Consider the following 109,838-nt stretch of genomic DNA (forward strand, 5'->3'; position numbering starts at 1 on the left):
AGCCGTCGTCGATCGTGTGACCATCGCCGAACTCGACCGTATCCGTACGGATCTCACTGTCGGACAGATCTTTCGGGGAAAATGCGCTGTCGCCGGCCGGGACCGTGAAGTGCTTGCGATGCTTGATCGAACCGATACGCTTCTCGTTTTGACACCGCACCCCGTACCGGTGAAGACAGCATCCCTCGAATTGATCCAGGCACTGTTCGCAGTGACTGCAACCGGAATTCAGCTCCAGGTCCGGAACGCGAGCCCGGCATATCTCGCCGAGTCACGGGCAGCGTCGTCGGAGCGTGCACGCACCGTGGCGGAGATGACGGAGGTGCATGCGGCCACCCTCGAGACGATGCTGGCGACGCTGCGCTCGGCGGATCTCGACGACACACGTGCGCGAACCTCGGCCAGGGAGACTGCGGCCTCGGCTCTGATCGGCCTGCGTTCAGCCGTCGACGTGCACCGCGAGTTGGCCGAAGAGTCGACCACCACGGCTTTTGCACGGATGCGTGGGGAATTGCGTTCGCTGCTCAAGCATCGGGAAATCGCGTTGGAGTTGGTGGAGCCACCCGTCGACGGGCGTGGGTTACCAGGTGAAGTGGCGCACGGCGCCCGCGCGGTCGTCCGCGGCGCGGTCTTGGCCTTGTCGGATCAGCAGATGCTCTCGCGTATCCGGGTGGCCTGGACGCTCGACGCGGCTTCACTCTCGATCGACATTCGCGACGACGGCGGCGGCGAAGCCGACGTGGTTGACGTTGAACGCCAATTGCGTTCGAGGGTAGAGACTTTGGGTGGAACCGTCGAATCCGAGTCGACGCCCGGGTGGGGGAACCGGATCAGCGCAACCATCCCGCTCGACGCCCCCGTCGCCCTACCGAACCGCGACGTCCTCACCGAACTGGCTCCGCGGGAGTTCGAGGTACTCGAGCATCTGGTGGCCGGACGGCGCAACAAGGCGATCTCGGAGCGCCTCGGCGTCAGCGAGAGCACAGTCAAGTTTCATGTTGCCGGGGTCCTGCGGAAATTGGGCGTCGAGAGTCGGGGTGCGGCGGCCGCTGCGGGCGCGGAGGCCGGCGTGAAGCCTGCACCCTAGTCCTTTCGGCCAGGTCGGTCAGTCAGTTCGACCAGGGTTGCGGGCACCTGCTTCGGGCTAACCTTTCAACGAGTGCACATATCGCAATGTGAAAACACGGCGCCATGTGACGACACGTCCTCAATCGCACGAAGCCAGGAGCAAAGCCATGCCACAGCAGGTACGCGGCGTCATCGCCCGATCCAAGGGTGCCCCCGTCGAAATCGTCCCCATCACGATTCCCGATCCCGGTGCCAACGAGGTAGTGGTCGCCATTGCAGCGTGCGGTGTGTGCCACACCGACCTGACCTACCGCGACGGCGGAATCAACGACGAGTACCCGTTCCTGCTCGGACACGAGGCGTCGGGCATCGTCGAGAGCGTCGGCCCCGGTGTCACTCACGTCGAGGTGGGCGACTTCGTCGTCCTCAACTGGCGTGCCGTGTGCGGGCAGTGTCGTGCGTGTAAGCGTGGCCGCCCGCAGTACTGCTTCGACACGTTCAACGCCGAGCAGAAGATGACGCTCGAAGACGGCACCGAACTGACGCCGGCACTCGGCATCGGCGCATTCGCAGACAAGACGCTGGTTCACGAAGGCCAGTGCACCAAGGTCGACGCCTCGGCCGATCCGGCCGTGGTCGGACTGCTCGGTTGCGGTGTCATGGCCGGCATGGGTGCCGCGATGAACACCGGCAACGTCGGACGCGGTGATTCAGTGGCCGTGATCGGGTGTGGCGGCGTCGGCGACGCAGCGATCATGGGTTCACGCCTGGCCGGTGCCAATACCATCATCGCCATCGACCGGGATCCGCGAAAGCTGGAGTGGGCCACGGAACTTGGTGCCACGCACACGATCAATGCCACCGAGGTCGACGACGTCGTCGAGGCAGTCCAGGAGCTGACCGGAGGTTTCGGTGCCGACGTGGTTGTCGACGCAGTCGGTCGCCCGGAGACCTGGAAGCAGGCGTTCTACGCCCGCGACCTCGCGGGAACTGTAGTGCTGGTGGGTGTTCCGACGCCGGACATGCAGCTGGAAATGCCGCTGGTGGACTTCTTCTCGCGCGGCGGAGCCCTCAAGTCGTCGTGGTACGGCGACTGCCTGCCCGAGCGTGACTTCCCCGTTCTGGTCGACCTGTACCAGCAGGGGCGTCTGCCGCTCGAGAAGTTCGTCAGCGAGCGCATCAAGCTCGACGAGGTCGAGAAGGCATTCGAGACGATGCACCGCGGCGAGGTCCTCCGTTCGGTGGTGGTCCTGTGACATTGCGAGTCGATCGCGTCGTCACCTCGGGCACGTTCAGCCTCGACGGCGGAACCTGGGACGTCGACAACAATATCTGGCTGATCGGTGACGACAACGAAGTGGTAATCGTCGACGCAGCTCACACCGCGCAGCCGATCATCGACGCTGTCGGCGGACGCAAGGTGATCGGAATCGTCTGCACCCACGGTCACAACGATCACGTCACGGTTGCGCCGGAGCTGGCCGAGAAGCTCGACGCTCCGATCTACCTGAACCCGGCCGACGATGTCCTCTGGGAGATGACTCACCCCGGGGTGAAGCATCTGAGCTTGGAAGATGATCAGCGTATTGCTGTGGCGGGCACGGACATTCTGGCCATCCATACACCCGGCCATTCCCCGGGGTCGACCTGCCTCTACCTGCCCGAGGCGGGGGAACTGTTCAGCGGTGACACCTTGTTCTCCGGTGGTCCCGGTGCTACCGGGCGGTCGTACTCCGACTTCCCGACCATCATCGGGTCCATTCGCGACAAGCTGTTCGCGCTCCCCGCCGAGACCAAGGTTCACACCGGTCACGGCGACGGCACGACGATCGGTACCGAGGCGCCGCATCTCGAAGAATGGATCCGCGCCGGATCCTGATGTGATCAGAAGCGAAGTGGGGACGACGGTACCGGCGTCCCCACTTTGTCACAACGCTGATGCCCAACCGGCGGTGTCGTTCTCACCCGGGATTGCCATCAGGCCGTGCCACAGTTCGAGGATCTCGAACCATTCTGTCTCGGATCGGCTGAGGGGACGTACAGATTCGTAGCCGGCGCGCAGGCTCTGCCGTACCGCGATCGGTGTCGGTCGCCAATCGGTGAACAGGGTGCCCAGATAGACGCTTGCCTTGGCCAGGTCGCTCACCCGGTGGTCGATCACCACGTCGTCGAAGTCGAGTACTCCGGTGGTCTGAGAGTTTCGAGTCAAGATGTTGGCTGCACGGAAGTCGTTGTGTACCAGTTGTGTTTGGTCATCGAGCTCGGGCACCCGCGCAAGGAGGTCCACGAGCCTACGCGTTGCCTCAGGCGCGAACCCGCGGTCGAAATTCTCGAGCCAACCACCGATGCGCTCCTTCAATCCGGTGCTGCGCGACGAGAAAACCGATCCGTCGACATGGGTGGCGCCGAGCGTTCGGTGTATTTCTGCCAGACATGCTCCTGCCGAACGGACCGCCGCGTGGTCCTGTACGTTCAACCAATCTCCCGCCAACTCCGGCAGTACGGTGAACGACACTGCGCACGAAGGCCCTTCCAGTGTTTCCCGGTCCAATCCGTTCAGGGACGTGATTGGCGACGGAACGGGCGCACCCTGCCCGGCGAGTGCGCTCAGCAGGCGCGTCGACGCCTCCAGGTTCGTGAAGCGCTCTGTGGCGCGCGACCACTTCACCACCAGCCCACCTCGGTCGCTCGCAACCCACACAATCGCGTTCTGGTCACTGATCGCCATTCGCGAGCACTCGAGGGCCGTCAATCCCCAAGTCTGCTCGAGTACCGCCGAGACCCAATGGGTGGCTGCGCCAAAGCTGTTGAATCCGAATCGCTCCTCCAGAGCGGCTTCCGGCTCCACCGACTCCCAGAGCATGGACAACCCGAGTGGCAACATGCTGTTCGACTCTAGTGGGATGAACACAGTCATCTCATGCGTCAGGAGCAGGTTTGCCCGATTGTGTAGCTGCGTTTTCGAGCATCTCGATTCGGTTGTTGAGCCGCTCGATCGTCATACGCACACTCCAGATGAGTTCGACGAGGCTTTCCTGCATGACGGGGATGCCCATGATGTCCGACAACTGGCGCCACAGCGCCATAGTCGACTTTCGATGGGAATCGTATGTGACTTGTAGCGCCGCCAACTGCACCTCTGCGGGTACTTGATCCTTGACATGCGAACCGAAGGGTGGGGGTACCTGGTCAACCCACGGCGACCATCGCGATTGGACTTCTGCCTCCGTCATCTTGGACAGTCTTTCCAGTATCTCGCGGCATGCGGCGGGTGAGGAGAACACCGTTTCGAGGCATCGGTGGTAGTCCGGGGGTTGCATTTGCTTGTGTTCCGACATTGATCAGCGCTCCGCGTACTCCGTCCGGAGACGAAGGTTAAGAGAGTACACCGAATCGGCCTTGGCGACAGCTGCAGTTCAGCCGCCTTGACTCAGTTCGCTGAAGATCAAGTTGGTCTGGGTATTGGCGATGGCCGGATCGTTGAGGTGCGCGCTGACGAAATCGCGAAGCCGAGTGGGGGATTCACACGACACGTGCACCAGGAGATCACGGTCCCCACTCATCAGGAACACTCGCTGAACGGAATCCAGTCCGCTCAGGTGCTCGGCAATTTCCGTCATCCGGCTCCTGGCGTGGGAGTGAATCAGAATCGATACCATCGCCGAGATCTCGAGGCCGAGTAGCTCGAGGTCTATGTCTGCATGAAACCCCTTGATAACGCCCGATTCGCGTAGAGCGCGCATCCGCGCCAGAGCGGTCGACGGCGCTATCCCGACCTTCTCGGCGAGTGCATTGTTGGGGATGCGTGCATCCCGGACGAGTTCGCGGAGAATCGCCGTATCGACGTCGTCGAGCCGAACATGATTCGGCCGAGCTGCGGCAGCTGCCCGTTCGATCGCATTTATCATCCGATTTCTCCCTGCCGTCGCGAAAATATTCAGCATCTATTGACCGCGCCCGTCGATGATCCTAGCTTTTGCCAAACACATCGAATTATCAAACGGTCGAGATCGACACAGTCGACTGTTGCGACGAAGGGGTCCGGATGGTTCCGAGGATCGGCCGACACACGGGCGATTCGGGGGCGCGGTTGATCGACATCAGCCCGCCGATCTCCGAATCGACGCCCGTGTGGCCAGGTGATACCGCTTTCACCCGAGCTGTCACGTCAGACCTCGGCGGCAGTGACGCCGTCACCATCAACCGAATCACCACCACTCCTCATATCGGTGCTCACGCCGATGCGCCGGCGCACACCCGCATCGACGGTGCGCCCATCGGTTCTGTTCCCCTCGAGCCCTATCTCGGCGAAGCACTGGTGGTCGACATGACGGGGGTCGACGGTGCCGCATGCATCAGGCCCGTCGAAGAGACGGTGGAGCGACTCGGCGGCCATCTGCCGCAACGGCTGATTCTGAGGACCTACCCGAAGTACCCGAGCGAGTGGGACAACGACTTCGCCGGCGTTTCTCCGGACCTGACTCACTGGTTCGCCGACCGCGGGGGCGTTCTGATCGGAATCGACGGCGCCTCGTTCGATCCGATGGACAGCAAGACCATGGACGGGCACCACGCGGCAAGCGATCGTGGCGTCGCGATCCTCGAAGGACTGTGCCTCGACGAGGTCGACGAAGGCTACTACGAGTTGATCGCACTGCCGCTGAAGTTCCTCGACCTCGATGCCAGCCCGGTACGCGCCGTGCTCCGGACTCTGCCTTCATCACTTTCAACGCCGACACATGCAGGAGAAGAATCGTCATGACATCGACAACCACCCTTTCGTTGGAAGACTGCGTCAAGGCCGACGCAGTGGATCCCCTGAGGGAGTTCCGCCGCGAGTTCGCGATTCCGGAGGGCGTTCTCTACTTCGACGGAAACTCTCTCGGCGCGCGTCCCATTGCCGCACAGGAATGCGCCGCGAGAGTGATCGGCGACGAGTGGGGCAACGGCTTGGTTCGCAGTTGGAACGAGGCTGGATGGTTCGACCTCCCGGTCCGCCTCGGTGACAAACTTGCCCCGTTGCTGGGAGCAGGTGAAGGCGAAGTGGTAGTGACGGATTCGACGTCGATCAACCTGTTCAAGGCATTGGCCTCCGCACTGTCCATCGCGGCTGCTCAGGATCCCAGCCGGAAGGTGATCGTCTCCGAGCGCGACAATTTCCCCACTGACCTCTACATTGCGGAGGGCATCATCTCGCTGCTCGATCAGGGATACGAACTACGCCTGATCGACCAACCGGGCGACCTCACCGAAGCAGTAGGACCAGACACCGCCGTAGTGATGTTGTCGCACGTCAACTACCGCACCGGAAACCTGTATGCGATGACGGAAGTCACTGCAGCAGTGCAGGAACGTGGCGCCCTCATGATCTGGGATCTCGCACACTCGGCCGGCGCCGTCACTGTCGATCTGAGCGGCGCCGACGCCGACTTCGCGGTCGGGTGTACGTACAAGTACCTCAATGGTGGTCCGGGTTCACCTGCATTCATCTGGGTCAACCGTCGCCATCAGAACACCGGAATCCAGCCGCTGTCCGGGTGGTGGGGGCACGCGCGACCGTTCGCGATGGAGTCGGCCTACGAACCGGGCGCAGGAATACGACGGTTTCTGAGTGGTACTCAACCAATCACGTCGTTGTCACTCGTCGAGTGTGGTCTCGACGTCATGCTCAAAGCTGACATGGCCGACATCCGGAGCAAGTCGCTCGCACTGGCCGATCTCTTCATCAACCTCGTCGAGGAGCGTTGCGCTGCCTACGGTTTGGAGTTGATCACGCCGCGCGAGCACGAGCGTCGTGGCTCGCACGTGAGTTTTGTTCATCCCGAGGGCTATTCCATCATGAAGGCTCTCATCGCGCGGGGCGTCATCGGCGACTACCGCGAACCAGGAGTGCTGAGGTTCGGTATCACTCCGCTCTATCTCGGATACGCCGACGTGTGGAACGCCGTCGACGTGTTGCGAGACATCCTCGAGAACAAGTCCTGGGATCGCCCCGAATTTCGCGAGCGCGACGCAGTCACCTGATTCTTCCAAGTTTCCGCGGACCGGGAGGTACCGCCTTTCGCAAGGAGCTTTCATGAGTGATTTCAAAAACATTCAGCAGCGAGAATCAGGTCTCAAACGCGAACTCGGCCCCAAGCAGATGAGCATGATCGCGCTCGGCGGTGCAATCGGCACTGGACTCTTCCTCGGCAGTAAGTTCGCCATCGGATTTGCCGGCCCGAGCGTCATCATCAGTTACGCGATCGGCGGGTTGATCGCCCTGCTGCTGATGGGTGCCCTCGCCGAAATGACCGTCGCACATGCGACATCAGGTTCGTTCGGTGCGTACGCAGAGTTCTACGTCGGACCGTTGATCGGCTTCCTCGTTCGCTATCTCTACTGGTCATGCATCGTCCTCGCGGTCGGGACCGAGGTCACCGCGATCGGTGAATACATGCAGTTCTGGTTCGCCGACGTACCGTCGTGGCTGTGGATCGTGTTGTTCTCCGGAGTGCTGATCGGCGTGAACATGTTCAACGTCAAGGCCTTCGGAACGATGGAGTACTGGTTCTCGACGATCAAGGTCTTCGCGATCGTGGCGTTCATCGTGATGGCAGCGTACGTCGTGTTCGGTAGCGGGAACCCGGACTACGGATTTCACAATTACACGGCGGGTGGCGGATTCTTTCCGAATGGTTTGTCCGGCATGTGGTTTGCCGTGATCGTATCGATCTTCAGCTACTTGAGCATCGAGATGATCGCCATTGCGGCCGGTGAGGCGGAGAACCCGGCGGTAGCGGTGAAGAAGGCGTTCCGTGTGACGATCGTCCGGCTGTTCGTCTTCTACATCGCAACCCTTGCTTTGATTCTGGCAATTGCTCCGATGGACAAGATCTTGAGTGGCGGAAGCCCTTTCGTCACGGTGATGCAGGTTGTGAAGATTCCGGGCGCAGACAGTGTGCTGAACTTCGTGGTGATCATTGCCGCGCTGTCCGCGATGAACAGTCAGTTGTACGTGTCTTCGCGAATGATGTTCTCGCTCTCCCGTGCTGGTGACGCGCCGGCCATTCTCGGCAGGGTCAGGGCCAACGGCTCACCGGTCAACGCTCTGTTACTGTCGACGTCGGGTATCGCCGTCGCCACAATCGTCTACGTGCTTTTTCCCGAGCAGGCATTCACGTTGATGATCTCGTTGTCGATGTTCGGAGCGATGGCGACGTGGCTGCTGATCTTCGTGACGCACTGGTTCTTTCGCAAGCGGATGAAGGAGGACGGAACCAAACTTTCCTTTACGATTCCGTTCTTTCCGGTGGGAACAATCCTCGGCGGAGTCCTCATGGTCGCGATTCTGATCACCACGTGGTGGGTCGACGATTTCAAGATGACGCTGGTGTTCGGAGTTCCGTTTGTTCTTGCCGTGATCGGCATCTACTACTTCACCCGATCACGTCGGGCGCAGAGTCGAGCGGTAACGGCTGAACAGGTTCAGGACGAGATCACCGGCACGGTGGTCAAGCGGGTGCCCTGACTCGCATTGGGAATCACAGGGTTTCGGCGAAGAACTCCATAGTGCGGGTCCACGCGAGGGCAGCAGAATCCGGGGCGTAGTGGCTGGTCGAAGTGTCGTTGTTGAACGCGTGGCCGGCGTCGGCATAGCGGTACACCCGGGCGAGATCGGACGCGGTTGCGCGCAATTGCTCGACGCTCTCCGGCGGGATACTCGGATCGAGGTCGCCGTAGTGACCGAGCCACGGGACCTGCAGTTGCGCTGCAAGTTCGGTGCCTGCCGCGATTCCGTCCCATCGGGCCTCGGCGACACCGCCGCCGTAGTACGTGACAGCGGAATCGACGAGGGGTACCGCGGCACACCACAGTGACGCGGTGCCGCCCATGCAGAATCCGAGGGAGCCGACTCTGTCTGCTCCCTCGGATCGGCTGTAGTCGACGGCGGCACGTACGTCGTGGCCGATGCTTGTGCTGTCGAGTGCCATGAGCGCATCCTTCGCGGACGGGAAGTCGGTGAAGGAGGTCTGTGCGCCGCGGTGGTAGAGATGCGGGGCGACGGCAAGGTAGCCGGCGTCGGCGAGGCGTTCGAGGATGCTCTCGATGTGTTGGTTCACGCCCCACGCTTCTTGGAGAACTACTACCGCATGTCTCGGTTCACTCGGCGAATCCGGTCGGCTGACGGTCAGCGGTACGTCACGTGTGGTCGTCGTGAAAGTTCCCATGTCCCGACTGTATGCGAGTACGGACTGTATTCGAGTACGGACTGTGGGTGCCCGGTCGAACTAGACTCGTCGAATGTTCAGTTCCGACGTTCCGCCGATCAGCCTGGGCAGTTGGCCGACGCCCGTCGAACCTGTGGCGCGTTGCGCGCAGGCACTCGGATTGGGGCCGGAAGATCTGTGGATCAAACGTGACGACGTCACCGGCCTGGGCGGCGTCGGCAACAAGATCAGAAAGCTGCAGTACACCTGCGCTCAGGCTTTGGCCGTCGGCGCGACGACTTTGATCACTACCGGTGCACCGCAAAGCAATCACGCTCGGTTGACTGCATCCGCAGCAGCCCGTTTGGGATTGCGTTGTGTGCTGGTGCTCGGTGGTGCCGAGCCGGAATCCGCGCAGGGAAATCTCGTTCTGGATGCACTCGCGGGCGCTGAGATCGTCTGGGCCGGTGGGGACACGGCATCCGCGGTCGACGCCGCGGTGCAGGCCGTCGCTGACTCGGGCGGAGTTCCTTTTGTCATTCCCTTCGGTGGTTCCAGCGCGGTGGCCGCGCAGGGTTACGTCGACTGCGCACGCGAGATCGAGCAGCAACTCCCCGGAGTGGAACGCGTCGTGGTTGCACTCGGATCGGGCGGAACGATGGCTGGACTTGTCGCGCATCTGGGCGTCGACAGAGTTGTCGGCGTCGATGTCGGGGCTGTTGCCGATCCAGTGTCGACCCTCGCTGGGTTATTGGACGAGATGCCTGGTCCGACCGTGCGAGCCGCGGATCTTCAGATCCTGCGAAACCAAGTTGGACAAGGATATTCGACGCTCACGGAAGCATCAGCCGGCGCGATCCGATGTTTGGCTCGTACGGAGGGCATCTTCCTCGACCCGACGTACACCGGCCGAGCCTTTGCGGGATTGATCCAACTCGTGAAGGACAAAGCCATCACGGCGGGATCAAAAACGGTCTTCCTGCACACCGGTGGGTTACCTGGCCTGTTCGGACATCCCGAACTGTCGACGCTGCGGTGAGCGAGCAGATCGACTACCCGCTCAGCAGCCCGCTCGACGAGCTGTCCGAGTGGCAACGCGTCGTGCGACCGCTGCGCGTCAGTGCCGACGGGTATCTGCGTTTGGCGACCAATCGGCTGTCAGTCGACTCCGACTACACGTGGGAGATGCACCGCCACAGCGATCACGAATTGCTGTGGGCGATCGACGGTGTTCTCGAGGTCCGTACTCCGGAGACTGTGTACACGGTGCCGAGCGGGGTCAGTCTGTGGATCCCGTCCTATGTTCCCCACGAGGTGACGGCGCGCAGCGGCACAGAATTGTCGTGCACGTGGTTGGTGGCATCCGATGTGACCGGGTTGGATCGTGTGGTGGCCTTGTCCACCCCTCCGCTGCTCGAACAAGTACTCGATCACCTCACCCGAGACGACTTGACCGACGCGGCTCGTCGACGAGCCGAGGCGTTTGCCATCGACCTCGTCGAACCCGTTCCGCGACTGATTTTCGATGTGCCGCTGCCGACGACGCTGTGGCTTCGGCAGATCGCAGATCAGTTGGTTGCCAGCCCGGCCGACACCCGATCGGTCGAGGAGTGGGCCACCGACGCGAAGGTCAGTACGAGGACCCTCACACGAAGGTTTCCGGCCGAAACCGGATTGACCTTCTCGGAATGGCGTATGCGACTGCGGGCTCATCATGCGATGCAACTTCTGGCACTTGGTCGAAGCATCTCGTTTGTATCGAGGAAGACGGGTTTCCGTTCCGAAAGCGCGTTCGGTGCGGCTTTTCGTCGAACGATGGGTGTGACCCCGGGGGAGTTCGCAAGCCTGATCGATCATCCGCGCGCGCCAATGACCGATTTGCTACAGGACTAGTCCGAACAGCGACTCAAAGCGCCTCGATCGGACTTGTGTCGTGCCACAGAATGAACTTAGGGTTGGCTAAACAATCGCCTCTGTAGGAGTTCTGCGTGCGCGCAATTCGATCATTTTCTTTCGGTTCCAGAGTCATCGCAGTGGCGGCAGCTGCCGTTGTCGGTGCGATGGTGGTGACTGGCTGTTCCTCGTCATCGGCCGACTCCGAGCCGACGGACGTCCGGACCGTTGCCTCGGCATACGGGGACATCGAGGTTCCCGCCTCGCCGGAGCGCGTCGTCGCCGCGTCGTACGACACTCCCTGGCAGCTCATGTCCCTCGGAGTGAAACCGGCTGCTGTGCAGGACTACGGCAAGTGGATCAGTGAATTCACGCCCGAGCAGCAGGCCTTCGTCGACGGGCTCCCGACCATCGGGCCCTACGGGGAAATGAACTTCGAAGCGATCGCTGCGGCAGATCCCGACATCATCGTCGGCGACGCCGACGAGGTGGACCAAGCGGCGTTCGACCGTCTGTCTGGCATTGCGCCCACTGTCATCGTCAAGGGCGAGAGTCGAGGTGACTGGAAGACGATCACCACGGAGATCGCCGAGGCGATCGGCAAGACGGACGTGCTCGAGTCGACGCGCACTGCTTACGAAGAGAATCTCGAACGTGTTCGTGGCGAGTACGCGGACGTGATCGCGAACAACAAGTGGATTCACATTTCGCTCGGAGACGCACCCGGCGCTTTCTCGGTTCAGCAGCCCACTGGTGCGATCGGCAATTTGGTCGTCAACGAACTCGGATTGGCGTACGGGCCCGGTGTTCCGACCAATTACACCGCTGCCGGATACGAGTCCTACCCGATGGAGCAGTTGGCCGACATCATGAACGGTGTGACGGTCGTGCTGTATCCCCTGAATGCGGACGGATCGACCAATGCGGCGGTTCAAGCGGTCCTCGACGACAACCTCTTCACGAGGCTGCCGGCGGCGCAGGCTGGCCACGTCTTCGGATTGCAGTCGAGTGTCACAGACTTCGTGACCGCGAACGGTTGGCTGAACGAAGTGAAAACGAAGGTGTTTGCAACGCTCTGACGCTTGCTCACCTTTTCACTGCGTGCCCGCAACTGACCAGTTGAGGGCGCGCAGTCTTTTTGGTCGCCACTACGAGCGGAAATCCTGTCCTCTGCTTATGATTTCTGTCACTGCCGGTTACCGTTACTTCGACGAGGGCGACGCGGTTCGACCTTGCCTTGGCAGGGATCATCGATCCTCGGCGACGTGCGGAGGTGGTCGCCATCCCCGCAGATCCGTGGGGTATTTTGTCCGTATCTACTGTCGGGGTGAGCAGTGATGTGCGGGGGAGTTTTTGGTGAGTACAAGCGCTCGTGCCGTCTTTCGAGCAGGGCGCTCTGGATTTCGGGACCATACCCGTCCGGACATTAGTTCTGGTTTGCTGAGCGTGAACGGTGCGTGGGGCGAATCGTTCGAGGGGACGAAAGGCGAGATCGGCGAATGACAGCGACTTCCGACGCACGGCATACCGAATCCAAGGCTGTCCAGAACACCGACTCGCCGTCTGGCGAAAACCCGCGCTGGCGCGACCGCAAAAGGTACCTGTGGCCGCTCGGATTGCTGATTCCACTCAGCCCGTTCATCTCCTGGTTTCTCGTCGACAACCTTCGTCTCGGATTGTTCTGGGCGACCGGCGCGTGGCTCCTGGTCATCGTCATCCCGATCATCGACATGTTGGCTGGTGAAGACGGCGAAAGTCCGCCGGACGATGCGATCCCACGACTGCAGAAGGACCGCTACTACCGCTGGTGCACTTACGCGTTCCTCCCCTTGCAATACGCCGGTCTGGTCTTCGCCTGCTGGTGCTGGATCAACGCTCCGATGGGAATCGCGGAGAAGATCGCGATGTCGTTCACGGTGGGTGTCGTCGCCGGCGTCGGTATCAACGCGGCCCACGAGCTCGGCCACAAGAGCGAGAAGAGCGAACAGTGGCTCGCGAAAGTGGCGCTTGCGCAATCTCTCTACGGGCACTTCTACGTGGAGCACAATTTCGGCCACCATGTGCGTGTAGCTACTCCGCAGGACCCGGCCAGCTCACGGTTCGGTGAGAGCTTCTGGAGGTTCTTGCCACGAAGTGTGTTCGGCGGGCTGCGGTCGGCATGGCGCATCGAGAGCGCTCGACTCCAGAGGAAAGGCAAACGAACCTGGAGCTTCGAGAACAATATTCTCAACGCTTGGGCGATGAGTGTTGTCCTCTTCGCGACGCTGATCGGTATCTTCGGTTGGGAGGTCGCGCCCTGGCTCCTGCTGCAGGCAGTTGCCGGATTCACCTTCCTCGAAGCGGCGAACTACCTCGAGCATTACGGTCTGCTGCGTGGCAAGCGTGCTGACGGCTCGTACGTTCGCTGCAGCCCCGCTGACAGTTGGAACAGCGATCACGTCGTGAGCAATCTGTTTCTCTACCAACTGCAGCGGCACAGCGATCACCACGCCAACCCGAAGCTGCGGTACCAAAGTCTGCGTAGCGCGGCCGAAGCGCCGCAACTTCCGGCCGGCTACGCAGTGATGATCGTGATCGCGTGGATTCCACCACTGTGGCGCCGGGTGATGGATCAGAGATTGTTGGACTACTACGACGGCGACACAGAACGAATCAACGTCGGCTGATCACGTAGCCGTCCGCTGAACTGTTCGGAGTTGTCGTCTCAGCGACCGTCATCCCACACGGTGTTACCGCTTGCGGTCGTCGAAGGGTAGTCCTGGACCGCGTCCCAGTGTTCGACGATTTTGCCGTTCTCGTCGAATCGGAAGATGTCCATCGAGCCGCTGCCGGCCGTTCCCTCACCGGACGAAGCGAAGGTCTGAACAAAGACGAAGTCGCCCTCGGCTACCGTCCGTGGAAACTTGGTGGCCTTGTCTCCGGTAACGGGTTCGATCCCGGCCAGTGCGGTGACAAATGCGTCCTTGCCGTCAGCGAACGAGGGGTTGTGCTGGGTGTAGGTCGGACCGACCAGCTGGTCGGCAGCCTCGGCGGCTTTGCCTTCGTTGAAGGCGAGCTGCAGGAACGTCAACGCGTTGGCCGTGTTGCGCTCCAAGACTTCTGACGACTTGGACGGCGACGAGGTGGGTCCGTCGAACATCGTGTTCGGATTTGCGGACGTTTCCGGCACGTCTTGAATGGCATCCCAGTGTTCGACGATCTTGCCGTTGTCGACGCGGAAGATGTCGAACACGGCCTGGCCGCGGTCGCCGGGTGCAGACGTGGTGTGAGACTGGAGGGCAACCAGATCGCCCTCGGCGAAAACACGAGTGATCTCGGCGTGTAATCCGGGTGTGGCCTCGACGTAACCGCCTATGCCGCTGACAAATCCGGCTGCCCCGTCGGCGGCAGTGGGGTTGTGTTGGATGTAGACGTCGCCAAGGTACCGGTCGGCGGCTTGCTGTACCTGACGGCCGTTGAACGCCAGTTCGTAGAAGTCCGTGACGACGGTCTTGTTGGATTCGAGTTGATCGCCCTGTTCGGCAACAACGCTCGTGGACGTCGCAGAGCTGCTGGGCGTTGCGGATTCCGCGTCGTTGGAGCACGCGGTGAGCAGGAGAGCGGCGGCAGCGGGAACAGTGATCCAGGCTGCGCGCCTACGAAGGTTGCTCATGTTCAGTGTGCGACGGTGAAACGCTGGCGACGGTGGGCCGGAGTCTCGATCTCGTCGACAAAAGCGTGGGCGTAGTCTTCGCCCGCGATGGCGGAGTTACCCTCGGCGTCCGTCAGGAGAATGTCGCCACCCAACTGGAACGATCCCTTCGGGGCGACGCCGGCATGGGCACCGAATGCTGCGGCCGGGCTCACGTAGAACCAGTCGACATTGCTGTCAGTTGCGCGGAGCGCGTCGAGGACGTCGGCGTGAGCGAGCGCCTCACCCTTGTATGCGTCCGGGAAATCGGGGGTGTCGACGACGCGCGGCCCACCCTCGGCGACCAACAGGCTGCCGGCGCCACCGACTACGGCAATGCGAGCACCGTTGTGTGCGGCGGCATCGGCGAGGGGAGTGACGGCGTCGAGCAGGCGCTTGCCGTCGATCTCGCGAGCGGGGATGGCAACGACAACGACGTCGTTGTCTGCCGTGATCTGCTCCACGATCGTGTTGTCGTGAACCGAACCCTGCACGACATTCGTGTCGGTTCCGGACTGCGCGCTGCGAGCGACGACGGTTACCTCGTGGCCGCGTGAAGCGGCTTCCTTCGCGATTGCACTTCCTGCAAAACCGTTTCCACCGAATACTGCGATCTTCGACATGGCGTGTGCCTTTCCTTGCTGTCGTCGTTGTGCTTGTAGTAGTAAATTTATTCACCTGGAAGGTCGATGTCTCGGTCAGATGCGGGCAGTAATTGGTGAAAAACAGACATCTTGATGACGATGGGCCGACTGCTTCGGGTCGAAGTTGCGAACCGTAGGGTTGGTACATGACTCTCACCGCCGACAACAACGCAGGTCCGCTGACAATCGAGCGCTCGGATGTCGAAGCCGCACGGACTCGTATCGCAGGACTGGCGCGGCGTACTCCCATCTTTCGAACTGCGGTGCCGACACCACACGGTGAGGTGCCGGTTCTGTTCAAGCTCGAGTACCTCCAACACGGCGGCTCCTTCAAGGTGCGCGGCAGTCTCAATGCAGTGGAACGAGCGGTCGCCGACGGCACCATGCCTGACGCAGGCGTGGTGATCGCGTCCGGCGGCAACGCTGCGATCGGCGCTGCGTGGGCCGCGCGGCGCCGAGGACTCACCTGCACAGTGGTGGTGCCGGAGACAGCGCCCGAAGCAAAGGTGAAGGCACTTGGGGAGTTGGGTGCAACCGTTCACAAGGTCGGCGACCGGTATGCACTCGCCGCTGCCGCTGCGGCGGACATCGCACGCTCGAGCGGTGCGCTCGAACTGCACGCCTACGACCTGCCCGACATCGTCAGCGGAGCCGGGACCATTGCTCTCGAGATCGAGGACGACGCATCCGGACCGATCACGTATTGCGTTGCAGTCGGTGGCGGCGGCTTGGTCTCTGGAATCGTCGCGGCGGCTCGTCCCGAAGATCAAGTGGTAGCCGTCGAGCCGACCGGGGCTGCCACCTTGCGCACCTCGCTCGATGCGGGGCGTCCGGTCGATATCGAAGTGAACAGTATCGCCGGGGACTCATTGGGGGCCACACGGATTGGCGCCATCGCCTGGGAGACGCTGCATGAGAGTTCGGTTAACAGCGTTGTGGTCGACGATGATTCGATCCGGCAGGCGCGGGCGTTCCTGTGGCGGGAGTTCCGGATCCTGGTGGAGTTGGGAACCGCGGCAGCAATGGTTCCGGTTCTGAACGGAACGGTGACGCCGCCGTCCGACGGTGAATTGTGCGTCGTTTTGTGCGGTGCCAACACGCATCCGACCGACCTGTAATTTTTGCGTATTTCTTTGCCTGCGTGTGAGAAAGTCCCAGGTGGGTACCTCTCGCAGTATGAGTACCAGCAGCATTATCTGGATAATTGTTGCCGTGGTCGTGGTGATAGCGATCGTGGCCGCACTCCTGTGGGTGGCGCGAAACAGGCGCGACGAGCGTCGTCACATCGAGGCAGAACAGATCCGCGAAGACGTCGCAGACAAGTCGCTGCAAGTAGGCGAGCGCGAGGCGCGGGCAGAAGAGACAGCAGCCAAAGCGCGCATGGTGCAGGCAGAGGCCGACGCCAAAGCGGCGGAAGCGTCTGCGCTGCAACATCATGCAGCGCAACATCGGAAAGAGGCGACGAGCTCTCGCGAGGAACTGAACCAGCAACGAGATCATGCAGACACGATCGACCCCAAGGTTCCCAACCCCGAAGAACCGCGGTCGACGCTGGATCAGAACCCTCGAAACCCTTGATCTCGAAACACTTGATGCAGGCGTTCGAGGGAAGCGTCTGCCCGTATATGGTTCGACGATCATGATGAACAAAGAATCGTCACCGCAGGACCAGAAAAGTGTCACGTCCACGGCGGCTGACGTCGCACAGAACAATGTCTTCGAGCGCTTTGCCCGCGCAGGATTTGTCGTCAGCGGCGTGGTTCATCTGCTGATCGGATATATCGCGATCCGCCTTGCTCTCGGTGGATCCGGGTCTGCGGACCAATCGGGTGCGATGGCCGAGTTGGCAGGAAAACCAGGGGGTGTCTTCGCTCTGTGGGTCGGCGTCGTGGCCTTCCTTGCCATGGCGTTGTGGAGATTGGCCGAAGCTGCGTTGGGGAGCTCGTCGTCGCCGTCCTCGGACGACAAGAAGAAGGAGTTCTTCAACCGTGCAAAGGCTCTGGGCATTTCGCTCGTCTATTTCGGTTTTGCTTTCACTGCATTCGGATTCGCCCGCGGAAGCGGGAAGTCCAGCAGCGGTCAGAGTGCGGGAATCACGGCGCGTTTGATGGAGAACACGCTGGGGACTATCGCATTGGTGATCGGTGGGATCGCGATCATCGCTGTTGGTGTTTACCACGTGTATAAGGGCGCGAGCCAGAACTTCCTGGATGATTTGAAAGGCACACCCAGCAACTTCGTGCGCCGACTCGGAACCGTCGGGTACGTCGCCAAGGGCTTGGCCATCGCTGCTGTCGGCGTTCTGGTTCTTCTCGCGGTCAACAGTTCCGAACCCGGCAAGTCCTCCGGACTCGACGGAGCGTTCAAGACGCTGGGTGCGCAGCCGTACGGAGTGGCCCTGCTGATCCTTGCCGGATTGGGCATCATCACCTACGGGCTCTACTGCTTCGTGATGGCACGCTCGACGAAGATGTAGCGCCCCTGGGTAAGTGGGTCTATCCGAATGACCCGGTCTGGAAACCGGCGTCGCTGCCCGACGAACTTCCCGTCGAGCTACCGAATATCGGTCGTCTCGGAACCAGATCATGCATCAGGTTCACTGCTGCAGGGTCGATCATCGCCGCATTTCCACCGTTCGCCAGAATCGTGATCGACCAGCCGCTGTCGGGAACCAACAGGGTGATGCAGTTGGATCCCGAGCTGTCTCCGTTCTTCTTGGCGAACGATTGTGGGAAGTTCGGCGTCGGGGGTTGGAGCTGCCACGCCATTCCCATTCCGAATGCAGGATTCTCCGGAGCTTGCGTGTCGATCTGCTCGAGCATCGAGGTCAGGACCGGTTTGAGCGGGTTGTTGCCATAGCCGAGAGTTGTTGCGGCCCAGATCGACATGTCCTCGGCGGTGCTGACGAGGCCACCCCCGCCTGCGATCGCACCCGTGTTGTTCCACAGAGGAGCTCTTGTGCCGTCGAGGTAGTACGGAACGGCCAGGTCGGTTGCTTTGGTCTCGATCACGGTACCCATCATCCCGAGCGGGTCGGTGATTTCGCGGGCGACTGCTGCCGCGAAAGGCGGCTTCTCCTGTCCCGGAATGATCTTGTCTGCCATGAGTGTGCCGAGCAGTCCGAACCCGAAGTCCGAGTACAGCCAGTGGCTACCGGGGGCGAACTCCAAGGCCCCGGGAGCCCGGAGTCCTTCCCAGAGCATGTCTCTCGTGTACTTCGCTTTCTCGTCCACACACGATTGTGTGGGATCTGCGCACCCAGCCGAGAGATTGGGTGGGTCGTCGCTAAGACCGGAACGGTGGGTGACCAGTTGGCGAAGCGTGATCTCCTCGCCACCGCTGCCTTTTGGCAGCAGGTTGCCATCCGAGTACTTGCTCGCCAGGTCGTCCAATCCGACTTCTCCCCGAGCGATCAGTTTCGCCAGTAGTGCAGCCGTGAAGGTCTTGGTCTCCGAGGCGATCTCGAATTGCGTTCGTGGAGTGACTCTCACGCCGTTTTCGACGTCGGCCTGGCCGTAGTGGTACGTAGTGGTGACACTCGCTTTGCGGTTCTTCTCATCCGGTTTGACGATGGCGAAGGCAAGACCGGGGACTCCGCTGTTCAGCAGTGTCTCTGCGACGCGCTGTACCGCTTGGGCTTCTGCAGGATCGCCGACCCGCGAACCTGGATTGGGTGCCGTGGGGCCGGCGGCGCCGGCGGTCGAGGAGGTCGCGAGGGTTATGACGGCGGTTGCCGCCAGTCCTGCAACGCTGATGAACTGTCGTCGTGACGTCCGGGCGGACCCTCGATCCTGGTTTTCCATTGTTTGCACATTACAACCAAAGTCGACTGGTTTGACTGTTTTGTCGGAATTGCCAAGGTGTGGTCCTTAGACGATGGATTTGCTAAATCACGCCGCCGTTGACGTAGATGACCTGGCCGTTGACCCAACGAGCTGGGCCGGCGAGAAACGCGACAGCCTCCGCGATGTCCACCGGTGTGCCGAGGCGTTCCAGGGGAGCCAGCTTGGACAGGTTCTCCACTGTAGCTTCGTCTTTCCCGTCCAGGAACAGATCGGTGGCCGTGGGGCCTGGGGCTACGGCGTTGACCGTGATGTCGCGTCCCCGTAGCTCTTTCGCGAGAACCAGGGTGATCGCGTCGACAGCACCTTTGGTGGCGGCGTACGCGGCATAAGTCGGAAACGCCAGCTTCTTCACGGAGGTGGAGAAATTGATGATCGCACCACCGCGCCGGACACGTCTGGCTGCCTGCTGGTCGACCACGAAGGTCCCTCGGACGTTGGTCCGATGCATCCGATCGAAATCGTCGAAGTTCAGTTCTGCGACGGTGGAGAGAATCATGATTCCGGCTGCATGGACGACGACGTCGATGCCCCCGAACTCCTCCTCGACCGTACCGAACAGGGCCGCGACTTCACCTTCGTCGGCGACGTCGGCATGCACCGCGATGGCCCGACCGCCCGCTGCGACGATGGTGTCAACTGTTTCCTGGGCGCGTTGAAGGTTTCCTGAATAGTGCACGGCGACAGCCATTCCGTCGGCGGCGAGCTTCTCGGCAGTCGCTCGCCCGATGCCGCCGGAAGCTCCGGTGACGATGGCGACGCGGATGGTGGTGTCAGTCATGATGTAACTCCTGAACTGGTTTCGGGTGCATCGGACAGCTTGCGTAGCCACTCGCGCAGGAGGCCGACTTCGTTGGTGGAGAGGGAAGTTGAATCTACGGCGGCGAGTTGGGCGTCGAGAGTGGATGCAACTCTGTTGAGGGAGGCGTCCGGGTGGGCGTCGGATTCGTCGATGATGGACGCGAAGATTCCGTCGCGAACTCGCTGTGACAGCGTCGGATCGGGGTACTGTTCCGGCCTTACGACGAGCATCAGAGCGACGCCCGCATTGGCGGACATCACCATCTGCGTAGCCACGTCGACCGACACGGTCAGAACGCCTGCCGCAGCGCATCGTTCGAGAACGGATCGAAGTAGCGCCTGGGCTTGCAAGGCGGTGTCGGCACTCTGGGCGGAAGGTGAGTGCATCAGTCGGTAATGAGCGGGATGTGCGAGCGCGAAGGCGGTATGCGCATCCCAGCCGGCCCGTAGATCGGCAACTGGGTCATCGGAAGGTGTCGCAGCGCGTTTGCCTTCGAGGTATTCGAAGAAACCTGCCTCGACGACGGCTGCGAGCAGTCCGTCCTTGTCGCCGAACTGACGGTAGAGCGCGGGGGCGCCGACGCCGGCCATCTCGCACACGGCGCGGGTGGAGATGTCACCGTTGGGGGAGGTGTTGAGCAACTCGGTTGCTGCTGCCAGAATCTTTGCTCTCGAACTCATGAAAACAACGCTAACATAAATGTGTAATCGTTGCTATCGCCGGTTTGGTCGTGCGAACGAACTACAGACACAGGCACCAGAACTTGATCAGATGAGTGAGCCGGTCCGGCCACGGTTCTGTGTGGAGTGACGGCTAGAGCCGTTCTGTTGTCGCACTCTGAACGAAGGAATCCTGGTGATCGACTCGGAAACTACTGTTGCGCCGAATAATTCGCATTCTGGTTATCTGGGGTGGATTCTGCGGGTCGTCAGTGTCGTGGCGTGCGTTGCGGTTGCAACGGTCGTTGTCTCGCTGACGCTCGGGCCGCGATTCGCGCGGGCCTGGGCACAGTGGGTTGCTCGTCATCTAGGTGGGGACTTCGAGACGGGAGTCGTTGTCGGATTTGTGACTGGGCTTTTAGGCATTGCTGTGACTTTGTTTGCAGCGCTGATGAGTTCGTTGGCGTGGCGGCGCCGCGGTGGCCCGGCGTTGTCGCTTGGTATCGGTGCTATTGCCTTGCTTGCCGTTCTTCCTGGCGCAGTGAATTTGAGTATCGCGGTCGGTGCAGCAGGATCCGGGGTAAGGGCGGCGGGGAGGATCCTCGACGTCGACGGGCCGGCGTTTCGTGGAGCCTGGGTAGCGGGATCAGTGGCGGGACTGTCGCTGTATATGGTCGGGGCGCTGCTGTCAGGGAGGAGCCTTCGTTCGGCATTCGGGCCTGTCAGGCAGGTGGTGTCGCCGCCGCCAGGGGTGGTCGGCGGTACGAATGCCTTGGCCATCGTCGCACTGGTACTTGGAATCTTCGGTGGGGTTCTTGCTATTCCCGTGGGCCATGTGTCGCTGAACCAGATTCGCCGTTCCGGCGAAAGTGGGCGCGGATTGGCAGTGGCCGGCCTCGTTCTCGGCTATCTGTCGCTGGTCGTCATCGTAGGTGTCGTACTAGTGGCTGTGCCCGCGGCCTTTCGATAATTTGGGTCGCGCGTCAGAGTTGGGTGGGCTGGAGTGGCTCGATGTCGTAGGCGCGGGGTCCGAACAGGCTCGCCGTCCGGGTGCGAATGGACGGAAGTGCTTCGTAGAGGCTCCCGCCGAGGCGGTGGAGGGAGTTGAACGATCGCGATTCCCAAACCGGAAACTCTCCGTCGGTGTCGCGTGATGCTGTGTCCCACAGGAGGGCGTCACCGTTTTCGCTCCATCCGAAAACCTGCAGCGAGTCGGGGAGTGACCAATCGCCGTCGGGTTCGATCATCCAATCGAACTCGTCATCCTGTCCTTCTGTGTAGACCGAATGAAGATGAGCGGTGAGGTTGCGGGCGCGCCCTTGCCAGCCGTCGGCAAATCCGGGAAGGACGGGCGGATAGATGAGCCAGAGTCCGAAGGTCCGCGCCCACCCTGCGTGCCGGATGAATGCGCGATATGAATCGGGGAAGCCCTGCCGGTCGGGAAATCGAAAAGAATCCAAAAAGGTGAAATCTATGTGTTGAAGCGTCGGTTGGCCTTTTACCGTCAGCGCGTTGGGTCCCGTGGCAAACACGTCATCAACACTAGCAATGCGAGTCCGTGGGGGATCTCGGGCGGGAGGTCTTGGCTGGTTGTTCCCCGAGTTCGTCGGATCAAATACCTTCAATGACCCGCAAGATTCACCACCAATCGAATCACCAACTCGCCGTCCACCTCTCGGGTCCGTTTCTCGCAGATCACGTTCATCAATGCGGTGCCCTCATCGATGCCGAGTTGGTGTGTGAGTAGCGTGTCGATCGTGTCGTCGGCGCTCGTCAATGCAGCTGCAGCGGAGGCGAGTTGGTGGTTCGTGACTCCTCTGTTGCCCGTCAAGGCAACGCGCAGAGAGCCCCTGGTGAACGTCGTGATCGCGGGTGGTGTCGGTCCACCCGTGTTGGCTTGTCGCACCCCGGCGATGTCCACCCCGGGTAACAAATCGGACGTGGCCTTGGCCGGCACTCCACCAATCGGATGCACGGAGACAACTCGATCGCCGAGGCGTTCCAGAGCGGTGTCGATCGACGCTACTGTGCCGGCGCGGTGAGTCGCGACCAGCACGGCGACCGAGCCTGTGGTTTCGCGTACCCAGTTCTCGGTAGCGAGCGAGTTGACCACGGATGGAAAGTGATTTGTCGTCCACTCCATGCCGAGTTCGGTGCGGTGGACCATTACTACTCGGACGGTTGGGAAGAGAACGGAGGGTGCGAGGGCCGCAGCCAGATTTCCGATGAGACCGTCGCCGAAAATGAGCAGCGTCCCCGGTGACTCACGGGAGAGGCAGGAGAGCGCATACCTGACGACGGCGTACGGTTCGACGAGAGTAGCGCGTGCGCTGGAAAGTTCCAGTGGCAACGGCGTGACCAACCCTCCACTCACCGCGGGCACGCCGATGATGACGCGTTGTTGAAACAACCCCTCGACGTTGTGGCCGAGAAGAAACGATGAATCATGCGGATGCGTCGGGTTGACCACGACTCGATCACCTACCTCGAAGCCGGTGACGCCGTCGCCCACTTCGACGACGCGGGTAGCGCCTTCGTGGCCGACGATGGGCGAGGGGTCGTCCCTGTCTCCGCGCACAATCTGAATGTCAGTCCCGCACAGGCTGACTTTCTCGGGGGCGACGAGAAGTTCGCCGGGTCCGGGAGTTGGAGTCGGCCGCTTTTCGACGCTCGACCGACTGCCCCTTCTCACGATTGCGCGATGGGTGAGTTGCGTTGTCATGAATCCTCTTTCACAGCTTGCTTACGCGGAGGCGACCGGCGGCAATATCGTCGGCACCGGACAGGGTGTCGATGTCGTGAGGACGGCACAGGTATATCGTCTTACGGATTCTCTCGGGAGTCAGTGACGTGTCCGCGTACGATCGCACCGAGGCGAGTTGGGAACAAAGTTCCCTCTCGTACATCTCGGACAGACCTTCGGCGAGCCCGCCACCGATCCCGATGCGATCCAGTCGTGGATCGAGGGCGATCATCGTTCTGACCAGCTCGGCGATCGGCTCGACGACCACGCTCAACAGAAGTGATGCACCAGGGGCGCCTGACTCGAGTGCTGGACCGAACGAATCTCTGTCATAGGGCAATTCGAGAGCCGAGGCGACAGCAGCCAACGCCGAGCCGGACGAGATCGCCGCGACATGTCCGATGCCTCCACATGCGCAGGGCAACTGTCGCACTGTATCCGGCCCCGACGTCACTGCACGAAGGTGGCCGACCTCACCTTGCAACCCCAATGCGTCCACTGGAATCACTCCCTCTCTTGCATCAGCTATCCGCAGTGCGATCCCGCTGCTGATGGTGAGGTAGGCGATGCGCCGATCGGTGGGACGTGTAAACCCACGAGCGAATGACGCCAACCCTGCCGTCACGTCGTTCACGAGTGTCCATCGAACGTCCGGGCGGTGGGATTCGAGGAGGCGCAGCAACGGAATCTCACCGGCAGGAGTGCCGCCCCACAATGGGCCGGATCCATGGGCGACGCCCTTCTGTTCGTCGAGCGCGGCCCCGCACGCCATGTTCACTGCGGCACCCGGCGGTAGATATCGATCCAGTGTCTCGATCAGCTCGCGCAGGAGTTGATCGGGAGTGGCAGACGGTTGTCGGAGCACGCTGGGCGATGGCAGCCGTTCGGTTCGCTCACCGCTGCGGATGCGTAGCCACGTACCTCCCAGATCGACCGATACGGTATCCGTCATAGTTCCGGTACCACGTCGATTACGAGCTCCGATCTCTCTCGGGAGAGTCGTAGTGAAGTAAAATTATTCACTCTCAAAAGGTTTCGTCCGGGCTCGGCTCCGATTGCAACGCATGATGCGCCGGAATCGGCCGCAGCAGCCATGCCGGCCGAGGAGTCTTCGAATACGGTGCAGGAGTCGGCGGAAACCTTCAAGCGCGCCGCCGCTGCAAGAAAGCCCTCGGGATCTGGCTTGCCGGCGCGCACGTCCTCAGCGCATACCGACGCGTGTGGAAGCGGGAGGCCCGCTTCAGTGAGCCTTCGCACCATCATCGATCGAGGGGCCGACGTGACAATCGCCCATTGCTCCCGGGGCACAGACGCCAGAAAGTCCTTGGCGCCGGCGATGGCGCGAACTGGATGCGAGTTCTGCTCTTCGCTTTGCCTGATCCAGTTCAGTTCGGATTCGACGTTTGCTCGATTACCGAGAACCCGAACGATGATGTCGGAAGCGATGCGGCCTGGAAGTGCCTGCGCTACCACCGCCCGATCAACGCCGTGCCGGTCCGCGAATTCGAACCAGACAGCCTCGATCGACGCCTGCGAATCGACGAGGGTTCCGTCCATGTCGAACAGCAGTGCCGAGGTCGAAATGGATTGTCGAATCAAGCTGGGCCGCAGAGTCATAAGACGGCCACCCGACTCATTCCCAAACTTTCGCCGGCAATGCGAATCAGATCGAGATCGTGGTCGGTTGAGCGGCGCAGTCGCTGGTCGCCAGGATCGGTATCGAGCACAATCGTCTGTGCACCGATCTCAGACAGAAAATCGATGTCGGCACGTATCTGGTTGATGGTTCCGTACCCGAGTGGACGGTTTGGTGATTCGACAGATCTTTCGGTGGGGAGAAAGTAGATGCGGGGGACGAACTCACGCCCGGGGGCGAGTGAAGCGACTCCAGCGATGCATAGGCCCCGGGTAGGGTGCAATGGGTGCCATGCAGTGCCTAATCTGTTGGTTCGGTCGATCGCAGCGGGTCCGTTGCCGCCGATCCACAACGGAGGGTGTGGTTGCTGCAGCGGTAGAGGTCCGTTGTGCACGCGATGTGTTCCGGCCGAGCCCGGTGCGTCGTATGTCTCCGACGTCCACGCTGCGATCAGGGTTTCGAGAGTGGTATCCGTCAGTCGGCCTCGACGTGTGAACGGAACGCCGAGGACGTCGAAAGCCTGTGCAGTCCAGCCGACCCCGATGCCCACGATCAACCGTCCGCCGCTGAGTCGATCAATCGTCGCGGTCGCGTGGGCGAGGTGGGCCGGGTGTCGGTGACTGCCGATCAGCACGCCGCTGCCCAGGCGAATCGACTCGGTACCCGCTGCGAGCCAGGACAGCGTGGCCAGGCACTCGTAAAACGGAGCGGGAGAGCGGCGATTCGCGTCGTCGGTCAACACCACGTGATCCGAGAGTAGGACATTGTCGAATCCGGCAGCTTCCGCTGTCCGGGCCCACGCGAGAATCCCCTCGGGGTCGATCTGCGGCCCGAAGTTGGGGAGATTGATTCCGTACTTCACAGCGAACTCGGAATCAGTCGCGCGGCGCCCCCGTGGCGGAACGTCAGGAAGTTTCCCCCGTTGGCGGTCAAAGGGCGAGGGGCCTCCTGCCGGCCGATGTGGTGCTCGAACAACTCGATGTTCAAGTCGCCGACGGATACCATCGCCATCCGGGACGTTCCTTCGACGTCGAGATCGAACTGTGCCGTCATGAACCCGCGATCCGCTGCGATGTCGGTGCGGAGCACCTCGGTTCCCGAATGGGCGGTCACCAGACGCGCTATCGCGGCGTCGAGGTCCGGGACGCTGTAGCCCGTGTGATCCAAACCGCGGCAGGTCGGGAGAAGGGCTGACGCGATGTCCTCTCGTCTGTGGTGGAGTCGGGCCTGGGTCTCGTGGAAGTATCCCGGCTCCTCGGGCCACTGCTGAAGTTCGAAGAGATCGCCCCACGGCGACCGGAAGTACACCCACTTGTTGCCCGCAATCGGACCCTCGGGTACCTCGATCACGTCGCCGAGGACTGTCACGTCGCTTCGCGAATCAAGGTAGCTCACAGCGAGTTCGATATCGCCGACAGTGAAGCAGAGATGGTTGGTACCGATGTCGACCAACCGCGGTGGGGGTTGATGGGGCCAATCCGCTGATACGAAATCCACGACCCCCGACAATCCGATCGGTACGGAGACACGTCCGGGGTATCTTACGACGCGGTTCGCACCCAGGAGTGAAGCGAAGAAGTTGGCGGCGGCGTCCGCATCGGGAACGGTGACACCGACTGTGGACAAGGCATCTTCGACATTCGCGGTCACGGTCATGGGATCAGCAGTACCTTTCCTCGGGTTCCGCCCGCGGCCAGCAGAGCGTGGGCTTGGGGTGCTTCGTCGAACCGGAATGTTCGGGCGACAGGGACGGTGACCGAACCGGTCGATACCAGTTCGGCGAATGATTCGAGGCCCGAGCCGTCCTCGTCGACATAGCTTTTCGCCGGTGTGATTCCACGTTGCGGTGCGGGTTGCTCGTTGTCGTCGATGGAGATGAAGGCGCCGTCGTCTCGCACACTGTCGACGGATTCGGCAATACCCGCCGTGTCGACGATGGCGTCGTACTCCTTCTGCGGCAGGTCGACGGGACTCGCTATGACCCGGCTGAGGCTGAGGGCCAAGAGTTCGTCAGTGTCGCTCTCGCGAGCGAGGGCTTCGACGCGGTGTCCCCGCGAGATCAGCAGCGCCGACGCTATTCGGCCCACCGCGCCGGCAGCACCGGTCACCAACACCGTGGATTCTGGTGCAAGGTCGAGTTTCTCGAGGCATTGCACAGCGGTGAGCGCTGCGAGTGGGATCGCAGCAGCGTGCTCGAGGGTGACGTTCGACGGAGCGGGTGCGAACAAGGACTGGTCGGCGGTGACGCGTTCGGCATAGGTTCCGTAGCGGTGTGCCGGTTGCGCGATCATTCCGATGACGCGGTCTCCTGGCGTGAAGCGTGTTACCGCGGATCCGACTGCGATAACAGTTCCGGAGACGTCCCATCCCAATACGGCTGGGAAGTGCAACTCGATGGGCAAGAACCCCGAACGGGTCTTCAGATCGACAGGGTTGACGGCAGCGGCTGCAACGGAAACAGTGACGTCTCCGGGGCCGGATGTCGGCTCGTCAACCTCGGTGAGAGTGAGAACGCTTGGGTCGCCGATGGCTTCGATTGCGATGGCTTTCATGCGATTCCTTTCATGAGACCTTGCGTTGGAGAATGATCGACGGCGTAGCGGGCATTCGCTTCGGCTGCAGTCAGAACCAGTCCGCCGTCGACGGTAACGGTGGTCCCCGTGAGATAGCTCGAACCGGACCCGGCGAGGAACGCCGCGGCTGCTGCGACCTCGTGCACACCGGCCGGACGCCCCAACGGGATAGCGGGGCGATCGATGTCCGCATACGAGGATTCGTCATCGATGCCGTTCATCGCGGTGGCGGTTTCTCCCGGTGCGACGGAATTGACGCGCACTCCGTGGGGCGCGAATTCGAGGGCGAGGACACGACTCGACGCCGCCAATGCGGCCTTGCTGGCGCAGTAGATTGCACCGCCGGTGATGGGGACCGTGTCATGGATCGATGTGATGTTGACGATCGATCCTGCGATACCTCGCGCGATCATCCGGCGCCCCACCGACGAGGCCAACGCAAGTGGGGTGATCGAATTGACGGCCATGACCTCGCGCATTCGATCGATGGCGAGTGCATCTGCGGGTGATCGATCGTTGATTCCGGCATTGTTTACCAGGCAGTGGATCTCACCCAGTTCATCTGTGCATCTCAGAACGGCGTCGACTGTCGATTCGGCATTGCGCAGGTCCAGTTGCAGGGGAACGACGTCGATGCGGAACTGCGCATTTAGTTCGCTCACCAACCGTGCGATGCGATCGAGACCATTGCCGTATCCGAGGACGAGGTTGTGACCCTCTTTCGCAAGCGCGAGCGCGATTGCCCGGCCGATACCACTACTCGCTCCGGTTATCACTGTGTATTCGAGCTCACTCAACAGAGATCACCACCTTCGGCCGTGTCCTGTGGCCTTCGAGACGATCGAATGCGGACTGTGCGTCGGTCAGAGGAACCACACTGTCGATCAATGCGGTCAATGCCGGGCGAATCAGCGGGAACAGTTCCGCGGCTCGGCGGTAGTGATCTACCCCGTGACGTACTCCGATGATCGAAATGCCGGCCAGCGCAACCGCTCCGGGATCGATCGATTCCGTGTGCGCCGCGACGCCTACGAGGATGCACTTGCCTCCCGGACGGAGAACGCGTACGGCGGTACCCAGCGCACCGGCGCCGCCAGACGCCTCCACGACCACGTCGTACTGCCCGGTCAGGTGTGTGGCATCGGTGAAACTGTGTGTGACGGTGCCGGAGTCGAGGTGTTCGATCGACCGGGGTTCGAGAACGTCGACGGTGATCGGGTATCGACTCAGCATGGCGATGGACAAGCTGCCGATCGTGCCCGCGCCGACGACGAGAACCCGATCACCCGGCGACACCGAAGCAGCGTCGAGCGCCTCGAGCACCGTCACGAGCGGCTCGATGAGAACGTGCTCCGGTTCGACTGTGACGCGACCGAGTGAAACGACCGTGCGCCGCGGCATGCGGAGGAATTCGGCTGCGGCACCAGGATGTTCGTATAGCCCGACCTCACGCAGATCGGAGCATTGGTTGCGTCGTCCGGCCCCGCAGGCCGAACACGCCTGGCAGAAAATCATCGTGCTCCCGGTGACTACGTCACCCGCCGACAGATCGTGAATATTCGGGCCGGTCTGCTCTACGGTGCCCACCCATTCGTGCCCGAAGTGATGCGGAAACGACGTAAGGCCATCAGTGAGGTATGACGACGTGCCGTGCAACAACTCCAGATCCGTACCGCACAGACCGACATAGGCAACCTTGACGACGACATCGTCAGGCCCGCAGTTGGGACGGTCGATCGTCACGATCGACACGGAACGGGGAGCGTCGATCATCGCAGCTCTCATGGCTTTCACGTCACGCTCCGAGCAGTGCGCCGACTGACGAACAGCAGCAGTACTGCGCCCGCCGCGAGGACTGCCCCGATAGCAGGCAGGACTGCAACGCTGTTGCCGCCGGACAGAGCGATCGAGCCGATCCACGCGCCGGCAGCATTCGCAAGTTGGAATCCTGCAATGTTGACCGTGGCAGCAAGGTGCGGGGCTTCGCTTGCAGCACCGATGAGTTTCGAGGCGAGCGGCGGAATAATGGAAAAACCGGTAGCACCGAGTACGAACATCCAGGCGAAGGCAAACCAAGACGTTCCGCCGAAGACGAAGAGAGCGAGAAGTGCCAACGCGAGCGCGGTCAACGCGATGTACAGCGTTTTGTCCAGGTCCTTGTCTGCGTAGTAACCACCGAGTTGATTGCCGACAACAGACCCGACGCCGAATACGAACAACACCACCGTCACCGTCGACACCGAGATGCCGGCATGCTCGGTGAGATACGGCGAGATGTAGGTGAACACCACGAAAAGCGCTGCCTGACTGAGAGCGGTCAGCCCGATCGCCCACAGAACTGGGCCCCGGGTGAACACCCGTAGCTCTGAGCTGACGTTGCCGGTCTGGTGCGAGGGAGCGGCGTTGCGCGTCGAGGCGATCAGCGCAGCGGTGACCAGCAGTTGGAAAACGGCGATGATCGCAAAAGACCAGCGCCAACCCAGTTGTGTACCGATGAGAGTTCCCAAGGGGACGCCGAGGACCGTCGCCAGGTTCAGTCCGAGGGTGACGCGGGCGATCACACGCCCTTGGAATTCAGGCGCCACCAACGACGTCGCCAGCACCAGGCACAGAGCGAAGAACGTCGCGTGTGGCAGAGCAGTGATGATCCGAAATATCACCATGGTTGCGAAGTTCGGTGCCAGCGCAGTTCCGATGTTGCCGATGACGAAGAGAGCCATCAGAGCCGCGATGAGAGGTGTCCGCGGCACCCTGGTGGTAGCGATCGTCAGTAGAGGGCCACCGATGACCACTGTGACGGCATAGATGGTGACGAGCAGTCCGGCTGTGGAGGTGCTGACCCCGAGGTCGGTGGAGATGTCCGGAAGTACGCCGGCCACAAGGTATTCGACAGTGCCGACGCCGAACACTGCCAGGAGCATCCAGATTATTGCGGCATTCGCGTTGGTAGAGCGAGCCGTTGTCGTCAATTCGTGCGGAGTTTCGACCACCATGGCCTATCCCTTCTCGTATCCGGTGTATTCGACGACTGCGCATCCCCATGTGAACCCGACGCCGATGCCGGTGAGCATGATCCGGTCTCCGGGGTGCAGGGCCTTGCTGCGGCGGAGCAGGTCGAGGCCCAGTAGTGGGTCGGCAGCACCGGTGTGGCCGATGGTTCTGCCGAGTTCGACCAAGGTCTGCTCGGCGCGGATCTTCAGCGGCTCGAAACATTGTTTGCGGAGTAGGACGTTGCCGAAATTCGGTACGATCCAGGTGGCGATGTCACCGTGATGAGTGGCGGCATCACCCAAAGCTGTTTCAGCGCATCGAGACAGAGCGGCCGCGTTGCGTGACCAGAACTCGTCGATGGAGTGAGTCTCGGTGAAGCCCCCCACCCGTGCTCGGAGATCGATCGGGTCGGCGGTGCCGTAGACAGGCATGCTTGTGCGCTCGTGCCCGCGGTGCATCTGCTCGAGGTGTGCATCAGTGACTACGGAAGTCGAAAGAATACGAAAGGGACCCGGATCCGGGCCGATGACAGCAGCGGCCGCGCCGTCTCCGTAGGCGAGACCGCTGTCGGAATTCCACCGGTCGAACAGGGGGAGACGCCAAGCGTCGGATGCAGTTACCAGGCCTTTGCCGTGTCCGTCGAACCAGCGGCCGATCAGTTCGATTCCGACGATTGCTCCGGCGCAGGCTGTTCGGATCTCGATCGGCAGGCAGTCGTCGATGCCAAGTTCGTTCTGAATGTAGGCGCCGCAGTTCCACGCCTCCAGGCCGTTGTGCAGAACCACTGCATGCACGAGTAGGTCGATTTCGTTGCTGCTGATTCCGCTGTCGGCCAACGCAGCTCTGCCTGCGAAGACTGCCATCTCCGGCGCGGATTCGCCGATATCAGGGTCCGACACTGCAACCGAAGTCTGTCCGGTCTTCTGCTGTTCGACGGGATCGAACCGTCCTTCGGTCACCATGTCGGAGGCTTGTTCCCGCCTGTCCGGTAGGTATGAGCCGAAGCCTTCGATGTAGAGGCCGCCCCACCTCATGACGCGACCTTCGTCACCGACGTCTCACGGACGCGTAGCTCGTCGCTCTTCCTGTTCAAAAGGGCGGAGGCAGAGTTGATTCCGTCGATCGTGACATCATTGACGAAGTGGTGTCCACCGATCCCGACCGGCAAAGGCAGCCGTTGCCGCCCGTCCCGATGACGCACTGTGTCGGCCAATGCGGCGCCGAGGACGCCCGGTGTGGACAAGACGTCGTTCCAGGTGGGAAGGCCGAGGCGCCTCATTACAGTCAGGACGCGATCAAGTTCAGCTTCACTGATACTTCCCCGCAAATAACCCAGTGCAGACGTCAATGCCATGTCGACAGCTACGGCTTCACCGTGCAGAAGTTCCGGTAGTGCTTCCATCTCGAGCGTGGGCGAGAATGTGTGGCCGTAGTCGACGCAGCGTTCGAGGCAGGATTCCCACAGATTGGGCTGCAGTTCCTCGAGCATCAGGTGGATCGACTCGGCGATGACTTGTGTTGCTGCTGTGTCGAGTTCGTCGGAAGAGCCCTGAAACCTGTCATCGATCAATCGTTCCCCGAAGATTGCCAGCAGTTCGAAGAGGTCGAGGGATTTGATCAAGGCCATCTTGAGTATCTCGGCAAGGCCGTTGGACAAGTGTCGGTTGTCGAGGGTACGCAGGAATGCTCGGTCGACAAAAGTTGCCAGGGCCGGTGCATACGTCCCCAGTCGATTCTTGCCCATGCCGTAGTTGACTCCGGTCTTGACACCGACCCCGGCGTCGACGAGGCCGATCAGTGTGGTGGGGACCCGGATGTACGGCGTTCCGCGGCGGTAGACGCTCGCGGCGAAACCGACAATGTCGAGTAGAACACCCCCGCCGATCGCGATTACCGGCTCCCTGCGTCGGTCGATGCCGAATCCGTTCATCGCGTCGACCACCCGCACCGCAGAACCCCACTCTTTGACCGTCTCGTCGGCTCGCATCGGTACGAAGGATGCTCGTATTCCGTGGTGTTCGAAGTAGCCTCGAATTCTATCCCCGTGAATTCGGTCGACGTTCGCGTCGATGATGATCAAGCGTCGGTCTCCGCGGTGTAGCGACGCTGCGCTGCACCCGTCGAGTAGTCGAGTGCTGTCCTTGGCGAACAGATTTCGTGCGGCAATCACGTGATACTCGACCTGTTTGACCGCTTCGACCTTCCATGTCGAATCGGTGGCCGCGCTGTGGCTGAGACCCAGTTTGAATGAAGCGGCACTACGCATGTCGATCCCCCTAGACGGTGTGAAAGAGCGTTCGCGAGCTGTGTCAGCAGTACGGCGGTACTTCAGTGAACGAAATGAACTTTCGAGGAGAACAGTAGGACATTCGCATAGTGATCGCTACAAGAGTAGAATAGATCACATTTGGATCGGTAGATGCTGCGGAATTGGGAGGTTGCATGGCCGGGGTGCCGGGACAAGGGCGGAAGTTCGACGTAGACGCGGCCTTGGACAAGGCGATGTATGCCTTCTGGGAGCACGGCTACGAGGGGACATCCGTTGCCATGTTGACTGCTGCGATGCAGATAAATCCACCGAGTCTCTACAGTGCTTTCGGCGGCAAGGAAGGAGTGTTCTTTGCCGCCGTCGATCACTACAACGCGACTCGCGGCGACTTCATGGACCGGGCGTTCGCCGAAGAGCGCGAGGCATCCGAATTGATTCGCCGCCTCTTGAACGACGCGGCGTCCCATTACACCGACGAGTCTTGTCCGGGTGGTTGTCTGATCATCAGCGCGGCGGTGAGCGTGACCGACGCCAACAGTCACATAGCAAACCGATTGCGCGACATGCGAAATGCCAACGTGATGTTGCTGTCGCAGAGGATCGCAGCCGATATCGCCAACGGACTCATGCCCGCTGACTCCGATCCCGAGGACCTTGCCGAGTTCATCGGTGTAGTCATCCAAGGCATGTCTCAGCGCGCCCGAGACGGTGCAACACAGAGGCAATTGGAACTCGTAGCGAACAGGTCTTTCGACTCGCTGAACTTCTCGAAAGACCTCATCGGCTGAACAGATTTCAGTTGACGGTCGGGGGTCGAGCTGGATTGGGCGATGGAGAGCATCGAGGTCGGTCCTAGTGACCTTCTATCCCAATGTAATTCGTCACTGACCGTGATGGCTGTCGGTTCGTTGGAGGAAGGGGCGGGGCCAGGCGCCGAGTGCGAGAACGGCGAGGATCGTCTGGGCCAATCCAGTGGTGAAGAAGATGCCTTGCAGCGGCGACCAGACGAGGATCATGGCGATTTCGACGAAGATCCAGATCATCATCGTCAGGCCGGCGGCGGCGTGCAGGCCCCATGCCAGGCGGAACCTGTTGTGCTGAGCGAAGAGCGCGGCGGCTGGGATGCCTCCGACGACAACGCCGAGGAGGATTCCGGGCCAGAAATATGAAGGGAAGACGGTTCCCTCGATCCACTCAGGAGGCAGGCCCATCCCGCCGCCGATCGTCAGGCCCGCCATTCCTACGAGCGCAGAGAGCAGGTTTAGCCACGCGATGGCGGACAGACCGATCCGGAGACCCCGTGGAGGGAGCGATGTGGACGTCATGCCTGACAACGATAGAGAGGGTCAGTCGAGCCCGTCCATGTTCCTGCGCGTCGCCGCGCTGGCAGCGTCGGCATCACCCGCGACGATGGCTTCCACTAGATCTCGGTGGGCAGCGGCTTCGTCGTCGATCGATTCGGGGTCTCGCGCCGCGACGTCGGTGATCACGTCCAGGGCCGAGTTGCGGAGCGTTTCGATGAATGAATCGAATACCATCGACAACACGCTGTTGTGCGCAGCATTCACCACGGCGCGATGTAATTCCATGTCAGCGTCGACAAATTCTGTTGGTGTCGAGGCATTTTCACGGGCTTTGAGTGCTGCCCGTAACAGGTCGACGTCGGCAGAGGTCCGACGCATCGCAGCCAGGCGGCCAGCTTCCACTTCCAGAAGTCGGCGTACTTCGTAGACTTCGCGGCGGTCCGAGCGTTTGAGTTCTCGCTCGAGTTCTGTGACCGGAGTCGAGGACATGACGTAGGTGCCGGATCCTTGATGAGAGTAGAGCTGTCCTGACGCGATCAGTGCACGCACGGCTTCCCTGCCGGTCGAACGCCCGACTCCGAGAAGCGTGCTCAGATCCTGCTCGTTCGGGATTTTCGTCCCGACCGGCCATTCGCCGTCGCCGATGAGGCGCGCAAGTTCGTCTGCGGCTTTCTGTACCAGTGACTGCTGCTTGACCTGGCGCACTGCCATGTGTCTGCTCCTGACTGACTCGGTGAACCGCCGTGGAGCGGCCCACCGAGTGACACTTCATGTCCTCCGATGAATCTTCAGACTACGGTGCAGTCTGTCGGGTTATCGAAGGGCGATGACGTCCAGTTCGCGCTCCGTCTCGTCCTCCGGGTCGAGGCGTCGATCGCGCAAGGTGAATGCGATGACGGCTCCGACCAACAGCACTGCAGTTGTCGCCCCGATCGCCATGCGCGGTCCGAAGTGATCTGCCAGGTAACCGAACAGCGGAGAGGCGATGCCTCCCACTGACATTGCGAGTCCGAGGGTCACCCCACTTGCCGTGCCTGGGCGGTTCGGTAGGTAGTCCTGCGCCAGCGTCACCTGTGGCGCGAAGGGCAAGAACATCGCGAATCCGAGACACACGATTCCTAGTTCGGCAGTTGCCACGTTCGGAGCCGCGGCGAGCAATGCCAGTGAAGGTACCGCAAGCAGGTAACCGAGTCGGATGGATGCACGTCGACCACGACGGTCCGCGAGGGCTCCGCCCAGTAGCGTGCCGGCCGCTCCCGCCAAGGTGAAGGAGGACAACACGATTGCTGCACTCGAGGACGATCCGTTCAGTCCGTTGAGTACGTACGGTGAGACCAACGACAGCGTGGTCACATATGGAATTGACCAACACACCGTTACCAGCACGAGTCGGGTGAACGAGCGCCAATCATCTGGCACGGGACCGTTCGCGGCTAGCTGCGAACTCAACGACTGGGCTGATTCGGCGTCCGTGCCCGTGCCGGCCGATCGTGATTGGGCGACGATCCACCAAATAGCCGCTACCACTGCAGGAACTGCGAGCAGGTAGCCGCCGGACAATCCGAGCGAACCGACCACGAGCGTGACGAACGGTGGCGCCAGTGAGGCTCCCAACGTGCCGCCCACGGAGAACACGCTCATGGCCTTCTGCGAGTGACCTCCAGCTGCGCGTGCCAAATTTGTGGCGGGCGGATGGTATGCGGCAATGCCGATGCCGGCCAAAGCAATTGCCAGCCAAGTGACGATGTAGGTGGTGCTCATCGCGGCCACGACAATTCCCGTTGCGGCCGTCACAAAACCTGTGGGTACCAGCCAATTCCGGCTCTTTCGATCGACCAGCATGCCGAATGCGGGTTGCACGACACTGGATAGTCCGGTCGCGGCGAGCGTGATTCCGGCAACCGCGGAGTAGGAATATCCGCGTTCCAGCATCATGAACGGCAACAGTGCAGGTACAGCCCCCTGGTACAGATCGTTCACGACGTGTGTGCCGGTGAGAAACGCAACTTGCCCCTTCTTCATCTCCTTGGGCATCCCTTCGTTCAGGTCTTCAAGTCCTCAGGTCCTCTGAGGACTTGAAACCTACATGAACCCACGGACGCACGGTTGTGTTGGAGACCTGGATCTCATTCGCGACGACTGCCTAACTCGCAGCAGTCGCGGCATTGCGGGCGGCGAGTTGTGCGAAAGCGTGGGTCAGTTCTGCCGGGCCGACGACATCGATGTCGGTGTCGAATCGGTTGAAGGAGGCTGCCAGCGCCGTCCAGGACCATGATCCGGCTTCGAGGCTGCACTGGTCGGGGCCAAGATCTTCGACGGCGCCGTCCTCGACAAAGGGAAGAACATAACTGGCTGGTCGATGGAGAACGACCTTGCCGTGGCACGGCCATTTGACCTTGCCGTGGCACGGCCATTTGTTGATATGTTCCGATCCCTTGAAGCGCGCGGCCACGTATTCGCTCACGTCACCGCCGGGGATCTCCTTCGGTGTGAACCGCGGGCCGTTCGGGATGCGTGGGGTGATGCGATCGGCGCGGAAGATTCGCCAGTCGCCTCGCTCGAGATCCCACGCGACGAGGTACCAGCGATGCTTGGAGGTCACCAGATGATGTGGCTCCACGCGGCGTGGGGGTGTTATTTCGATGTTGTCAGTTGAGCGGCCGTTCGAGTAGTCGAAGCGGAGCACCTCGCGAGCGCGCACCGCTGCGGAAATCGCTACGAGCACCTCAGGGGACACCGAGTCTGCGTCGCTGGAATCGGTCGAAATCGTGGTGAACGTGAGTGCGTCGAGGCGATGGCGCAGACGCGACGGCATCACTTGCCGCAAGGTGGTCAGCGCACGCACTGCGTCCTCTTCGATGCCGACGCCGGTCAGCGTCGCCGCCTGCAGAGCGACTGCCAAGGCGATGACCTGATCGTCGTCGAACAGCAGGGGTGGTAGCTCGCTGCCGGCGTCGAGTCGGTATCCGCCGTCCGGGCCCATGGTCGCCGCAATGCTGTAACCCATCTCCCGGAGCCGGTCGATGTCGCGGCGGACCGTGCGGTGGCTGATGTCGAGCCGCTCGGCGAGTAGAGCGCCCGGCCAGTCGCGCCTCGTCTGCAAGAGGGACAGCAGATTCAAGAGCCGAGTGGTGGTCGCCATGTCGTGAGACTACGACGAGTCTAGGACGAAAACAGTCCTATACGGCTGTGAGAGTCGACGTTGTCAGGGAAAACCCGGGCGACGTTCGTACTAGGAGCAGACATGAGCATCAAGACAACGACCCACCTCAACTTCCGCGGAGACGCCCGCGCGGCTCTGGAGTTCTACCAGTCCGTCTTCGGTGGCCAGGTCACGATCGCAACCTACGGCGACTTCGGAATGCCCAAGGATGTGCCTGGCGCTGAGAACATTGTGTTCGGCCAAGTCGAAACCGCGGACGGCTTCAGCGTGATGGCGTACGACATCCCAGGACAGTCGGGCGGCTCGACCGCCAATGCCGGCACGACGCACCGCGAGAACGGCACCACGATCACCGACCAACCGTTCTTCGTCTCGGTTCGCGGTGAATCGCTCGAAGAGGTGCAGGGTTACTGGGCCAAACTCTCTGTCGGTGGATCCATCATCGAGGGTCTTGCCGCGGCGGCGTGGAGCCCCGGATTCGGCATGCTCACCGATGCGTTCGGGGTGACGTGGATCCTCGACGTCGCTGCCGGCGAAAACCCGGCCTGATCATTCAGACGACAAAGCCGCTGGCACCGAAAGGTGTCCAGCGGCTCCAGCGCGTCGGTGCCCGTCTTGCGCCTCTCGGCAAGTGGCCACTCGAAGTGGCAATTCTGGGGTGGTACCCGGGGCAAAGAACCGAACACCGACACCATCTCCAACGAACCTCCACACGGAGTTATTCCATGCTGACTTGTGCCGCGGTCAATCGTGGTCCTGCTCATCGCTCAGCTCCAGCAGAGCTGGCGACAACGGCTTCGATTCTCTGAGGTGCGCGTCGTAGCACCTCGAGGATTGCCTGGGTATCGAGATTCCCTGGTCAGTAGGCGAAGCACGAGAACGGCTCAGGCCCTCATCTCGGTGTGAGATGGGGGCCTGAGATGAGGATCTGAATCAGCCGGTGACACCGGTCAATTCGTTGGGGGCGTGATCGAGGGTGGTCTCGGTCAGGATGCTGCCGTCTTCGAGGTCGACGGCGATCAGCTTCTTCGACGTGGGATCGGTGACGTACGCGGTGTGGTCTTCCACGAAGAGTGCCGGCCTGGGCTCTTGCCACTTGGTGGGCTCGGTCCATGCGTCTATGACGGCGATCTTCTTGGTGACGACGCCGGTGTTCGGGTCGATGACGTGGATGGCGCCGTCGGTGCCGAGCACCAGTGCCTCTCCGTGCGGTCCGCGGCCGAGTGAGCGGAAGGTGTAGCTGGTGCCGAGGTCGACGAGCTTGAGTTCGGACGTCGTCGTGTTGGTCAGCGAGACCCGTTGCGGACGTTCGAGTTCGGCGTCCTTGTCAGTCTTGTAGTCACCCAGGACGATGTCCGACTCCTCCGAACCTGCTTGATTTCCGATGCGGCCGTATACATCCGGACTCTGGACCTTGGTGATCGCTCCGTTCTTGTACACGAGCAACCCGTCCTGGCAGCCCAGTACGATGGCTTCGCCGGCAGCGACTGCTTCGCCGTGGACACCGGGGCACTGTTCGTTGCGCAGGATTTCCTTGCGGTCGGCATCGAGGATTGCAATGCCGTTGCGGGACTCCGAATTTCCGATGGTCGTCAACAGGCTGCCGTCGGCAAGTGCGACCGCAACGCCGTGATGGGGTTCTGGCGTGGTGTACGTCTCGACGCGAGGTTGGCGCTTTGCCAGTTGCGCCGGATCGAAGATCTCGACGAGTCCCGAGCCGTCGTTGAAGAGGACAGTCTTTCCGGCATGGCGTACAACGTGTCCGGGTTCGTTGGCTGCGAACTCGACCTCGGACATCGCGGGATCGGCTGTGTAGTAGTGGGAATGGTCGCCGTGGGCCGAGGACCACGTGCCGGTATCGAGCACCTTGAATGCCTCACCCGACGAGATCATGACGTGGCGACCGTCGCCGGCCGGGTTGAGTCGCGTGAAGCCGTCGATCTTGGTCTCGCCGACCACGTCGAGCGACGTTGCATCCAGCACCAGGACGCCACCGTCGTAGGAGACTGCGAGACGTGGTGTTGCCGAAGCTTGTTCGGTGGGTGCGGACGCGGTTGTCGTGGTGGTCTCCGACGGGGCCGAGTCCTTGTTGTCGGACGAGCAGCCCGTAACGAGGGCGAGTGAGAGGCCAACTGATGTGGCAAGGGTGAGGCGCCGCGACATGCGGGTGTTGAGGTGCATGGGTATAGATCTACTGCTTAATGTAAATGATTGTCAAAGTCGAGTATGCGAATGTTCGCATGCCAGGGCAGTCGTCACGGGATCAGGAATGTACTGGAGATCGCCTGGCGTGCGCCGAATATCCGGTGCTGGTGCGTTCACTTTGGGTATAGCGCTAGTTCAACTAGGCATTAGTGCACCGATGTCGGCAGGAACATGCTGTAGATCACATCGGTCGATCGAAAGCTGGAGAGCAATGGCGCAGTTCATGTTGATTCATGGCGCAGGACACGGAGCCTGGTGCTGGGACTATGTGGTCGAGGCGCTGGAGAGACGTGGGCACACGGCTCTGGCTACCGATCAACCGGGCTTGGGTCGAGACACGACGAAAGCTGAAGAAATAACTTGGCAATCAACGCTTTCCAAGCTGTCGGCTGAGCTGGTTCAACTGCCTGGGGACGTGATACTTGTCGGCCACTCGATGGGCGGAACACTGACGGCACAACTGACAGAAATGCATCCGACGCGTGTTGCTGCTGCCGTCTACCTGGCCGCGACCCTGCCTGGGGACGGGGAATCCTGCCTGAGTAGTTCGCAAGAGGACAGTAGCGCTGCGCGGTTGTTCTTCGCCTGCGATGAACTCGGGATCGACCCTGAGGTTGCCTTGAATTTGTACCCGATGCTCTTGTTCGGGGACTGCGCCGACGAGGTGGCGCGAGAATCGATGTCAAACCTTCGCCCGCAACCGATGAGTGTTTTCAGTGGTTCGGTGTCGCTGACGCCGGAACGGGAAGGGTCTGTGCCTCGCTACTACATTGAAACCCTTCGCGATCTTGTCATCACTCCTGCACATCAACGTGAGATGGTCTCCCGGCGCTCCTGTGAGAGGGTATTTACTTTGACGACGGGGCATTCCCCCATGCTCGCGGCACCTGAGGACGTTGCCGATATCCTCGACCAAATCGCCCAAAGTCTGCCGAGTTCAACGCGTTCGTGAGATCGCGACCCGGTCGGGGTAGTCACCACGCTCGAGGATTCGCGAGGCGATGACCCCGAACACGAGTCCCCAGAAAGCGCCTCCGATATTGAGTAGTTCGACGTCGGAGATCGTCACGAGAAACGCGATCAAGGCCCCGAAGGCGAATTTCCCGCCGAATGCGGTCACGAAGGCTCCCTGTAAGGCCTTGAGCATGGCCAGGCCACCCAGAGTGACGATGAATGCCATCGGAGTTCCCAACATCATCGCGACGAAAGTCGGGGCGAACAGTCCGAAGACGACGGCGAGTAGGCCGCAGAAGATTCCGGCGGTGTATTGGCGTGCCCGCTCTCCCGACGCTGTGAGCAACGCGTTCGTCGGCCCGGTCAGGCACGTCGACACGCACCCCACCGCCGCGTTCACGAGAGAGAACACACCGCAGGCAACCGTTGCTGTCCCGATCGGCGGTTGATGACCGGCTGCTCGGAGGACTGCGATTCCTTGGCCGTTCTGCACGACGACGACTGTGATCGCCAGCGGTACAACCAGTTCGATCATCGCTTGCCAAGACCAGGTTGGCGTGGTCAGCATCGGATGCGCCAGCCACCCATGCGCGTCGCCGACGGAGTTGAATCTTCCGGTCGCGAGTATCACGACCACGCCGACGATCAAAGCGCCGAGAACGGGCGGAACGAATCTTCCCACCTTGGCGAACACGCTCAGAGCGACGAAGGCGGCGATCATCGGCAGGGCGATCACCGCGTCGTGAGCGGGCGCTTCGACCAAATCGGTTCCGAAATGAAGGAAAACACCCGCCACCATTGCCATTACGATGGGCATGGGTAATGCGGCCATGATTGGTGTGACCCACCCGGTCAATCCCAACAACAAGATCAAGGCGCCGGTCGCGAAGAACGCTCCGAGCACTTGCTCCCACGGCAGATGCTCCAACGACGCTCCGACGACAACGGTTCCAGGAATCGTCCAGAAGAAGGCCAGCGGCTGCCGGTACAACCAGGAAGCCGTGATGGTCAAAATGCCGTTGACGAAGAAGGCACCGAAAAGCCAAGACGCCAATTGAGCTTGGCTCAGTCCACCCGCCAACCCCGCGGCGAGAATGACTGCTACCGGCCCGGTCGCCGAGAAGACGATGCCGATGATTCCGTTGGCAATGGACGTTCCGCCGAAGTCGTGCAAGACCCGCTTCGGGCTGTAGAGCGGTTGGGGGAGTGGCTCGGTGACGACGCGAACGGGCGCGGTCGTCGAAGTGTCCGACATGTTCTCAGTTCTCCTGATGTGGATCCGAAAGCCCCCGGTCGCGGAACAAAGCTGCGAGTTCGCTCCGTGATCGCAGTCCGAGCTTCGCGTACGCGCGCGTGAGGTGATATTGAATGGTCTTGACGGAGAGAAACAATTCGCCGGCAGCTTCCTTGTTGGACTTGCCCGCCGCGACAAGGTCGGCGACGGCTCGCTCTTGCGGAGTCAGGTCGGTGATCCCCTTCTCCGTCCGCGAGAGGTTCAACCCGCCCGCGCGGAGTTCGCGCTCGCAGCGCTCGACGTAAGTAGCGGCGCCCAACGAGTGATATAGCTCGCGGGCGGCCCGGAGGACGACGTCTGCCTCTGCGCGTTTTCCCGCCCGGCGTAGAGTTTGGCCGTACGCAAAATTGATTCGGGCTCGGTCGTAGGGGAGTGGCAGCGTCTCGATGCCGAGTAGTGCAGCATCGAAACTTATTCTTGCCGAGTCGAGTTCGCCCCGTGCGCCGTGGATCCGGCCGCGAACGTAGCCGAGACGTGCCGCAGCTGAGCGGTGCTCACGACGTCGTGCCGTCTGCTCGTGTGGTTGCAGAAAGGCGTCGGCATCATCGGCTCTCCCGACCATGACCAGTGCATTGGCGTAGAGATCGACCCACGGCCAGAACCCTGGCTCGTCTAGCCATTGTTGCGCCTTGCTCGCGGTGAGCGGAGCCAGCGCCACCAGGACTTCGGCGTAGTCGGCGGCGGCCTCGGCAACCTGCGCTCTGGCGAGAAGTGCAGGAACGTACATGATTTCGTAGGCGTGGACGCCGGCGTACGCGCGTCGCACGTGGTCACGGGCCAGTTCCCAGTTGCCACGCAGAGCGTGGATCTGTGCTCCCGACCAGTGGACCAACGGCCGGATCATCTCGATCTCGAACCGATCCACCTCGGCCCCGGCGCCCTCGACGGTCGAGAGCGCTTCGTCCCAGGCGCCGAGCGCGAATTGAGTGCGGGCGAGCCAGGCCTGTGCCCACAGCGAGATTCTTGCCGAACCACTGGAAAACTCTGTGGACACCGCACTTTCGAGGTCACGTCTGGCAGACTCCGGGTGATCCAAAGCAAGCTCGAGCCATCCGCGTCCCATCTGGAAACGCTGTGCTTGTGCTCCGGGGCGGACGCGATCGGACAGTTCGTCGTATGCCGCGAGCGCATTCTCGGTTCTTCCGGTAGCGCCGAGCCCGAGACCCTTGATCGCTTCGGACTCCACTGCTGCGGGATCCGAAGGGCCGACCAATTCGACTGCGCGGTCAACCCACTCGACGAGGGCTGTGCCATCGAGCCGAGCCAGAGAATGAAGGACCATTCGTTGGGCGATCATCGCAGCGGTGCCTGGCTCACGGTCCACGCTGCAGCTGTCCCACGCTCTGGTCAGAAGATCGGCGGCCTCGGTCGGTCGCCCTCGGTGAATGGCGAGGTAGCCGAGGACGGCGTCGCGGAGAGGCCCGCGCGAAATACTCTCGATCTCCGGCACGAAGACCATGGCGCGGGGGATGTCACCCGATCCGGTCAGCGCGTCGACTCCGCGGAGCAGACGGTCCTCGTGTTCGGTTCGGGCAGTGGTGAGACGGCTTGCCGTGACCATGGCGTCGGCGACTTCCGACCACGCGCCGTCGGATGCTCGTAGTGATGCGTACGCAACGAGTTCGGCGGCGAGGTCCTCGTCGTGGGTGGTGCTGGCGGCGGCAAGGTGGAAAAGCCGCTCACCTTCTCCCCAAGCGATCTCGGCTGCGCGAGTGTGCAGCAGATGCAAGTGCGCGGGCCCCAACGCCCCGCGCACTGCGGCCGTGACCATCGTGCTGCTCAGTGACACTTCGGTGCTGCCGCGCTGCTCGTGGACGGAGAGGAGACCGCTGGCAAAGGCGCTGTCCAAGGCGCCGACCACGTCGTCGATTTCGGCTAGCTGAGCAAGATGCGACAACGTCGTGCTGCGCCCGAGAACTGTTGCGGCTTCGATCAACGTTCGTGCTCCCGCCGAACACGCAGCGAGGGCGGCGGCGATCGCCACCGCACGATGACGAGGGACGGGCAAGGTTCGGTGCCACTGGGTCCAATAGGCCGGTGGCAGCTCGTCGAGGAGCGAGACGATGTCGAGTGTGTTGCCCGCGGTGAAATCCTGAAGTTGAAGCGCGACGCCGGAACTGAGGTCGATTCCGCTTCGCATGCGCGCGATGTCGATGATGACGGCTGTGTCGAGGGGGCTGATGTGCAAACGCGTCGACCAGTGCAGGTCGAGAATCTTCCTGACATCCTCGCGCAGGAACGGCGTTTCCTCGGCGACGAGGACGAACAACAGTGGGGCCGTTCGGCCTCGATGAAGGGCGGAGGTGATTGCCTGAAGCGAGCTGACATCGCTGTGATGGGCATCATCGACGACGATCAGGGTCGGGTGCTCCGCTGCGTCGACGATCTCGTGTGCAACGGCTAACGGCTCCGAAATGGATACCGGACGTTCGAGTAGTTGTTCGATCACCCCGAAGGCATTGTTCGATTCCCACTCCAACCCACGAGCGCGGCGGAGCGTATGAGCGGAGGAGATTTCGGCGAACCGGTCGACGAGAGTGGACTTACCGCTACCGGCATCGCCCTCGACCAGCACGAGAGTCGGCACTCCTGTCTCTGCCGCGGCCAGGGCTCGGCCGAGAACGGCGAGCTCGCGTTCTCGGCCGAGCAACAGGTCACGAAGTGTCACCCGACTACCGTAACGCCGGGCTCACCGCGGGTTTCCTTTTCGGCACGGTCTTCATCGGGTCGAAGTGCAGTGGCGCCCAGGTCGGGTGCTTGCTTCGGCACGAAGAAGGTGACGATGGCGCCCAGCACCGCGATGCCTGCGAAGACATAGAATGCCGATTCGGAACTGATTCCGGCGCTGATCAAACTTCCTCCGATCAGTGGCCCGAATATCCCGCCCAGACGCCCGAATCCGGCGCACCACGCAACACCTGCGGCCCGAGCGGCCGTCGAATAGTAATTGGACACGAATCCGTAGATCAGAACCTGAGTACCGATGGTTCCGACACCCGCGATGGCAACGGAGGCGAGGAGTACGGGAAGCGGAAACCCGAATGTGAACAGGAGCAGGGCGAGTGCGGCCAGGCCGAAGGTGGTTGCGACAACCCGCTGCGGACCGGTGACGTCTGCGATCTTGGAGGCGAGAAGTCCACCGATGATGGCACCGCCGTTGAGTACCAACAGGAACGAGAGCGAACCCTTCGCGTTGTATCCCGCGTTTTCCATGATCTTGGGCAGCCAGGTGTTGAGTCCGTAGGTCAGGAGTAGGCCGGCGAAGCTCATGAGGCCGAGAAGCGCGGTGCCCCAGACATATTGTCTGCTCGCCAACGCTCGGAAGCCGACTTTCTCGGCTACGGCACCGTTGGGTCGATCTGTACCGACAGGCAATGGAATTCCAGTTTTCGAGGAAATGGCGCGAGCTTCCTCGACACGTCCGCGAGCAATCAGCCACGCGGGAGACTCGGGCAGTTTGAACCAGGCGAGTGGGAACAGGAACACCAATGGCAGCGCGCCGATGAGGAACAGTCCGCGCCATCCGATGGAATCGCGGAGAACGATTGCCAGGACGGAAGCCATGACGCCACCGGCCGGGACACCGCTGTAGACGATGGCGTTGAACAGATTGCGGCGTCCCGGCGGCGCGAACTCGGCAATCATGGCTCCGGCGGTGGCGACAAGCCCACCGACACCGATGCCGGTGAAGAACCGCAGCAGACCGAAGGTGGTGATGCTGGTGGCGAACGCTGCCAATGCCATTCCGACCGAGAACCAGATGATGTTGACCAGCATCATCTTTCGGCGACCGAAGTGATCGCCGATCGCTCCACACGTCAGTGCGCCGACCATCACTCCGACGAGTGCATACGAACCCAAAGCGCCGGCCTGAGATGCGGTCAAGGTGCCGATATGGCTGGGGTCGTCCATGAGTACCGGCAGGATCGTGCCGTACACGACCAGGTCGTATCCGTCGAACAGAATGGCAATGGCGGCGATGGTGACCACCCACAACACTGACGAGCGATGGCGGGCACTGGCCCAGGAACCACGTTCGATCGAGGACATGGCGAATCTCCGTTCGAGAGATCAGGAATCGGGGGAGGCTGGATTCAGCCGAGGTCGCCACCGGCAACGGGAAGGACCGTTCCGGTGACATACGAAGCCTCTTCGGAGGCAAGGAAAGTGATGGCGGCAGCCTGTTCGTCCAGGGTGCCGTAACGCTTGAGCAGCGACGAGTCGACGGTCTGGTCGACGATCTGCTGGTACCAGGCCTTCTCCTCGTCGGTCTCGGCGCCCGGTCCGCGTGGCACGACGCGTGGTGGCGCCTCGGTTCCGCCGGGAGCAGTTGCCACGACGCGTATTCCGTACTGCGCGACTTCCATCGCCAGTGCAGCGGTGATCGCGCTGACCCCGCCCTTGGCCGCCGCGTACGGAACACGGTTGACACCGCGGGTGGCGACCGAGGAGACGTTGACGATGGTGCCGCTCGCCTGCTCGATCAGATGGGGCAGTACGGCACGGCACGTCCAGAGTGTGGGGAACAGTGATCGTGTGACCTCGGCTTGTATCTGCTGCGGCGTGTAATGCTCGTAGGGTTTGGCCCAGATGGTCCCACCGACGTTGTTGACCAGGACGTCGATGCGTCCGAAGCGCTCCAATGCGGAATCTATTGCATTCTGGGCACCTTCGAACGTCTCGAGGTCCGCGGTCACCGAATGGGAACGTTCCAGCGGTGTCGCGATGTCGTGAACCAGTTCAGCTCGATCCACAAGCGCGACGGAACCGCCTTCTGCGGAAACTCTTTCGGCAACGCTGCGCCCGATCCCCTGAGCCGCTCCGGTGACGACCACGACCCGGTCGTCGAACCGGCCGGCGAAGAATCTCGTGCTCACGACGCCACACTTTCCCGAGCGTCAGTGATGGCGCGGTGCATCGTCGACTTGGCGTGTTCGCTGTGCCGGACGATCAGATCACGGGCCGTGGCGCGATCATTCTGCTCGAATGCACGCACGATTCGTGAGTGATCGTCCGCGACATGTTCGTCCACCCAATCGGCGGTGCGGAGCACTCGGTTCATCAGTTGTGTGACCTCGAGACGGTGGTATGCCTGCAGCAGCACTTCGTTTCCGGTGCAGCGGAAGAGGAAGTCGTGGAACAGGGCATTGGTTTCGGTGAATGCCGCTGCGTCCGTGAAATGATCGCGGTCGATGGAAGTGGCCGAGTTCTCCGCCAGAATGCGGTACTCCGTCAACTGCGCCGGAGTGAGGCGGCCGATGGTGAGTTCCATTGCTCCGAGTTCGAGCGCCATCCGAGCGTCGAACTGTGCGTCCGACTCCGTGACCGGCAGGTGTTCTTCACCGATCTCGTACGTGCCGGCTGTAGATTCTTCGGCCGAGGTGGCCGGTGAATCAGCCGGTGCTGCCGCGTTGTTGAACTTTTCGAAGTAGAAGTTAGTGGGTGTGATCGAGACGTCATTGAAGTGCAGACGTACGGCTTCGACCATCGGCGGCGGGCCGCACAGGTACACGTCTACGTTGCCGTCGTCGAGGTGATCGGGCTCGATCAAACCCGTGACATAGCCCTTGTTCGGTGCTGTGCTGTCGGGATCGGATACGCAGTAGTCGAAGGTGAACTGGGGTAAAGACTCCGCGTAGCCATGCAGTTTGTCGAGCTCGACGAGATCGGTGTCGGAGCTGACGCCGTAGACCAGATGAACTGGCCGAGTGGAGCGTTCGGCACGCATCTTCTCCAGTATGGAGAGCAGCGGGGCCAAGCCGGTTCCGCCGGCAAGCAGTAGGGCTCTCCGTTGACCTGACCGGAGGAAGAAGCTACCCATCGGTCCGGTCAATTCGAGAGTGTCGCCTACCTGCGCACGCTGACTGAGATACTCGGACATCAGACCACCCGGGGTGATCTTGACCAGGAACGACGCCGACTCGACCTCAGGGCCGGAGCTGAACGAGTACGACCGCGTCGCTTCGGTTCCGGGAACGAGGATGTTCACGTACTGACCGGGGAGGAAGACCAGATCTGCGCGGTTGTCGACTGCGACGGTGAAACCCACCGTGGAATCCGAATGGCGAATGATCTCGGTGATCGTGGACGTGTACGAACCGGCAGTGGTCTTGGCGACCGCCGACGTGGTGGGAATCTGCAGCACGAGATCTGATTCCGGCACCATCTGGCACGGAAGGCAGTATCCCCGCTCGGCTTCGTCATCCGTCAGGGCCTCCTCGATGTAGTCGCCGGCGTCGAAAGTGCCTGACTCACAGAGCGATTTGCAGGTGCCGCAAGCTCCGTCGCGGCAGTCGAGCGGAATGTTGATTCGTGCGCGGTACGACGCGTCCGCGACGGTCTCGTCGGTGTTGCATTCGACGAAGCGGGTGATGCCGTCTTCGAAACTCAGGGCTACCTGAAAGGTCGGCGCGGCTTGAATGCTCATGGGAAACAGCTCGATTCGAAGGGGAGTCGTGTCAGAAGTGGTAGATGTCGACCACGTGATGGATGTAGTCGTTCTTGAGGACTACCTTCTTCTTCATGATCAACGGCTGCTCGCCCGAGAAGTCGATCGTGTAGTGCGAGGTGCCGAAGTAGGTGTCGACCGTGTTGTAGCGGAAGTACAGCGTGAACCAATTGAAGCGGACGTCGACGACGAAGCCGCGTTCTTCGATCACTTCCACGTTGGTGATGTTGTGACCGGTGCGGGGCTCGGGAAGGCTTGTCGCGCTGGAACGGTCAGTCCTGATTCGGAACACGCGATCCTCGATACCGCCGCGATTCGGGTAGTAGATCAGGGAGATCTCTGCGGCCGGGTCCGTGGTCAGCTCGCCGTCGTCCGCCCATGCGGGCATCCAGTACTCGGAATCGGGGTGGTAGCACTCGATCCACTTCTCGAACTCGCGATCGTCCAGATAGCGAGCCTCACGGTAGAGAAACTGCTGCACTGTTTCGAGGGCGACGGCATTGGTGGTGGTGACAGTCATGGTGATCGTCCTCAGATGGTCCGGTTGGAAGCGGCTTGCTCGGCATCTACGGCCGCAAGCATGGCGTCGCGCCAGTACCCGTGCTGAATGGGATACAAGCCTTCGTCCTCGGTCTTGGCTCCGCTCGAGAGCACGCGATTCATGCCGAGATCCTTCGCGACGTCGTTCGGACCGGGAATCTGGTGTGTGACACCACGGCTGAGGTCGTTCCACGGGGCTCCGGCTGCCTGGTAGGTCTTCTGGCAGGAACGGAACTCTTCGAGATCGTCCGGGGTGGCCATACCGCTGGCATTGAAGAAGTCCTCGTACTGACGGATGCGGTTGCTGCGTGCTTCGGCGCTCTCTCCCTTGGGAGCGATGCAGTAGATGGTGACTTCGGTCTGGTCCACGGAGATCGGACGGAAGTGCCGGATCTGGCTGCTGAACTGATCCATGAGGTAGACGTTCGGGTACAGGCAGAGGTTCCTCGACGCACCGACCATGAATTCGGCCTTCTTGGAACCGAACTGAGCTTCCAGCTCCGCCTTGCGTTCGAACAGGGGACGGTCCTCGGGATTGCCCCACCACATCCAGAGCAGGAGGTGGCCGTAGTCGTAGGAGAAGTATCCACCGCCCTGCTTCCCCCAGGTACCGGCATCCATGGCTTTGGTCTCGTTCGACGATTCACCGGCGGTGCGGCGAGCGGTGGTAGCGGCGTAGTTCCAATGCGTCGAAGACACGTGGTAGCCGTCGGCACCGTTCTCGGTCTGCAGCTTCCAGTTGCCGTCGTAGGTGTAGGTGGAAGCACCGCGCAGAACTTCGAGTCCGTCAGGTGACTGATCGACGATCATGTCTATGACCTTCGTGGTGTCACCGAGGTGCTCTTCGAGCGGCAGCACGTCGGGGTTGAGGCTACCGAAGAGGAAGCCGCGATAGTTCTCGAACCGCGCAACCCTGGTCAGGTCGTGTGAGCCGTCCTTGTTGAACTGTTCCGGATAGCCGCCGGTGCGAGCGTCCTTGGCCTTGAGGAGTTTTCCGCTGTTGTTGAAGGTCCAGCCGTGGAACGGGCAGGTAAAGGTGGTTCGGTTGTCGGTCTTACGGCGACAGAGCATCGCACCGCGGTGGCTGCATGCGTTGATCAGCGCACCCAATTCGCCGTCCTTGTTGCGGGTGATCACGATGGGTTGACGGCCCATGTAGGTGGTGAAGTAGTCGCCGACGTTCGGGATCTGGCTCTCGTGCGCGAGGTAGATCCAATTGCCCTCGAAGATGTGCGTCATCTCGAGTTCGAACAGTTGCTCGTCCGTGAAGACGCTGCGCCGCACCTGGTAGCGGCCGGTCTCCGGGTCCTCGACGAGCGCGTCGTCGAGGGCAGCGCGGATGTTCGCGAACTGGTCGGTGCCGCGGGCAGCATCCAACATATCCGTCATGGGTGTCCTCCAGATAAGAGTGGGCGCCTACCGAGAAAGCCGAGGGCTGTCGGACCAAATCGGTGGGACCCGCTTTCCGGACGGGGCTGCGTCCGGTACTGAATTCACCTTGACACCGTGTGTCTCGGGTCACACTAGGCAATTGCCTAGTCCTGACCAAGGGTGCAGTGTTCGTCGAATTCTGCTGATGGGCCATGCCTGCTGAAGACGACGACAAGGGCGGACTCGACATCGCGAGTCCGCCCTACCTGCCGAGGGGGTTACCGGTTCTTGAAGAACGAGACGTCGTCGTTGCCGATGAGGTCAGGGACCGTCCAGCCGTCGAGGTCGTATTCACTCAGGCACTGCTCGGCCAGTCCCTTCATGGAACTTGCGTGTCCACGATTCTGGGCTGCGAACAGCAGTTCCGCTTTGACGTTCTCGTGATTGCCGGAGTAGTTGCGCTCGTAGAGCTCGTGGCGCCCGCCGAACTCGGTGCCGATCGAATCCCACAGAGCCTTCATGACTTTCACGCGGTCGACGGCGGTGATGCCGTCGGAACCGCGAACGTACTTGTCGAGGTACGGACGCACGTCCGGGCTCTTGAAGTCGAGTGAACTCGAAGGCAGGTAGATCAAGCCCGACGCGACGTCCTGTTCGATGATCTCCTTGATCCGCGGGTACCCCTGGATCATGAACATTCGATAGGTGAGGCCGTACTCGAGCTTCGGGATCACCGAATCGCCGACCCACTGTTCGGGATCGCGTGCCATCGATTCGGTCAACGACCAGAAGAGGTTTCGCCACCCGATCACCTCGCCGACACGGGTCTGAACTCCGCGGAAGCCGCCGGCGCCGGTGGCTTCGAGCGCCTTCATCAACAGGCCGGCGATGAAGTCGAGCTTTACCGCCAGGCGTGTACAGCCCTGAAAGGTGAAGCGCGGCAGGAATCCCGACTGAGGGAAGAATGCGTTGATCCGGTCGACGTCGCCGTACATGAAGACGTTCTCCCATGGAACCAACACCTTGTCGAAGACGAAGATGGTGTCGTTCTCGTCCATGCGGCTCGACAGCGGGTAATCGAACGGACTGCCCATCACCGCAGCATGTTCGGTGTACGAGGTGCGGCAGATCAGCTTCACACCCGGAGCGTCCATCGGTACCGTGCAGATCAAGGCGAACTGCTTCTTCTTGATCGGCAGACCGTAGTGAGCGATGAAGTTGTAGTTCGTGATCGCCGATCCGGTGGCGACCACCTTGGCGCCGCTGACGATCAAACCGGCGTCGGTTTCCTTCTCCACCTTCATGAAGACGTCGCCGACTTCGTCCGGTGGAAGTTGGCGATCCACCGGGGGATTGATGATCGCGTGGTTCCAGTACAGAACCTTCTCCTGCGATTCGCGGTACCAGCGCTCGGCGTTGTCCTGGAACGGTGCGTACAACTCCTTGTTGGCGTGGAGGGTTCCCAGGAAACTTGCCTTGTAGTCGGGGGAGCGGCCCATCCAGCCGTAGGTCATACGTGCCCACGTCGCGATGGCGTCGCGTTCCTTGAGCAGATCAGCCGAGGACGTCGGAGTGCGGAAGAACGGCATGGTGACACCGCCGTTGCCCGTGTCCGTCGGAACGGTCAAGGCGTCCACGTGCTCGCCCGTGTGCAGAGCGTCGTACAGCCTTGCGGTCATGCGGATCGGATTCCGGAACGCGGGGTGCGTCGTGACGTCCTTCACGCGATCACCGTGAAGCCAGATCTCGCGACCGTCCTGCAGGCTCGAGATGTACTCGTCGCCCGTCATCGGCCGGGTGGCGAAGTTCTTCGTGCGGTTGGCTTCGCTGTCGGCGGCCGGATTGACCTGTGGCGCTCCGGAATCTGCGGGGTCGACGCCGGTGGGAGGAATTTCGGTGGTCGTCATGGCAAAGCCTTTCAGATCGTTTGAGGTGCGGGCTGAAGATGAATCGGGGTGAACGAAGTGGTGGCGTCGAACCAGCCGCTGTGGGGGTCGTCCTGACTTCCGTTCCAGACTGTGGTCGACGAGGTAGCGCCTAGATCGTGAAAAGTGCTTCGGTAGAACAGAAGCGGATCCTTGCCACTCGACTGAGCGTCGACGATCTCGCCGATGAAGATGATGTGGTCACCGCCGTCGTACTCCCTCCACGGGACGCACGAGATGGTTGCTGCGGCGCCGTCGAGCAGGGGAGCGGTCGGTCCGTCGATCCACCTCGGCTCGGTGCGCTGCGGTCGGCCGGCAAAATGCATGGCCGTGTCCACTTGGTCGGAGGCAAGGATGTTGACCGCAAACGGCGCGTTGCCGAGGTAGCCGCACGCCTTGGACTTGCGAGTCATCGTGATCTGGCACAGCCGTGGTTCCAGGGAAATGGCCGTGAATGCGGTGACCGTGGCTCCGTGTGGTTGACCGTCGGCATTGGTACAGGTGATGACCGTGACGCCGCTCGCGAATTGACCGAAGATTCCTCGAAGCTGATTTTGTTCCATGACCGGACCTCCTTGTCGGATGGCGGTTGAGTGAGAGTGCCGCGAAGTGCGGGAGGGAAGTAGTGGGCGACTCGCGCCGGGAGTGAAGACGAACGTACGGCGAGCGCGGCGTTCGGTCGATCCGTACAGCGCGGTGTCTATCCGGATTGCGCACCCGATCGAAGCCTGTATCCGTTTCCTCTTGGAAGTGACCGGGGACACAGTGTTCAATGATGTTCAGCGCTCATGCTCGGCAATGTGGCTGGTCACGGGTTTGGAAGGTGAAGAAGGACGATGGTCGACTCCAAGATCGGTACAGCTCCCCGCGACTGGGACGAGGCGTGTGATGCGGTTTCGGACGCCTATTTTCCGCACACGCTCACGCCGTTGTCACGGCACGCGGCCAGCGGAGTCGGGGTGTGCACCGCCGAGTTGGGACCGCTGAGGATCGCTCATATTCGATGGGGAGCAGACGTCGCGGTCGAATCCGAGCATCCCGGTGCCTACGGGGTGAACATCCCGCTCTCGGGCGAGCTCGAGTCGGTGTTCGCGGGCTCGCACGTGCTCTCGACGGAGGGCGTTGCGACGGTGTGTCCGCCCGACATCACCACAAGAATCACGCGGTGGAGCGCGGACTGCGAAATTGTCGGAGTCCGGATGGACCGTCAGTACCTCGACCGCGAGATGGAGAAGGTACTTGGCCGGCCCGGAATGCACTTGCCTGATCAGGTGGATCTTCGGGGAGACGACGGAGCCAGATGGCTGAAATTTGTTCGCTCACTGTCGGATCAGATCCTCGGCCCGGTCGGCGTGCTGCACAACGAACTGGTGGCAGCTCAGCTCTCCGGTGCCGTGGTCACGGCATTCGTCCTCGCTGCAATGCCCGAAAGTGAGGACGCGGTGCGACACGCCAGGCCGCGCATCGTCAAGCGGGTGCTCGACGAGATGCACGACGACCCGGCCCGCGTGTGGACCGCAGCAGAGATGGCCGAGGTGGCGGGCGTCAGCGTACGGAGATTGCAGGAGGGATTTCGGCAGTACGTGGGCCGGAGTCCGTCGGAATGCCTGCTCGACATCCGCCTCGAGCGGGTCCACGCAGATCTGGTGGATGCCGACGACTCGACGACGGTCACCGATGTCGCTGTGAGATGGGGTTTTACGCACACCGGACGATTCGCGTCGTCTTTTCGGCGTAAGTACGGTGTGTTGCCTTCCGAAGTATTGAGAAGTTAGCTCCGGTATCCCATGTCTGCGCTGAGTTGATTCGCCTTCTCGACGAGGAACGGTGCGACGTCGGTGCGGAAAGCTTCCGGGGTCGTCCTGCCTGCCGAGGTCGAACACGCTGCCACGCCGACGACGCTTCCGCCGGCGTCGCGGACGGGGGCGGCGAGGGAAATCAGGCCGTCTTCCAGTTCCTCGGACGTGAGTGCGTAACCCTGCTCACGCACCACTCGAAGTGCGGTGTGGAATGCGCCTTCGTCGGTGATCGTGGTGGGTGTGAGGGCGTCGAACGTGGAGTTCGCGATGACTTTGTCGACGATTTCGGTTGGCGCCCAAGCTAGCAGGGCGCGGCCCATGGAGGTCGCATATGCAGGCACTCTGGTACCGACGCTGACGTTGATGCTCATGATCCGGCGTACGGGTACTCGCGCGGCGTAGACCACGTCGACGCCGTCGAGGACCCCGAGCGACGCCGACTCGTGGGTGTGTTCTGCGATCTCCAGCAGGCGGGGGAGCGCCGCCTCGGTCAGGGCATGTGATGCCGAGAAGTGCTGGCCGATGCTTAGAACGCGCGGGGTGAGCGACCACCGACTGTTGTTGCCGGTGACGTATCCGAGTTTCTGCAGGGTGAGGAGGATACGCCGGACCGCGGGGCGGGAGAGGCCCGTTTCGGCGGCAAGATCTGCGAGCGACGGGTTGGGGTTCTTCTCGTCGAAGGCCATCAGCACAGCGAATCCACGCTCGATGCTCTGGATGTAATCGCGATCGTTCTCGCTCACGGAATGACCTTTCATCTGCGGGTATGCCTGATCAGTGCCCTCGAAGGTTGACAAACCTTGTGACTGGGCGCACAGTACAAGCGTACGCACAGCGTAACAGATGTACGCACAGCGTACAACCAGACTTGGGAAGCCGACTCAGCCCAGCAGTACGGCACCCACCCGGTAACAGCCACATACGGCCCCGAGGAGGACCACATGACCACTTCCGAGAGCCCCACCGCAGTAGGTTCGGGCACGGCCGCCACCGACAAGTTCCTCCAGGAACGAGTCAGCGCGGACACCCCGCCCGAGCGCGTCTCGGCCATCGCCAAGGACGTGCTCGAGGCACTTGCCGGCGTCATCGACAAGCACGGCATCACCTACCCCGAGTACCGCGTACTCAAGCAGTGGCTCATCGACATCGGCCAGTTCGGCGAGTGGCCCCTGTGGCTGGACGTCTTCCTCGAGCACAACGTCGAGGAGGTTGCGTACCGCGGCCAGCACGGCACCAAGGGAAGCATCGAGGGCCCCTACTACGTCGCCGACGCCAAGACGTTGCCATCCAAGTGTGAACTTCCGATGCGTGACAACGAGGTTGGATCGAAGCTGGTCTTCGAGGGCCAGGTTCGCGATCTCGACGGCAACGGGTTGGATGGGGCCACCGTCGAGCTGTGGCATGCGGACGACGAGGGCTACTACTCCCATTTCGCGCCGCACATCCCCGACGGGAACCTCCGCGGAACGATCGTGACCGACGGAGCGGGACGGTTCGAGATCACCACGATTCAGCCTGCGCCGTACCAGATCCCGACCGACGGCCCCACCGGTTGGTTCATCGAGAAGGCCGGCTGGCACCCGTGGCGTCCGGCTCACCTGCACCTCATGGTGAAGGCACCCGGCAAGCGCACGATCACTACGCAGCTCTATTTCAAGGACGGTGAGTGGATCGAGAACGACGTGGCAACTGCCACGAAGCCCGAACTGATTCTCGATCCGAAGCCGGGTGCCGATGGAATCAACCGGGTCACGTACGACTTCGTGCTCGACCCGGCCTGATCCACAACTGTTCGAAAGAAAGTGATTTGATGACAGACCTGTCGATCGTCTCCATCGAGACGACCATCCTCGACGTTCCTTTGGTCCGCCCCCACAAGTTCGCCACCACGTCGATGACGGCGCAGCCGTTATTGCTGGTCGCGATTCGCACATCCGACGGTGTTATCGGATATGGCGAAGGTGTCGTTCCGGGCGGTCCGTGGTGGGGCGGCGAATCGGTGGAGACGATGCAGGTCATCATCGAGAAGTACGTCGCGCCGGTGGTGGTCGGCAGGCGTGTGGATCAGATCACCGCGATCATGGCCGACATCGAAAAAGTTGTTGCCAATGCACGATTCGCGAAGGCCGCCGTCGACGTGGCGTTGCACGACGCCTGGGCTCGTAGCCTGGGAGTCCCCGTGCACACGCTCCTCGGCGGGGCTTTCCGCGAGAGTGTCGACGTCACGTGGGCACTGGGTGCTGCGCCGGCGGACGAGATCATCGAAGAAGCTCACGAAAAGCTCGAATCACGGCTCAATTTCAGCTTCAAACTCAAAATGGGAGCACTCGATCCAGCGGTCGACGTCGCGCGCATCGTCAGCATCGCGCAGGCGCTCGACGGCCACGCCGGCGTCCGCGTCGACGTCAACGCGCGGTGGGATCGCTTCACGGCGCTGCGGTACCTGCCACAACTCGCAGACGGTGGAGTCGAACTGATCGAACAGCCCACTCCGGCAGACCAAATCGAGGTCCTCGCCGAACTCAGCAGGCTACTACCGATTCCGATCATGGCCGACGAGAGTGTGCAGACCCCACACGACGCTCTCGAAATCGCCCGCCGGAGCGCCGCCGATGTCATCGCCCTCAAGACCACCAAGTGTGGTGGCCTCCAGCGCAGCCGCGACATCGTCGCAATTGCCAAGGCCGCCGGTATCGCGTGCCACGGTGCGACGTCCATCGAAGGCCCGATCGGCACCGCCGCTTCGTTGCACTTCGCGTGCGCCGAGCCTGGAATCAACTTCGGAACAGAGCTTTTCGGCCCACTGCTCTTCAGCGAAGAGTTGCTTCAGGAACCCCTGAAGTATTCCGAGGGTCAGTTGCACCTCCCCGCCGGACCTGGACTGGGAGTCGAACTGAACATGGACGCCGTCAAGACCTGGACCAGGAACTAGAGGATAGAAGAACATGGCACTCTTTCACGTTCGAATGGACGTCGATATTCCGCGCGACCTGGATCCGGAAGTACGCGCCGATACCGTCGCAACGGAGAAGGCGTACTCGCAAGACCTTCAGCGACAGGGAAAGTGGGTGCATCTGTGGCGAATTGTGGGACAGTTCAGCAACATCAGCATCTTCGACGTCGAGTCGGCTGACGAACTCCATGAGATTCTCTGGAACCTCCCGCTGTTCCCGTACATGACCATCGAGGTCATGCCGTTGACGAAGCACGGATCTTCGATCAAGTAGAGCCTGCGCGGGCGGGCGGGTCAGCGTATTCCGTCGCGGCGCAATGCGACGGACACTGCGGCAGAGCGGGTTTCGACGCCGAGCTTGGCGTAGATGTGCCCAAGATGGGTTTTCACCGTCGCTTCGCTGATGAAGAGTGCCTTACCCAGCTCGCGGTTGGTCATCCCCTCGGCGAGCAGGCTGAGCAGTTCGGACTCACGGGCGGTGAGCGCTTCCTGCGGGCGCTGCATCTGCTGGACAAGACGAGAGGCCACAGTGGGAGAGAGAACGCTGCGCCCGGCTACCGCGCCGCGCACCGCGCCGAAGATCTCGTCGGGCGTTGAGTCCTTGAGTAGGTAACCGATGGCACCGGCGTCGACGGCCCGCACGAGGTCGGCGTCGGTGTCGTACGTCGTGAAAACCAGTACGGGAACATCGACACCGTCGCTTCGCAAGCGTTTGATCGCTTCTGCACCGTGCATGCCGGTGCCCATGTCCAGATCCATCATCACCAGATCCGGTGAGGCCGACGGTATCGCCGTGGCCGCCTCCTCGCCGGACGATGCTTCGCCGACTACTTCGACGTCCGGCTGAGTGTTCAGCAGCGCTCTCAGCCCGGCTCGCACGACCAGATGATCGTCGACGAGGAACACGCGAATGGTGGTGGTCACCGGATCTTCCGTTCGAGAGGGAACTGGGCCGCGACGACGGTGCCGTCTCCCGGTGCGCTTTCCACGGTGAACGATCCGCCGAGCTGCGCGACGCGACTTCGCATCGCACGTAGGCCGTATCCACCGTACCGAGAATGGTCGGCGAGTTTTCCCGGATCGAAGCCGACGCCGTCGTCGAAGATGTCCACGGAGACGGAGTCGTCGAGATACGTGATCGTCACGCCCGCCGTTTCGGCGCGAGCGTGGCGGGCGATGTTGGAGGACGCGCTCGAGACCACTCGCACGATGGCATGAGCTACGTCCGAGGGCAAGATGACGGCTTCACCGACGGTGCGGATCCGAACGGTCGGGACGAACTGGCGGGCGGCGGCCACGACCAAGGCGTCGAAGTCGCCCGTACCGCCCTTGGCCGGTGCCAGATCGTGGACGAGGTCGCGACTCTGCATCAGGCTCGTGCGGATATTCTCTGCCGCGGCATCGATATCGGCTCGAGACGGCGAACCCGTTGTATTCCAAATTTGTTCGGCTGCCTCGAGTCGTAGAAGAGCGCTCGCCAGTCCCTGAGTAACGGTGTCGTGGATTTCGCGCGCGAGGCGCTCTCGCTCAGCGGCAACGCCGGCAGCACGTTCGGTATCTGCCAATGCAGATTGCGCTTCTGCTACCTGACGTAGAAGCCGAAGGCGTTCTCGGGCATCTCGTTCCATCTGCCCGTACGCTGCCGCGACCAGTGCCGCGGTGCACAGAGGTCCGAGCAGTGTCACCAATTCGGCACGACCGGTGACTCGGTAGAACGCGATTCCGGCGAGGACGCCCAGGATCCCGACGAGGGGGTAGGCGATCTTGCTCGGGTACAGACGAATACAGAGGAAGAGAACGGGGAACGCACACCACGCGAAACTCGGCGCAAGCCAGACCAGCGCTGCCCAGGTGCTCAGTACCGGCCACATCCACAGTCGTTGGCGAACCACATCTCGCGAAGACACCGTAGCCATGACGGCGTAGAGCAAGGCGAGGACCACGGCCAGGACGAGTACCACCCCGAACCGACCGCTGGTCCCGTGGACTGTGACGTACCGGACTCCTGACGTGGACAGCAGTACGAAGAACGACGCGTGGATCGCATACGCCAACGGGCCGCGCAGGCCGAGTTCGGCGTCGGCGTTCATGGCTCCGTTACTCATCCCTCGAATATTACGGAGGGCGCCAGGCCGTCGTATCAACCATTCGGATGATATCTGCACAACCAGACGGGGCACGGTCCGTCACCCGAGCGCCCGATGTGCGCACCCGCGCCGGGACGCGACGCTGTAGTGGACGGTTTCGAACCATTCGACTGAAAGTGTGCCCGACATGAACCACCGCATTTACACACGACTTCCCCGTACGATCGCTGTCGCCATTCCGGTTGTCGCAATCCTTGCCAGCGCCGCGTGCTCGACCACCGACACACCGGTGGCGAACGCATCGAGCACGACGTCGATTTCTGCCACGCAGCAGCCTGCTGCGACCGGCGATTCGGCGATTGTCACTCAGAATCGACTCAGCGCCGACGCAGCAGTGAAGGCTGCTGGTGCGGCCCTGGCGAAATGCCGGGCGGACGGGCTCGGATTTGTCACCGTCTCCGTCGTCGACCGTGCCGGAAACGTCATCGCTATGGTGCGCGGCGACAACGCAGCCCAGCACACGGTGGAGGCCTCACGTGAGAAGGCTTACACCTCTGCAGCTTTCGGAGCCGACACCAGTGACCTCTCGCAGCGTACCAAAGGCGAGGGATCAACCATCGCCGACCTCCCCGGCACTCTCTTCCTTGCAGGTGGAGTCACTGTGAAGGCTGGATCCGCGTCGATCGCCGGCATCGGTGTCGGTGGTGCACCGGACGGAATGCAGGACCAAACGTGTGCTGCCGCAGGTCGTGATGCGATCGCTTCGTCACTCGGCTGAGTGAGCGCATTCAGCGTGCTTCGTGAATTGTGCTTTTCGCCACCTGGATTCGCTCGGCACGACAGTTGTCCGATTGTTGCGATGACCTCGACTTTGTAACACCGGAGCCCCCGGAAAGGGACAAACACGTCGACAGTGGAACCGACGATGCACTTACCGAAGCGAGTTTCTTGATGCGCAGTTTCGGGGAAAGACACAACCTTGCAGAGAATCAGATTCAGGTTGCCCGAACGCAATACACGGCGGGCGCGGGTGCTCGTAGCGGCGTTGCTGTCGATCTTCCTCCTCGGCGGCATGTTCGGTCCGACCGCCGCGAGCGCTACTCCGGCGCACACGGCGCCATGGGGTGGTTACGACGAGTTGTGGGTCCCGTCTTCGATGGGAAACATCAAGGTTCAGGTGCAGTGGGCCGCGCGGGGCGGCAACGCCGCGTTGTACCTACTTGACGGTCTTCGCGCGCAAAACGACAGGAATGCTTGGAGTTTCGAAACCAACGCACTCGATCAGTACCGCAACGACAACATCACGTTGGTGATGCCGGTCGGCGGTGAGTCGAGTTTCTACACGGACTGGTACGCTCCGTCCAATTTCAATGCTCAGCCCATAACGTACAGGTGGGAAACATTTCTCACACGCGAGCTTCCGGACTTCCTTGCAGGGTATGGTGTTTCACCAACCAACAATGCGATCATCGGGTTGTCGATGGGCGGCAGTGCCGCGTTGAACCTGGCGGGGCATCATCGGGATCAGTTCAAGTTCGCGGGCTCGCTGTCCGGCTACATCAATATCTCGGGCCCGGGTATGCGTGAGGCGATCCGCGTAGCCATGTTCGACGCCGGCCGGTACAACGTCGATTCGATGTGGGGCCCGCCGTGGTCATCCGGGTGGCTTCGCAACGACCCGTTCGTCAACGCGGAATCGCTTCGCGGACTGTCGATGTACATTTCGTCGTCCAACGGCATCCCGGGACCGTACGATCATCCGTCTGCGCCGATCGATTACTTCCACACGGCGACAGGTATGGGGCTGGAGGCGCTCTCGTGGGTGCACGCGCGTGCATTCGAAATTCGTCTGAAATCCATGGGAATCCCAGCGACGTACAGCTTTCCGCCCGCCGGGATTCACTCCTGGCCGTATTGGTCTGCTGAATTGTGGATGGCCAGAGGACAAATCCTCGACACCATGAACGCCTGGTGAAGCTGTAGTGAGGATCTCTCCGGACTCGCTCTCGATCGAAAGTCCGGAGAGAACTCGCTCAGAAGGTGATGATTCCACGGAGGTTGCGACCGGCATGCATGTCGGCGAAACCGTCGTTGATCTGGTCGAGGGTGTACCGGTTGGTGATCAGTCCGTCGAGTTCGAGCTTGCCGCTGGTGTAGAGATCAATCATCCAGGGAATGTCGGCGGTGGGATTGGATGCACCGAACAGGGATCCCTGAATTCTCTTCTGGTACAGCGTGAGTTCCATCAGGCTCACGGGAATTCCGACGTCCGTCATCTTCCCGAGGCCGGTGACGACGCAGGTTCCTGCCTTGCGGATCGACGAGAATGCCTGCGCGACATGTTCTCCGGTGGTGACACCGACGGTGACGATGGCCGAATCCGCGCCCTGGCCGTTGGTGAACGAGCGCGCTATGTCGGTGGCTTCCTCCATGGTTGCCACGGCATGGGTGGCGCCCAACTTCAATGCACTGTCGCGCTTGAACGCAACCGGGTCCACCGCGATCACGTGGGCGGCGCCGGCATGCGAAGCGCCCTGCACCGCGTTGATTCCGATTCCGCCGACGCCCATGACGATGACCGTCTGCCCGGGATACACCTGAGCGGAGTTGACCGCGGCACCCCAACCGGTTCCGACGCCGCAGCCGAGCAGACACAAAGCGTCGAGTGGCAGGTGCTTGTCGACTTTCACGGCCGAGAGAGTGCTGACCGTGGTGTATTCACTGAAGGTGGACAGGCCGCAGGTTTGTGCGACTGGCTGACCGTCGAGAGACATTCTGTAACTAGAGGTTTCGCCGGGCCTGCTGCCGGTCATGATGGCAGCACCGTTGTCGCAGAGGTTCTGGATTCCGCTTGCGCACCAACGGCAGCGGCCGCAGGCGGCGAGGAACGAGAACACGACATGATCGCCCTCGGACCATCCTTCGGTGTTCGGCCCGACCTCGACGACGATTCCGGCGCCTTCGTGTCCGCCGCAGATGGGATAGCGGCCGACTCCGTGGTCGCCGCTGGCGATGTGATCGTCCGAGTGGCACAGGCCGGAGGCGACCATCTTGACAGTGAGTTCGCCGCTGCGGGGTGAATCGAGTTCGAGGTCGACCACCTCGTATGTGCCTGGTGCTTGGCGAATGACGGCTCCACGAGTGCGCAAGTTGTCTCCTGAGGTGAGAGTTGTTCTTCGGCTACCTCAGTTGTCTACTCGAGAGTTCAGGACGGGCTCGAGGCCCATCTCACTGATCGGACGTTTCGTATTTTTCGGATTCGTCCGGGGTTCGTCCCAAGATGGCGAGTTGCAGTTCGGTGAGCAGTCGTGTGTCCGGCTCGTCCAACGAAATGCCCATGATCTGTTCAGCGCGCCGAATGCGGTAGCGCAGCGTGTTCGGATGTACTTTCAGAGACGAGGCGGCCTTCTTCACATCCCCGAAAGCTGTCAGGTAGGCCGTGAGCGTGAACTGCATGTCAGAGGTGTTCTTGTCGTCGTAGGAGACGAGTCTGTCGATACGAGGGTCTCGCAATCGCTCGTGATCGGCAACGAGGTCGAGTATCTCGCCCAGCAATACCGCGGTGCGTGACGCCGCGAGTGTGGTGACCTTCGAGGTTTCGTGATCATCGGTGGTATCGAGCACGCGGTCCACCTCTCGACGCGCCTCGGGTACGCCGTGCAACCGCGCGATCGGGACCGCGACTGCGGCGCGCACGCTGATGCCCGCACGGTCCTCGACTACTCGCACGGTGTCGTAAGCCCAGTCGCTGACAGCGACCTCGTGGTCGGCCTGAGGGAACAATACGTAGATCCGGTTGTCAATGATCGTCGTGACCGCGTCGCTGCGGAATGCGCTGGCGCGCAGGCGCAAGGCGTTGGTGATTCGATCGAGATTCGATCCGGGCGAGAGTGATGTCGCAAATCCGATGACCGCAGACGGTCCGTCGGTGTTGATGCCGAAAGAACCGGCCAGCGAGTGCATGTCGACCCCACCGGAGCGAACACCGAACAGCCTTTGCACTTGGGCATTCTCGCGGCTGGAGGCGTCCAAGGTACGCATGAGAATGCGTGCGGCGACCGCCGCTGCACCCCGCAATAGCGCTTGGGCGTCGTGGGAAAGAGGTTCAGAGGTGCGCTGCACCCAGATGCTGCCGAGATTGTGTTGGTGTGCAACAGAACCCGTCGGCGCTGACAGGTCCGGGCGGGTGATGCTCACAGCCAGCCTCTGCGCGGCGCCGATGCTCGGCTCGGAGGGCAGACTGATGACCTCGTCCGATCGCCTGAGATGCTCGAACACGCCTATGCTCTCTATCCATTCGGTGTATTCGATCGGCCACTCCCGGCCGAGTATGGAGAGCTGACGGAGTTCGTCTTCGCCTTCGTGAGCAGAGGAATATGCGATGACATGGAGTGCCGTGTCGTCGATCGTCACGAGTCCGCCAGTCAATTCGGCGATCGTTTCCGAGAGCGCGAACAGATCCGAATCACCACCGGCCACAGCTCCTGCGACGGCCCGCGAACGGTACATGCTCTGTGTCAGAAGCCGTAGTACGAGCGAATAGACGTGCCCGGAACTAGCCTGCGGATGTACCGCGGCCACTGCGATCCCGATGTTACGTGCGGCGGTGAGAACCGTCGTCGCCTCGCGCGCATTCTTGACGAGCAGAAGCTTCGGGCGACGCCTCGCCGGCCTGCCTTCGAACTTTCGCAGCCACTGCGTCAACGTCGATTCGGGAACCCCTACGGGGAGGTAGATGTCGGAGATCGCACCACGGCTGTCGGTGCCGTCGATATCGGAGGACTCGACGAGGGCGATCGAACGGATTTCGACATCGAGTCCATCCGGGCTTTCCAGAAGTTCGATCACGGACTTGTCCGTGGAATGCATGAGGGCGCCGAGGGTGGTGCCGACACTCGGCCCGTTATTCCTCGGACCTGTCGACGCTTGCGGGAGGGCTACAGAAAGTGGCTGCACATTTGCTCCTCGGCCGGTGGGTCATTACAGGCTAACCCCGACAGACGAAATGCAGAATAAGGAAATAGGGGACAAATTTATTCGTCAGGCATGGTGATGCCGAGTTCCTGCACCTTTTCGGCGACTGCCGCTGGAAAAACGTTCTTGAACAGATAAAGGTCTTGTCCGATCACCCAACCAGGTGCCAACGCCGTCGCATATCGCTCGAAGTATCCGAGTTGTTTACCGAAAAGAACCAATTCCTCGGGACTCGCAACACCCCACTGCTTGCCCAATTGAATCAGTGCCATGATCAATTCACTGAGCTTGAGTTCACCGAGGTCACGGCCGAGAATCGGGGCCAGGGCCGTTGCGACCTGCATACCGAGCTGATCGTCGTCGACTTCGTAGTCAGTTGCATATCCCAAGGATCGAATTCCGCGGGCGACACGGGCGAAATCACCGTCGATGAGGGTGGCTCGGAACATGTCGGAAAGGATGGATCTCCAGGTCTCGGGAAGGACGCCGACGATGCCGAAGTCGAGCATCGCTATCCGGCCGTCGTCGAGGACCCACAAATTTCCCGCGTGGACATCTCCGTGGAACGGACCGTGAACGATGACCGATTCGAGCCAGACCTTCACTCCGCGCCGGATCAGCATGCGGGCTTCGTCGATGCCGTCCGGACCGGCGACGAACCGATCCAGTGGAACGCCGCGCATGCGTTCCATACAGATGACGCGGGGACCACAGTAGTCCCAGTACACCTCCGGTGTCGTGACTCCTTTGTTGTCACCGAATGCGCTGATGTTGTTCCGGAATGTGGTCTGCCGGTCGGCCTCGACCGCGCTGTTCAACTCCGTCATCGTTGCATTGTGCAGATCGCGAATGATGGCGGTGGCATTGGCAATTCGAAGGAACTCGACAAACTTCTCGAGGATGTTCGCACCCCAGTACGCCGCCCGCAGGTCGATCAGCATCCGCGCATAGATGTCCGGACGCTGGATCTTGATGACGGCCTCGCGGCCATCGTGCAGAACGCACGCGTGTACCTGCGCTACCGACGCGGCCGCGAGAGGTACGTCGTCGAATTTCGCGAACAGGTCGTCTACGGAGTATCCGAGGTCCTCGTGCACGACGCTTCTGGCCTGCTCGGCAGGAAATGACGGAACGTCGTCGAGGCAACGTAGGCATGCATTGGCGACGGGGGCGGGGAACAGGCCGGACGACGACGCGACCAGTTGACCGAGCTTGACGAAGGTGGGACCCAGCGCGATGAAGCCGTCGACCATCCCGTCGGAGGCAGCGTCAGCCCACGTGCGTCCGCGCTTGCGGAAAGGCCACACGATCAGTGCCAGCATGATCGATGTCGACAACACGACGGCGATGATCGCGGAACGCCACAACTGGGCGAGGCCGAAGCGTTCGAGGTCCGGCATGTGGACTTCGAGGGCAGTGGCGGGCACTCCTGACGAGTACGGCCCGACAGGTCGCGTTGGATCCAGCACAGCTCTCCCTCGTTCTACGAGCGCATCCAGCATTTTGCCGTGAGATCACTTACGCGACCCCTTCCGTTAGTCAGTATGCCAAGTCACACATAACTGCCGGAACCGCCTACGCGTTCAGCCTACGATCGGTGAATGCGTGAGCACTTGATCCCGATCGGCGAGGTTGCAAAATCGTTCGGAATTGCGGCTTCGACCTTGCGCTATTACGAGGACGAAGGACTGCTGTCCGCGCGGTCGCGAACTGGCGGCAAACGCTGGTACGGGCAGCGTGAGCTGCGCCGGCTGGCATTGATCCGGATGTACACCGAGACGGGAATGTCCTTGGAACAGGTGCGGTCCTTCATCGAAACCGACACCACGTCCGACCAGTTCTCGACGGTTCTCGCAGATCAAGTGTCGACACTCGAGGCGCAGATCGCCGCTGCTACGCGAGCGAAACTGATCCTCGAGCATCACCTGACGTGTCGGCAAGAGCGTCCGATGCAGTGCCCGTGGTTGCTCGAGCAGCTCGACATACGCGTCGAAGCGGCGCTTGACTTCAAGTTGACTTGAACCTTCATAGTTAGGGCGCACTTACCGCCCTATCCGGAGGTTGACCATGTCGGCACGACGATGGCTGCCGCTCATCGCCGCATGCATCGGAACTTTCCTGTTACTGACGTACGCCACCATCACGACAATCGCAGTGCCGGCCATCGCAGTCGGTTTGGACGGCAGTACGGGCGCGATGTCCTGGGTCGTCGACGCCTACACGCTGGCTCTTGCCGCGCTTCTGGTGGGCATGGGCGCACTCGGCGATGCGTGGGGACGTAAACGCCTCTACATCTGCGGACTGGTCGTGTTCCTGGTTGCAACGGCCGTGTGCGCGATTGCCCCGGACGTCACGGTTCTGGTCGTTGCTCGCGGCGCGCAAGGAATTGCCGGTGCGGCGATGTTCGCGACGCTCCTGCCTCTGCTCGGCGACGCATATTCGGGCCGCGATCGTCACGTCGCCTTTGCCGCGTGGGGCGCCGTCGCTGGATTGGCGGCGGGAATCGGGAACGTTGCAGGAGGGCTGCTGACGCAGTTCTTCGACTGGCGTGCGGTCTTCTATTTCGGAATCCCCGTGGCCGCAGTAGCGCTCGCAATGGCTGTGTTCTGTTTCGCCGACAGTGAGCGCGGCGACGACAACATCGACTGGGCCGGAATCGTTTTGTTCACCCTCGCTGCCGTTGCCGCGGTTCTCGGCGTGACGTGGGGCGGCGACATCGGGTGGGCTTCGTCGTCGACAGTTCTTGCCTTCCTGATCGCAATCGGTGCGCTGACGGCGTTTGTGTCCTGGCAGCGTCGAGGCAGCAGTCCGATGCTCGATCCGGCATTGTTCCGATCCCTGAAATTCGACGGCGTCCTCGTCGCTGCGTTCGGGTACTACCTCGCGGCCTACGGCCCGCTCGTAGTCCTTTCATTGTGGCTGCAGAACGGGCTGGAACTGTCGGCATCGGCGGCCGCACTCGTGCTCTCGATTCAACCGCTCGCTTTTGTCTTCGTGTCGGCGCTGTGTGGATCACGGCTTCAGCGAGTCGACCTTCGACTGTCGCTCGGATTCGGGACGGTTCTCTGCGGAATCGGTTGCGTGGCCATGCTGTGCGTCCTCGCCGAGCCGGTCTGGCCCGCGCTGATCGCCGGGCTGATTCTGACCGGTGTCGGTTCCGCGATGGTGTCGCCGGTGCTGCCGGGTGCCGCGATGTCGGACGCCCCGGCAGAGCGCGCCGGGACGGCTTCGGCGACAGCCAACTCGTCGCGTCAATTCGGGCTTGCTGTCGGAATTGCGTTGTGCGGCTCTCTCTTCGCCGGTCCGGACGAGTTCGCCTTGCTGTGGCCGTTGGTCTTCTGCGCCGGCGTCGGAATGCTCACGGGTTTGGTATCGATCCTTCTCTTTTCTCGTTCGTCAACTCCTGCAACAGTTCAACCAATCGCCGAAAGGGCACACACATGACCACGCTGTTCACTCCACGACCGCACCGGCGTCTCGAGATGGACTGGAATCGCCGCAGGTTCCTCGGCGCTGCAGCAGGATTGGCTGCTGCGCTGGCAGCGGCCGGTTGCTCGCGTTCGGACGCAGACGGCGGGGGTGAAGGCGATGCAGGCTGGTCCTTCACCGATGATCGCGGCAACCTGATCGAATTGGATTCACCGCCAAGGACATTTGTCACCTACACCGGCATCGCGGGTGCTCTCTGGGATTACGGACTGGTGCCTGTCGGTGTTTTCGGGGCGCTGACACGATCACCGGGATCAACGGACACCAGCATCTCCGGCAACTTGGATTTCTCGAAGACCGACATGGTCGGGCAGCTCTGGGGACAAGTGGAACTCGAGAAGATCGCTGCGCTGGAGCCGGACGTCGTCATCGTCCCTCAGTTGCGTGGTTCGGCGCTACTAGACGAGGCGAACTTGGATGCGGTGAAAGGCTTGTCGACAGTACTGTTCGTGGAAACGGCAGCAGGAACCATCGACCGAACCGTGCAAGAGATCGTGGAACTGGCCGTGGAACTCGGAGCGGACCAGGATATGGAGGCTCAGCGAAAAGACTACGACGCTGCGCGTGCGCGGATCTCCGAAGTTGCTTCTTCGCTGAATAATTCACAGGTTTTGTTCGCGTCCGCAGATCCGGACACGATTCGTGTCAGTCTTTCGGGATTCCCGATCCTCGCAGACCTGGCGGGATTGGGACTTGCCGTCGTCGATCCGGCCGAGGGATCGTCGGTCTACGTCGAGAAACTGGCTTGGGAGATGGCGGACCACTATCCGGCCGACATGATCTTCCTCGACGATCGCCCGTCCAGTTTGCAACTGGATACGCTCGGAACCAATCCTGCGTGGTCCAACTTGCCCGCGGTGAAGGCGGGAAAGATCGGGACCTGGAATCCGGAACCCGTGCTCAGTTATGCCGGGATCGCCCGTACGTACAACGATCTGGCTGACCAGCTGCTGGCATTCTCACATTCCTGACCGCCGCGTCGTCTACGACGTATGGACCTCTTCACCGATCTGTCTGCTCGAGTTGATTCCCTCGATTGGCCTGCGCTGATCGAGGGAATCAACTCCAGTGGGTGTGCCCAGACGGCGCCGATACTCGACGAGTCGGAGTGCCGCGAAATTGCTTCCTGGTACTCGGACGTCGACCGGTTCCGGAGCACCATCGACATGGCTCGATACCGCTTCGGCCAGGGGGAGTACCGGTACTTCGGTGATCCCGTACCGGAGCCGATCACGGTTATGCGATCCGCCTTCTACCGACACCTCCTGCCCGTGGCGCGGGAGTGGGCGTTCAAGCTGGGCGAGGGTGCACCGTGGCCGGATTCATTCGAAGAATGGATCGATCAGTGTCACGACGCCGGTCAGAATCGCCCTACCCCGATCCTTCTGTCCTACGGACCTGGTGACTGGAATGCATTGCATCGGGACTTGTACGGAGAGTTGGTGTTTCCCTTGCAAGTCGTGATCGGGCTCGACAGACCTCGCATCGACCACGCCGGCGGCGAGTTCTTGCTCGTGGAACAGCGGCCGCGCGCCCAGTCGAAAGGGACGGTGACAGTTCTCGAGCAAGGTCACGCGTTGATCTTCACCACGCGGGATCGACCGGTGCAGAGTTCGCGGGGGTGGTCGAGAGCCCCTGTGCGACATGGTGTCAGTGTGGTGCACTCCGGCACGCGTCGAACATTGGGATTGGTGCTTCATGATGCCGAGTAAGACGTACATTCTCCGCGACGCTCGCAACAAACCCTACGAGAGTTCGACGCCCGGTGTGCTTGGTGGGCACCGGAAAACGAAGATCTACGGTCGACTCGACTGTCGAGGGGCTGCGCAGGCAATCGCGCGTGGTGGGTATGTCGCCAGTCGGGTGTTCTTCGCGGACGAGCCGACCGCGATTGCGGCCGGCTATCGCCCCTGTGCTGTCTGCATGCCCGAAGGTTACGCAGCCTGGAAGGCAGCTGCTACGCGCCGAAGCGGTCGCGGTACTCCTTCGGAATGAGCGGCTTGTCGCCGCGGACCTTCAGCTGCTGGACAGCCCAGGTATTGCCGTCCGGGTCGGCGAATCCGAAGAAGGTGCCCCCGTCGCGCTCGTCGAAGACGGTGACCTCACTGGCATCGACGCCGCGGTCGATGAGCTCTTGGCGAGCCGTTGCAGCGTCGGCCACGACCAACTGCAATCCCTTCAACGAACCAGGGGCCATCTCGGTTTGCGACGGCAGGTTGCCGATGACGATCGAGCAGCCCGAACCACGCGGAGTGAGCTGGGCGACCGTCATGTGTTCGTTGACGGTGTGGTGGTCGAGATCGAAACCGACCTTGTCACGGTAGAACTCGATGGAGCGGTCGAGGTCACTGACGGGAACGATGACTACTTCGAGGGTCCAGTCCATGAAACTGCCTTTCGCTGAAGAGGTTCGGGCAAACAGGTGGTCAGAGTTGCGCGACGATCTTGTCCAGGCGTTCGTAACCTTCGGTGACGCCGAGCTCCATATTGCTCTCGATCATTCCGTCTCGCGCTTCGAGGCTCGGATATACGGAATGGCCGGAGAGACGGGTGCGTCCGTTGCCCAGATCCTCGAACGTGATCGATTCGATGCTGACGACGTCGGGAAATCCCTCGTATTCGAAGGTTTGGATGGCAAAGTCGTTCTCGCGAACAACGTGAAATACACCGTTGAACCGGAACTCTTCGCCCTCGGGGTTGCGATGGACGTACTTGTATCGACCGCCGCTCACGAACTCGTATTCGTCGATCTCCATCTCGTAACCGTTGGGGCCGAGCCACTGCTTGACCAGTTCGGGATTCGAATGAGCTGCGAAGACGGCGCTGACGGGTGCGTCGAATTCGCGGGTGATGTCGATGTACGGCACGCCCTCAGGAGCCGTGATGGTGACGGGATTGGTGGTAGCCATGGCTAAGTCTCCTTCTGTGTGGTGCTGAGTAGGTGATCGAGCTTGCGGAACTGTTGTTCGTGGATCAGTCGATAGCGGTCGATCCAGGCGGTCAAAGCCTCGAGAGTTGCGGCGTTGAGATGTACCGGCCGCCTCTGGGCTTCGCGGCTGCGAGTGACCAAACCCGCGGCTTCGAGTACCTGAATATGTTTGGAGACGGCCTGTTTCGTGATCTCGAATGGCTCGGCCAACTCGTTGACCGTTTGGGGACCGGTGCTCAGGCGGGCGATGATCCGCCGTCGTACCGGGTCGGCAAGCGCCATGAACGCTTTGTCGAGGCGCTCGTCTGCCCCTGGATCCACGATCACTTGTCAACCATCTCCTTTATCAACCAATCTGTTGATTACGATACGAGCCTAGGCGGAGGGTGTCAATGCTTCGAAACCGATTAGCGTGGATTTCATGAACGCTCTGATTCCTCGGCCACGAATGGAAGTGGCGCCAGGGGCGATTCTCGTTCCGGATTGGCTCAGCATCGAACAACAGCGCACCTTGGTGGCCGAGTGCCGACGGTGGGCGACCGCGCCCGTGCCGATGCGCTCGGCCGTCGTCCCTGGTGGGCACAAGATGTCGGTGCAAACAGTCTGTCTCGGTTGGCACTGGCAGCCGTACAAATACACGCGCACCGCCGATGACGTGAACGGTGAACCGGTTGCCGCTGTGCCCGACTGGCTCGTTGGCCTCGGCCGTAGCGCAGTTGCCGCTGCCTATGATGATCCGACCGCGGGGGAGCGGTACACGCCGGACACCGCGCTGATCAATTTCTACGACGAGGGCGCTCGGATGGGCATGCACCAGGACAAGGACGAGCGCTGCGACGCTCCCGTCGTCTCACTGAGCGTCGGGCAGAGTTGTGTCTTTCGGTTCGGGAATTCCGAGAATCGGAACAAGCCGTACACCGACGTCGAACTCCATTCGGGTGATCTCTTCGTCTTCGGTGGGGAGTCTCGGTTCGCGTATCACGGAGTGCCGAAAGTTATTGCGGGAAGTGCAAGTCCCGACATTGGTCTGCCGTCCGGGCGGCTGAACATCACCCTGCGGGATACCGGAATGTCGTGACTGTCTCACCCCTGCTGTGCCATTGGTGCAGCAGGGTCGAAGTCTGCGCTCGAAGGTCCGTCCCCGACCATCTCGATCAACTCGTTCGACGGTGGAGTTGGCAGCGTGCGCCAGCGCTCTCGTTCGAGGTTGTGGGGTTGTGTCTCGTTCATGCCCTCATTATCGACTTCCGGCTCCGATCCACCAGTCGGGGATGGGCCGGGTGCAACTCGGTAGGCCGTTGAGGTTGACCCGACCCGGAGGGCAACTGCGATCGATTCCTCACGGAATCTCATGCCTAGCAGACCCTCACGTGTGGGTCATTGCTGCGATTCCAGCGTCCATGCGGGCTGGTCGGTCACTTCCGGGCCGTCGTGCAGCACCCAAACACACGGCTCGGAGATGTAGGTGGCAGCATCGGTGAACCAGTATGTTTCGTCGGGTGCCCAGCCCGCGATGACGCTCGCCGTGTCGGCATCGACCTCGATCGCGGTTCCTGCCGCCGCCAGGTATCCCGTCACGGTAAGGTGCACTCCCTCAAAACTTTCCGCGACCTGCACCCAGTCCGGGATGACCCACCTGCCTGATCGGCCGGTCGTCCGGTACCAATCGTGCCGCTTCTCCGCGGTGACCTCGAGTGGGAACCGTCTGCACAGATCCGACCAGGCTTGTGCGCTGTCGATCTCGTAGATGCGTGCGCCAGTCGGTGGCCGCAATGCTCGCACGACGACCCGTTCCCATCCCATGCTGTCTTCGACGAACCACAAGCCCGCCGGAGTCCCGTCGAACAGCGCCCTCGTCGAATCCTGAGTGGGTGGATTCGACCACTAATAACCTGACCAGTTCGCCGCGGGATCCACCGGGCGGTCACGTTCAGCTCTCTCTTCCGATTCCAGGGTGCTCGTGCGCCACTCGCTGAGGAGTTGTTGCGCAGCAGGCACTTCGTCTGTGTCCGGAGATTCCTCACCTCTGCTCATGATCGACCATTGGTCGGATGAGGCGAGCGAGGTTGACCACCACCGCGCGCATTCGGAGCCGGCAATGTGCTCCGCGACGCGTCGAAGCTCATCTTGCATAACCTCGGTGGCGACGAGGACGTCTTCTCCGTCGGGTTCCTGCCAGTAGCGTGCCGCATCGACGGCTTCTGCGAGGGCGGAGCGTAGATCGACGGCGGTGACGTCGGGGAGCGAGATTTCCGAGAGGCTACGCGCCACATCCTCGGCGGTGACTATTGTCCGCCGGGCCTCTTCGGCGCCCGGGCCGAACAACACTCGGGAGGTGCCTTGCCTGACGTCGAGGTGATAAGCCGCCCGGTGAGCGCTGATGCGGAACATACCGTCGCCTGGCTCGGGCCGCAGGGTGCGTTCGGCGTCGATCGCATACGCGAGCAGCATCCGGCGCCCGCGCGGTCCCGACAGCAAAATATCCGCAGTGAGCATCTGTTCTCCCGTTTTCTGGTTCAGATGACGGTAGCCGAGGTCGGCGAGATGGAGAGGTTTCTCCCGTGATGTCAGAGCTCCTGGCCGGTTCGTCGCGCACGACGTAGATCGTCACACGCTGCATTCGGCGGCGAAGGTGGACGGAAGGGAACCCCCGGCTGCTGCCAGTCGCGTGAACGCGGCCATTGTTGGTGGGCGCGACCACTGCCGTATTTGGGCAGCCATTGTTTCGTCCATCAGAGCTCGCACTGTTCGTCTGTAGTGACAGCGCAATAGGTCCTGTTCATTGCGCAGGATGATCCCGAATGAGAACTGAAAAGTTTGGGAGGCAGTTGTTTTGGCGAGAGCAACCTTTGTGTCATCAGTACAGTCTTGACCGAAACCAGTGATCGAGACTGATCATGTCTATCTTGTGCATGTCGAGACCCAGCTGGGCAGCAGCTTTCACTGCGTCGGCGCGGGGGATAGAGCCTTGGGGCAGAGTCCAATTGGTCTCCCGCGCATGATGCTCGAGAAGGTCGATGACTGTCCGCGGGACAGGTTCGTTGACGTGAAGTGTTGAGCCGTAGCGAAATTGCTGTTCTGTCGACAGTTTGTAGATAGATCGGGCGAGTAGGTTTACGTCGACTACTGACAGGATCGCGCTACCATTGTCGATGATCGAGTCGAGTCGAGAGACGATTCGCGTCAGTGTCGGCAGAAACCATCTGTCGCCGGGTCCGTACACGAGATGGGGCCGGACGACGAGGCCTCCGGCGTCGCGCACGAACTCCTCGGCGAGGGCGCGCGTGCGGCTGGCAGGTGAGAGGGGTTTGAGAGGTGCGCCGTTGACGGGCAGGTCTCGAAACGGGCCTGGCCCGTACACCGCGGCGGTGCTGACGTAGAGCAGCCGTTCGACGCCGACGGCGGCGGCGATCGACGCAACGTTTCGTATGCCGAGTTCGTTGACGTGAACACACTGTTGTTCGTCGTCGCCCACGTACGACACGCAGCAGATGACGGTCGACGCCTGGCTCATTGCAACTCGTAGAGAGGCGCTTTCGTTGATGTCGCCGATAGTTGCGGCAATTCCGTTGCGGCTGAGTTGTTTGGCTGCGCTGTCCGTGCGAACGAAACCGATTGCAGCGTTTCCGTCCCGGGAAACCAGCTGGTTCATCACTGCTGAGCCGATGAAACCAGTGGCTCCGAGTACCAGAGTCGTCATGGTGTGTCCGTGTCGAGGGCGTTGCTGCCGGGTCTTTCGACGTATCGTTGAGATTCATTCCGTCGGCAACGAGAGCTGGGTAGATCATGCAGGAGCGTGCTGTCCTGACGCGCCAGGCCGTCATTTTGGGTGCTGCGAAGAGCTTCGAGAAGTTCGGGTACTCCGCCAGTCTGGGCACGATCTTGCAACACGGGGGCGTGTCCAAGGGTGCGATGTATTTTCATTTCGCGTCGAAGGAGGAGCTTGCGCACGCGGTCATCGCAGCGCAGCACGGAATGGCGATGGAAGGTACCCGGAGGGTTGCTGCGCATTCCGACATCGCGGTAGAAACCCTGGTGCTCGTTTCGCAGGAGATGGCTCGGCAGCTTGTGACCGAGCCCATCGCGCGAGGTGGCATGCGGTTGACGATGGAGATCGGCAGTATTCAAGGTCCCATCGAACAGCCGTACCTCGATTGGATCGAGGCTATCAAGCAGGTGGCAACCCAAGCCGCCGAAGCCGGCGATATCGTCCCGGGCACCGATATCGACGCGTTGGCTCGATTTGTGGTGGGGTCGTTCACCGGAGTGCAGATTCTCTCGGAAATGCTTACGGGCAGAACCGATCTGTACGAGCGGTTGAGTCAGATGTGGAACTTGGTGCTGCCAACGATTGTCCGCGAGGGCAAGTTGGCGCACGTCATGCAACTGGCGGCGCTTGCACCGAGAGAGTGGGAACCACCGAGCGTTTGACGTGGATGATGCGACGAGAAGAACGTGTTCGTTCCCTTTCACAATTGGTCCGCAACTGTAAGTTCAAGTTCCGCGGTGGTTTCCAGATCTTGAGTGAACCGAACTCGGTGCACATGGCCTGACGCGTCAAGGAGGGTCGTTGACACCTCGCACGGCGTTTCCCATTCAGTGAACCTCGGAAAGACCGCCGAGAGTGAGGCGATCTTGGTTGCTGGGTTGCCGATGTGGAATCGGACCGCTTGTCGGGCGGCCTCGAAAAGAATCATTCCTGGGATGTGGTCGACGGGGTGGTCGAAAAGGGAGTGGTTGCGCGGATCGGGAGTGCAGAACATCGTGTGCCGAGCAGGATCAGTGCTGATGAGCACATCTCCATCGGTTAGGCGTCCGACTCGCTCCGATCCGACCACCGCGGTTCCGGAAGGAAGGATGCGCCGGCTCGGGCGGTGGTCTTCTCGTCCTTGCCGAATTCGACGGTATCCCTCGGGGCTGACTCCTCGCGCAACAGCTTTGCATCTGGCGACGTGCCGGTTGCCCTCTCTGAGGATCCCCGACACTTCGACCCCCGAGACCGCTCCGTCGCGATGAGTGAGGTTGTCCGCTGTCATCGAGAAACTCAACGGCTCCGCGACTGGCTGCACGTCGAGCGCATCCAACATCTCGAAGCTGAATGTTTCCATGAGGAACTTGTAGTGCAGTGGAATCTCGTATCGGGTGTGGCAGAGAAGCACCACTGCCTGTCGAAATGCTTCTGCCACCCCGAGTGGATCGTGTTGCTCGCTCGATACGTCGAATATCCGGTGCGAGACCGGGAGTTGCACAGCAACCTGGTACGCCGAGTCCGATTCGATCCGGTAGTCCGTCAAGAAAACCTCGGCAACAGCATGTCTGTGGACGAGATGCCGCGGCACTGTGCGTGTGTATTCCATTGATTGAATGCACCTTTCGATGTTCGCTCGTGTCTTCGGTGTCGTGTAGGAACCAATTTTCGACGTCCGGACACGTCGTCGAATCGTCAAAATTGACGATCTTTGCGAAGGTCGAGTTCGATCAGGGGTAGCACCCATCTCAACGAGTGTGTCTGGGGCACTTCCTGCTAGAAGCGTCCGATCCGAAGTTCCAGCGGGTGTCTGCGTGCGTCGTGACCAGAGCGGCGGAGCATCGCGCATGCCTCCAGTTGGGAGTGCACCCCCAGTTTCTGCAGGATGCTTCGGACGTGGGCGCGAACCGTGGTCGGTGCGATGTGGGCGGTTCGAGCAATCGAGTCGACATTCGAACCGCCGTAGAGAAGACCCACGATCTCGAATTCGCGATCGGTGAGACTGCCGATTCGTGCGGATTCTTCGGTGCGCAACCGGATGCGTTGTACGAGCGAGGACTTCTCGTGTGCAGGTTGAGTCGAATTGGGGTTGAGTGCGGCCTGCAGCTCATCGAGCAGCGATGCGAACGGGAGTTGAGAGTTGAGCGCGGAGTGGGCGCCCGCAGCAAGCCCCCGAATCATGGAGCGGCCGCTACTGAGATCGCCGACCAGGACCGATCCCTCGAGTGCGGAAAGCTCCTTCACGTGCCAATCGACGCCCCCGAGTGGTAGGAGAACAAGCGCTCTACCGTGATCGCTGGTGTGGTGCCTTAACAGGCTCATGTCTGCGGTTTGTGGCGCGGAATAGGCCCTGGTGCTGATTCCGGCAGCGATTGCATTGGCGAACCCTCGATCGCTATGAGTGGTGTACACCGTGACTGTGCTGGAGTGTGTCATAGCGACTACATCACCGGTGGAGGTCCAGTCCGCCCGTTTTCCTCGTTGCGAATCCAAAACCGTTGGTTTCAGCGTGGTTTCGTCAGCGGGCTCGTTATCGGAGTGACCTCTCCGCTGATGCGCACGAAGGGTGACAGCGATAGCGCAGTTGTCCGTCCGCCCATGGAGACTCGTGCGTTCGACGCGTGATCGTGGACCTTCGAATTATGCTAGGGCGCTGAATATTTGGGCGATGAGTATCCCGCGTAGACGAGCCATTGGACGTTCCGTCGACGACGTGAACGACTCTCCAGTGGCTGGCGGCATTCAGGCGTCTCGATCGAGTTTCCGCGAGGCCGGTGCGTCCCGCTCTCAATGTTCTGTGCCCAGTCGGGTCGAGACATTGACTGTTACCGCCAGTTGCACATACCCTGTACATTGGCGCTGACCTTAGGGAACCCGGCCTGAACCGGCCGATCGTTCTCGGCCACTGCCGACGCCAGATGTAGCTTCGCGACGACCTACGAAACGAGTTTCCTCCATGACACAGCATGTCGACGTACTGATCATCGGCGCTGGCTTGTCCGGAATCGGCGCGGCTTGCCACCTCATTCGTGAGCAGACCGGAAGCACTTACGCGATCCTCGAGCGCCGCGAGAACATCGGTGGCACCTGGGACCTGTTCAAGTACCCGGGCATCCGTTCGGACTCCGACATGCTCACCTTCGGATTCGGTTTCCGTCCTTGGATCGGCACCAAAGTGCTCGCAGACGGCGCCAGTATCCGTGACTACGTCGAGGAAACCGCCAAGGAATACGGCGTCACCGACCACATCAACTTCGGCCGCAAGGTCGTGTCTATGGACTTCGACCGTACCGCCGCGCAGTGGTCCGTGACCGTCCTGGTCGAGTCGACGGGGGAGACCGAGACGTGGACCGCGAACGTCCTCGTCGGCGCCTGTGGTTACTACAACTACGACAAGGGCTACCGCCCCGCCTTCCCCGGTGAGGACGACTTCCGCGGTCAGATCGTGCACCCGCAGCACTGGCCGGAGGATCTCGATTACACCGGAAAGAAGGTAGTGGTCATCGGTTCCGGCGCCACCGCGATCACGCTGATCCCGTCGATGGCCCCCACCGCCGGTCACGTCACCATGCTGCAGCGCTCGCCCACGTGGATCCAGGCGCTTCCGTCCGAGGACCCTGTTGCCAAGGGTCTCAAGCTCGCACGCGTTCCCGACCAGATTGCTTACAAGATTGGTCGAGCCCGCAATATCGCACTGCAACGCGCCAGCTTTCAGCTTTCTCGCACCAACCCGAAGCTGGCCAAGAAGCTGTTCCTCGCCCAGATCCGCCTGCAGCTCGGCAAGAACGTGGACCTGCGTCACTTCACTCCCAGCTACAACCCGTGGGATCAGCGCCTGTGCGTGGTTCCCAACGGGGACCTGTTCAAGGTGCTCAAGAGCGGCAAGGCCGACATCGTCACCGACCGTATCGCCACGTTCACCGAGAAGGGCATCGTGACCGAGTCGGGCCGCGAAATCGAGGCCGACGTCATCGTCACGGCGACCGGCTTGAACGTCCAGATTCTGGGCGGCGCGACCATGAGCATCGACGGCGAGCCGGTCAAGCTCAACGAGACTGTGGCCTACAAGAGCGTGCTCTACTCCGACATCCCGAACTTCCTGATGATCCTCGGCTACACCAACGCGTCGTGGACGCTCAAGGCTGACCTGGCCGCGTCCTATCTGTGTCGCGTGCTCAAGATCATGCGCGATCGCAGCTACACGACTTTCGAGGTTCACGCCGAACCCGAGGACTTCGCCGAAGAATCTCTCATGGGCGGAGCCCTGACCTCGGGCTACATCCAGCGCGGCGACGGAGAAATGCCGCGTCAGGGTGCCCGCGGCGCGTGGAAAGTGGTCAACAATTACTACCGCGACCGCAAGCTGATGCACGACGCCGAGATCGAAGACGGTGTGCTGCAGTTCAGCAAGGTCGATATTGCTGTCGTGCCTGATAGCAAGGTCGCCAGCGCATAGTCGACTCCACCGGGGGTGAACCGGTCGCACCACTAGGGACGTCGGTGAATGGGCTGGTGATGTTGCGTCGACGTCCCCGAGCGCGTCACGGGGTTTGTGATCGGTGAGTTCGCTTCCGCGTTCGTCGGTTGTGCACAACCACGGGAAGAACATAGACAGCAACCATGATCACGGCAAGCAGTCCGAGGTAGAGATAGGGCCAGGTCCAGCCCGCTGCTCGAATGGCCAGCAACGATCCGCCCATGATCAAGGGCATCCCGGCCGCGGCGAGCAGGTCGACGTCACGGGGCGAGACGGGTGGGGTTCCGAGCAGAGGTACGCGGCTGCCCGAGTTTTCTCTGATCGTGCGCATCACTGACATGCAGTAGAGGGCGGCGCCGGCGATCGCGATCACCGCACCAAGTGCAACTTCGACGACGCCGGTTCTCGTGGACATCAATGCGTAGGCAAACACGCCCACCGTTGCCAAGGTGACCGGCGCCGACTTCCAGATCGGCGTCGACGCATAAGTGTCGGCGGGAACGCTCACCGAGCGCATCGGTTCGAGAGGCTCCATGAGCTCAGCGTGCCATGCGCCACTCGGGAAACAAACTGCCTGTGCCGTTTCTGGCAGGCTGCGGCTGCCTGGATTGGATGTCGGGACCCCTCACTACGATTCTCGTCGTGACCGATTACGACGATCTCGACATGTTCGGTGGCCTCGACGCCTCCTCCCTGCCGCTCCGCCAGCAGCAGATTCTGATGACCATCCGGGATCTCGTGGCTGCCAACGGGTGCACACCGAGCACGCGGCAGATCGGAGACGCGGTTGGTCTGCGCTCGACGTCGACGGTATCCAAGCACCTCAAGAGCCTCGAAGAAAAGGGCTTCCTCCGCCGAGGAGCGGCCATGGCTCGGCAGTTGGACGTGCGGCCGTTCCTCGTGGGAGCGAAGGAGCAATCGTCGTCGAATACGGTGACGGTTCCGGTCGTCGGTGACATTGCGGCCGGCGCGCCGATCCTCGCGGAGGAGCACGCCGACGAGGTGCTGGCGCTTCCTCGCGAGCTCGTGGGCTCCGGCACGGTGTTCGGACTTCGGGTGCGCGGTGAGTCGATGGTCGACGCAGCAATCTGCGATGGCGACGTCGTCGTGGTGCGACGCCAGGACGAGGCCCATTCCGGCGAGATCGTCGCCGCGATGATCGACGGCGAGGCCACCGTGAAGGTGCTCCGACGTCGCGACGGTCACGTGTACCTCGAGCCTCGTAATCCCGCATACAGCGTCATCGACGGCGATCGCGCGGCCATCTTGGGCAAGGTTGTTTCGGTGATGCGACGTATCTGAGTGGTGTCCGGTCTCAGCGATGGTTGGCGCGGGGACCGTTGTATTCCTCATCGGTGACTTTGTCGCCCCATGTAGTTTCGGTGCTTCCGTCGCCGGGTCCTTCCCACAGCGCAAGGTGGGTCATGAAACGGTCGGGTGCCGCGCCGTGCCAGTGTTCCTCTCCTGCCGGGGTATAGATCGTCTCGCCTGGATTCACTTCGACGATCTCGCCGCCGCGAGCTTGAACCAGCGCGGTCCCGGAGACGATGTGGAGGGTCTGCCCGAGGACATGGGAATGCCAGTCGGTTCGCGCACAAGGTGCAAAGCGAACCATGTTGGCGCGCATCCTCGACGGCTCCTGGCCGGCGTAGATGACGTCCCACCAGACGTCGCCGGTGAACCAGTCGCTGGGTGCTTTGCTGGTGGGCTGGGGCTTCAAGATTTCCATGAGGTCTCCTCGGAATCGAAAGGGGCGGTTCAGTTCTGCGTCAGCGGAACAAGTCGAATGGTGTTGGGTGCGGCGGCGCGGCCGGTGACGGAGCCGACGATCTGCGGGCCGTAGCGGTCGTACTTGGTGTGGTAGGCGGAGTCGATCGCCGAGTGCGCATCCGGTGCGGCGGACTCGAACGCCACGTCCCGCTCAATTCCTCCTGCGCGGATTCGGCCCCTTCCACTTGCCGTTGCTCGGACGAACCACGGGTTGTCGGTTCCGTATGCCGAGCGCACGTACAGTTGGTTGTCGGCACGGACGACCCAAATCGTGACGTACGGCCTTGCGGTGCCGTCGCGGCGGTACGAGGAGATCTGCAATTCCTCGGCACCACCGATCTTGGTCAGTTCAGCCTCGGTCCACGAGTGCGACATCTCGGCTTCCTTTCTCCTGTTCGAATTGCTTTGTGGTACTTCGCGTTCTCGTAGCCGGGACGATCAGTGCGAGGACGATGACGAGACAAGCGGCCAGCAGGGCGGTGCCTGCGGTGAGAGCCGTTGATACGTGATCGGTGAGAGCCGTTGATACGTGATCGGTGAGTGCCGTTGTAGCGTCGTCGGCAGAGGCTCCGGCGCCCGCGGAAACTGCGACGAGGATGCCGAGTCCGAGAGCACTGCCCAGTTGGTGTGCAGTGTTGACCAATCCTGATGCGGCACCGGCATCCTCGGCCTCTACCCCGGAGATACCGGCAGAAGTCAGCGGAGCGAAAGCCAACCCCTGCCCGGCGCCGATCAATATCATCGGAAGTGCTATCGCAGTGAGATACGTGCTACCGGGATGGACCAGACTGAGCCACGCCATCCCGGCGAGGGTGACGGCAATGCCAACCGACAGAATTGCGGAATTTCCGAATCGTGGTGTCAGTCGCGGAATCAGCATCGCCACAGCAAAATTGACGATCGTCATCGGGAAGAAGGCGATGCCAGCTTGGAACGCGCTGAAGCCCATGACGCCTTGGAGTAGCTGAGTCGTGAAGTAGAAAAATCCGATCATGGCACCCAGATAGAGCATTCGGGCGGCGTACGCGCCGGATCGCTCCCGGCTGCGGAACAACCTCAGTGGCATGATCGGCTGCTCCGCTCTCGCTTCGTTGAGGAAGAGCAAGGTCAGTAGTATCGCCCCGGCCGCCAGTGTCGCAACAGTGATCGGTGAGGTCCACCCCGCTTCGGCCGAGTTGACGGTGCCGAAGACGAGTGCGGTCATGCCGAGTGTGGCGAGAACAGCGCCCGCCACATCGAAACGTCCGGAGTTGGGTTCGGTTTCCGGAATGAACCGGGGAGCGAGCGCGATCATCGCGATTCCGATCGGAACGTTGATGAAAAAGCCTGCGCGCCAAGACACCCAGTCGGCAAGGGCGCCGCCGATCACGAGGCCGAGGCTGGCGCCTATTCCCGCCGCAGCGCCGTACCAGGCAACAGCGCGCGTTCGCTCCGGGCCGGGCGGGAAACTGGCAGTCAGCAGTGACAGCGACGCCGGGGCCACCACTGCGGCTCCGACGCCTTGGAGAGCGCGCGCCGCGATGAGCCACCAACCGTTCGGCGCGACCCCGACGAGAAACGACGCAATCGCGAAAATTGCGAGACCGGAGACGAATACGCGACGACGGCCGAAGATATCCCCGAGACGAGCGCCCAGCAGGAGAAGGCCGCCGAACACCAGGGTGTAGGCGTCCTGGACCCAGGACAGTCCGGTTGCCGAGTAACCCATGCTGCTTTGGATGCTGGGTAGCCCGGTGAAGATGATCGAATTGTCTAGCAGGATCATGAAATAGCTGATCAGAATGATCGCCAGGATCGCGGTGGAATTGATGCGACCGGCAACGGGACGGTTGGCAGTGTGGGTCACGCGCTTCTTCTTCGCAAGTGGTGGACGTTCGCAAGTGGTGGATTACGGGCGGACGAGGACCTTCAACGATTCACGGGAGTCCATGGCTCGATAGCCTTCCGCTACGTCGTCGAGCCCGACGGTGTGGTCGAAGACCTTGCCCGGCTCGATCTTTCCGTCGAGCACATCCGGCATCAGCTCTTCGATGTACGCGCGCACCGGAGCCGGTCCACCGGTGAGCGTGATGTTGGGTCCGAAGAGCGTCCCGAATCCGATTGGAGCTTCTTCGTATTGGGGTACTCCGACTCGGCTGATGACGCCGCCCGGTCGGACAACTCCGAGTGACTGCTCGTAGGCAGGCATGTGACCTACCGCTTCGAGGACGACATGAGTGCCGTCGCCTCCGGTCAGTTCGCGGACTTTCTCGATGCCCTCGTCCCCACGTTCGGCAACTACATCGGTGGCTCCGAACTCGAGACCGAGATCCGTGCGGGTCTTGTGGCGCCCCATGAGGATGATGCGCTCGGCGCCGAGGCGTTTGGCGGAGAGCACTGCCATCAGCCCCACGGCTCCATCGCCGATGACCGTGACCGTCGTGCGTTGGTTGACGCCACCCTTGACCGCCGCGTGATAGCCGGTGCCGAAGACGTCGGAGAGCGTGAGCAGTGACGGCAGGAGTTCGGAGTCCTCACCGACCGGCGCCTTGACCAGGGTGCCGTCTGCCAACGGCACTCGGATGGCCTCCGCCTGCCCGCCTCCGATCCCGTTTCCGGCCCAGAATCCGCCGTGGCGGCAGGACGTCTGCAAGCCTTCGCGGCAGAAGTCGCACGTCCCGTCGGACCAGGCGAAGGGCGCGATGACGAAGTCGCCCTTCTTCAACGTGGACACCTCGCGACCGGTCTCTTCGACCACTCCGACAAATTCGTGGCCCATCGGGGAACCACCGGGTGTTGCCGGCATGTTGTGGTAAGGGTGCAGGTCAGAGCCGCAAACGCAGGCCCTGACGACCCGCACGATCGCGTCCGTCGGCTGCTGCAGTACCGGATCGGGCACGGTCTCGACCCGAACGTCTCCGGCGCCGTACATGATGGTTGCTCGCATGGTGTCCCCTCTTGCTTCTGGTGTCGCGTGCTTGGAAGTCGACGTTTCTGCGTGAACCGGTCGACTGCAATCAGTCAACGCGGCGCCTCGCGAGCGCGGGAGTGTCTGTTGTTCCAGGTAACGGCAGTACCTCCCTCGGTCTTCGCCGCTCGAGTAACGTGAACTGCATGGACAACCGAGCCGAGATCCGCGAATTCCTCAGCTCCCGTCGTGCTCGCATCACACCCGAGCAGGCAGGGCTCCCGGCTTACGGCGGAAACCGTCGCGTCAAGGGGTTGCGCCGTGAGGAAGTCGCTCTGCTCGCCGGTGTGAGCATCGACTACTACGTGCGCATGGAACGCGGAAATCTGGCGGGAGCGTCGGACTCGGTACTCGAAAGCCTTTCCCGGGCATTGCAACTCGACGAAGCCGAAACTGCCCATTTGTACGACCTCGCGAAGGCCGCCAGTGCAGGCGCACCGAGTAGAAAGCGCCCCGCCCCCAAGGGCGTGAGCCCGGCGATTCAGCAGATACTCGACGCCATCACCGACGCGCCGGCGTGGGTACGCAATGCCAGGCACGACATGCTGGCGGCCAATCGCATGGCGCGCGCGTTGTATTCGCCAGTCTTGGCTGATCCGCGTAGGCCGGCGAACAACGCCCGCTTCGTGTACCTGGACCCGGCGTCGCAGGACTTCTTCGTAGATTGGGAGCGCGCGGCTGACGACATCGCCGCGATGCTCCGCTCGGAAGCGGGACGCAATCCCCATGACAAGGCGCTGACCGAGCTCATCGGTGAACTTGCTACTCGCAGTGAGGTATTCCGCACCCGGTGGGCGAAGCACAATGTGCGCTTTCATCGGACGGGATTCAAGAAGGTTCGTCACCCCGTAGTCGGCGACCTGGAGCTGAACTTCGAGGCGATGGAACTGCCGTCCAATCCCGGGCTGACGCTGCTGGTCTACACCGCGGCGCCGGGGACGCCCACGGCTGACGCTCTCAAACTCTTGGCGAGTTGGGCGGCAACCCAGGATCAGTTGGATCCAGCGAACGACAGCGAAGCGGCGCTCTGAGTTCGGTCGGCAAGTAGACCTGTCGATCAGCTCAGATGCGTTACCGCCCAGGCCACCTGGTCTCCACCCCGTCGCTTGGCTCGATACATCGCGTTGTCGGCGTCGGCAAGTATCCGATCGATGGTTCCTGAAGCGTCCGGGATTGTCGAGGACAGCCACACGCTGGCTCCGACGCTCACGGAAATCGACTGCCGACCGGCGGGCCGCGATATCGAATTGTGAATGTCCACCACGGTTTGTTCGATGCGACGTGGCTCCACGGGCATGAGAATCACGAACTCGTCGCCGCCTGTCCGGGCAACCAACCCGACCTCTCCGACCGCTGAGTTCAGACGCCGACCGACTGTCACCAGCATCCGATCACCTTCTGCGTGACCCAGTTTGTCGTTGACGCTCTTGAACGAATCGACATCGATCACCACCGCGAGGACAACGTGTCCTTGGAGTTCGCCGACACCGAACAGTTGTTGCCAGACGTTGTGCAGCCCACGTCGGTTCAGAGCAGCGGTGAGTGGATCGCGCCAAGAGTGTCGTGCATCGTCGGTCAGGTACAAGACGAGGAAATGCACGGTCATCGCGGCGGACGCGATAACACACCCGATGACGAATCCAGTGGACACCGACAGCGAAGAATCGGTATCCGGATCGGTTACAGCGCGAATTGTCAGTAGGGCAACGACGAACAGCGCGCCGACGATCTGTGCCGTGACTATTCGAGGGCTGTGGAATACCGACGAATAGTTCGCGACGACCACGAACAGAACGGCGCCGGTCAACGCCAGGAAGCTCGAATGGATTCCGGCGAGAAGTATCAAGGACAAGCAGATATTGGTGAGCGAAATGAAACGAACGGATTGGTGGTGGCTCGGCCAGGACCGTCCGAGTGACCAGCGAATCATGCAGTAGAGCGCGATCATGCATGCTGCGCCCGCCGCGAGCCGTTCAGGGAGGTCGGTTGCGCCACCCTTCACGAATTGAGCCAGTACGGCGAGTGCCACGAACACGGCGCACCAAAAGGTGACGACCACTCTGGCTGTCCCCAACATCGATCGAGCAGCCAGAAACCGAGGGAACCATTCACCGTCGTACGCAAGAGACCACCAGCGACGCAACAGTCCAGTTGTTTGACGAATGTTCTGCCCCAACCCCGCAGCGCCACTGACTCCCATGAAACCCCCTCCGAGATCTTGCGAAAATTCCCGGAAGATTCTTCGTCAAGATTTGATCCCCGAACAAGGTACCCGATAGTTGAACGATGGATTGATGCCTCGTGAGGTGTGGGCCGCTCTAAGGTGCGATCGGTGTGGTCAGGATCTTTCTGAGTGCCGGAAGATCCAGGGTTGCAGCAAGATCTGCAATCGTGACTCCCGACAGCGATGCGCGCCAGGCTTTTTCGGCGTCGGCCATGACTTTGGCAATTCCGCAGGCGGAACGGCACTGCTCCGGTGGAGCGGCGAGGATTCCTTGCTGTCGAATCTCCGTGCACCGGAACGCAGGTTCGGTGCCGTCAACGGCCTGGACGACGTCGAGAACGGTGATTTTCTCGGGAGCCCGGGTGAGGACGTACCCACCGTCTCGGCCCTCGGTCGGATTGACCAGACCGGCGTGCGCGAGCGCTCGCAGATGCTTCGCCAGGTATGTCTTCGACACCCCGTGAAGTTCGGCGAGTCTGGCTGTGGGTACCGGCCCCTCGGCCTGGCTGAGAACCACACAGCAGTGGAGTGACCACTCCACGCCTCCGGAAAGCTTCATGGTTGAACTCTATCGACGCGGTGGAACGTGATGCGGGCCGGACGTCGCTCGAGTGGTCGACGTCAGGCCTTCTCGGCAAGCCACGCGTCGTACGTTGTCGGCGCAATCCATGCGTCGGCGCCGGGTGTCGGGGTGAGTGCCGAGTTGTCGAGTTTCGCGCCGAAGTACCCGGCCTCGGGATCGGAGATCACCGAACGCTTGTCGCCGGTGACGACGAACAGACGCCGGACCAGTTCGTCGATACCCAGCGGTTCGGGCCCGGCGATCTCGACCGTGCCGTTACGCGGCGCACCGGTCACTACCTCGGCGACGTGAGAAACGACTTCCCGTGATGCGATGGGCTGCAGATGTGCCTGTGTTGCATGGACCGTGCCGTCGGTGGTTCCGGCGTCGGCGATTCCGGCGACGAACTCGAAGAACTGGGTCGATCGCACGATCGTATATGGGGTCGGGCCGGCTTTGACCAGGTCTTCCTGGGCGACTTTGGCTCGCATGTACCCGGAATCGGGCAGTCGATCGGCGCCGACGATGGACAGGATGACGTGGTGACCGACGCCCGCCTTCTCTTCTGCGGCGAGGATATGGCTGGTTCCGTCACGGAAGAAGGCCAAGACGTCTTCGTCCGACCACGACGGAGAATTGGTCAGATCCACGACGACGTCGGCACCATCGACTGCTTCGGCGATTCCTGCGCCGGTGGTGATGTCGATCCCGTCTGCGCGGCCGAGTGCCTTCACCTCGTGCCCGGCGTGAGCGAGCTTGGCGGCGACCTGGCTTCCGATCAGTCCGCTTCCGAAAATGACGATCTTCATGATTTTCTCCTTTACTCGGATAAGCCGTGTCCAAGTATACTCGGACACAACTTATCCAAGTCAAGGGTTGTCTGATCAGCCGAAGAGTTCGGCTGCCAGTGCTTCGTAGGTCGCGAGCGGATCACCCTCGGCGGGAAGTGCTTGGATCGCAACGTGATCGGCACCTGCCGCGACATGCTCCCGAAGTCGATCCGCGATGGACTTCGCGGTACCGCGCGCAACCAGAGCGTCGATGACGCGATCGTTTCCTTCGTTCGCCAACTCTTCGGGCGCAAAACCGAGGCGCTCGAGATTGCTCGTGTAGTTGCGCAGATACAGATACGGGTTGGCGACGGCGGGGCGACCGATTGCTCTGGCCTTCTCCGGATCGGTTTCCAGAACAACCTTGTGCTCGGGGGCAAGAATCTTCGAAGGGCCGAGGATTTCACGAGCTTCGGCGGTGTGTTCGGGGATGGTCAGGTACGGATGCGCGCCGGCAGCGCGATCTGCGGACAGTTTCAACACCTTCGGTCCCAGTGCGGCGAGGACGCGCCGCGATTCCGGGACCTGGGCCTCGTCGAGTTCGTCGAGGTACGACACGAGCGAGGCGTACGGCTTGGTGTAGTCGCCGGTCGCCTCCGGATGTCCGACGCCTACGCCGAGCAGGAATCGTCCCGGATGCGCGGCTTCAAGTCGGTGATAGGACTCCGCCACCTCGGCCGCAGGTGAGGACCAGATGTTGACGATTCCGGTCGCCACAGTGATGTGCTCGGTCGCGTCGAGAAGTTTCTCGGCGATCCGTAGATCGGCGCGTGGTGAGCCGCCGATCCAGATGGTGCCGAAACCGAGTTTCTCGATCGCTGTTCCCAGTTCGGGCGGCAAACCAGCCGCTCCTCGCCAGATTCCGTAGGTGCCCAGGTCAGGTGTTTTCGTAGTCTCCGTCACAGCGGGTGCAACTCGGCTGCTGCCGGGATCTATTCCTTCCGTCGTCATTTGCCCGGCGCGCGGTAGTCGGTCGGTCGCTTGACTGCCTCGTCGATCTGCTCCGGCGTGAGCAGTGTGATCGACTCCGAGCGTGCTGCACCTGCCGCAGCCGTGCGAATGCTCAATGCGGCTGCCGCGACGTCGTCCGGTAGGTTGCCGATGACGAACATGTCGTGACCGCCCAGTGCGAAGTGGCAGGATTCGACTGTGCCGCCGATGCTTTCGACCATTCGGGTTATCGCGTCGCGCCGCGCAGTGCCTCCCTCCTGCTGTAGACCGGCGGCGCCGGAGGGTGAGTACGTCACTTGCCAGAGGTATTTCGGCATTTCCACTCCTTGCTCGGGATGGGTACTTCGATCGTGTACCCGTAGGGCGCTCGGTGGCAATGGGTAGGGGACAATCACGGCATGGTTGGAACTCCGGTGATCGTGACTATCGTGTCCGTGTGTGTGGGTTTTGTGATCTTCATGCTGGCTGCCAGTGGTGCACGCGGAAAGTGGGACCGTCGCCTCGTGATCGCGTTGTTCGTCGGCGCGGTGGTGTGCCTGACCGTCGTACCGGTATCCGTCGCGCTCAGTGCCGGAGTTTGAAACACCGAGTGTCAAAACGCTCGAGTGCCGCTTAGTCTGAAGCGATGGCAGATATTCGGGTAGGTATCTCCGGGTGGACGTATCCCGCGTGGCGCGGAGATTTCTATCCGAAAGGTCTTGCTCACCGCAAAGAATTATCTTATGCCGCAGAGAGATTGACGTCGATCGAGATCAACGGCTCGTTCTATGCCCTGCAGAAGCCGGAAAGCTACACCAAATGGCGCAGTGAAACTCCCGAAGATTTTGTGTTCGCGATCAAGGGCGGCCGGTACATCACGCACATGAAACGACTGCTCGACGCCCGTGACGGACTCGCCAACTTTTTCGCCGCCGGAACACTCGCCCTCGGTCCCAAGCTCGGACCGATCCTGTGGCAACTACCTCCGACGCTGCAGTTCGAACCGCAGCGGTTGACCGACTTCTTCGACGGTCTTCCCCGCACCACCCAGGCTGCAGCCGATCTGGCAGCACAGCACGACGACAAGCTCACCGAAGACCGAGTGTTCGCCCAGACCGAGAGGGATGTGCCGATTCGCTACGCGGTGGAAGCGCGGCACGCCAGCTTCGAGACCGACGAAGCCGTGGACCTGATGCGCGAGCACTCCATCGGTTTTGTCGTCGCAGACACCGCCGGCAGATATCCCCGCATCACCACTCCGACTACCGATTTTGTCTACGTGCGGATGCACGGGGACAAGGAACTGTATGCGAGTGGGTACACCGACGAAGCTCTGGACAAGTGGTCCAAGCGCTTTCGGGATTGGATGGACGAAGGCCTCGACGTGTACGTCTACTTCGACAACGACATGAAAGGCTTTGCGCCGCACAACGCAATGTCCTTGTTGGAGCGGCTGCGCTGACGGATCGCCTGGCCTGTCGGTGGGATGTGGAAGGCTTCCGCATGAACGCGAGGACCGAGGAGATACCACGATGACGCCAGAACAGCGGACGCCAGAACAGCGGACGCCGGAACAGCGGACGCCAGAACAGAGCTGGCCGACGCATTGGCCGAAGGTCGCCCGTGACATCGCCGATGCCACGGCCGACGCACTCGCCGCGGTGCGGGCGGCAAATCGTGACGGACTGCTCGTGGCTGTCGAGGAACTGCGCGGGCTCTCGTTCGAGCAGGTCAGCTCGGTTCACGCGGCGATCGTGCGCGAATTGCTCGAGGACACGCATCCGGACGGCTTGTCCAGCGAGGACGTGCAGGATGCGCTTACTGCCTGCGCCAAGTCCACAATCGTGTGGCTGCCGGATCTGGACGTGCAGGCGCTCGCTGCGGTCTACACCGGGGCGCTCGGGATTTCGGATTTGGAGGACGATTCGTTCCGCATCGGGCACGGCGCGTACCTGCGTTCGGCGGTTCTGGTCATCGGAAGTCTGTCGACCGGAGTGAAGAAAGCTCAGAGCGCGTACGTCATTCGTGCAATCGACGAAATCGCACGTGCTCAGACCATCGAGATGCCCTGAGCGTCAGCTCGTAAATCGAATTAGGCTGAGGTCATGTCCAAGATCGCCAGCGCAGATCGTGTTTCGTTTGCCGAACTCCTCGAGTTCATCAGGCCGCGTCATCGGGCCACGTTCGTCACGGTGAAGAAATCCGGCGAGTTGCAGATCTCTCCGGTGACGTGCGGGGTCGACGACGAGGGCCGGATCGTCATCTCCACGTACCCGGAACGGGCCAAGGCCGCGAATGTTCGCCGCACCCCGGCGGTGTCTCTGTGTATCCACTCCGACGAGTGGAACGGCCCGTACGTCCAGGTGAACGGAACCGCGGAGTTGATCGACCTCCCGGACTCGGTGGAACCGTTGGTCGACTACTACCGATCCATCGCCGGTGATCATCCCGACTGGGACGAGTACCGCGAAGCCATGCGCAAGCAGGGCAAGAGCCTGATCCGCGTCACCGTCGACTCCTGGGGTCCGATCGCAACAGGTGGGTTTCCGCCCGGACGCTGACGCTATCGAGCGGGTGGCGAGAGTTCGACTACGTGCGCATCTCTGGCGGCCAGCGGTTCTTTGCAGTGTGCGCAGACAACTTGGGCGTGCAGGATCTCACCGCAACGATGCTCGACGACGGTAGGCGGCGGACCCGTCGTCGCAAAGGTATCTCCCCATTCCATGAGTGCCATCAGGATCGGGTAGAGCGCCTTCCCTGATTCGGTGGCGACGTATTCGTAGCGCGGTGGATGGTCTTCGTAGCGACGCTTCGTGAGGACGTCGGCCTCGACGAGGGTGCGCAGACGCGCGGCGAGGATGTCGCGGCTCGCACCCGTGCCCGCGGCGATCTCGTCGAACCGTCGTTGCCCGAGGACGATTTCTCGGAGCACCAACAGTGACCACTTCTCGCCGACGACCTCCAAGGCGTTGGCGATGGAGCAGTTGCGTCCTTTTGTCGCCGTCATCTCTGGGGCCCCTGTTAGTTGGAAAAGTTAGTTGGGAATTCCAACTTAGCACTTGACGGTATGTATTCGAGGGCGGAAGGTAGGTCGAGAAATCCAACGGAGCAGATGAGGGGTCGTCATGACGGAATTGAATCTCGAGGCAGCAAGCGGATTTGTCAGCGCTGCCGGATTGCAACTGGACGAGGTGTCCGGCACGAAGGTCGTCGGGCACATCGATCTGTCCGAGGCGCATCACACTCCGTGGGGTGTAGTCCACGGCGGTGTCTACACGACCGCCGTCGAGTCGGCCGCGAGTATCGGAGCCAGCACTGCAGTGGCAGATCGCGGCGAATTCGCCGTCGGCGTCCACAACGGAACGGATTTCCTGCGGGCGCGTACGGGTGGGCGCGTGGACGTCGTGGCTCTCCCGATTCAGCAGGGACGCGTTCAGCAGTTGTGGTCGGTGGTCATCACCGATCCGGAATCGGGCAAAGAGGTGGCGCGCGGTCAGGTGCGATTGCAGAACGTACCGCTGCCGAAGTAGGTCAGTCCCAGATTCCAGAGTCGATGTTGCGTGAGATTCGTTTGAGCAGTGCCGTCAACTGGGCGCGTTCGTCCTCGTCGAGTCCGGTCAGTACTTGACGGTCTCGCTCGACGCGTCGGGGAAACTCTGCCTCGACCAATGCGCGACCGGCATCGGTGAGTTGAAGCAGAACCACTCGTCCGTCGTGTTCGAAGCGCTGACGCTCGACAAAGCCCAGCTTGGCCAGGCGGTCTGCGTGTTTTGTGGTGGCGGCGCCGCTGACCATCGTGACGGCGGTGACTTCGCTCGCCCGCAGGGGACGGTCACTGCGAGCGAGTGCACTCATCACGTCGAATTCGGCGCGAGAGACCCCGCTGGACGCCAGTGCGCGGTCGAGCTGGTGAAGAGACTGCGCGTTGATGCGGGCGATCCGGCCCATCACTTCGACGGGGGCGGTGTCGAACTCCGGGTAGGCGCGCTTCCATTCGCGACGGACTTTGTCGATGAAGTCGTCTTCGGATCTGTTCGCCGCGCCCATGGCCCCATCTTAGCGACAGATTTCACATTACTTCACAAGTAATTTACTAGTGAAATAAATGTATGCTGGGTGGGTGACCCGAACCGAAACCGCAGCCAGGACGCCCAGCCGTCTCACTCATTCGAGTGAGGCCATTGCACATACCGTCTCCGGGGCGACGTGGCGAGCGGCTTTTCGTATCGGATCCGCGGACGCGACCATCGCCCCGGCGATCAGAGTCGGACTCGCCACCGCCGTAGTCCTCGTGGTCGGCGGACTGCTCGGGCAGCGGGAATTGGCCGGCTTCGCGGCCTTGGGTGCGCTGTGTGCCGCGTTCGGCAGGTACGAGCCGTATCCACGGTTGGCCGGCAAGCTGGCAATGGTGGGTGCTGCACTGGTGGTTTCGATTGCCTTCGGCGGCGCCATGGGTGTCGCGGGCGTTCCGATGTGGTTGCAGATCGGCATCCTCTCTTTGCTTGCGGGTGCGTCGTACTGCTTCATGTCGGGCTTCCGGATCACCGGGCCAGGGCCCGTCATCCTCGTCTTCGCGGCGACCGGTGCAGCCGGATATGCCTCCAGCGTTGATGATTTGGCGCGGTTGGTCACTGCCGGTGCGCTCGGAGTTCTGGTCGGTTGGGCGGCCGCGATGCTCCCAGCGCTCGTACTGCCGATGGGACCTGCCCGCCTGGCAGTTGCCCGTGCAGTTTCTGCGGTGGGGCGTCTCGAACAGTCCGGCGCAGACGGAGTGGAACCGGCGCTCGGATCGATTGCCAACGCCCGCTTGGTTATTGCGTCGAGTGGCCGGATCAAGTCGACCGTCGATCACGGACGCGAACTGGTGGCGGTGCTCGACGAAGCAGAAGCGGCAGTTCAGGAGTGGCAGTTGCACGGCGACGCCACCCTGATTCGCAGCATTGCTCGGCACGAGAAGGAGCTTCGGAAGCTCAAGCGTTCCAGCATGATCGAACACGATCTCGCACCGGCAAAGAACCTGGCCGCGCCCGAAGGCTATTTTCTCGAAGGATTGAATCGGCTGTATTCGCGCCCGGTGCGGATGAATGCACTCCGCATCGTGGCAGCGTCGGCTCTGGCCGGTTGGCTCGCGGCGGGAGCCGGGTTGGAGCATCCGCTCTGGGCGTCGATGGGTGCCATCGCCGCGATGCAGGGGCTGAACTACAAGCAGACCGTCCAGCGTGGGATTCAGCGGTTGGTGGGAAATGTCGGTGGCGCCGTCGTCGCTGCTGCTCTCATCGCATTGACGCTCGGCTACTGGCAAGCGGTTGCCGTGGTCGTGATTCTGCAGACTGCTGCTGAGCTGCTCGTGATCAAGAACTATGCACTGACATCACTGGCCGTCACCCCGATGGCACTGCTCCTCATCGGTTTCAGTGCTCCGATCGGGACCGAAGCGGCAGTGGCTCGCGTCGCGGACACTCTCATCGGCGTGGTGATCGGTGTTGTCGTCGCCGCTGTGACGATCAGTCGATCGGATCGCCACCACGTCACCGTGTAACCGGTTCTGCCGTGTTTCCGGTACTGCCGTGTTTCCGGTACTGCTGTGTTTCCGGTACTGCGTAGGCTCCTGCAGGTGGAGGACAGCACGCCGGTCGACGGCCGGAAACTGCGTTACCAGCATCGCCGTGCCGAATTGCTCGAGCAGGTAACCGCGTACGTCACGGCGAACGGCGTCGGTGAACTGTCCATGCGGCCATTGGCCAAGGATCTGGGGATCAGTCATGCGACACTCATCCATCATTTCGGTTCGAAGGAACAACTGCTCACTGAAGTAGTTGCCACCCTGCGAGACAGTTCTTCTCTCGACATCTCTTCCGGGACCGACATCGTCGAGATGTTGACGAGTTACTGGAATGGGCGCACATCAGCGGAATCGTTGCCGAACTTTCGCTTGATGTTCGAGATCTACGGACAGGCGTTGTTGCATCCGGAGCGGTATCGCGAGTTTCTCGACCATGTGGTGGGGGACTGGTTGGGTGGTTTGGCGGAAGCTGCGCTCGCGCACGGATGTCCACCCGATCGCGCTGATCGCTACGCGACGATCGTGTTGGCGCAGATTCGCGGGTTGACGCTCGATCTGGTGACCACCGGTGACCGCGTCAGAATCGACGCGGCGTTCGCCGAATTCGCGGCCGCGATGGGCGCTCTGGCCAGCTCCTGGAAGGCGATCTGACGCTCCGAATGCCGTGACGCTTCAGGCGATCTGCTCGAACAGGGACACGATGATCCCTTCAGGCCCCCGGACGTAGGCCATGCGCACGCTGTTCTCGTACTCGCCGATCCCGCCGATGAGTCCGTAACCGTCCGCAGCCACCGCGTCGACCGCAACCTGGAGATCGCCCACCTCGAAAGACACGTTGCGTATCCCGATCTCGTTGGCCATCGGAGCAGGCGATCCGGGTACGTGCTCGGGCGTGACGAAGGACGAGAGCTCGAGCCGTGATCCTTCGCCCGGCGGGCGCAGCATGGCGATTTCGCACTTGGCTCCAGGGATACCGCAGACGGTTTCCACGAACTCACCCTCCACGGATCCGGTGCCCTCCACCTCGAGACCCAGACCGACGAAGAATGCCGTCGCTGATTCGAGGTCCGCGACGGTGATGCCGATGTGGTCGAAACGCTGTACGTGTGCCATGGACACATCCTCCTACTGTTTTTTCGTGCGGTTCGATGCTGGGTCGGAGTTGGGGCCGGAATCTCGACATATACGTTTCACGAAGCTGCAAGATTTTGCTTGACCGATCGGTTAAACAAAATCTACGATAACGTCCAACGAGGTCGCCCACCGCACGAACCGGAGTCGTCAGACGTGAAATTCCAGTCGAAGTCGTTTGCCCGCATATCCATCGCAGCCCTCTGTGCTGCAACGATCGGCTCCGCCGTTGCTGCGCCCATCGCGTCCGCACAGGCACCGAGCGCGTCGCAAGCCACCGGCACTGTGGTGTCGAGTGAGCCGCTACCGAAAGATCTGTGGATTCCGGGTACCGCCGACGCCAAGCGATTCACGTACTGGACCATCGGTTCCAACGGCGGGCCTGCGCTGAGCAGTGGCGCATACTACGTCCCGGCCGGTCCGGCACCGGAAGGTGGTTGGCCCGTCATTGCGTGGGCGCACGGCACCACGGGACTCGACGATTCCTGTGCCCCTTCGCTGGTCGGTCCTGGCCTGCCCGAGCGCGACTACCCCTACCTGGGGCGTTGGCTCTCCGAGGGCTACGCCGTAGTCGCCACCGACTACGTCGGTCTGGGAACACCGGGGCTGATGCCGTATCTCGACGGAAAGGTGGAGGCGCACAGCGTCGTCGACTCGGTCAAGGCTGCTCGGGTGATCGACCCCACCATCTCGAATCGGTGGGCAGTGGTCGGACAGTCGCAGGGCGGCGGAGCGGCCATCACGACGGCGCGCTACGCCACTGAATACGGTGGGGATTCTCTCGACTATCGCGGCGGGGTGGGTACCGGAGTGCCGGCCAACATCGAGTTGACCCTCCTGCCTGCCGGTCCGGGCTTCCCTCCCATCGCCCTCGGCGGCGGATTGACGTCGTACGCGCTCTACATCCTCGCGGGCTTGCGGGAAGCGCACCCCGAGATCGACTTGAATTCCTACCTGAACGACTTGGGAAGGGAAAAGGTCGACTCGGCCGAAAAGCTCTGCGCCGCAGACCTGGACGAGGCTTCCAAGGATCTGGTCCTCGGTGACATCTTTTCCCGCCCGCTCAGTCAGATCCCGAACTTCCAGGGTCTGCTGAACGATTACATGGGTGTACCGACCAGTGGATACGATCGCCCCATCTTCATCGGCCAGGGCCTGCTTGACGTGGATGTCCCTGCACCGTCTGCACTTTCGCTGGTTGCAGCGTTGGTCGCCAACGGTGAACCGGTCACGTTCAAGACCTACAACACCGATCACAGCGGCGCTTTGGTCGAATCACAGGCTGACACGATTCCGTTCGTCGCGAACCTGTTCCGCTAGGCATACCGAGAATCCAGATCATCCGCGGGGTCGCTGTCGCACAAGTGCGACAGCGACCCCGCGGTCATTTCTGTGACTCCTTGATTGCGTACAGCCGCGCCTCGAGGCCGTCGAGGACACGGTCGAGTGTGTAGCGATAGTGTTCTGCCCGTGTTGCTTCCGCAGCATCCGGTGGACCGGCGAACTTCCCGATCAGTGTCTCCATCGATGAACGAGGATCTGAGGGTCCGTCGTTACTCAGTCGTTCCAGCATCGCGCTGTGATCGGGTGAAGGCTGTCCGCTGGGAATGCGCCTGGCGTCGTTCATGGCGATCAGTGTGATTGTCGAGGTGAAGGCGACGGTGTAAGCCTGAGCGGCTTCTTCCCCGAACCCGGCGTCGATCAGCGATGCCAATCCTGCCTCCATGAGTTCCCGGCTGCGCTGGGTGGCAACTCCGTTCATCAGCAGCCACTGCGCCGCGCCTGGACACTCGATCAATGCCTCTCGCATCTGCAAGAGCAGATGTGTCAGCCATCGACGCCAATCTTCCTGTGCGGATGGCACGTTCACGGCCGACACCGCACTGTCGACCACCGCAGCCGAGAGTGCGTCCCGATCTCCGACGAGTCGATAGACGACGGAGAACGACGTATCGAGTTCGCCGAGCAGCTGCCGCAGCGACCAGCCCTCGACTCCGTGCTCGCGACTGAGCCCGAACGCCACGGTCACCACTGCGTCCGCAGTGATCCCGGTGTTGTAACTCCGGCGGCGCTCTGATGTCGCGGCGGACTTCTTGTCAGGTGATGGCGCAGTCATGGTCCGACCGAGCTTAGCGGCGTCGGATCGGTGTGCGTAGTCGACGCAAGCGATTGACGGATGAACTTAGGTGAGGTTTACTTGCCAAATCCGAGCAGTGCTCGGATTTATGCGAACCCCCCGATTTTTCGAAGCTGAAGGACACCATGAAGTTGAAAACGCGACCCGGTTACCTATCGAGGCTGGGTGCTTCGCTGCTGGTCAGTGTCGTTGCCCTGACTGCGGCCGCCTGTAGCTCAAGTGAGGCGGGACCGACGACGGAACCTGCCGAGGGAACGCGTGTTGTGTCCCATGAATTCGGTGAGACGTCGGTTCCAGGCGACCTCGGGCGAATTGTTTCCCTCGACGAATACGCCGCACTCGGTCTCCTTGCCGTCGGCATCACCCCTGATGTGGTCTTCACGTCGTGGGGATCGGAGATCGGCCAGGACATCTTGGCGTCAGCGGGTACCGAGGTGGTCACGGTGCCGCCGCTCGGTGCACCCCCGATCGAGCAGGTCCTCGCCCAGGATCCCGGACTGGTCATCTTCACGTCGATGGGCGATCGGAGCTACTACGACTCCCTCGCATCGACCGTCCCCACAGTGCCGGTCCCGGCCGTCACCACTCCGTGGCGCGAGAATCTTGCCTTCTTCGGACGCGCTTTTGATCGTCAGTCGGTTGCCGACAAGCTGACCGTCGCCTTGGAGGGCAAGATCGCTGACGTCTCTGCTCGGTCCGGTGGTGAAGCGAACACCGTGTCGGTGCTGATGAGCAGTTCTGGAATCCTTGCCACCACCACCGAGCAGGCGCCGCCGTCGTTGCTGTTGGCGGAGAGCGGCTTCGGGCGTCCGGAATCCCAGCGAGCGAATGCGGCTGGAGGACTGCCGTATGCGCCCCTGTCCGACGAGGCGATCCCGGCGCAGGATGCTCGGATCATAGCCGTGTTCGACGAGGGCGTGTACGAGTTCGGCAAGGTTGCCGGTGTTCCCGGATTCTCGAGTCTTTCAGCGGTGCAGGAGAACCGAGTGGCCAAGGTCAACGGAGACATGTGGCTTGCCACTCATCCCTTCGCCACCTTCTGGATGATCGAGGACATGGATGCCATGGCTGCCGGCAATCTGACCGGCAGCGGAACCGAAGCTGTTGCCGCGACGCGCTATCAGGAATTCACGGCGCTGACGGCATGAGTTCGAGTGCGTTGAGTCGGCGCCTGGCTCTGCGATGGGGAGCGGTGACGCTCGGCTCTGCGGCTGTGGGTTCTGCGGCTTTGGGTTCTGTGGCATTGAGTGCGTGCAGCCGTGGTTCGGCGAACGAATCCAGTTCTGAGATTTCACCGTTCGACGACGAAGTTCGTGCTGCCGAACAGGCGAGATTTCATAGCGGGCGCACAGTCGAACGGAATCTGACAGCTGCACCGGCTCGGGTGAGTCTGGGCGCCAGAGAGGTCGACACATGGTCGTACGGTGCGGAAGCAGTTGGCCCGGAGCTTCGAATCTCCAAGGGAGACCGGCTCAACGTTCTTTTGCAGAACGACCTTCCGACGGAGACCTCGGTGCACTGGCACGGCATTGCGATCCGCAACGACATGGACGGCGTCCCGCCGGTCACCCAGGAACGAATCCAACCAGGTGCCGAGTTCACCTACGACTTCGTGGCCCCGGATCACGGAACATATTGGTACCACTCCCATTCAGGCTTGCAGGCCGATCGAGGGCTATTCGGTGCACTCGTGGTCGAGGACCCGAACGACCGGACCGGAGCCGACGAGGACGTCGTCATCGTGATCGACGACTGGCTCGACGGGCTGGGAACAACCCCGGATGCAGTGCTTCGCGCATTGTCACCGGACGTGCAGGGAGGACACCACGGGCACGGCGGAGCTCCACCGGAAGTCGATGATGCAGAGATTGATTCTGCCGCAGAACTTCTCGCCAGCGGTCACGGTAATTCCGAGGCGCTCGGTGGAATGGCAACGCACATCACGTATCCACTGCACCTGATCAACGGACGGCCTGTGGAAGATCCCTTCGTCGTCAGCGCGACGGCCGGAACTCGGCTTCGATTGCGGGTGATCAATGCCGGGGCGGAGACTCCGTACCGTTTCTCGGTCGCCGGGCACGAGATGACCGTTGTCAGTGCTGACGGGCAGGACGTTGCCTACACAGCCGGAGACGAGATTCTGATCGCACCCGCGCAGCGATACGACGTATTGGTGACGGTGCAGTCCGGCTCGTGGCCCATCGCCGCGAAGGTGGAAGGGAAGTCAGGTGGCGTCGCGTGCCTGCTTCGGACGCCGGATTCGGTAGCGGTCGTCGACCTGACTTCGCCTGCAGTGCTGTCAGGTTCCGGCGGTCGGCTCGTTCTGGAATCGGAGCTTCGCCCGTCAGGAGCGCTGGAGCAGAGGGCACCGGATCGTGCGTATTCGGTGGATCTCATTCAGGCCGGCGATCGATACGTCTGGGGAATGGCGGGCGCCGATGCAGGTCGGTTGAGAATGAAGCAGGGCGAGCGAATACGAATCGTCATGAACAACGACACCGACATGTGGCACCCGATGCACACCCATGGGCACACCTTCTCGGTTCCCTCCTACGGCGGGCTTCGCCGAGACACTGTGATCGTACTTCCGCGTACACAAATGGCGATCGACTTCGACGCCGACAATCCAGGACGGTGGATGTTTCACTGTCACAACGCGTACCACTTCGAGGCCGGGATGACTGCCGACCTCCACTACGTTCGATGAGGAGAGCAGAATGTCAGTTCGCACCGGATTGACCACATTGATCGCTGTTGCAGCGGTGTTCACACTGACGTCGTGCGGCAACGATTCGACGGGATCTACCGAGCAAGCGCCGGTCGAGATCTCGGTGAAAAACCTTGCGTACACACCGAACTCCGTCACCGTGCACACAGGACAGACCGTCACGTGGATTTTCGAGGACCAGGGAATGCCGCACGATGTCGTGTTCGCCGAGTTGGGGATCAAGAGCGATCTCCAAGGAAGCGGAACCTACAGTCAGACCTTCGACAAAGCCGGAACGTTCACCTACACGTGCACACCACATCCGAACATGACCGGCACGATCATCGTCGAAGAGTGAGTGCGGCAATGAAAGTGAACGAGTCCGCAGCCCCGGAAGACTCGCCTGGACTCGTCGACCGAGACGCTTTGGGCAGGATGATCGCGCCGGTGAGAAATCAACTCCTCCTAGGGGCGGGTCTGTCGGCACTGTCGGTGCCACTGCGATTCCTGCCCTACGTTGCGGTGGTCGAGATCGCGCGGGTGCTCCTGACCGGCTCGTCGTTGAACCTGGTCTGGATGTGGGCAGCAATCGGTGCAGCGGGCACAATTCTCGGTTTTGTCGTCTACAACGCAGCACTGACCGTGTGTCACACCGCCGACGCGCATTTCAAATACTCGATCCGCTCGCGTATCGCTCGGCATCTGTCCCGAGTTCCTCTGGGGTGGTTTGCAAATAGTGGCACCGGTGAAGTGAAGCAGGCGATGACGGACGACGTGAAGCGGATGCATCTTCTCGTCGCTCACCTTCCCGCCGACGTGGTGCCCGCGATCCTGTCGCCGATAGTGGCCCTGATCTATCTGGTGGCGATGGACTGGAAGTTCAGCCTGGTCCTGGTCGGCTACATCGGAGTGTGTCTCGCTCTCGCCGCGCCGTCGATGCGCAGAGCCTATCGAACGAACGTCGACTCCTGGAATCTTGCAATGTCGACATTGACCTCTGCGACAGTAGAACTGGGCGACGGTATCGAGGTTGTCAAGACGTACGGGAGTGGGAGTCGCGCATTCGCGCGCTACTCGAGCGCTGTCGATTCGATGGTTGCGGTGTGCGTGCGATGGATGTCGGGGATGGGAAGGCCGGTGGTCGCGATGTCGATCCTCCTCTCACCGGCGGTACTCATCGTGGTCATCACGGCGACGGGAACTGCAATGTTGTCCGGGGGTTGGATTACCCCGGTAGCTCTTGTTGCCTTTCTGGTCGTCGGAATCGGTGTTCCGTCGTCGGTTCTGCACATGGGAACGATGGCCAACCTCTACCGCGAAGGCCAACTGGGAGCGACTCACGTCGAGAGCATCCTCGGCGAACCAGAGCTGGCCGAACCTCAGGATGCAGTGCCTGCTCGCAGCACTTTGGTCGAATTCGACAGCGTCGGCTTCGAATACACCACTGGGCAGCGCGTCCTCGAGAACATCTCCTTCGAGATGCAACCGGGCACCGTGACCGCGATCGTTGGCCCCTCCGGCTCCGGAAAGACCACTTTGGCGCGTCTACTTCCGCGGTTCTGGGACGTCACGGACGGGTCTATTCGACTGGGCGGAAGCGATTTACGAGATCAGTCCAGTCGCGAAGTCTTGAGATCAATGGCCATCGTCTTCCAAGATGTTGTGCTCCTGCGGGACAGCGTGCGCGAGAATATTCGGCTCGGTCGACCGGATGCAACGGATCTGGAAGTGGAGACAGCGGCGAGGCGGGCGCAGATTCACGACGTGATCATGCGACTGCCGGACGGGTACGACACCGAGATCGGTGGTGGTTCGGGCGGTGAGCTGTCGGGTGGGGAGAAGCAACGCCTGACGATCGCCCGCGCCATCCTTCAGAACCCGCCGATCGTCATCCTGGACGAGGCGACTTCGCAGGCCGATCCCCACAGTGAATCGGCCGTTCAACGCGCACTGGGCGAGATCAGTGCGGACGGCGGCACCCTGATGGTGATCGCTCATCGACTGCACACCGTCCGATACGCAGATCAGATACTCGTTCTCGACGCCGGACGGATCGTGGAAAAGGGTACGCACGAACAGTTGTCGGCGCTCGGCGGAACCTACGCGCGGATGTGGGCGCTCCAGAACCCCCTCGTCGAAGACATCTCTCCGCGAAAGGCGCCGCAATGATTCGAGACCTGGACGAAATCCTCGGGCGCGACAATGGGATGCGAGGTCAGATAGCAGGTTTCACGCTCGCCGGGATACTCGAGGGTGTCGTCTTTGCACTGATGATTCCGATCCTGAAAGCGGTGGTTCGCGGCGATTACGACGCCGCAGTGCCGTGGGTTGTCACGGCTGCTCTCGTGGCGGTGGCCTGTGGCGCCGTACGGTGGATCGCCGAGAATCGGGCATACCGCATCGGAATCGAGGGTTTTGCCGGTGGAATCATGCATCGCCTCGGTGATCACTTGGTGCAGGTTCCGCTCGGGTGGTTCAGCAAGGCAAACCGTGGAGCGTTCACTCGCCTGGTCACCGAGGGCACGGCAATCTTGATGAGCATCCCGGGAATGATCATCGCGCAACTCGTCACCGTCACGGTGACTCCAGCGACAGTGGCGATCGCTGTGTTGTTTGTGGACTGGCGACTGTCCCTCGCGATGGTCGTCTTCGTTCCACTGGGGATTCGGGCTTACCGCAACGTGCAGTGTGCGGTTGTTCCCGAATACGAGGCGATCGGCAAGAGCGAATCCGAGTTGGCATCGCGCGTCGTCGAATATGCACAGGCGCAGCAAGTTCTACGTTCGGCCGGTAAGAGTGGCGAAGGCTGGACTCGGTTGGACGAAGCTCTTGTGTCCAACCGGGACGCACACCTGCAGGAAATCGGATCGGTCGACAAGTATCTGCTGCGCTTCATGATCGTCGTTCAGGTTGCCTTTCTCACCGTCCTGGTTCTGGCGGCACTGCTGGTCACCACCGGGTCCATCGACACAGCAAGCGTGATCGTTGTTCTCGTGTTGGCCGTGAGGTTCGTGGAGCCGATGCAGATGCTCGCAGGATTCGGTGAAGGTATCTCACTGGCCCGGGTGTCGCTCAGATCTGTCCGAGAGATGATCGATGTACCGGTGCTGGCGGAACCTGAGGTGCCGAAAGAGCCTACGTCGTATGATATTCGGTTCGATTCGGTCTCCTTCGGCTACGGCCCGGATCGCGTGATTCGTAACGTGAGTCTCGAATTCCCGGACTGCTCGGTCACTGCTCTGGTCGGTCCTTCCGGTTCCGGAAAGACAACTCTGGTTCGGCTGATCTCCAGATTCTGGGACGTAGACGAAGGTGCGGTAACCATCGGGGGAGCCGATGTTCGCGAGATCGGAACGAGAGCATTGATGTCTCGGATATCGACTGTCTCACAGCAGGTTTACCTGTTCGACGGAACCATCCTGGAGAACGTTCGGTTGGCGCGTCCGGATGCCACCGAGTCGGAGGTCCGTCAAGCAGTGGTGGACTCCAGGCTAGGCGAAGTGATCGACCGTTTGCCGAGCGGTGAGGAGACCAGGGTAGGTGAAGGCGGATCACTGCTGTCCGGCGGTGAACGTCAGCGGGTCTCGATTGCGCGGGCATTCCTCAAGGACACTCCGATAGTTCTTCTCGACGAAGCGACTTCCGCCCTCGACGGAGAGAACGAAGTCGCCATCACCGAGGCAATTCACCGATTGGCCCGTGGTCGAACGGTGGTGATCATCGCTCATCGCCTGTCGACTATTGAGGGAGCAGATCGCATCGTCTACCTCGAAGCCGGAGGGGTGGAGGAGGTCGGTTCCCACGAAGACCTGATCGCGCGAGGTGGAAAGTACTCGGGTCTGTGGGCCGAGCGCAGTGGCGCGGAGGGATGGAGGATCGACCGAGCACTCGAGCCATGAGCAAACCGTGTGGTTTGATCGACGAATGGACGAAGCTGCTGCAGATCCAGTGAAACCGCCGCGCAAGCGCAGGTGGCCTCGTTGGGTCGCAGGCATTGCGGTGCTCGGAGCAGTTGTCTACGCGGGCTCGATCGTGTGGATCTCCGTGGCGTCGGCCGGACATACGTCAGACGCCGCCGATGCTCCCGACGCTCCGGTTGTGATCGTGCTGGGCGCGCAGATCAAGGACGGTAAGCCGATGGCTTTCCTGAAAGGGCGGCTGGACGCAGCAGTCGAACTGGTGGAAGCGGGAAAGGCTAAAGCGGTCCTGGTCTCCGGCGACGCGAACGGCGGCTCGGGTGACGAGATCGCGGCGATGACGAACTACCTGGTGGAGCAGGGAATAGATGAGCGTCGCATCGTGGGGGATCCGTACGGCCTCGACACCTATGACACCTGCTTTCGGGCCATACATACGTATGGGGTAACCAAGGCGTTGATCGTCACTCAGGGGTATCACGTGCCCCGCGCTGTTGCGTTGTGCCGAGACGTCGGCATCGACGCAGACGGTGTGAACAGCGATTGCGGGTGCGCAACTCCGACGCTGATCAAGAACGCCGCGCGGGAGTGGGTTCTTGCCAAGCCCAAGGCAGCGCTGGACATGCTGTGGAGTCGGGACGCAAAGGTGACGTCGCCGTCGGAGGACTCGGTCCAGGTGGCGCTGTCGATTCCCTGACGCGGGGTGAGTGCGCACGGTTTCTGTCGAGTGAACACACGCTCCGGAGAGTCGGAGCGTGTGTTCACTCGAGGTGAAGGGTGCTAGCTCGACAGTCAGATCAGTGCTGCGGCGGCGAATGCTCCCAGTGCGATCAATGCCGCGCCGGTGACGCTCTGCACGCGTCGGTCCACGACGCACATGATCGAGAGGAATCCCGGCATCGAGCCACCACGCTTGGTGTGCACGATTGCCGCGAGGCTGGGCATGCAGCGGCCAAGGGATACGACCGTGAACAGCGCCGCCCCGAGAGCCGGTGAACCCGAAGCCATGACGCCGAGTGCCAGGAGGTAGTACGCACTCGAGCGGATGAAGATCAGAAATCCCGGACCGATGATCGCGCCGAAGATCAGCGAGACCTTCCAGGGCGCCATTGTGCGGCGTAGATGGCGCGGAAGCTGTTGGCGCCGCATCGGAGTCGGCATCCTCACCGCACCCAACTCGTGCAGCCCGTACGCAACCGCGACGACGGCCCAGACGCCCAGCGCCCAGCCGATCGGGACGTACCCGGACATCGCCGCACCGAGAGCGCCGATCAATGCCCCGGTGACGGCTCCCGTCGTGACCGAACCCAGAGCGTGCCAGCCGAGTCGGCGGACGGGGGTCGAGGATCCCTTCCGATCTACCTGCTTCGGCGCGGCAACAACTCCGGCGACGGACATTCCGCAGGTCGACCAGTTCGCAGCCAGCGACGTAACCAGTCCGGCGCCGATAACAGCTGTGGTCAAAGCTGTTGTCGCAGATGGCGTGGCCACGAGTGCGAGGCCGGCACCCGCAGCAGCGCCCGCAGCGACGAGGCTGACACGGGTCGCGGTGCCGACCGAGCCTTGAAGGGTCGGCCGGATGTCAGGGACATCGGTCTGCAGTGGGCCGTGTGAGAGAACAGTAGTCATCAGATCCTCCGAAGTGTTTGTGGTTCAGGAAAAGTGTTGAGCCGAAGTCGCAGCGAAAAGTGATGAGCCAGAGTTCACAGCACTGTGATGACGCCGATCATGTACGGGTGGACGGAGCACGAATACTCGTAGACGCCGACGCTCTCGAACGTGTGCCGGAATGTTCCGTCTCCGGTGATACCACTGTCGAACAGGCCGGGTGATTCCACATGATGCAGGAGTCCACCGTCGTCGAAGCGCCACTCGACGGTGCCGCCGTGTTCCACGGTGACGTCCATCGGGCTGAACTGAACATTGCTGATCTCGACCACCACGTCGGGGACGGGATCTTCTGTGCCGCAAGCTGGGACACACGTCGCCGCGACAGCGAGGGCGAAGCCGGCGATCCACCTCCTCACTATTGAACGATCACGGTGCCCACCATCATCGGGTGGGGCGTGCAGTGGTAGGTGAAGGTGCCGGCGTCGTCGAACGTGTGCGAGAAGGTTCCCTCGGTGAGCAACTCGCTCTTCAGCTTCCCGTCGAGATCACCGTTGCCGACCACGTCGTGGGGGAGTCCGCTGTCGTCGAACTTCCATTCGACGGTCTGTCCCTTCTCGATGGTGACCGATGCCGGTGTGTACGCCATGTTCTTCACCTCGATCACGACTGCAGGTTCGTCCGACGACGCACCGGCATCACTACTGCAGGCGGTGAGGCTCAGGGCAGCGCACGCGGCCAGGAAAGCGGGAACGAGTTTCTTCATGAGGTGTTCTCTCCATTCTTCGACTTGTCAGCGGACGTAACGCAGATTTGCCGTCATGCCGGCCTCGAAGTGGTAGGCGTTGTGGCAGTGGAACATCCACTCGCCGGGATTGTCGGCGTCGAACTCGATGGCAAGCTCGGTGCCGGGTAGGACGTTGACGGTGTCGCGGCGAAGTCCGCCGTAATCCGGTACCGCAAACGTGTGGCCGTGGGTGTGCATGGGGTGCCACATCGTGGACGTGTTCTTCATCGTGATCCGGACCCGTTCGCCCTGTTTCATGACGAGCTTGCCCGCATCGGCTCCCGCCATTCCCCAGACGTACCGATCGCCGGCCTGGATCAATTCGATGTGGTAGTCGCGATCAGGCGACTTCGTCTCGAGCCGTGCGGATTCCGTGGGCCGGAGTTCGCTTTCGGTGACCAGTCGGCCGGCCAGTTCCGAGAGGTTTCCGCCCACATCCGGATTCGCCAGCGCCAACGCGTCGGTGCTGCGTAGGACGGTCGACGCATAACCATCTCGGCCCTCGACCTTCGCCACCACCGGCCATGTTCCCGACTTCACCGTCACCAGTACGTCGTAGCGTTGGGCCATTCCGACGATGATGGTGTCGGCGGGAGTTGGTTCCACGTCGTAGCCATCGGTAGCGACGATTGTCATCTCGTGACCGGCCACAGCAAACCGGTACGGAGTTTCGGCCGCTGCGTTGATGATTCGCAGTCGAAGGGTCGAACCGGGCGCTGCAGTGACGACAGCAGGATCGTCGGGTGGCCGCCCGTTGATCAAGTGCAGTGGATACGCGATGTGTTGAGTCATCCCGCCGAGTGGTTCGGAAGAACCGTGTCCACCGCTCACCAACTGTTGCGCGACGGACATGTCGGCTTCCGAGTGTTCCGCCGGAGTTGTTGCCCCACCGCCGTGTCCGCCGTGCCCGCCCGAAATTGCCGGGTTCAGGGCCATCAGGACGGAATCGGGGGTGGTACCCAATCCGTCGAGCCAGTCGTCGAGCACCAGAACGGCATCGGCGTCGGCCCCGGTGATGTCGTTCGGGTCCTCGACGATCATGGCGCCGAAGAGCCCCCGATCGGCTTGTAATCCGCTGTGCGAGTGGTACCAGTACGTTCCCGGATCCGGTGCGATGAAGTTGTACTCGAAACTCGAACCGGCGCCGATGGGGGCCTGCGTGGTGGGTGCCGCGCCGTCCATGTCGTTGCGGATTCGAATTCCGTGCCAGTGCAGTGTTGTTTCGGCGTCGAGGCCGTTCTGGACGCTGACGTTCACCCGGTCACCGGACTTCAGTCGAAGTTCCGGAGCCACCGCAGCGCCTCCGTACGTCCACGTGTCCACGAGGCGTCCGCCAAGATCTACAGTCGAGAATCCGGCGGCAAGGGCAAACGCAGCGGTGGTCCCGTTCCAGGCTCGCGCCGATTCTGCGGCGGCAACTTCGGGGTCGGTGGGCAGGATGTAGTCGAGATCGGCCGTGGGCGTCGGAGATGCTGCAGTGGAACTGCATCCGGCAATCGTCCCCATTGCGCCGAGCCCGAGTGCTCCGGCGCCGAGTGCTCCCAAACTCAGGAAGCGGCGCCGGCCCATCACTACACCGGATCCGGGACGACTCATCGGAGTACTTCTGGTGTGATCAACCCGCTGACATCACCGACGTTGCCCGAGACATCGACGGAACTGACCTGCTCGCCGGTGCTCGCGTTGTAACCCACGATCTTCTGTGGAGCGGAGCCTTCGACCTCAGGTCCCGAACCGAGCACGTAGAACGTGGCGCCGTCGACGGAAAAGGTCATGCTCTTGATGTCTGTCAAGCCGAGGTCTGCAAGTGTCAAGCTCTTCACCGGGGCGAAGGTCGTTGCGTCGGACAAGTCGATCTTGACCAGTGAGCCTCCCCGAGCAGAGTCCGGATGAATAGCCGTGTCCGTGTACGCGATTACGAGCCGGGTTGCGTCGGCATTGATGACGTTCTCCGAGAATCGACCGGAGTCCTGCCCGGCGTTTCCGATCGGCTTGACACCTTCCTGAGGCAGTCCGTTGGAGAAGTCGAAGACGTACACATCGCCGTTCTCACTGACCAGCAAGGCTTTTTGTGCTTCCGATGCCCACGTGACCTTGCGGGTGGAGACAAAATCCTCGGGAAGGACCTTGCTTCGGGCGGTTTCCTTCGGAACACCGTCGTCACCGATCGTGACGTGCAGCAGTTCCCGGGTGTCCTCGCAGACGCTGTACAGCTCGTGATCGACCATCCACGTGAACGGACCGCAGCCGACTATCTGGAGTGCACCGGTCGCTTCCTTCTTCTCGAGGTCGACCACTCTGATTCCGTACAAACCGTCGTCCCACGTGACGAAGAACTTGCCGTCGGACGTCACGGCGTTCGAGCCGGCACGGGAATGTACGCGTGCGACGTCCGGAAGCATGACCTCGGCTGGTTCCAGCAGGTTTCCGGAATAGGTGCTGACCGTGAAATCTGCTGCGCCGCGTGAACCTCGGGGGCGCCACACCTCGGCAGCGAGCACCGCAGGATCCTCGGCGGAATCCCCGACGAATCCGTGAATGACCGGATCCCAGATACCCGGGCCGACGGTGATTCGGCTCTCGGCCACACCGGTTTTCGGATCGATGACGTTGACGCTGAGCTCGAGTTGGCCGAATCCACCTTCGACACCCAGCAAGCGGTCAGCTGCGATCGGGGTGATCGAACCGACGTGCAACGGCTCGGGAATGGTATCGCCGATTTCCTGGTCGTCGTGACCGAGGGAGATCCCCTCGCCCGGAGCAGTGAACGGAACTGTCGGATAGGTGACATCGCCTGCGCTGGAAGGTTCGTCGTTGTCGGACGAACTGCAACCGGCCAGCGCGAGTACGACGGTGAGTGGGATGACGGCAACGGCGGGGCGCGCCAGTTTTCGGGTTCGCGAACTGCTCATGATCCGGCACCGACCTTGGGGCGCTCGGCCGGTCGAGTCTGGCAGTCCTCACCGATGATGGGCGCCATCGTGCAGGTGTATGCCTGAGACTCGTCGGAGACACACCAGATGATTTCCTGGTCGTAGCTTCCGGAGACCGGGTTGTACATCACGGCCTGCATGTCCGGTTCGCCGCAGAATGCGTTGGAACACGAAGGTGCCCCGCAGCAGTCGTAGTAGGCGATCAGATAGGTCTTGCCGGTATCAGGGTTGGTGCAGCATCCGACCCAGAACTCTGCGCCGGGCTTGCTGCCGGGGGCGCAGGTGGTGACACCGCCGCCGTTGCATGCGGCACAGGACGTTCCGTCCATGTTGCACCAGCGCCAGTACTCGCACTCGGCCGGATCTTTACCGTCGTAGACAGGGACAAGAGGTTCGGGGCCAGGTGCCGGCGCAGGAACCTCGGGCTCTTGGGCGAAGGCACTACGTGTCACAGGAAGTGTGCTGATCAGCGCCACTCCTGACACACCCATGGTCCACTTGCCGATCCGACTGATCATGGATCGCCGCGAAACTCGTTCGGAGAGTTTACGTCCGGTTCGACTGGTGAGCGAACCGCCCTGGCCCGCCATCCATTCGGCCTGGGCCTGAACTGTCGCCTCGTCGACGGGATATCGATTCTCCGTCATGTTGTGCTGCGGGAATTCATTGTCGTCCAACGATTTTCTCCTGATTCGTGAAGAGGATCGAACTGTGCAGGAAGATCAGGCCGCGCTGCCGGATTTCGCCTGGGCATGAAGGTGCTGGAGTGAGGGGGTGCCGGATTCGAGCGCATTGAGCAGGCTTTCCACCTGAGCCATGTGATTGCACAGGCCCTTTCCTCGGATCTTGCCGTGCTCGTCGAGAATCACGCCGTACGGAGTGGTGCCCACCTGGTATGCGATACCGACGTCTCGAGCGTCGATGTAACTGAGCTCGGAACCGATCCCGCTGCCGGCCAGGAACTCGCGATGCTCTTCGGGTGTTCCGTCGGAGATGATGATCACGTCGAGATCCGATTCGGCTCGGGCCATTGCCCTTACGCCGGGAAGAAGGCTCTTGCACGTCGAGCAACTCGGTGCTGTGAACAGCAGGAGTTGAGGTTTGTCGCGGTGACCACCGACTCCGACGGTCCGTCCTTCCTGATCGATGAGAC

At 61.7% G+C, this 109,838-nt stretch carries 118 protein-coding genes (2 of these 118 only partly in view); 47 read left to right on the forward strand and 71 right to left on the reverse strand.

Annotated elements, in window-relative coordinates; genetic code table 11:
• From AC2ETI_RS19920 to AC2ETI_RS19930, 3 genes are all read left to right on the forward strand, one after another.
• Positions 1-1,087: the 3' portion of a helix-turn-helix transcriptional regulator gene (locus tag AC2ETI_RS19920; RefSeq protein WP_019745685.1), read on the forward strand. 176 nt of this gene lie to the left of the window's left edge; the window shows 1,087 of its 1,263 coding nt (coding positions 177-1,263); its start codon lies off the left edge, out of view; it ends in the stop codon at positions 1,085-1,087.
• A gap of 148 nt (positions 1,088-1,235) precedes the next feature.
• A complete protein-coding gene (locus tag AC2ETI_RS19925; protein ID WP_003943254.1) occupies positions 1,236-2,324 on the forward strand; it encodes an S-(hydroxymethyl)mycothiol dehydrogenase in 1,089 nt (362 codons plus the stop codon).
• Positions 2,321-2,947, forward strand: coding sequence for an MBL fold metallo-hydrolase (locus AC2ETI_RS19930; protein WP_007730862.1), 627 nt, complete (start codon positions 2,321-2,323; stop codon positions 2,945-2,947). The genes AC2ETI_RS19925 and AC2ETI_RS19930 overlap by 4 nt, the downstream gene beginning before the upstream one ends.
• Before the next feature lie 48 nt (positions 2,948-2,995).
• Here the strand turns inward: AC2ETI_RS19930 and AC2ETI_RS19935 are convergent, their stop codons facing one another.
• From AC2ETI_RS19935 to AC2ETI_RS19945, 3 genes are all read right to left on the reverse strand, one after another.
• Positions 2,996-3,952: a phosphotransferase enzyme family protein gene (locus AC2ETI_RS19935; protein ID WP_483634292.1), complete on the reverse strand. Its 957-nt coding sequence runs from the start codon at positions 3,950-3,952 to the stop codon at positions 2,996-2,998.
• 34 nt (positions 3,953-3,986) lie between these two features.
• Positions 3,987-4,301, reverse strand: coding sequence for a hypothetical protein (locus AC2ETI_RS19940; protein ID WP_483634293.1), 315 nt, complete (start codon positions 4,299-4,301; stop codon positions 3,987-3,989).
• A gap of 183 nt (positions 4,302-4,484) precedes the next feature.
• Positions 4,485-4,976 carry an Lrp/AsnC family transcriptional regulator gene (locus AC2ETI_RS19945; RefSeq protein WP_007730865.1) on the reverse strand — a complete coding sequence of 164 codons (492 nt, stop codon included), beginning with the start codon at positions 4,974-4,976 and terminating at the stop codon, positions 4,485-4,487.
• A 137-nt stretch (positions 4,977-5,113) separates the two neighbouring features.
• On the opposite strand from AC2ETI_RS19945, the gene kynB reads away from it, so the two are divergent.
• The 3 genes from kynB to AC2ETI_RS19960 are packed head-to-tail and all read left to right on the forward strand — an operon-like array spanning position 5,114 to position 8,578.
• A complete protein-coding gene (gene kynB, locus AC2ETI_RS19950) occupies positions 5,114-5,830 on the forward strand; it encodes an arylformamidase (protein ID WP_483634294.1) in 717 nt (238 codons plus the stop codon).
• Complete coding sequence (kynU, locus tag AC2ETI_RS19955) at positions 5,827-7,092, forward strand: kynureninase (RefSeq protein ID WP_133727232.1); 1,266 nt, start codon at positions 5,827-5,829, stop codon at positions 7,090-7,092. Before kynB ends, kynU begins: the two co-directional genes overlap by 4 nt.
• A 52-nt stretch (positions 7,093-7,144) precedes the next feature.
• Complete coding sequence (locus AC2ETI_RS19960; RefSeq protein ID WP_483634295.1) at positions 7,145-8,578, forward strand: amino acid permease; 1,434 nt, start codon at positions 7,145-7,147, stop codon at positions 8,576-8,578.
• Positions 8,579-8,591: 13 nt separating this feature from the next.
• On the opposite strand, the gene AC2ETI_RS19965 is transcribed toward AC2ETI_RS19960, so the two are convergent.
• Entirely contained in the window at positions 8,592-9,278 is a 687-nt protein-coding gene (locus AC2ETI_RS19965) for a dienelactone hydrolase family protein (protein WP_069145454.1), read from the reverse strand.
• A gap of 73 nt (positions 9,279-9,351) precedes the next feature.
• Between AC2ETI_RS19965 and AC2ETI_RS19970 the strand changes: the two genes are divergently transcribed.
• The 4 genes from AC2ETI_RS19970 (at position 9,352) to AC2ETI_RS19985 (ending at position 13,816) form a co-directional block, all read left to right on the forward strand.
• Positions 9,352-10,296: a D-cysteine desulfhydrase family protein gene (locus AC2ETI_RS19970; RefSeq protein WP_483634296.1), complete on the forward strand. Its 945-nt coding sequence runs from the start codon at positions 9,352-9,354 to the stop codon at positions 10,294-10,296.
• Positions 10,293-11,150 carry a helix-turn-helix transcriptional regulator gene (locus AC2ETI_RS19975; protein ID WP_483634297.1) on the forward strand — a complete coding sequence of 286 codons (858 nt, stop codon included), beginning with the start codon at positions 10,293-10,295 and terminating at the stop codon, positions 11,148-11,150. The genes AC2ETI_RS19970 and AC2ETI_RS19975 overlap by 4 nt, the downstream gene beginning before the upstream one ends.
• A gap of 95 nt (positions 11,151-11,245) precedes the next feature.
• The gene (locus AC2ETI_RS19980; protein WP_483634298.1) at positions 11,246-12,229 is read left to right on the forward strand and encodes an ABC transporter substrate-binding protein; all 984 of its coding nucleotides are present in this window, start codon (positions 11,246-11,248) and stop codon (positions 12,227-12,229) included.
• A gap of 420 nt (positions 12,230-12,649) precedes the next feature.
• Positions 12,650-13,816: an alkane 1-monooxygenase gene (locus tag AC2ETI_RS19985; protein ID WP_029256457.1), complete on the forward strand. Its 1,167-nt coding sequence runs from the start codon at positions 12,650-12,652 to the stop codon at positions 13,814-13,816.
• Between the two features lie 38 nt (positions 13,817-13,854).
• Here the strand turns inward: AC2ETI_RS19985 and AC2ETI_RS19990 are convergent, their stop codons facing one another.
• Both AC2ETI_RS19990 and AC2ETI_RS19995 read right to left on the reverse strand, forming a co-directional pair.
• On the reverse strand, positions 13,855-14,802 hold the full coding sequence (locus tag AC2ETI_RS19990; protein WP_060937856.1) for a nuclear transport factor 2 family protein: 948 nt from the start codon (positions 14,800-14,802) through the stop codon (positions 13,855-13,857).
• A gap of 2 nt (positions 14,803-14,804) precedes the next feature.
• Positions 14,805-15,443, reverse strand: a complete 639-nt coding sequence (locus tag AC2ETI_RS19995) for an NAD(P)-dependent oxidoreductase (RefSeq protein WP_070795552.1) — start codon at positions 15,441-15,443, stop codon at positions 14,805-14,807.
• 167 nt (positions 15,444-15,610) lie between these two features.
• On the opposite strand from AC2ETI_RS19995, the gene AC2ETI_RS20000 reads away from it, so the two are divergent.
• The 3 genes from AC2ETI_RS20000 (at position 15,611) to AC2ETI_RS20010 (ending at position 17,940) form a co-directional block, all read left to right on the forward strand.
• A complete protein-coding gene (locus tag AC2ETI_RS20000; RefSeq protein ID WP_483634299.1) occupies positions 15,611-16,582 on the forward strand; it encodes a serine/threonine dehydratase in 972 nt (323 codons plus the stop codon).
• 58 nt (positions 16,583-16,640) lie between these two features.
• A complete protein-coding gene (locus tag AC2ETI_RS20005) occupies positions 16,641-17,042 on the forward strand; it encodes a hypothetical protein (RefSeq protein ID WP_483634300.1) in 402 nt (133 codons plus the stop codon).
• 61 nt (positions 17,043-17,103) lie between these two features.
• Positions 17,104-17,940, forward strand: a complete 837-nt coding sequence (locus tag AC2ETI_RS20010; protein ID WP_019745667.1) for a DUF1206 domain-containing protein — start codon at positions 17,104-17,106, stop codon at positions 17,938-17,940.
• Positions 17,941-17,959: 19 nt separating this feature from the next.
• Here AC2ETI_RS20010 and AC2ETI_RS20015 read toward each other — a convergent pair whose 3' ends face one another.
• The 3 genes from AC2ETI_RS20015 to AC2ETI_RS20025 all read right to left on the reverse strand — a co-directional run bounded on the left by AC2ETI_RS20015 (position 17,960) and on the right by AC2ETI_RS20025 (position 20,788).
• The gene (locus tag AC2ETI_RS20015) at positions 17,960-19,267 is read right to left on the reverse strand and encodes a serine hydrolase domain-containing protein (protein WP_483634301.1); all 1,308 of its coding nucleotides are present in this window, start codon (positions 19,265-19,267) and stop codon (positions 17,960-17,962) included.
• An 82-nt stretch (positions 19,268-19,349) separates the two neighbouring features.
• Positions 19,350-20,087, reverse strand: coding sequence for an SDR family oxidoreductase (locus tag AC2ETI_RS20020; protein ID WP_483634302.1), 738 nt, complete (start codon positions 20,085-20,087; stop codon positions 19,350-19,352).
• Positions 20,084-20,788 (reverse strand): TetR/AcrR family transcriptional regulator, encoded by a 705-nt coding sequence (locus AC2ETI_RS20025; RefSeq protein ID WP_019745664.1) that lies wholly within the window; start codon positions 20,786-20,788, stop codon positions 20,084-20,086. The genes AC2ETI_RS20020 and AC2ETI_RS20025 overlap by 4 nt, the downstream gene beginning before the upstream one ends.
• 175 nt (positions 20,789-20,963) lie before the next feature.
• On the opposite strand from AC2ETI_RS20025, the gene AC2ETI_RS20030 reads away from it, so the two are divergent.
• Positions 20,964-21,737, forward strand: a complete 774-nt coding sequence (locus AC2ETI_RS20030) for a DUF4190 domain-containing protein (protein WP_046379431.1) — start codon at positions 20,964-20,966, stop codon at positions 21,735-21,737.
• Between the two features lie 13 nt (positions 21,738-21,750).
• On the opposite strand, the gene AC2ETI_RS20035 is transcribed toward AC2ETI_RS20030, so the two are convergent.
• The 12 genes from AC2ETI_RS20035 to AC2ETI_RS20090 form a co-directional block, all read right to left on the reverse strand.
• Positions 21,751-22,227 carry an SMI1/KNR4 family protein gene (locus AC2ETI_RS20035; protein ID WP_024487502.1) on the reverse strand — a complete coding sequence of 159 codons (477 nt, stop codon included), beginning with the start codon at positions 22,225-22,227 and terminating at the stop codon, positions 21,751-21,753.
• Between the two features lie 161 nt (positions 22,228-22,388).
• Positions 22,389-23,489, reverse strand: a complete 1,101-nt coding sequence (locus tag AC2ETI_RS20040) for an alcohol dehydrogenase catalytic domain-containing protein (protein WP_019745661.1) — start codon at positions 23,487-23,489, stop codon at positions 22,389-22,391.
• Between the two features lie 10 nt (positions 23,490-23,499).
• Positions 23,500-24,462, reverse strand: a complete 963-nt coding sequence (locus AC2ETI_RS20045) for an ROK family protein (protein ID WP_019745660.1) — start codon at positions 24,460-24,462, stop codon at positions 23,500-23,502.
• Positions 24,459-25,127: an HAD-IA family hydrolase gene (locus AC2ETI_RS20050; protein WP_019745659.1), complete on the reverse strand. Its 669-nt coding sequence runs from the start codon at positions 25,125-25,127 to the stop codon at positions 24,459-24,461. Before AC2ETI_RS20050 ends, AC2ETI_RS20045 begins: the two co-directional genes overlap by 4 nt.
• Positions 25,124-26,008, reverse strand: a complete 885-nt coding sequence (locus AC2ETI_RS20055; RefSeq protein ID WP_019745658.1) for a TIGR03619 family F420-dependent LLM class oxidoreductase — start codon at positions 26,006-26,008, stop codon at positions 25,124-25,126. The genes AC2ETI_RS20050 and AC2ETI_RS20055 overlap by 4 nt, the downstream gene beginning before the upstream one ends.
• Positions 26,005-26,802 (reverse strand): VOC family protein, encoded by a 798-nt coding sequence (locus tag AC2ETI_RS20060; RefSeq protein ID WP_019745657.1) that lies wholly within the window; start codon positions 26,800-26,802, stop codon positions 26,005-26,007. Before AC2ETI_RS20060 ends, AC2ETI_RS20055 begins: the two co-directional genes overlap by 4 nt.
• A complete protein-coding gene (locus AC2ETI_RS20065) occupies positions 26,799-27,698 on the reverse strand; it encodes an NADP-dependent oxidoreductase (RefSeq protein ID WP_019745656.1) in 900 nt (299 codons plus the stop codon). The genes AC2ETI_RS20060 and AC2ETI_RS20065 overlap by 4 nt, the downstream gene beginning before the upstream one ends.
• On the reverse strand, positions 27,695-28,516 hold the full coding sequence (locus AC2ETI_RS20070) for an SDR family oxidoreductase (protein WP_019745655.1): 822 nt from the start codon (positions 28,514-28,516) through the stop codon (positions 27,695-27,697). Before AC2ETI_RS20070 ends, AC2ETI_RS20065 begins: the two co-directional genes overlap by 4 nt.
• The gene (locus tag AC2ETI_RS20075) at positions 28,509-29,504 is read right to left on the reverse strand and encodes a zinc-dependent alcohol dehydrogenase (protein WP_029537130.1); all 996 of its coding nucleotides are present in this window, start codon (positions 29,502-29,504) and stop codon (positions 28,509-28,511) included. Before AC2ETI_RS20075 ends, AC2ETI_RS20070 begins: the two co-directional genes overlap by 8 nt.
• A gap of 5 nt (positions 29,505-29,509) precedes the next feature.
• Positions 29,510-30,712 (reverse strand): MFS transporter, encoded by a 1,203-nt coding sequence (locus AC2ETI_RS20080; protein ID WP_020971053.1) that lies wholly within the window; start codon positions 30,710-30,712, stop codon positions 29,510-29,512.
• A gap of 3 nt (positions 30,713-30,715) precedes the next feature.
• Positions 30,716-31,744, reverse strand: a complete 1,029-nt coding sequence (locus AC2ETI_RS20085) for a 3-oxoacyl-ACP synthase III family protein (RefSeq protein ID WP_020971052.1) — start codon at positions 31,742-31,744, stop codon at positions 30,716-30,718.
• Positions 31,741-32,976, reverse strand: a complete 1,236-nt coding sequence (locus AC2ETI_RS20090) for a sedoheptulose 7-phosphate cyclase (RefSeq protein ID WP_021331771.1) — start codon at positions 32,974-32,976, stop codon at positions 31,741-31,743. The genes AC2ETI_RS20085 and AC2ETI_RS20090 overlap by 4 nt, the downstream gene beginning before the upstream one ends.
• A gap of 176 nt (positions 32,977-33,152) precedes the next feature.
• Here AC2ETI_RS20090 and AC2ETI_RS20095 point away from each other — a divergent pair, with 176 nt between their 5' ends.
• Positions 33,153-33,767 (forward strand): TetR/AcrR family transcriptional regulator, encoded by a 615-nt coding sequence (locus tag AC2ETI_RS20095; RefSeq protein WP_211918686.1) that lies wholly within the window; start codon positions 33,153-33,155, stop codon positions 33,765-33,767.
• A gap of 93 nt (positions 33,768-33,860) precedes the next feature.
• Here AC2ETI_RS20095 and AC2ETI_RS20100 read toward each other — a convergent pair whose 3' ends face one another.
• From AC2ETI_RS20100 to AC2ETI_RS20115, 4 genes are all read right to left on the reverse strand, one after another.
• Entirely contained in the window at positions 33,861-34,304 is a 444-nt protein-coding gene (locus AC2ETI_RS20100; protein WP_249347564.1) for a hypothetical protein, read from the reverse strand.
• 21 nt (positions 34,305-34,325) lie between these two features.
• Positions 34,326-34,994 carry a FadR/GntR family transcriptional regulator gene (locus tag AC2ETI_RS20105; RefSeq protein ID WP_070385245.1) on the reverse strand — a complete coding sequence of 223 codons (669 nt, stop codon included), beginning with the start codon at positions 34,992-34,994 and terminating at the stop codon, positions 34,326-34,328.
• Positions 34,995-35,096: 102 nt separating this feature from the next.
• Complete coding sequence (locus AC2ETI_RS20110) at positions 35,097-36,305, reverse strand: MFS transporter (RefSeq protein ID WP_400818346.1); 1,209 nt, start codon at positions 36,303-36,305, stop codon at positions 35,097-35,099.
• A gap of 121 nt (positions 36,306-36,426) precedes the next feature.
• Positions 36,427-37,425 carry a helix-turn-helix transcriptional regulator gene (locus AC2ETI_RS20115; RefSeq protein ID WP_483634303.1) on the reverse strand — a complete coding sequence of 333 codons (999 nt, stop codon included), beginning with the start codon at positions 37,423-37,425 and terminating at the stop codon, positions 36,427-36,429.
• A gap of 102 nt (positions 37,426-37,527) precedes the next feature.
• Here AC2ETI_RS20115 and AC2ETI_RS20120 point away from each other — a divergent pair, with 102 nt between their 5' ends.
• A complete protein-coding gene (locus tag AC2ETI_RS20120; protein WP_019745645.1) occupies positions 37,528-37,995 on the forward strand; it encodes a VOC family protein in 468 nt (155 codons plus the stop codon).
• Positions 37,996-38,379: 384 nt separating this feature from the next.
• On the opposite strand, the gene aztD is transcribed toward AC2ETI_RS20120, so the two are convergent.
• Positions 38,380-39,627: a zinc metallochaperone AztD gene (gene aztD / locus AC2ETI_RS20125; protein WP_195790861.1), complete on the reverse strand. Its 1,248-nt coding sequence runs from the start codon at positions 39,625-39,627 to the stop codon at positions 38,380-38,382.
• Positions 39,628-39,862: 235 nt separating this feature from the next.
• On the opposite strand from aztD, the gene AC2ETI_RS20130 reads away from it, so the two are divergent.
• The gene (locus tag AC2ETI_RS20130) at positions 39,863-40,603 is read left to right on the forward strand and encodes an alpha/beta fold hydrolase (protein WP_283384216.1); all 741 of its coding nucleotides are present in this window, start codon (positions 39,863-39,865) and stop codon (positions 40,601-40,603) included.
• Here the strand turns inward: AC2ETI_RS20130 and AC2ETI_RS20135 are convergent.
• From AC2ETI_RS20135 to AC2ETI_RS20175, 9 genes are all read right to left on the reverse strand, one after another.
• Positions 40,589-41,860, reverse strand: a complete 1,272-nt coding sequence (locus AC2ETI_RS20135; RefSeq protein WP_283308030.1) for a benzoate/H(+) symporter BenE family transporter — start codon at positions 41,858-41,860, stop codon at positions 40,589-40,591. The genes AC2ETI_RS20130 and AC2ETI_RS20135 overlap by 15 nt on opposite strands.
• 4 nt (positions 41,861-41,864) lie before the next feature.
• The gene (locus AC2ETI_RS20140) at positions 41,865-44,567 is read right to left on the reverse strand and encodes a helix-turn-helix transcriptional regulator (protein WP_197940841.1); all 2,703 of its coding nucleotides are present in this window, start codon (positions 44,565-44,567) and stop codon (positions 41,865-41,867) included.
• Positions 44,564-45,949, reverse strand: coding sequence for an MFS transporter (locus AC2ETI_RS20145; RefSeq protein ID WP_264612738.1), 1,386 nt, complete (start codon positions 45,947-45,949; stop codon positions 44,564-44,566). The genes AC2ETI_RS20140 and AC2ETI_RS20145 overlap by 4 nt, the downstream gene beginning before the upstream one ends.
• 44 nt (positions 45,950-45,993) lie before the next feature.
• Positions 45,994-46,776 (reverse strand): 1,6-dihydroxycyclohexa-2,4-diene-1-carboxylate dehydrogenase, encoded by a 783-nt coding sequence (locus tag AC2ETI_RS20150; protein WP_483634304.1) that lies wholly within the window; start codon positions 46,774-46,776, stop codon positions 45,994-45,996.
• Complete coding sequence (benC, locus tag AC2ETI_RS20155) at positions 46,773-48,326, reverse strand: benzoate 1,2-dioxygenase electron transfer component BenC (protein ID WP_483634305.1); 1,554 nt, start codon at positions 48,324-48,326, stop codon at positions 46,773-46,775. The genes AC2ETI_RS20150 and benC overlap by 4 nt, the downstream gene beginning before the upstream one ends.
• Before the next feature lie 31 nt (positions 48,327-48,357).
• The gene (gene benB / locus AC2ETI_RS20160; RefSeq protein WP_003939939.1) at positions 48,358-48,867 is read right to left on the reverse strand and encodes a benzoate 1,2-dioxygenase small subunit; all 510 of its coding nucleotides are present in this window, start codon (positions 48,865-48,867) and stop codon (positions 48,358-48,360) included.
• Positions 48,868-48,878: 11 nt separating this feature from the next.
• Positions 48,879-50,276, reverse strand: a complete 1,398-nt coding sequence (gene benA / locus AC2ETI_RS20165) for a benzoate 1,2-dioxygenase large subunit (protein ID WP_042447174.1) — start codon at positions 50,274-50,276, stop codon at positions 48,879-48,881.
• A 260-nt stretch (positions 50,277-50,536) separates the two neighbouring features.
• Positions 50,537-52,165 carry a 4-hydroxyphenylacetate 3-hydroxylase family protein gene (locus tag AC2ETI_RS20170; RefSeq protein ID WP_020971036.1) on the reverse strand — a complete coding sequence of 543 codons (1,629 nt, stop codon included), beginning with the start codon at positions 52,163-52,165 and terminating at the stop codon, positions 50,537-50,539.
• Between the two features lie 11 nt (positions 52,166-52,176).
• Positions 52,177-52,746, reverse strand: coding sequence for a flavin reductase family protein (locus AC2ETI_RS20175; protein ID WP_007729773.1), 570 nt, complete (start codon positions 52,744-52,746; stop codon positions 52,177-52,179).
• 273 nt (positions 52,747-53,019) lie between these two features.
• Between AC2ETI_RS20175 and AC2ETI_RS20180 the strand changes: the two genes are divergently transcribed.
• Complete coding sequence (locus tag AC2ETI_RS20180; RefSeq protein ID WP_047889028.1) at positions 53,020-53,958, forward strand: AraC family transcriptional regulator; 939 nt, start codon at positions 53,020-53,022, stop codon at positions 53,956-53,958.
• Here the strand turns inward: AC2ETI_RS20180 and AC2ETI_RS20185 are convergent.
• Positions 53,955-54,725, reverse strand: coding sequence for an IclR family transcriptional regulator (locus AC2ETI_RS20185; RefSeq protein ID WP_020909385.1), 771 nt, complete (start codon positions 54,723-54,725; stop codon positions 53,955-53,957). The genes AC2ETI_RS20180 and AC2ETI_RS20185 overlap by 4 nt on opposite strands.
• 198 nt (positions 54,726-54,923) lie before the next feature.
• Here AC2ETI_RS20185 and catA point away from each other — a divergent pair, with 198 nt between their 5' ends.
• The 3 genes from catA to catC are packed head-to-tail and all read left to right on the forward strand — an operon-like array spanning position 54,924 to position 57,209.
• Positions 54,924-55,763 (forward strand): catechol 1,2-dioxygenase, encoded by an 840-nt coding sequence (gene catA / locus AC2ETI_RS20190; protein WP_019745628.1) that lies wholly within the window; start codon positions 54,924-54,926, stop codon positions 55,761-55,763.
• Positions 55,764-55,792: 29 nt separating this feature from the next.
• Positions 55,793-56,914 (forward strand): muconate/chloromuconate family cycloisomerase, encoded by a 1,122-nt coding sequence (locus AC2ETI_RS20195; RefSeq protein ID WP_483634306.1) that lies wholly within the window; start codon positions 55,793-55,795, stop codon positions 56,912-56,914.
• Positions 56,915-56,927: 13 nt separating this feature from the next.
• The gene (gene catC, locus AC2ETI_RS20200; RefSeq protein WP_020909384.1) at positions 56,928-57,209 is read left to right on the forward strand and encodes a muconolactone Delta-isomerase; all 282 of its coding nucleotides are present in this window, start codon (positions 56,928-56,930) and stop codon (positions 57,207-57,209) included.
• Positions 57,210-57,229: 20 nt separating this feature from the next.
• Here catC and AC2ETI_RS20205 read toward each other — a convergent pair whose 3' ends face one another.
• Both AC2ETI_RS20205 and AC2ETI_RS20210 read right to left on the reverse strand, forming a co-directional pair.
• Positions 57,230-57,859: a response regulator gene (locus AC2ETI_RS20205; RefSeq protein WP_483634307.1), complete on the reverse strand. Its 630-nt coding sequence runs from the start codon at positions 57,857-57,859 to the stop codon at positions 57,230-57,232.
• Positions 57,856-59,025: a sensor histidine kinase gene (locus tag AC2ETI_RS20210; protein ID WP_483634373.1), complete on the reverse strand. Its 1,170-nt coding sequence runs from the start codon at positions 59,023-59,025 to the stop codon at positions 57,856-57,858. Before AC2ETI_RS20210 ends, AC2ETI_RS20205 begins: the two co-directional genes overlap by 4 nt.
• A gap of 184 nt (positions 59,026-59,209) precedes the next feature.
• Here AC2ETI_RS20210 and AC2ETI_RS20215 point away from each other — a divergent pair, with 184 nt between their 5' ends.
• Together AC2ETI_RS20215 and AC2ETI_RS20220 are read left to right on the forward strand one after the other, a co-directional pair.
• On the forward strand, positions 59,210-59,800 hold the full coding sequence (locus tag AC2ETI_RS20215) for a GlcG/HbpS family heme-binding protein (protein ID WP_020971030.1): 591 nt from the start codon (positions 59,210-59,212) through the stop codon (positions 59,798-59,800).
• A gap of 201 nt (positions 59,801-60,001) precedes the next feature.
• Entirely contained in the window at positions 60,002-60,997 is a 996-nt protein-coding gene (locus AC2ETI_RS20220) for an alpha/beta hydrolase (RefSeq protein WP_020971029.1), read from the forward strand.
• A gap of 58 nt (positions 60,998-61,055) precedes the next feature.
• Here the strand turns inward: AC2ETI_RS20220 and AC2ETI_RS20225 are convergent, their stop codons facing one another.
• The 3 genes from AC2ETI_RS20225 to AC2ETI_RS20235 all read right to left on the reverse strand — a co-directional run bounded on the left by AC2ETI_RS20225 (position 61,056) and on the right by AC2ETI_RS20235 (position 65,465).
• A complete protein-coding gene (locus AC2ETI_RS20225) occupies positions 61,056-62,171 on the reverse strand; it encodes an NDMA-dependent alcohol dehydrogenase (RefSeq protein ID WP_003939726.1) in 1,116 nt (371 codons plus the stop codon).
• A 79-nt stretch (positions 62,172-62,250) separates the two neighbouring features.
• Complete coding sequence (locus AC2ETI_RS20230) at positions 62,251-63,978, reverse strand: PucR family transcriptional regulator (RefSeq protein WP_483634308.1); 1,728 nt, start codon at positions 63,976-63,978, stop codon at positions 62,251-62,253.
• A 77-nt stretch (positions 63,979-64,055) separates the two neighbouring features.
• Positions 64,056-65,465, reverse strand: coding sequence for an ABC1 kinase family protein (locus tag AC2ETI_RS20235; protein ID WP_483634309.1), 1,410 nt, complete (start codon positions 65,463-65,465; stop codon positions 64,056-64,058).
• A gap of 132 nt (positions 65,466-65,597) precedes the next feature.
• On the opposite strand from AC2ETI_RS20235, the gene AC2ETI_RS20240 reads away from it, so the two are divergent.
• From AC2ETI_RS20240 to AC2ETI_RS20260, 5 genes are read left to right on the forward strand one after another with little or no spacing between them, the layout of a single operon-like run.
• Positions 65,598-66,017 (forward strand): MerR family transcriptional regulator, encoded by a 420-nt coding sequence (locus AC2ETI_RS20240; protein ID WP_007729752.1) that lies wholly within the window; start codon positions 65,598-65,600, stop codon positions 66,015-66,017.
• Positions 66,018-66,063: 46 nt separating this feature from the next.
• Positions 66,064-67,440, forward strand: coding sequence for an MFS transporter (locus AC2ETI_RS20245; protein WP_020909377.1), 1,377 nt, complete (start codon positions 66,064-66,066; stop codon positions 67,438-67,440).
• Entirely contained in the window at positions 67,437-68,456 is a 1,020-nt protein-coding gene (locus AC2ETI_RS20250) for an ABC transporter substrate-binding protein (RefSeq protein ID WP_021345759.1), read from the forward strand. Before AC2ETI_RS20245 ends, AC2ETI_RS20250 begins: the two co-directional genes overlap by 4 nt.
• A 21-nt stretch (positions 68,457-68,477) precedes the next feature.
• Entirely contained in the window at positions 68,478-69,197 is a 720-nt protein-coding gene (locus AC2ETI_RS20255; RefSeq protein WP_279217796.1) for a 2OG-Fe(II) oxygenase, read from the forward strand.
• On the forward strand, positions 69,187-69,480 hold the full coding sequence (locus tag AC2ETI_RS20260; protein ID WP_279217806.1) for an Ada metal-binding domain-containing protein: 294 nt from the start codon (positions 69,187-69,189) through the stop codon (positions 69,478-69,480). Before AC2ETI_RS20255 ends, AC2ETI_RS20260 begins: the two co-directional genes overlap by 11 nt.
• Here the strand turns inward: AC2ETI_RS20260 and AC2ETI_RS20265 are convergent.
• Genes AC2ETI_RS20265 through AC2ETI_RS20275 form a run of 3 tightly spaced genes read right to left on the reverse strand, consistent with a single transcriptional unit; the run spans position 69,443 to position 70,741 of the window.
• Positions 69,443-69,871 carry a VOC family protein gene (locus AC2ETI_RS20265; protein WP_021345757.1) on the reverse strand — a complete coding sequence of 143 codons (429 nt, stop codon included), beginning with the start codon at positions 69,869-69,871 and terminating at the stop codon, positions 69,443-69,445. The genes AC2ETI_RS20260 and AC2ETI_RS20265 overlap by 38 nt on opposite strands.
• Before the next feature lie 40 nt (positions 69,872-69,911).
• Entirely contained in the window at positions 69,912-70,394 is a 483-nt protein-coding gene (locus AC2ETI_RS20270) for an SRPBCC family protein (protein ID WP_019745615.1), read from the reverse strand.
• 2 nt (positions 70,395-70,396) lie between these two features.
• Complete coding sequence (locus AC2ETI_RS20275) at positions 70,397-70,741, reverse strand: ArsR/SmtB family transcription factor (protein WP_021331798.1); 345 nt, start codon at positions 70,739-70,741, stop codon at positions 70,397-70,399.
• 94 nt (positions 70,742-70,835) lie between these two features.
• On the opposite strand from AC2ETI_RS20275, the gene AC2ETI_RS20280 reads away from it, so the two are divergent.
• Entirely contained in the window at positions 70,836-71,492 is a 657-nt protein-coding gene (locus AC2ETI_RS20280) for an alpha-ketoglutarate-dependent dioxygenase AlkB family protein (protein ID WP_400818393.1), read from the forward strand.
• Positions 71,493-71,497: 5 nt separating this feature from the next.
• Here AC2ETI_RS20280 and AC2ETI_RS20285 read toward each other — a convergent pair whose 3' ends face one another.
• The 4 genes from AC2ETI_RS20285 to AC2ETI_RS20300 form a co-directional block, all read right to left on the reverse strand.
• Entirely contained in the window at positions 71,498-71,644 is a 147-nt protein-coding gene (locus AC2ETI_RS20285; protein WP_021345755.1) for a hypothetical protein, read from the reverse strand.
• Positions 71,645-71,791: 147 nt separating this feature from the next.
• Positions 71,792-72,217, reverse strand: coding sequence for a hypothetical protein (locus AC2ETI_RS20290; RefSeq protein WP_483634310.1), 426 nt, complete (start codon positions 72,215-72,217; stop codon positions 71,792-71,794).
• An 81-nt stretch (positions 72,218-72,298) separates the two neighbouring features.
• Complete coding sequence (locus tag AC2ETI_RS20295; RefSeq protein WP_483634311.1) at positions 72,299-72,910, reverse strand: hypothetical protein; 612 nt, start codon at positions 72,908-72,910, stop codon at positions 72,299-72,301.
• A 361-nt stretch (positions 72,911-73,271) separates the two neighbouring features.
• Positions 73,272-74,114, reverse strand: coding sequence for an NAD-dependent epimerase/dehydratase family protein (locus AC2ETI_RS20300; protein WP_483634312.1), 843 nt, complete (start codon positions 74,112-74,114; stop codon positions 73,272-73,274).
• Positions 74,115-74,200: 86 nt separating this feature from the next.
• Here AC2ETI_RS20300 and AC2ETI_RS20305 point away from each other — a divergent pair, with 86 nt between their 5' ends.
• A complete protein-coding gene (locus AC2ETI_RS20305; RefSeq protein WP_428689514.1) occupies positions 74,201-74,845 on the forward strand; it encodes a ScbR family autoregulator-binding transcription factor in 645 nt (214 codons plus the stop codon).
• Positions 74,846-74,883: 38 nt separating this feature from the next.
• On the opposite strand, the gene AC2ETI_RS20310 is transcribed toward AC2ETI_RS20305, so the two are convergent.
• Together AC2ETI_RS20310 and AC2ETI_RS20315 are read right to left on the reverse strand one after the other, a co-directional pair.
• The gene (locus AC2ETI_RS20310; RefSeq protein WP_020909369.1) at positions 74,884-75,771 is read right to left on the reverse strand and encodes a ScbA/BarX family gamma-butyrolactone biosynthesis protein; all 888 of its coding nucleotides are present in this window, start codon (positions 75,769-75,771) and stop codon (positions 74,884-74,886) included.
• A 167-nt stretch (positions 75,772-75,938) separates the two neighbouring features.
• Complete coding sequence (locus AC2ETI_RS20315) at positions 75,939-76,598, reverse strand: helix-turn-helix transcriptional regulator (protein WP_029537113.1); 660 nt, start codon at positions 76,596-76,598, stop codon at positions 75,939-75,941.
• A 520-nt stretch (positions 76,599-77,118) separates the two neighbouring features.
• On the opposite strand from AC2ETI_RS20315, the gene AC2ETI_RS20320 reads away from it, so the two are divergent.
• Positions 77,119-78,618, forward strand: a complete 1,500-nt coding sequence (locus AC2ETI_RS20320; RefSeq protein WP_070385228.1) for a flavin-containing monooxygenase — start codon at positions 77,119-77,121, stop codon at positions 78,616-78,618.
• 85 nt (positions 78,619-78,703) lie between these two features.
• Here the strand turns inward: AC2ETI_RS20320 and AC2ETI_RS20325 are convergent, their stop codons facing one another.
• Positions 78,704-79,174, reverse strand: a complete 471-nt coding sequence (locus tag AC2ETI_RS20325) for a hypothetical protein (protein WP_070385227.1) — start codon at positions 79,172-79,174, stop codon at positions 78,704-78,706.
• Between the two features lie 77 nt (positions 79,175-79,251).
• On the opposite strand from AC2ETI_RS20325, the gene lexA reads away from it, so the two are divergent.
• A complete protein-coding gene (gene lexA / locus AC2ETI_RS20330; protein ID WP_020909365.1) occupies positions 79,252-79,941 on the forward strand; it encodes a transcriptional repressor LexA in 690 nt (229 codons plus the stop codon).
• A 13-nt stretch (positions 79,942-79,954) separates the two neighbouring features.
• Here lexA and AC2ETI_RS20335 read toward each other — a convergent pair whose 3' ends face one another.
• Genes AC2ETI_RS20335 through AC2ETI_RS20350 form a run of 4 tightly spaced genes read right to left on the reverse strand, consistent with a single transcriptional unit; the run spans position 79,955 to position 83,335 of the window.
• Positions 79,955-80,368 carry a (R)-mandelonitrile lyase gene (locus AC2ETI_RS20335; protein WP_279217801.1) on the reverse strand — a complete coding sequence of 138 codons (414 nt, stop codon included), beginning with the start codon at positions 80,366-80,368 and terminating at the stop codon, positions 79,955-79,957.
• A 29-nt stretch (positions 80,369-80,397) separates the two neighbouring features.
• Complete coding sequence (locus AC2ETI_RS20340) at positions 80,398-80,784, reverse strand: DUF2255 family protein (RefSeq protein ID WP_021331807.1); 387 nt, start codon at positions 80,782-80,784, stop codon at positions 80,398-80,400.
• A complete protein-coding gene (locus AC2ETI_RS20345) occupies positions 80,759-82,255 on the reverse strand; it encodes an MFS transporter (protein WP_279217802.1) in 1,497 nt (498 codons plus the stop codon). The genes AC2ETI_RS20340 and AC2ETI_RS20345 overlap by 26 nt, the downstream gene beginning before the upstream one ends.
• 42 nt (positions 82,256-82,297) lie before the next feature.
• Positions 82,298-83,335, reverse strand: a complete 1,038-nt coding sequence (locus tag AC2ETI_RS20350) for a zinc-dependent alcohol dehydrogenase family protein (protein WP_021345745.1) — start codon at positions 83,333-83,335, stop codon at positions 82,298-82,300.
• A gap of 167 nt (positions 83,336-83,502) precedes the next feature.
• On the opposite strand from AC2ETI_RS20350, the gene AC2ETI_RS20355 reads away from it, so the two are divergent.
• Entirely contained in the window at positions 83,503-84,387 is an 885-nt protein-coding gene (locus tag AC2ETI_RS20355; RefSeq protein ID WP_007729733.1) for a helix-turn-helix transcriptional regulator, read from the forward strand.
• Between the two features lie 26 nt (positions 84,388-84,413).
• Here the strand turns inward: AC2ETI_RS20355 and AC2ETI_RS20360 are convergent, their stop codons facing one another.
• The 5 genes from AC2ETI_RS20360 to AC2ETI_RS20380 form a co-directional block, all read right to left on the reverse strand.
• Entirely contained in the window at positions 84,414-85,556 is a 1,143-nt protein-coding gene (locus AC2ETI_RS20360; RefSeq protein WP_020971004.1) for a GGDEF domain-containing protein, read from the reverse strand.
• Between the two features lie 118 nt (positions 85,557-85,674).
• Positions 85,675-86,139, reverse strand: a complete 465-nt coding sequence (locus tag AC2ETI_RS20365; RefSeq protein ID WP_020909359.1) for an RrF2 family transcriptional regulator — start codon at positions 86,137-86,139, stop codon at positions 85,675-85,677.
• 62 nt (positions 86,140-86,201) lie between these two features.
• Positions 86,202-86,951: an SDR family oxidoreductase gene (locus AC2ETI_RS20370; RefSeq protein WP_387403334.1), complete on the reverse strand. Its 750-nt coding sequence runs from the start codon at positions 86,949-86,951 to the stop codon at positions 86,202-86,204.
• 75 nt (positions 86,952-87,026) lie between these two features.
• Positions 87,027-87,875 (reverse strand): LLM class F420-dependent oxidoreductase, encoded by an 849-nt coding sequence (locus AC2ETI_RS20375; protein WP_024487511.1) that lies wholly within the window; start codon positions 87,873-87,875, stop codon positions 87,027-87,029.
• Positions 87,876-87,919: 44 nt separating this feature from the next.
• Complete coding sequence (locus AC2ETI_RS20380; protein WP_007729728.1) at positions 87,920-88,240, reverse strand: GYD domain-containing protein; 321 nt, start codon at positions 88,238-88,240, stop codon at positions 87,920-87,922.
• A gap of 81 nt (positions 88,241-88,321) precedes the next feature.
• Here AC2ETI_RS20380 and AC2ETI_RS20385 point away from each other — a divergent pair, with 81 nt between their 5' ends.
• The 4 genes from AC2ETI_RS20385 to AC2ETI_RS20400 all read left to right on the forward strand — a co-directional run bounded on the left by AC2ETI_RS20385 (position 88,322) and on the right by AC2ETI_RS20400 (position 90,463).
• Positions 88,322-88,504 carry a hypothetical protein gene (locus AC2ETI_RS20385; protein ID WP_007729726.1) on the forward strand — a complete coding sequence of 61 codons (183 nt, stop codon included), beginning with the start codon at positions 88,322-88,324 and terminating at the stop codon, positions 88,502-88,504.
• A 44-nt stretch (positions 88,505-88,548) separates the two neighbouring features.
• Positions 88,549-89,364 (forward strand): DUF72 domain-containing protein, encoded by an 816-nt coding sequence (locus AC2ETI_RS20390; protein ID WP_019745594.1) that lies wholly within the window; start codon positions 88,549-88,551, stop codon positions 89,362-89,364.
• Positions 89,365-89,434: 70 nt separating this feature from the next.
• Complete coding sequence (locus tag AC2ETI_RS20395; protein ID WP_047889040.1) at positions 89,435-89,974, forward strand: hypothetical protein; 540 nt, start codon at positions 89,435-89,437, stop codon at positions 89,972-89,974.
• A 33-nt stretch (positions 89,975-90,007) separates the two neighbouring features.
• Positions 90,008-90,463 (forward strand): PPOX class F420-dependent oxidoreductase, encoded by a 456-nt coding sequence (locus AC2ETI_RS20400; RefSeq protein WP_007729721.1) that lies wholly within the window; start codon positions 90,008-90,010, stop codon positions 90,461-90,463.
• A gap of 2 nt (positions 90,464-90,465) precedes the next feature.
• Here the strand turns inward: AC2ETI_RS20400 and AC2ETI_RS20405 are convergent, their stop codons facing one another.
• On the reverse strand, positions 90,466-90,909 hold the full coding sequence (locus tag AC2ETI_RS20405) for a winged helix-turn-helix transcriptional regulator (protein ID WP_019745592.1): 444 nt from the start codon (positions 90,907-90,909) through the stop codon (positions 90,466-90,468).
• Between the two features lie 118 nt (positions 90,910-91,027).
• On the opposite strand from AC2ETI_RS20405, the gene AC2ETI_RS20410 reads away from it, so the two are divergent.
• Positions 91,028-91,432 (forward strand): PaaI family thioesterase, encoded by a 405-nt coding sequence (locus tag AC2ETI_RS20410; RefSeq protein ID WP_069145498.1) that lies wholly within the window; start codon positions 91,028-91,030, stop codon positions 91,430-91,432.
• 1 nt (position 91,433) lies between these two features.
• Here the strand turns inward: AC2ETI_RS20410 and AC2ETI_RS20415 are convergent, their stop codons facing one another.
• Positions 91,434-91,949 (reverse strand): MarR family winged helix-turn-helix transcriptional regulator, encoded by a 516-nt coding sequence (locus AC2ETI_RS20415; RefSeq protein WP_317552251.1) that lies wholly within the window; start codon positions 91,947-91,949, stop codon positions 91,434-91,436.
• Positions 91,950-92,007: 58 nt separating this feature from the next.
• On the opposite strand from AC2ETI_RS20415, the gene AC2ETI_RS20420 reads away from it, so the two are divergent.
• The gene (locus AC2ETI_RS20420) at positions 92,008-93,441 is read left to right on the forward strand and encodes an FUSC family protein (protein WP_483634313.1); all 1,434 of its coding nucleotides are present in this window, start codon (positions 92,008-92,010) and stop codon (positions 93,439-93,441) included.
• A 75-nt stretch (positions 93,442-93,516) separates the two neighbouring features.
• Positions 93,517-94,116, forward strand: coding sequence for a TetR/AcrR family transcriptional regulator (locus tag AC2ETI_RS20425; protein WP_030536496.1), 600 nt, complete (start codon positions 93,517-93,519; stop codon positions 94,114-94,116).
• A gap of 21 nt (positions 94,117-94,137) precedes the next feature.
• Here AC2ETI_RS20425 and AC2ETI_RS20430 read toward each other — a convergent pair whose 3' ends face one another.
• Positions 94,138-94,578, reverse strand: a complete 441-nt coding sequence (locus AC2ETI_RS20430) for a VOC family protein (RefSeq protein WP_007729713.1) — start codon at positions 94,576-94,578, stop codon at positions 94,138-94,140.
• A gap of 174 nt (positions 94,579-94,752) precedes the next feature.
• On the opposite strand from AC2ETI_RS20430, the gene AC2ETI_RS20435 reads away from it, so the two are divergent.
• Positions 94,753-95,916, forward strand: coding sequence for an alpha/beta hydrolase family protein (locus AC2ETI_RS20435; protein WP_003940397.1), 1,164 nt, complete (start codon positions 94,753-94,755; stop codon positions 95,914-95,916).
• A 64-nt stretch (positions 95,917-95,980) separates the two neighbouring features.
• Here the strand turns inward: AC2ETI_RS20435 and AC2ETI_RS20440 are convergent, their stop codons facing one another.
• Positions 95,981-96,712: a TetR/AcrR family transcriptional regulator gene (locus AC2ETI_RS20440; protein ID WP_054825357.1), complete on the reverse strand. Its 732-nt coding sequence runs from the start codon at positions 96,710-96,712 to the stop codon at positions 95,981-95,983.
• A gap of 284 nt (positions 96,713-96,996) precedes the next feature.
• Here AC2ETI_RS20440 and AC2ETI_RS20445 point away from each other — a divergent pair, with 284 nt between their 5' ends.
• Genes AC2ETI_RS20445 through AC2ETI_RS20470 form a run of 6 tightly spaced genes read left to right on the forward strand, consistent with a single transcriptional unit; the run spans position 96,997 to position 104,054 of the window.
• On the forward strand, positions 96,997-97,881 hold the full coding sequence (locus AC2ETI_RS20445; RefSeq protein WP_483634314.1) for an ABC transporter substrate-binding protein: 885 nt from the start codon (positions 96,997-96,999) through the stop codon (positions 97,879-97,881).
• Positions 97,878-99,440, forward strand: coding sequence for a multicopper oxidase family protein (locus tag AC2ETI_RS20450; RefSeq protein ID WP_003940266.1), 1,563 nt, complete (start codon positions 97,878-97,880; stop codon positions 99,438-99,440). Before AC2ETI_RS20445 ends, AC2ETI_RS20450 begins: the two co-directional genes overlap by 4 nt.
• A gap of 10 nt (positions 99,441-99,450) precedes the next feature.
• Positions 99,451-99,798 (forward strand): plastocyanin/azurin family copper-binding protein, encoded by a 348-nt coding sequence (locus tag AC2ETI_RS20455; RefSeq protein ID WP_003940254.1) that lies wholly within the window; start codon positions 99,451-99,453, stop codon positions 99,796-99,798.
• On the forward strand, positions 99,795-101,609 hold the full coding sequence (locus AC2ETI_RS20460; protein ID WP_483634315.1) for an ABC transporter ATP-binding protein: 1,815 nt from the start codon (positions 99,795-99,797) through the stop codon (positions 101,607-101,609). Before AC2ETI_RS20455 ends, AC2ETI_RS20460 begins: the two co-directional genes overlap by 4 nt.
• Positions 101,606-103,339, forward strand: coding sequence for an ABC transporter ATP-binding protein (locus AC2ETI_RS20465; RefSeq protein WP_483634316.1), 1,734 nt, complete (start codon positions 101,606-101,608; stop codon positions 103,337-103,339). Before AC2ETI_RS20460 ends, AC2ETI_RS20465 begins: the two co-directional genes overlap by 4 nt.
• A gap of 25 nt (positions 103,340-103,364) precedes the next feature.
• Positions 103,365-104,054, forward strand: coding sequence for a SanA/YdcF family protein (locus AC2ETI_RS20470; protein WP_019745580.1), 690 nt, complete (start codon positions 103,365-103,367; stop codon positions 104,052-104,054).
• A 95-nt stretch (positions 104,055-104,149) separates the two neighbouring features.
• On the opposite strand, the gene AC2ETI_RS20475 is transcribed toward AC2ETI_RS20470, so the two are convergent.
• The 7 genes from AC2ETI_RS20475 to AC2ETI_RS20505 form a co-directional block, all read right to left on the reverse strand.
• Positions 104,150-104,986 (reverse strand): hypothetical protein, encoded by an 837-nt coding sequence (locus AC2ETI_RS20475; RefSeq protein ID WP_019745579.1) that lies wholly within the window; start codon positions 104,984-104,986, stop codon positions 104,150-104,152.
• A 74-nt stretch (positions 104,987-105,060) separates the two neighbouring features.
• Positions 105,061-105,384, reverse strand: coding sequence for a cupredoxin domain-containing protein (locus AC2ETI_RS20480; RefSeq protein ID WP_483634317.1), 324 nt, complete (start codon positions 105,382-105,384; stop codon positions 105,061-105,063).
• Complete coding sequence (locus tag AC2ETI_RS20485) at positions 105,384-105,731, reverse strand: cupredoxin domain-containing protein (RefSeq protein WP_483634318.1); 348 nt, start codon at positions 105,729-105,731, stop codon at positions 105,384-105,386. The genes AC2ETI_RS20480 and AC2ETI_RS20485 overlap by 1 nt, the downstream gene beginning before the upstream one ends.
• 27 nt (positions 105,732-105,758) lie before the next feature.
• The gene (locus AC2ETI_RS20490; RefSeq protein ID WP_483634319.1) at positions 105,759-107,348 is read right to left on the reverse strand and encodes a multicopper oxidase family protein; all 1,590 of its coding nucleotides are present in this window, start codon (positions 107,346-107,348) and stop codon (positions 105,759-105,761) included.
• Positions 107,345-108,664, reverse strand: coding sequence for a hypothetical protein (locus tag AC2ETI_RS20495; protein ID WP_483634320.1), 1,320 nt, complete (start codon positions 108,662-108,664; stop codon positions 107,345-107,347). The genes AC2ETI_RS20490 and AC2ETI_RS20495 overlap by 4 nt, the downstream gene beginning before the upstream one ends.
• Positions 108,661-109,332, reverse strand: coding sequence for a methylamine dehydrogenase light chain (locus tag AC2ETI_RS20500; RefSeq protein WP_029256402.1), 672 nt, complete (start codon positions 109,330-109,332; stop codon positions 108,661-108,663). Before AC2ETI_RS20500 ends, AC2ETI_RS20495 begins: the two co-directional genes overlap by 4 nt.
• 75 nt (positions 109,333-109,407) lie before the next feature.
• Positions 109,408-109,838, reverse strand: the 3' portion of a protein-coding gene (locus AC2ETI_RS20505) for a redoxin domain-containing protein (protein WP_019745575.1). It continues 178 nt past the right edge of the window; 431 of the gene's 609 nt are visible here — the last part of the coding sequence; its start codon lies off the right edge, out of view — the gene reads right to left on this strand; the stop codon is at positions 109,408-109,410.

The sequence above is a fragment of the Rhodococcus sp. MurmanLake-1 genome, assembly GCF_056945715.1.

What these genes read in the sequence shown, in the direction of transcription:
- AC2ETI_RS20170 (WP_020971036.1), bottom strand. Translation starts at nt 52,165, where the DNA reads ATGACGACCACCGAAATTCCTCCCACCGGCGTCGACCCCGCAGATTCC.
- AC2ETI_RS20010 (WP_019745667.1), top strand. Translation starts at nt 17,104, where the DNA reads ATGATGAACAAAGAATCGTCACCGCAGGACCAGAAAAGTGTCACGTCC.
- AC2ETI_RS20250 (WP_021345759.1), top strand. Translation starts at nt 67,437, where the DNA reads ATGACCACGCTGTTCACTCCACGACCGCACCGGCGTCTCGAGATGGAC.
- AC2ETI_RS20470 (WP_019745580.1), top strand. Translation starts at nt 103,365, where the DNA reads ATGGACGAAGCTGCTGCAGATCCAGTGAAACCGCCGCGCAAGCGCAGG.
- AC2ETI_RS20350 (WP_021345745.1), bottom strand. Translation starts at nt 83,335, where the DNA reads ATGCGAGCAACCATCATGTACGGCGCCGGAGACGTTCGGGTCGAGACC.
- AC2ETI_RS20085 (WP_020971052.1), bottom strand. Translation starts at nt 31,744, where the DNA reads ATGAGGTGGGGCGGCCTCTACATCGAAGGCTTCGGCTCATACCTACCG.
- AC2ETI_RS20090 (WP_021331771.1), bottom strand. Translation starts at nt 32,976, where the DNA reads ATGCGTAGTGCCGCTTCATTCAAACTGGGTCTCAGCCACAGCGCGGCC.
- AC2ETI_RS20100 (WP_249347564.1), bottom strand. Translation starts at nt 34,304, where the DNA reads ATGACGTCCACATCGCTCCCTCCACGGGGTCTCCGGATCGGTCTGTCC.
- AC2ETI_RS20105 (WP_070385245.1), bottom strand. Translation starts at nt 34,994, where the DNA reads ATGGCAGTGCGCCAGGTCAAGCAGCAGTCACTGGTACAGAAAGCCGCA.
- AC2ETI_RS19990 (WP_060937856.1), bottom strand. Translation starts at nt 14,802, where the DNA reads ATGAGCAACCTTCGTAGGCGCGCAGCCTGGATCACTGTTCCCGCTGCC.
- AC2ETI_RS20135 (WP_283308030.1), bottom strand. Translation starts at nt 41,860, where the DNA reads ATGTCGGACACTTCGACGACCGCGCCCGTTCGCGTCGTCACCGAGCCA.
- AC2ETI_RS20295 (WP_483634311.1), bottom strand. Translation starts at nt 72,910, where the DNA reads ATGCTCACTGCGGATATTTTGCTGTCGGGACCGCGCGGGCGCCGGATG.
- AC2ETI_RS19925 (WP_003943254.1), top strand. Translation starts at nt 1,236, where the DNA reads ATGCCACAGCAGGTACGCGGCGTCATCGCCCGATCCAAGGGTGCCCCC.
- AC2ETI_RS20120 (WP_019745645.1), top strand. Translation starts at nt 37,528, where the DNA reads ATGAGCATCAAGACAACGACCCACCTCAACTTCCGCGGAGACGCCCGC.
- AC2ETI_RS20095 (WP_211918686.1), top strand. Translation starts at nt 33,153, where the DNA reads ATGGCCGGGGTGCCGGGACAAGGGCGGAAGTTCGACGTAGACGCGGCC.
- kynU (WP_133727232.1), top strand. Translation starts at nt 5,827, where the DNA reads ATGACATCGACAACCACCCTTTCGTTGGAAGACTGCGTCAAGGCCGAC.
- AC2ETI_RS20020 (WP_483634302.1), bottom strand. Translation starts at nt 20,087, where the DNA reads ATGACTGACACCACCATCCGCGTCGCCATCGTCACCGGAGCTTCCGGC.
- AC2ETI_RS20410 (WP_069145498.1), top strand. Translation starts at nt 91,028, where the DNA reads ATGACGGAATTGAATCTCGAGGCAGCAAGCGGATTTGTCAGCGCTGCC.
- AC2ETI_RS20240 (WP_007729752.1), top strand. Translation starts at nt 65,598, where the DNA reads ATGCGTGAGCACTTGATCCCGATCGGCGAGGTTGCAAAATCGTTCGGA.
- AC2ETI_RS20475 (WP_019745579.1), bottom strand. Translation starts at nt 104,986, where the DNA reads ATGACTACTGTTCTCTCACACGGCCCACTGCAGACCGATGTCCCTGAC.
- AC2ETI_RS20420 (WP_483634313.1), top strand. Translation starts at nt 92,008, where the DNA reads ATGTATGCTGGGTGGGTGACCCGAACCGAAACCGCAGCCAGGACGCCC.
- AC2ETI_RS20145 (WP_264612738.1), bottom strand. Translation starts at nt 45,949, where the DNA reads ATGTCCTCGATCGAACGTGGTTCCTGGGCCAGTGCCCGCCATCGCTCG.
- AC2ETI_RS20130 (WP_283384216.1), top strand. Translation starts at nt 39,863, where the DNA reads ATGGCGCAGTTCATGTTGATTCATGGCGCAGGACACGGAGCCTGGTGC.
- AC2ETI_RS20175 (WP_007729773.1), bottom strand. Translation starts at nt 52,746, where the DNA reads ATGGAACAAAATCAGCTTCGAGGAATCTTCGGTCAATTCGCGAGCGGC.
- catC (WP_020909384.1), top strand. Translation starts at nt 56,928, where the DNA reads ATGGCACTCTTTCACGTTCGAATGGACGTCGATATTCCGCGCGACCTG.
- AC2ETI_RS20385 (WP_007729726.1), top strand. Translation starts at nt 88,322, where the DNA reads ATGGTTGGAACTCCGGTGATCGTGACTATCGTGTCCGTGTGTGTGGGT.
- AC2ETI_RS20290 (WP_483634310.1), bottom strand. Translation starts at nt 72,217, where the DNA reads ATGGGATGGGAACGGGTCGTCGTGCGAGCATTGCGGCCACCGACTGGC.
- AC2ETI_RS20245 (WP_020909377.1), top strand. Translation starts at nt 66,064, where the DNA reads ATGTCGGCACGACGATGGCTGCCGCTCATCGCCGCATGCATCGGAACT.
- AC2ETI_RS19965 (WP_069145454.1), bottom strand. Translation starts at nt 9,278, where the DNA reads ATGGGAACTTTCACGACGACCACACGTGACGTACCGCTGACCGTCAGC.
- AC2ETI_RS20210 (WP_483634373.1), bottom strand. Translation starts at nt 59,025, where the DNA reads ATGAACGCCGACGCCGAACTCGGCCTGCGCGGCCCGTTGGCGTATGCG.
- AC2ETI_RS20270 (WP_019745615.1), bottom strand. Translation starts at nt 70,394, where the DNA reads ATGGCTACCACCAATCCCGTCACCATCACGGCTCCTGAGGGCGTGCCG.
- AC2ETI_RS20215 (WP_020971030.1), top strand. Translation starts at nt 59,210, where the DNA reads ATGAACCACCGCATTTACACACGACTTCCCCGTACGATCGCTGTCGCC.
- AC2ETI_RS20495 (WP_483634320.1), bottom strand. Translation starts at nt 108,664, where the DNA reads ATGAGCAGTTCGCGAACCCGAAAACTGGCGCGCCCCGCCGTTGCCGTC.
- AC2ETI_RS20450 (WP_003940266.1), top strand. Translation starts at nt 97,878, where the DNA reads ATGAGTTCGAGTGCGTTGAGTCGGCGCCTGGCTCTGCGATGGGGAGCG.
- AC2ETI_RS20380 (WP_007729728.1), bottom strand. Translation starts at nt 88,240, where the DNA reads ATGCCGAAATACCTCTGGCAAGTGACGTACTCACCCTCCGGCGCCGCC.
- AC2ETI_RS20255 (WP_279217796.1), top strand. Translation starts at nt 68,478, where the DNA reads ATGGACCTCTTCACCGATCTGTCTGCTCGAGTTGATTCCCTCGATTGG.
- AC2ETI_RS20305 (WP_428689514.1), top strand. Translation starts at nt 74,201, where the DNA reads ATGCAGGAGCGTGCTGTCCTGACGCGCCAGGCCGTCATTTTGGGTGCT.
- AC2ETI_RS20415 (WP_317552251.1), bottom strand. Translation starts at nt 91,949, where the DNA reads ATGGGCGCGGCGAACAGATCCGAAGACGACTTCATCGACAAAGTCCGT.
- AC2ETI_RS20355 (WP_007729733.1), top strand. Translation starts at nt 83,503, where the DNA reads ATGGACAACCGAGCCGAGATCCGCGAATTCCTCAGCTCCCGTCGTGCT.
- benA (WP_042447174.1), bottom strand. Translation starts at nt 50,276, where the DNA reads ATGACGGATATGTTGGATGCTGCCCGCGGCACCGACCAGTTCGCGAAC.
- AC2ETI_RS19960 (WP_483634295.1), top strand. Translation starts at nt 7,145, where the DNA reads ATGAGTGATTTCAAAAACATTCAGCAGCGAGAATCAGGTCTCAAACGC.
- AC2ETI_RS20325 (WP_070385227.1), bottom strand. Translation starts at nt 79,174, where the DNA reads ATGGAGCCTCTCGAACCGATGCGCTCGGTGAGCGTTCCCGCCGACACT.
- AC2ETI_RS20060 (WP_019745657.1), bottom strand. Translation starts at nt 26,802, where the DNA reads ATGACCGTGACCGCGAATGTCGAAGATGCCTTGTCCACAGTCGGTGTC.
- aztD (WP_195790861.1), bottom strand. Translation starts at nt 39,627, where the DNA reads ATGCACCTCAACACCCGCATGTCGCGGCGCCTCACCCTTGCCACATCA.
- AC2ETI_RS19945 (WP_007730865.1), bottom strand. Translation starts at nt 4,976, where the DNA reads ATGATAAATGCGATCGAACGGGCAGCTGCCGCAGCTCGGCCGAATCAT.
- AC2ETI_RS20180 (WP_047889028.1), top strand. Translation starts at nt 53,020, where the DNA reads ATGGTCGACTCCAAGATCGGTACAGCTCCCCGCGACTGGGACGAGGCG.
- AC2ETI_RS20005 (WP_483634300.1), top strand. Translation starts at nt 16,641, where the DNA reads ATGAGTACCAGCAGCATTATCTGGATAATTGTTGCCGTGGTCGTGGTG.
- AC2ETI_RS20310 (WP_020909369.1), bottom strand. Translation starts at nt 75,771, where the DNA reads ATGGAATACACACGCACAGTGCCGCGGCATCTCGTCCACAGACATGCT.
- AC2ETI_RS20485 (WP_483634318.1), bottom strand. Translation starts at nt 105,731, where the DNA reads ATGAAGAAACTCGTTCCCGCTTTCCTGGCCGCGTGCGCTGCCCTGAGC.
- AC2ETI_RS20340 (WP_021331807.1), bottom strand. Translation starts at nt 80,784, where the DNA reads ATGTCGCACTCGTGGACCGAGGCTGAACTGACCAAGATCGGTGGTGCC.
- AC2ETI_RS20280 (WP_400818393.1), top strand. Translation starts at nt 70,836, where the DNA reads ATGAACGCTCTGATTCCTCGGCCACGAATGGAAGTGGCGCCAGGGGCG.
- AC2ETI_RS20050 (WP_019745659.1), bottom strand. Translation starts at nt 25,127, where the DNA reads ATGACTCTGCGGCCCAGCTTGATTCGACAATCCATTTCGACCTCGGCA.
- AC2ETI_RS20285 (WP_021345755.1), bottom strand. Translation starts at nt 71,644, where the DNA reads ATGAACGAGACACAACCCCACAACCTCGAACGAGAGCGCTGGCGCACG.
- AC2ETI_RS20370 (WP_387403334.1), bottom strand. Translation starts at nt 86,951, where the DNA reads ATGAAGATCGTCATTTTCGGAAGCGGACTGATCGGAAGCCAGGTCGCC.
- AC2ETI_RS20000 (WP_483634299.1), top strand. Translation starts at nt 15,611, where the DNA reads ATGACTCTCACCGCCGACAACAACGCAGGTCCGCTGACAATCGAGCGC.
- AC2ETI_RS20360 (WP_020971004.1), bottom strand. Translation starts at nt 85,556, where the DNA reads ATGGGAGTCAGTGGCGCTGCGGGGTTGGGGCAGAACATTCGTCAAACA.
- AC2ETI_RS20115 (WP_483634303.1), bottom strand. Translation starts at nt 37,425, where the DNA reads ATGGCGACCACCACTCGGCTCTTGAATCTGCTGTCCCTCTTGCAGACG.
- AC2ETI_RS20465 (WP_483634316.1), top strand. Translation starts at nt 101,606, where the DNA reads ATGATTCGAGACCTGGACGAAATCCTCGGGCGCGACAATGGGATGCGA.
- AC2ETI_RS20500 (WP_029256402.1), bottom strand. Translation starts at nt 109,332, where the DNA reads ATGACGGAGAATCGATATCCCGTCGACGAGGCGACAGTTCAGGCCCAG.
- AC2ETI_RS20110 (WP_400818346.1), bottom strand. Translation starts at nt 36,305, where the DNA reads ATGAAGAAGGGGCAAGTTGCGTTTCTCACCGGCACACACGTCGTGAAC.
- AC2ETI_RS20455 (WP_003940254.1), top strand. Translation starts at nt 99,451, where the DNA reads ATGTCAGTTCGCACCGGATTGACCACATTGATCGCTGTTGCAGCGGTG.
- AC2ETI_RS20400 (WP_007729721.1), top strand. Translation starts at nt 90,008, where the DNA reads ATGTCCAAGATCGCCAGCGCAGATCGTGTTTCGTTTGCCGAACTCCTC.
- AC2ETI_RS19940 (WP_483634293.1), bottom strand. Translation starts at nt 4,301, where the DNA reads ATGACGGAGGCAGAAGTCCAATCGCGATGGTCGCCGTGGGTTGACCAG.
- kynB (WP_483634294.1), top strand. Translation starts at nt 5,114, where the DNA reads ATGGTTCCGAGGATCGGCCGACACACGGGCGATTCGGGGGCGCGGTTG.
- AC2ETI_RS20335 (WP_279217801.1), bottom strand. Translation starts at nt 80,368, where the DNA reads ATGGAAATCTTGAAGCCCCAGCCCACCAGCAAAGCACCCAGCGACTGG.
- AC2ETI_RS20195 (WP_483634306.1), top strand. Translation starts at nt 55,793, where the DNA reads ATGACAGACCTGTCGATCGTCTCCATCGAGACGACCATCCTCGACGTT.
- AC2ETI_RS20320 (WP_070385228.1), top strand. Translation starts at nt 77,119, where the DNA reads ATGACACAGCATGTCGACGTACTGATCATCGGCGCTGGCTTGTCCGGA.
- AC2ETI_RS20075 (WP_029537130.1), bottom strand. Translation starts at nt 29,504, where the DNA reads ATGAGAGCTGCGATGATCGACGCTCCCCGTTCCGTGTCGATCGTGACG.
- AC2ETI_RS20315 (WP_029537113.1), bottom strand. Translation starts at nt 76,598, where the DNA reads ATGACACACTCCAGCACAGTCACGGTGTACACCACTCATAGCGATCGA.
- AC2ETI_RS20365 (WP_020909359.1), bottom strand. Translation starts at nt 86,139, where the DNA reads ATGAAGCTTTCCGGAGGCGTGGAGTGGTCACTCCACTGCTGTGTGGTT.
- AC2ETI_RS20390 (WP_019745594.1), top strand. Translation starts at nt 88,549, where the DNA reads ATGGCAGATATTCGGGTAGGTATCTCCGGGTGGACGTATCCCGCGTGG.
- AC2ETI_RS20490 (WP_483634319.1), bottom strand. Translation starts at nt 107,348, where the DNA reads ATGAGTCGTCCCGGATCCGGTGTAGTGATGGGCCGGCGCCGCTTCCTG.
- AC2ETI_RS20395 (WP_047889040.1), top strand. Translation starts at nt 89,435, where the DNA reads ATGACGCCAGAACAGCGGACGCCAGAACAGCGGACGCCGGAACAGCGG.
- AC2ETI_RS20015 (WP_483634301.1), bottom strand. Translation starts at nt 19,267, where the DNA reads ATGGAAAACCAGGATCGAGGGTCCGCCCGGACGTCACGACGACAGTTC.
- AC2ETI_RS19985 (WP_029256457.1), top strand. Translation starts at nt 12,650, where the DNA reads ATGACAGCGACTTCCGACGCACGGCATACCGAATCCAAGGCTGTCCAG.
- AC2ETI_RS20405 (WP_019745592.1), bottom strand. Translation starts at nt 90,909, where the DNA reads ATGACGGCGACAAAAGGACGCAACTGCTCCATCGCCAACGCCTTGGAG.
- AC2ETI_RS20300 (WP_483634312.1), bottom strand. Translation starts at nt 74,114, where the DNA reads ATGACGACTCTGGTACTCGGAGCCACTGGTTTCATCGGCTCAGCAGTG.
- AC2ETI_RS19935 (WP_483634292.1), bottom strand. Translation starts at nt 3,952, where the DNA reads ATGTTGCCACTCGGGTTGTCCATGCTCTGGGAGTCGGTGGAGCCGGAA.
- AC2ETI_RS20440 (WP_054825357.1), bottom strand. Translation starts at nt 96,712, where the DNA reads ATGACTGCGCCATCACCTGACAAGAAGTCCGCCGCGACATCAGAGCGC.
- catA (WP_019745628.1), top strand. Translation starts at nt 54,924, where the DNA reads ATGACCACTTCCGAGAGCCCCACCGCAGTAGGTTCGGGCACGGCCGCC.
- AC2ETI_RS20265 (WP_021345757.1), bottom strand. Translation starts at nt 69,871, where the DNA reads ATGGACTGGACCCTCGAAGTAGTCATCGTTCCCGTCAGTGACCTCGAC.
- AC2ETI_RS20025 (WP_019745664.1), bottom strand. Translation starts at nt 20,788, where the DNA reads ATGAGTTCGAGAGCAAAGATTCTGGCAGCAGCAACCGAGTTGCTCAAC.
- AC2ETI_RS19995 (WP_070795552.1), bottom strand. Translation starts at nt 15,443, where the DNA reads ATGTCGAAGATCGCAGTATTCGGTGGAAACGGTTTTGCAGGAAGTGCA.
- AC2ETI_RS19970 (WP_483634296.1), top strand. Translation starts at nt 9,352, where the DNA reads ATGTTCAGTTCCGACGTTCCGCCGATCAGCCTGGGCAGTTGGCCGACG.
- AC2ETI_RS20260 (WP_279217806.1), top strand. Translation starts at nt 69,187, where the DNA reads ATGCCGAGTAAGACGTACATTCTCCGCGACGCTCGCAACAAACCCTAC.
- AC2ETI_RS20065 (WP_019745656.1), bottom strand. Translation starts at nt 27,698, where the DNA reads ATGAAAGCCATCGCAATCGAAGCCATCGGCGACCCAAGCGTTCTCACT.
- lexA (WP_020909365.1), top strand. Translation starts at nt 79,252, where the DNA reads ATGTCGGGACCCCTCACTACGATTCTCGTCGTGACCGATTACGACGAT.
- AC2ETI_RS20045 (WP_019745660.1), bottom strand. Translation starts at nt 24,462, where the DNA reads ATGACGGATACCGTATCGGTCGATCTGGGAGGTACGTGGCTACGCATC.
- AC2ETI_RS20080 (WP_020971053.1), bottom strand. Translation starts at nt 30,712, where the DNA reads ATGGTGGTCGAAACTCCGCACGAATTGACGACAACGGCTCGCTCTACC.
- AC2ETI_RS20430 (WP_007729713.1), bottom strand. Translation starts at nt 94,578, where the DNA reads ATGGCACACGTACAGCGTTTCGACCACATCGGCATCACCGTCGCGGAC.
- benC (WP_483634305.1), bottom strand. Translation starts at nt 48,326, where the DNA reads ATGAGCATTCAAGCCGCGCCGACCTTTCAGGTAGCCCTGAGTTTCGAA.
- AC2ETI_RS20040 (WP_019745661.1), bottom strand. Translation starts at nt 23,489, where the DNA reads ATGACAACGCAACTCACCCATCGCGCAATCGTGAGAAGGGGCAGTCGG.
- benB (WP_003939939.1), bottom strand. Translation starts at nt 48,867, where the DNA reads ATGACTGTCACCACCACCAATGCCGTCGCCCTCGAAACAGTGCAGCAG.